The following is a 114188-nucleotide window of genomic DNA, read 5'->3' on the forward strand; positions in this document are numbered from 1 at the left end:
AGTACATCGCCTCGCTGGACGTGGCGCAGGTCGGCCAGCCGGTGATCGAGCAACTGCGCGACGTGAGCCAGTGCAGCAGCCATCTGGCGATCCGCGACGGGCGCGACATTATCTACATCGCCCGCGTCAGCGCCGCCGGGTCGCGCATCAACCAGGTCAGCATTGGTACCCGTCTGCCGGTGCACTGCACCTCGCTGGGCCGCATGCTGTTGACCGATATTTCCCGCGCTGATTTCGAACAGCTGTTCCCGCATGAGCGTCTGCCGGGCAACACGCCGGGGCAGCTTCACGACCGCGAAGCCCTGTGGCAGATGGTGCAGCAGGACAAAGCCCGCGGGTATGTCATCGGCGAATCCTTCTTCCGCCACGGCATCTCTTCCATCGTCTACCCGGTGTATGACCGAAGCGGCCGCGTGGCGGCGGTGGTCAGCATTCTGGTGCCGTCGGAGGAGATCCCGCAGAGCGACCGCGAGCGCCTGCAAAACGAGGTTCGCCTCGCGGCGGATAAAATTTCTGGCTTCTTAGGGTATTTGTCGCAGGCCAGTTAAATCAGTGAGTTAACGTCAGGCGCTTGACTGCGTCGGGCATGTTTTACGCCCAATCTGGGCCAGATGAGGCAACGAACGATGAGTGTAACCGGAATTGAAAAGCTGGAATTTGGTGTGGAAGACCTGACGCACTGCGCCAAATTTATGCGTGATTTTGGCCTGACGGGCGATGCCAGCGGCCAGCGTTTCACCACCCTGAGCGGCGCGCGCGTGGAGCTTAACCCGATCGACAGCCCCGACCTGCCGCCCGCGTTTGAAGCGGGCAACACCCTGCGCCGCATGACCTGGGCGGTTGCCAGCCAGTCAGATCTGGACGCGCTGCGCCCGAAGCTGGCGCAACAGCCAGGTTTTCGTGAAGTGGGCGATGCGCTGGAGTGCCTGGACCCGAACGGCATGACGCTGCGCGTGCAGGTCAGCCAGCAGACCGACGTGGAGCTGAACGTCGAGCCGATTAACCAGTGGGGCGATGCCCGCCGTATCGACACCCCCAGCCCGGTTTACGATCGCGCCCAGCCGATCAACGTGGGGCATGTGGTGTTCTTCGTGGAAGAGCTGGCGGCAGTGGAGAAATTCTACCGCGAGGTGCTCGGCTTCCAGGTCTCGGACCGCTATATCAACCGCGCCGTGTTCCTGCGCTGCGGCGTGCGCGGCGGCCATCACAACCTGTTCCTGCTGCAACTGCCGAACCGCAAGCGCGGCCTTAACCACGTGGCCTTCACCGTGCGCGACATCCACGAGGTGATCGGCGGCGGTATCGCGATGAATAAACATGACTGGAGCACCTTTATCGGGCCGGGCCGTCATCCTGTGTCGTCGGCGTACTTCTGGTACGTCAACAGCCCGACCGGCGGCGCGTTTGAATATTACACCAACGATGATTACCTGACGGAAAACTGGCAGCCGCGCGAGCTGGAGCATTCGCTGGTCTCCTTTACCGAGTGGGCGGTGGAAGGCGGGATTGACCACGACACGCGCCGCCAGCAGAAAAAGCCGGAGGCGGTATGACGTCGCGCATTGTCATTATCGGCGGCGGTCAGGCGGGCGGCTGGGCGGCGAAAACCCTGCGCGATGAGGGCTTCGACGGCGAAATTTGCGTGGTGGCGGAAGAAGAGTGGGATTTCTATGAGCGCCCGCCGCTGTCAAAAGCGTCTTTGCTGGAGCCGGACGCGGGGCTCCCAAGGCTGTTTAGCGACAAGGCGCAGCAGGCCCTGAACCTGACCTGGTACCGGCCGCTGCGCGCTGAAGCGGTCGATCGCGATGAGAAAAAAGTCGTTCTCAGCAACGGCGAGCAGCTTAGTTACAACATCCTTTTAATCGCTACCGGCGGTCGGGCGCGCCTGCCTTCGCAGGCGTGGGCCAGCCATCCGCAGGTCTATACCCTGCGCCACTGGCAGGACGCGCAGCGTCTGAAGGCGCGTCTGGCGGAAAGTAAAAAACTGGCGATCGTCGGCGGCGGCTGGATCGGCCTGGAGATTGCTGCCTCGGCGCGGAAAAGCGGCGTGGCGGTCACCCTGTTCGAGCAGCAGCCTGCCCTGTGCATGCGCTCGGTGAGCGGCGAGGTGTCGCAGCGCCTGGAAGCCATCCACCGCGAGCAGGAGGTGGAGATCCGTACCGGCTGCGGCGCGCTGGAGCTGGAGGACGATGGCGGCCTGCCAGTTATCCACTGCGACGGCCAGCGTGAAACCTTTGATGCGGTCGTGGTCGGGATCGGCGTCGATCTCAATCTGGAGCTGGCGCGCGATGCGGGGCTGAAAACCGGGCGCGGGATCGTGGTGGATGCCCAGGGGCGCACCTCGGATCCGTTCATCTTTGCCGCAGGCGATGTCGCCCAGCACCATCACTACGGCCTGTGCATCCAGTCCTGGGCCTTCGCCCAGAATCAGGCGGTGGCGACGGCGAAAGCGATGCTCAACCCCGATGCGCCAGGCTACGACGACGCGCCGTGGCTGTGGTCGGATCAATACCAGCACAACATTCAGATCCTCGGCATTCCGCAGCCAGGCAGCAGAACGGTCGTGCGTGAAGAGGCGCTGTACTTCTCGCTGGATGAAAACGGACGGCTGACGCAGCTGGTGGCGTTCAACGATGCGCGCACCGTCAAGCTGGCGAAGCGCTGGATGGCGGCGGTGCGGGATCTGTCCGACGTACCGCTTGCCGACCCGACTTTTTCACTGATGTCACTGCGATAGCTAACCCGCACCCGTAGGGGGAGAGATGACCACACTAGAGACTAACACCGCGCCGGTTGAGGCGAGCGGTGAGGGGACCCGCACGCCCGAAAAAGCGGTGCGCTGGGCCATCCCGCTGTCGCTGCTGGCCTGCGTGCTGCTGGCGTTTTTCGACAAAATCAGCATCGCGGCGCTCTTTTCGGATACCCATTTCCAGCAGGCGATGGGCATTGATTTCGACACCACGCGCCTCGGCATTTTGATGAGCGCCTTCCTGCTGAGTTATGGCTTCTCATCAGTGTTTTTAAGCGGTTTAGGCGACAAAATCGCGCCGCTGCGCCTGCTCACCGGGATGATGGCGGTGTGGTGCGTGTTGATGGTGGCGATGGGCTTTACCCATAACTACACGCTGATGATCGTCCTGCGTATTCTGCTGGGCGTGGCGGAAGGACCGCTGTTCCCGCTAGCCTTCGCCATTGTGCGTCACAACTTCCCGCAGCATTTGCAGGCGCGCGCCACGATGCTGTGGCTGCTGGGCACCCCGGTTGGCGCGGCGATTGGTTTCCCGCTTTCCCTCTGGCTGCTGAACACCTTCGGCTGGCAGAGCACTTTCTTTGTGATGGCCATGCTTACCGTGCCGGTGCTTATCTTTGTGCGCATTGGTCTGCGCGGGATCCGCCTGGAGGCAAAACCCGGCACCTCGCAGGCGTCCCGGGACGAGCGACGCGCGGCACGGCGCGAGCTGTTTGTCAGCCCGCACTTCTGGATCATCTGCATCTTTAACATCGCTTTCCTGACCTACCTGTGGGGCATCAACGGCTGGCTGCCGGGCTACCTGATCAAAGGCAAAGGCATTCATCTGGAGCATGCAGGCTGGCTGTCGTCGATGCCGTTCATCGCCATGCTGGCGGGGGAAGTGATTGGCGCGTGGCTCTCGGACAGGGTTGATAAGCGCGCGGCGGCCTGCTTTATCTCGATGGCGGGGGCGGCAGTGGGGCTGGCGGCGGTGATGCACCTCGATACCCCGCTCGCCATCATTGCGGCGATGAGCTTCAGCACCTTTATGTGGGGCACCGGCGCGCCCAACATTTTCGCCCTGCTGGCGAAGGCCACCCATCCCCGGGTGAGCGCCACGGCGGGCGGTATCTTCAACGGGCTGGGAAACTTTGCGGGCGCGCTGTCGCCGGCGGTGATGGGCGCGCTTATCGCCTTCACCCACAGCATGGATTCCGGGCTGATTTTTCTGGCGGTAATGGCGGCGGTGGGCTGCGTCCTGTTACTGCCGCTGCTGAGACGTTACTGAGGAGAGTGTCATGACTGATTCAACCGTAACCAACAAAACGGGCATCAAACCTGACCATCTGACGATGGAAGAGTGGGTGGAGTCGCGTATCGCGCGCTTCGAAGGCCGTAAATACGACTGGAACGCGCTGAAGTTCCAGGCCGATTTTGACCCGAAATATCGCCGGGCGCAGATGCGCTACATCGGCACCGGCGCAACCGGCGTGGCGAACGACACCAACACCGTGCAGGCGGACCATTTTACCTTCTCCACCATGGTGCTGCCGTCGAAGTGCGAAGGGCCGCTGCACCTGCACGACGACGTGGAAGAGGTGTTCTTCATGCTCAAGGGGCAGATCACGCTGATGATCCAGGACGGCGACAACTACACCGAAACCGTGCTGCGTGAACGTGACCTGATCTCCGTTCCGCCGGGCATCTATCGCGGCCTGTTTAACCACGGTGAAGAAGAAGCGCTGATGTGCGTCATGCTGGGGACCAACAAGCCGGAAATCCCAACCTATCCGTCCGACCATCCGCTTTCAAAAGTGAAGCGGAACTAAGGGGGCGCCATGACGGGTTTTCGTGAACAGGGAAGCGGCATTCCGCTGATGCTGCTGCACGGGATCAGCTCCGGCGCCGCCTCCTGGCACAAGCAGATGGCGCTGAACGGTTTTCGCGTACTGGCGTGGGACATGCCCGGTTACGGCGAAAGCCCGATGCTGGCCGTAGCGCGGGCAAACGCGGGGGATTACGCCGACGCGCTGGCGGCCATGCTGGATCGCGCCGGTGTCTGGCAGACAGTGCTGGTCGGCCATTCCCTGGGGGCGCTGGTGGCCAGCGCCTTTGCCGCGAAGTTCCCTGAGCGCGTCATCCATCTGGTGCTGGCCGACGCCGCGCAGGGGTACGGCAATGCCGCGCCGGAGCAGCGGGAGCAGGTCTGGCGTAACCGCGAGCAGCAGATGGCGCTGGGGGGCGACATCCTCGCCCAGACCCGCGCCGCGAAGCTGCTGCGCCCCGGCGCGCGCGCGGAAGATATCGCCACCGTCGCGGCGGGCATGCGGGCGCTGCGCCCGGAAGGCTATCTCGCTGCCGCGTGGATGCTGGCGCATGACGATATCCACGGCTGGCTAAAGCGTTATTCCGGCAGTTTTGAAGTCTGGTGCGGCGAGCAGGATGCCATCACCCAGCCGGAACTGGTTCAGGGGCTGGCGCTGCGCTACGGCATGCCGTTTATCGCCATTCCGCAGGCCGGGCACGCCAGCTATCTCGATAACGACGCGTTTTTCAACCAACAGCTTTTACGCATTAACGAAGAGGTGCGCGATGAATGCACAAATTGACGGGCGCGTAGCGGTAGTCACCGGCGGTTCTTCCGGCATTGGCTTTGAAACGCTGCGCCTGCTGCTGGGCGAAGGGGCGAAAGTCGCCTTCTGCGGCCGTGACGCGGACCGGCTCGCCAGCGCCCATGCGACGCTGCAAAACGAATTTCCCCACGGGGAGATTTTCGCTTACCGCTGCGACGTGCTGAATGCAGACGAAGTACAGGCCTTCGCGGATGCGGTGCAGGCGCGCTTTGGCGCGGCGGATATGCTGATCAACAACGCCGGTCAGGGCTACGTGGCGCACTTCCATGACACCCCGCGCGAGGCGTGGCTGCACGAAACCGAACTTAAACTGTTCGGGGTGATTAACCCGGTGCAGGCGTTTCAGCCTCTGCTGGAGCAGTCCGACATCGCCTCTGTTACCTGCGTCAACTCCCTGCTGGCGCTACAGCCGGAGGAGCACATGATCGCCACCTCCGCCGCTCGTGCCGCGCTGCTGAACATGACGCTGACGCTCTCGAAAGAGCTGGTGGGCAAAGGTATTCGCGTCAATTCCATTCTGCTCGGCATGGTGGAATCCGGCCAGTGGCAGCGCCGCTATGAAAACCGGGCGGACAAAAGCCAGAGCTGGCCGGAGTGGACGGCGGATATCGCGCGCAAGCGCGGCATTCCAATGGCGCGCCTCGGCAAGCCGCAGGAGCCCGCGCAGGCGCTGCTGTTCCTCGCTTCGCCGCTGGCCTCGTTTACCACCGGCGCGGCACTGGACGTTTCCGGCGGCTTCTGCCGTCATCTGTAAGGACACATCATGAAAAAGGTAATGTTGATTGGTTTTGGCGCCATGGCGCAGGCGGTGATTGAGCGCCTGCCCGCCGGCGTGGCTATCGGCTGGATCGTGGCGCGCGCGTCTCACCATGCCGCCATTCACGACCAGTTTGGCGATGCGGTCGAGGCGCTGACGTCGCCGATGGCGTGCGCACAAACGCCGGATCTGGTGCTGGAATGCGCCAGCCAGCAGGCGGTGGCCCAGTACGGGGAAGAGATCCTGCGTCGCGGCTGGCATCTGGCCGTCATTTCCACCGGCGCGCTGGCGGACAGTGCGCTGGAGCAGCGTCTGCACGCCGCGGGCGGAAAACTGACCCTGCTTTCCGGTGCGGTGGCCGGTATCGACGGGCTGGCGGCGGCGAAAGAGGGCGGGCTTGAGCGCGTCACCTATCAGTCGCGCAAAAGCCCGGCCAGCTGGCGCGGCAGCTATGCCGAGCAGCTTATCGATCTGAATGCGGTGTCAGAGGCAAAGGTCTTTTTTGAGGGCAGCGCCCGCGAGGCGGCGCGCCTGTTCCCGGCGAACGCCAACGTGGCGGCGACCGTGGCGCTCGGCGGCGTCGGGATGGACGACACCCGCGTGCAGCTGATGGTTGACCCGGCAACGAAACGTAACACCCACACGCTCCACGTCGAAGGATTGTTCGGCGAGTTCCATCTGGAGCTGAGCGGACTGCCGCTGGCTTCTAATCCTAAAACCTCCACCCTGGCGGCACTGAGCGCGGTGCGCGCCTGCCGCGAGCTGGCCCTGAGCTGAGGAGAGACGATGGACGATCTGAAGATTTTTATCGGCGGCCAGTGGCGACACGGCGGCGGCAACCCGATGCAGAGCCACTTTCCGGCAGACGGGTCGATCAACGCGACGTTGAATGCCGCCAGTCTGGATGACCTGGAGGAGGCGGTAGACGCCGGAGAGCGCGCCTGGCGCGATCCCGCATGGCGTAACAGCCTGCCGCACATGCGCGCGAAGATCCTGCATAAGGTTGCCGATCTCATTGAATCCCGCGTCGACGCGCTGGCGCAGATGCAGAGCCGCGATAACGGCAAGCCGCTGGCGGAAGCGCGCGGGCTGGTGATGAGCGCGGCGGGAACGGCGCGCTATTTTGCCGCTGCCTGCGAGCTGCTGGAAGGGGAACTGCCCACGCCGCGCCAGCCGGATCTGCTGACGCTGAGCCGCTACGAGCCGCTCGGCGTGGTGGCGGCCATCACGCCGTGGAACTCGCCGATTGCCAGCGAAATGCAGAAGGTCGCACCGGCGATTGCCGCCGGGAACGCGGTGATCCTCAAGCCCGCCGAAGCCACGCGGCTGATGGCGCTGGAGCTGGCGCGGATTTTTGAACAGGCCGGGCTGCCCGCCGGGCTGCTGAGCGTGCTGCCGGGCAAAGGCTCGGTGATTGGCGATGCGCTGGCGCGTCATCCTCGCGTGCGCAAAATTTCCTTTACCGGCGGTACCACCACGGGCCGTCATCTGGCGCACGTGGCGGCGGAAAAACTGATCCCGGCCTCGCTGGAGCTGGGCGGCAAATCGCCGACCATCGTGCTGGAGGATGCCGATATCGAACAGGCCGCGCGCGGGATCTGCTACGGCATTTTCAGCTCGGCGGGGCAGGCGTGTATCGCCGGGTCGCGGCTGTTTATCCACGAGAGTATTTACGCCCCGCTGATGGCGCGGCTGCTGGAATTAACTCGCGGGCTGCGCGTCGGACATCCATTTACCGACGGCGTGCATGTCGGACCGCTGATCGGCGAGAAACATCGCCAGAGCGTGATCCAGTACGTCGAACTGGCGAAGCGTGAAGGGGGGCGGGTGCTGTGCGGCGGTGAGATACCCGCCGATCCCGCTCTGGCAAACGGCAGCTTCTTCCTGCCAACCATTATCGAAGGGCTGAGCAACAGCGCCCGCGCCTGTCAGGAAGAGATCTTCGGCCCGGTGCTGGTGGCGATGCCGTTTGCCGATGAAGCCACGCTTATCCGCGAGGCGAACGACTCGGTTTACGGCCTGGCGGCGGGGATCTGGACGCGCGATACCGGACGCGCCCTGCGTCTCAGCGAGCAGCTGGAGGCAGGCACGGTGTGGATCAACACCTACAAGGTTTTTGCGATTTCGACCCCGTTCGGGGGCTTTAAAGAGAGCGGTCTGGGCCGCGAGAAGGGTATTCAGGGGCTGAAAGCCTGGATGCAACAAAAGAGCATTTATCTGGCGACGGGTAACAGCGTCAACCACTGGTGCGACTGAGAAAGGGTGAGCAATGAGCGAAATGATAACCGTCGGCGACGCCATCGCCAGAACGCTGGAGCAGTATCAGGTTGAGGCCATCTACGGCGTCATCTCCATTCACAACCTGCCGATCGCGGATGCGGTTGGGCAGCGGGGCAATATCCGCTTTGTGCCCGCGCGCGGTGAAGCCGGTTCCGTCACTATGGCCGATGCCCACGGGCGCTTTTCCGGTCTCGGCGTGGCGCTGACCAGCACCGGCGCGGGGGCGGGTAATGCGGTAGGCGCGCTGGTGGAAGCCATGAATGCCTGCACGCCGCTGCTGCATTTAACCGGGCAGGTTGAGAAAGCCTGGCTGGACGCCGACACCGGGTTTATCCATGAAACCCGTGACCAGCTGACCTTCCTGAAGGCCAGCTCAAAACGGGCGTACCGCATCAGCAATGCGAATCAGGCGATAGCCATTCTGCATAAAGCCATCCAGGACGCGCAGACCCCGCCGTGTGGACCGGTCTCGGTGGAAATCCCGATTGATATTCAGGGCGCCAAAATTCCGCTGTCGCTGGTGACTAAACCGGTTAAACCGGCATCGGTTCCAGCCGTGGATACCGGAATGGTTGACGCGCTGTGGGCGCAGCTCAAGCAGGCGAAACAGCCGCTGCTGTGGCTGGGGGGCGGGGCGCTGGGCAGCGCTGAGGCGGTGAAAACGCTGGCGGATGCGGGCATCACCGTGATTTCCAGCACCCATGCGCGCGGCGTGCTGCCGGACAGTCACCGCGCCAGCCTTCGCGCGTTCCACAACTCGCCGTCGGTTGAGGCGCTGATTGCGCAGTGTGATTTTACGCTGGTGGCCGGTTCTCGCCTGCGCAGCAACGAAACCCGATCCTGGACGCTTGAGCTGCCTTCCCCGCGGGTGCAGATCGATATCGACCCGGCGGCGGCAAGCCGTAACTACCTGATGGATAGCACGTTGATAGCCGATTGTTCCGCGGTGCTTGGCGCGCTGGCTGAAAAAGTGCAGGGCCGCGAGTGGGGCAGTCCCCAGTGGGATATGCAGGTGCAGCAGGCGGTTGAGCAAGCTGAGCAGGGGCTGCGTGAGCAGTGCGGCGCCTATGCGAAGCTTAACGACGCCATAGCAAAAGCCCTGCCGAAAGACGGCCTGCTGGTGCGCGATATCACCGTGTCCGGCAGCCTGTGGGGTAGCCGCCTGTTCAGGGCTAACGGTCCGCTGATGAACATTCACTCCCTCGCCGGGGCGATTGGTATGGGGCTGCCGATGGCTATCGGCACCGCGATTGCCAACCCGCAGCGCAAGGTGGTGGGGCTGGTGGGCGACGGCGGCCTGAGTCTCAATTTAGGCGAGCTGGCGACGCTGGCGCAGGAGAAAGCCAACGTGACGCTGCTGGTCATGAACGACGGGGGCTACGGGGTGATGCGCGGTATTCAGGATAAATATTTTGGCGGGCGTCAGTATTATAACGCGCTGCATACGCCGGACTTTACCCTGCTGGCGCAGGCGATTGGCCTACAGGCCTGGAGCATTGAGCGGGCCGAGGATTTTGAAGCGGTGATGACGGAAGCGCTGGCGATGCCGGGACCGTCGGTGGTGGAAGTGCGGATGGGGCAGATTGGCGCCCTGAAGTTTGCCGGGCCGCCACAGAAAACGCTGTACTGATTGAGCCTTGTTGCCCGGTAGCGCGGCGCGCACCGGGCCAGAGTTTTATTTAATTCCGTCTGCCGCCATACGGTCACGGATATGCTGGGCGCGTTCAACGGAGGCCGGGTGATCGTCAAACATGGAGCTTTGACGGCCTTCCTCCAGTTTCGCCAGTTTTTCGAAGCTGGTGGCTAAACCAGACGGATTGATGCCGCGTTTGCGCAACAGATCGTAAGAGTAGTCATCCGCTTCCGATTCCTGACGCTGGGAGAACTGGGAGTTCACCAGTTTTTCGCCCACATCGCCCAGCTGCGACTGGGACAGGCTGCCGACGATGCCGCCCGCAGAGGCCGCCGCTGCGCGCACGGCATTGGTGCCCAGCGCAACCTGCATCCCTTTCTTGACGTGACCGAGAGCAACGTGACCCATTTCATGGCCGATCACCGCCTCCACTTCGTTGTCGGTCATCATATCCATCAGGCCGCTGTACACTCGGATACAGCCGTTCGCCATCGCAAAGGCGTTGACGTCTTTCGCCATATACACCTTGTAGTTCACCGGCTGACCGTTAATGTTGTCGCCCAGCGCGGAAGCAATCTTGTTCAGACGCTGCGTGTAGGTGCTGTTTGCCGGGGCAAGTGTAGCTTTTCCATCCATATCCTTACAGGCCTCGTCGCTCAGCGCTTTCACCTGGGCATCGCTCAGTGAGTAGGCCTGAAAAGCTTCTGCGCCTGAGGTCATCAGGCCGTTAGAATCCATATTCTGACAGCCGCTTAGCAGGAGCGTTGTTCCCACAGCCAGCCCGATTGCACGCATTTTCATGATGTTGCTTCCGTACTCGTTAATCTGAATTAATTCCGAAAAATGCACCGTCAACGAAGCCGGTGTCGGGCTAAGTATAAGGAATATCTACAGGGGCGGGCGAGCAGATTGCGCAACATGCGAGCATGATCCAGAGATTTCTTAAGCTGCAAAAGAATGGTCCATGTACATGCCCTGCGGCTTGGGTTACATTGTTGGCACTTTTTTCCGGCGTAGCCCAAAACGCGCTGTCGTCAAGGGCATGGCCTTTAACAGTCCGATCTGGAGTTAAAATGTCCTCACGTAAAGAGCTTGCTAATGCTATTCGTGCGCTGAGCATGGACGCAGTACAGAAAGCCAAATCCGGCCACCCGGGCGCCCCTATGGGCATGGCTGACATCGCCGAAGTCCTGTGGCGTGATTTCCTTAACCACAACCCGCAGAACCCGGCATGGGCAGACCGCGACCGTTTCGTGCTGTCTAACGGCCACGGCTCTATGCTGATCTACAGCCTGCTGCACCTCACTGGCTACGATCTGCCAATCGAAGAGCTGAAAAACTTCCGTCAGCTGCACTCCAAAACTCCAGGTCACCCGGAAGTGGGCTACACCGCTGGCGTTGAAACCACTACCGGTCCGCTGGGTCAGGGCATCGCTAACGCCGTAGGGATGGCGATTGCAGAGAAAACCCTGGCGGCGCAGTTCAACCGTCCTGGCCACGACATCGTTGACCACTTCACCTATGCCTTCCTAGGCGACGGCTGCATGATGGAAGGCATTTCTCACGAAGTGTGCTCCCTGGCAGGCACCCTGAAGCTGGGCAAACTGGTTGCGTTCTACGACGACAACGGCATCTCCATCGACGGTCATGTTGAAGGCTGGTTCACTGACGACACCGCCGCACGTTTCGAAGCCTACGGCTGGCACGTTGTGCGCGGCGTTGATGGCCACGATGCTGACTCGATTAAACATGCCGTAGAAGAAGCGCGCGCCGTGACCGACAAACCGTCCCTGCTGATGTGCAAAACCATCATCGGCTTCGGTTCTCCGAACAAAGCGGGCACTCACGACTCCCACGGCGCACCGCTGGGCGACGCGGAAATCGCACTGACCCGTGAAGCACTTGGCTGGAAACACCCTGCCTTCGAAATCCCGTCTGAAATCTACGCTCAGTGGGATGCGAAAGAAGTGGGTCAGGCGAAAGAAGCGGCCTGGAACGAGAAGTTCGCGGCTTACGCGAAAGCCTTCCCACAGGAAGCGGCTGAATTCACCCGTCGTATGAAAGGTGACATGCCGTCTGACTTCGACGCGAAAGCGAACGAGTTCATCGCGAAGTTGCAGGCGAACCCAGCTAAGATCGCCAGCCGTAAAGCATCTCAGAATGCGATCGAAGCGTTTGGTCCTCTGCTTCCAGAATTCCTCGGTGGCTCCGCTGACCTGGCGCCATCTAACCTGACCCTGTGGTCCGGATCTAAGCCAATCAACGAAGATACTGCCGGTAACTACATCCATTACGGTGTACGTGAATTCGGTATGACCGCGATTGCCAACGGTATCGCTCTGCACGGTGGTTTCCTGCCGTACACCTCTACCTTCCTGATGTTTGTGGAATATGCACGTAACGCCGTGCGTATGGCTGCGCTGATGAAACAGCGTCAGGTGATGGTCTACACCCACGACTCCATCGGTCTGGGCGAAGATGGTCCTACCCACCAGCCGGTAGAGCAGGTGGCTTCCCTGCGCGTGACCCCGAACATGAGCACATGGCGTCCATGTGACCAGGTTGAATCTGCGGTGGCGTGGAAATACGGCGTTGAGCGTCAGGATGGCCCGACCGCGCTGATCCTCTCCCGTCAGAACCTGGCGCAGCAGGAGCGTACCCCAGAGCAGCTGGCGAACATCGCGCGCGGTGGTTACGTGCTGAAAGATTGCGCAGGCCAGCCTGAGCTGATCTTCATCGCGACCGGTTCTGAAGTTGAACTGGCCGTTGCCGCATGGGAAAAACTGACTGCCGAAGGCGTGAAAGCGCGTGTGGTCTCCATGCCGTCTACCGATGCGTTCGACAAGCAGGATGCCGCGTACCGCGAATCCGTGCTGCCTAAAGCGGTCTCCGCTCGCGTGGCAGTGGAAGCGGGTATCGCTGACTACTGGTTCAAATACGTAGGTCTGAACGGCGCTATCGTCGGTATGACCACGTTTGGTGAGTCTGCGCCAGCTGAACAGCTGTTTGAAGAGTTCGGCTTCACCGTTGAGAACGTTGTCGCTAAGGCGAAAGAACTGCTGTAACTTCACCAGTGAGGCAAAACGGGTCGCTCAGGCGGCCCGTTTTTATTTCGATGGTATTTTTTCTGTGTAAACAACCTATATTTGGTGATTCACATCACAAATACGTAAAGTCATGATAAGTGTAATCTGCAATGGATATCACATATATAGACTTGCTTTTTTCTTTCTTGTTTTTAACGATCTGTTTTTATTCATTTTATTAAAATGCGCTCTGACACGCTCGCTATTTTCTCCCCGTTTGATTTCATTTTACCGCAGGCGTATTTTGTTTTTAGCGATACGGTGTACCCTAAAAATAAAATAAGGATGGTATATGCGGTTAATTGATTATTTCCCTGAATCCTCAATATCAATAAAATCCGCAGCAAAGGACTGGCAGGAAGCCATTGATTTTTCCATGTCGTCTTTGCTGCAAAATCATTATATTAACGCTGATTATATTGAAGCAATTAAAACCTCGACGCTCACTAATGGTCCTTATTACATTCTCGCTCCGGGTGTAGCGATGCCTCATGCCCGTCCGGAGTGCGGTGCCTTAAAAACAGGTATGTCATTAACGCTTCTTAAACAGGAAGTGCAGTTTGCCGACGACGATGAGCCCGTAAAATTACTCATTGGTTTATCGGCGGCGGATGCGGATTCACATATCGGCGCTATCCAGGCATTAAGCGAATTATTATGTGAAGAAGATAAACTGTCGGCGTTGTTAACCGCTAAGTCAGAAAAGCAGTTGGCGGATATTATCGCTCACGCATAATTATTCTCTCCTTTACAGGATATTATTATGGAACACAAGTCTGCTCGTGCAAAGGTCCAGGCTTTTGGGGGGGTTTTGACTGCAATGGTCATCCCGAATATTGGCGCTTTTATCGCCTGGGGGTTTATTACCGCTTTATTTATTCCAACCGGCTGGATGCCAAATGAGCATTTCGCCAAAATTGTCGGTCCGATGATCACCTATTTATTGCCGGTGATGATTGGCTCTACCGGTGGACACCTGGTTGGCGGCAAACGTGGGGCGGTGATGGGGGGGATCGGCACTATCGGCGTGATTATCGGCGCGGATATTCCTATGTTCCTCGGCTCAATGATCATGGGGCCTCTCGGCGGTCTGGTGATTAAGCACATCGATCGGCTGCTGGATAAACGCATTCCCGCTGGTTTTGAGATGGTCATCAACAACTTCTCGCTGGGTATTGCGGGCATGCTCCTCTGCCTGCTGGGATTTGAAGTGATCGGCCCTGCGGTGTCGATTGCCAATAACTTTATTAAAGAATGTATTGAAGCACTGGTACATGCGGGCTACCTGCCGCTGCTGTCGTTGATTAACGAACCGGCAAAAATCCTGTTTTTAAATAACGCTATCGATCAGGGTGTTTATTATCCGCTGGGGATGCAGCAGGCTTCCGAGACGGGTAAATCCATCTTCTTTATGGTGGCCTCCAACCCCGGGCCGGGTTTAGGTCTGCTGCTGGCTTTTGCTTTTTTTGGCAAAGGAATGGCGAAGAAGTCAGCCCCCGGCGCGATGATTATTCACTTCCTGGGCGGCATTCATGAGCTCTATTTCCCTTACGTACTGATGAAACCGCTGACGCTGATTGCGATGATTGCTGGCGGCATGAGCGGGACGTGGGTGTTTAACTTGTTAGGCGGTGGTCTGGTGGCTGGCCCAAGTCCGGGGTCGATTTTCGCCTACCTCGCGTTAACGCCTAAAGGCGCATTCCTCGCCACGATTGCTGGCGTAACGGCAGGCACGCTGGTCACCTTTGCGGTCGCCTCTTTTATCCTGAAGATGGATAAAAATAGCGAAGCTGAAACGGAAGATACTTTCAATGATTCTGCCAACGCCGTAAAAGCCATGAAGCAGGAAGGCAAGTTTTCTTACCAGGATATTAAGCATATCGCTTTTGTCTGCGATGCCGGAATGGGCTCCAGCGCTATGGGGGCGACGACATTCCGCAAGCGTCTGGAAAAGGCCGGGCGAGATATCGATGTAAAACATTATGCCATCGAAAATGTGCCTGACAACGCGGACATTATTGTTACCCATGCCAGCCTGGAGGGTCGCGCTAAACGGGTCAGTGACAAACCGTTAGTATTGATAAAAAACTATCTCGGCGATCCGCAGCTTGACGAACTCTTTAAGCATTTAACGGCGAATTAATCTATCTGGTTCCTGGAGTCATTATGAAAACGAAAGTGGCTGCCATTTATGGCAAGCAGGATGTTCGTATCCGCGAATTTGAACTGCCCGAAATAAGCGACAATGAGCTGCTGGTGAGCGTAATTTCCGACAGCGTTTGTTTATCCACCTGGAAGGCAGCGAAATTAGGCAGTGAACATAAACGTGTGCCGGACGATCTGGAAAATCATCCGGTCATCACCGGACATGAATGCGCCGGGGTGATTGTTGAGGTCGGAAAAAACCTTATCGGGAAATATAAAAAAGGTCAGCGCTTTGTTTTACAACCGGCAATGGGATTACCGAGCGGTTATTCTGCTGGCTACAGCTATGAATATTTTGGCGGCAATGCGACGTATATGATTATTCCAGAAGTCGCAATTAATCTGGGCTGCGTTTTACCTTATCACGGCTCCTATTTTGCGGCGGCTTCGCTGGCGGAACCCATGTGCTGCATTATCGGCGCGTATAACGCCAATTATCATACGACGCAATATGTCTATGAGCACCGGATGGGCGTGAAACCGGGAGGTAATATTGCGCTTCTGGCCTGCGCCGGGCCGATGGGAATTGGCGCTATTGATTATGCGATTAACGGCGGGATCCAGCCGTCGCGCGTTGTGGTGGTGGATATCGATGAGGCCCGCCTTGCGCAGGCGGAAAAACTCCTGCCGGTTGCGCTGGCGGCACAAAAGGGTATTGAGCTTATCTATGTCAATACCTCCGAACTGGAGAACCCTGCCGCTACGTTACGCGCATTAACTGACAATGCAGGCTTTGACGACGTGTTTGTCTATGCCGCGGTTCCGGCGGTCATTGAACTGGCAGACGATCTTCTCGCCGAGGACGGGTGCCTGAATTTCTTCGCCGGACCAACGGACAGCAATTTCAAGGTGCCGTTTAATTTTTACAACGTCCATTACAACAGTACCCACGTAGTGGGCACCTCCGGCGGCTCGACGGAGGACATGAAAGAGGCGATTGCGCTGAGTGCGACGGGCCAGCTCCAGCCGTCGTTTATGGTGACCCACATCGGCGGTCTTGATGCGGTGCCGCATACGGTACTCAATCTGCCGGACATCCCTGGGGGCAAGAAGCTTATCTATAACGGTGTCACCATGCCGTTAACGGCCATTGCCGATTTTGCCGAAAAGGGCAAAACCGACCCGCTCTTCCGGGAGCTGGCAAGGCTTGTGGAAGAGACGCACGGCATCTGGAATGAAAAAGCAGAGCGCTATCTGCTGGCGCAGTTTGGTGTGGATATTGGGGAGGCGGCGGCATGATGTCTCTGGCATGGCCGCTCTTTCGCGTTACGGAACAGGCGGCGCTGGCCGCCTGGCCGCAAACCGGGTGCGGCGATAAAAACCGAATCGACGGGCTGGCGGTAACCGCCATGCGCGAGGCGCTAAACGCGATAGCGATGCGCGGGCGTATCGTCATCGGCGAAGGTGAGATCGACCATGCGCCAATGCTGTGGATTGGCGAGGAGGTCGGAAGCGGTGTCGGCCCGGCGGTGGATATTGCTGTCGATCCCATCGAGGGCACCCGCATGGTGGCGATGGGGCAAAGCAATGCGCTGGCAGTAATGGCGTTTGCGCCTGAGGGCAGCCTGTTTCATGCCCCTGATATGTACATGAAAAAACTGGTGGTTAACGCAGCGGCAGCCGGGGCAATCAGCCTCGATCTCCCGCTGACAGAAAACCTTCGCAACGTTGCCCGGGCGCTGGGCAAGCCGCTGGAGCATCTGCGGATGGTGACGCTGGACAAACCGCGCCTGCAAAATGCAATTGCCGAGGCGACGCAGCTGGGCGTGAAAGTGTTCGCGCTGCCCGATGGCGACGTCGCCGCCAGCGTTCTGACCTGCTTACAGGATAATCCCTATGATCTGATGTACACCACAGGCGGCGCGCCGGAAGGGGTGATCTCCGCCTGCGCGGTGAAAGCGCTGGGTGGCGATATGCAGGCGGAGCTGATCGATTTTTGTGAAGCGAAAGGGGAGAGTCCAGAGAACCGTCGGGTCGCCGTGCAGGAGCACCGTCGCTGTGCGGAGATGAAGGTGGAAGTCAATCGTATCTATACCCTTAGCGAACTGGTAAAGGGCAATGACATCCTGTTCAGCGCGACGGGCGTGACGGGTGGCGAACTGGTTAAAGGTATTCAACAGGTTGCGAAGGGTGTGCGCACGCAAACTTTACTGATCGGCGGCGCAGATCGAACGTGTAATATAATAGACTCTCTGCATTCACGGTGATTTATCGAGATACAAATGACGACACTGACAGAAGACGATGTGCTTGAGCAACTGGATGCTCAGAATAACCTCCTCGCATTTATGACGACGGCACAGTCTTTTTTACTCCAGGGCATTAAATGTTTTCTGCCGTCGCTGTTTGTCGATAACGATGAAGAGATCGTGGAATATGCAGTGAAGCCGTTACTCGCCCGGAGTGGGCCGCTTGATGACATCGACGTAGCGTTACGTCTGATCTATGCGCTGGGGAAAATGGAAAAATGGCTCTACGCCGACATTACGCATTTTTCGCAGTTTTATCAGTATCTGAAAGAGCAGGATACCCTCCCTGGCTTCGCCGATGACATCACCTGGGATTTTATCAGCAACGTTAATTGCATCACCCGTAACGCGACATTATTCAGCGCGCTGGAGTCGATGAAATTTGCTGACTTTGCCACATGGTCTGAGGTGCGCTTTACCGCAATGATCAAGACGGCGCTCACCCTGGCGGTAACGACAATTTTAAAGGAACTTACGCCGTGAAAATTGGGCTAACGGTTAACGGGCTACATGTAGAAGCACATTATCCTGACGACGAAATTGAAAATGTTCATAAGCCTTTGCTGCGGCAACTGGCGAAACGGCATTTCGCCAGCGCCAGCAGGCGTACGATTGTTTTTCTCAGCGCGCCGCCCGGGACGGGTAAATCCACGCTAACCGCCTTCTGGGAATTCCTCTCTCGTCAGATGGAGGGGATGCCGCCGATCCAGACGTTGCCGATGGATGGATTTCATCACTACAACGAGTGGCTTGAGGCCCATAACCTGCGTGCGTATAAAGGCGCGCCGGAGACCTTTGATGTCGACAGACTTGCGCAACATCTGTGGCAGATCAAAGAGGGCGACAGTACCTGGCCGCAGTATGACCGACAAACGCACGATCCTGTCGAAGAGGCTATTGTGGTAACGGCCCCGGTCGTGATTGTTGAGGGTAACTGGCTGCTGCTTGATGACGAACGATGGCGAACGCTGATGGAATACTGCGATTTTTCATTGTTTATTCGCGCCCCCGCCGAAGCGTTACGTACGCGCCTGGTGGGACGTAAGCTGGCCGGCGGACTCTCTCAGGCCGACGCCGACGCGTTTTATGCGCGCACTGATGGGCCAAACGTGGAGCGTGTTTTGCGTCACAGCCGTCCTGCCAATGTGGAACTGATGATGTCGGCAAATGGCGAATACCGACTCGTCTGATCCTGCGCGGCTTTCAGTGGGGCGCCGGACGACCCGCCGCGTTTTTACGTGGCGGGAAGAAAAGGGATTATTCCGGAAAAATGTGATGGAGATCAGATAAAATCGCTCTTAATCTGGACAGAGATTCCTTTTATTCCCCGATTCGCTTATTCTTGCTGAAGCGTTTCAGTCGATTAAATGTTCGACAATTGACCAATCAATCGCAGTTTGTGACAGCAAGGATTCCCCTTCGGGCGTCGCTGGATTACTCTTTCAGCCACCTCAAACTCAGGGATAGCTTTGCAGGAGATCTATGACCGTACGCGTAGCGATTAATGGCTTCGGTCGCATCGGGCGCAACGTGGTTCGTGCTTTATATGAATCCGGGCGTCGTGCGGAAATCACCGTGGTGGCAATCAATGAACTGGCGGATGCTGCGGGCATGGCGCATTTGTTGAAATATGACACCAGTCACGGTCGCTTTGCCTGGGACGTTCGCCAGGAAAGGGAACAGCTGTTTGTCGGTGACGACGCCATCCGCGTGCTGCATGAGAACAGTATTGAAGGGCTGCCCTGGCGCGAACTGGGTGTGGATGTGGTGCTCGACTGTACCGGCGTGTACGGTAACCGTGAACATGGCGAAGCGCATCTGAATGCTGGCGCGAAAAAAGTGCTGTTCTCCCATCCCGGCAGTAACGACCTCGACGCCACCGTCGTGTTTGGCGTCAACCAGCACGAGCTGCAAGCTGAACACCGCATTGTCTCCAACGCCTCCTGCACCACCAACTGCATTATTCCGGTCATTAAACTGTTAGACGATGCGTATGGCATTGAATCCGGCACCGTGACCACGATTCACTCCGCCATGCACGATCAGCAGGTAATCGACGCCTACCATCCGGATTTACGACGCACTCGCGCGGCGAGCCAGTCCATCATTCCGGTGGATACGAAACTGGCTGCCGGGATCACCCGTATTTTCCCGCAGTTTAACGACCGTTTCGAAGCGATTGCCGTGCGCGTGCCGACGATAAACGTCACCGCAATCGATCTTAGCGTGACGGTGAAAAAACCGGTAAAAGCCTGTGAAGTCAACCTGTTGCTGCAAAAAGCGGCACAGGGAGCATTTCATGGTATAGTTGACTATACGGAATTACCGTTGGTCTCAGTAGATTTTAACCACGACCCGCACAGCGCCATCGTGGATGGCACGCAGACGCGAGTCAGTGGTGCGCACCTCATCAAGACGCTGGTCTGGTGTGATAACGAATGGGGCTTTGCTAACCGAATGCTCGACACCACGTTAGCCATGGCCGCAAAAGGTTTCAGGTAGAGCGCACCTTGCGCTTGCAAAACTTTAAGAATCAACGAGAGGATTCACCATGTCTGTAATTAAGATGACCGATCTGGATCTGGCAGGTAAACGCGTTTTCATCCGTGCCGATCTGAACGTACCGGTTAAAGATGGCAAAGTGACCAGCGACGCGCGTATCCGTGCATCTCTGCCAACCATTGAACTGGCTCTGAAGCAGGGCGCTAAAGTGATGGTCACCTCCCACCTGGGCCGTCCAACTGAAGGCGAGTACAACGAAGAGTTCTCTCTGCTGCCGGTTGTTAATTACCTGAAAGACAAACTGTCCAGCCCGGTTCGCCTGGTGAAAGATTACCTGGACGGCGTAGACGTTGCCGAAGGTGAGCTGGTTGTTCTGGAAAACGTTCGCTTCAACAAAGGCGAAAAGAAAGACGACGAAACTCTGTCCAAAAAATACGCTGCGCTGTGTGACGTATTCGTGATGGATGCATTCGGTACGGCTCACCGTGCGCAGGCATCTACCCACGGTATCGGTAAATTCGCAGACGTCGCCTGTGCAGGTCCGCTGCTGGCTGACGAACTGGAAGCGCTGGGTAAAGCACTGAAAGAACCTGCTCGTCCAATGGTCGCTATCGTTGGTGGTTCTAAAGTGTCTACCAAACTGACCGTACTGGATTCCCTGTCCAAAATCGCTGACCAGCTGATCGTTGGCGGTGGTATCGCGAACACCTTCGTTGCTGCGCAAGGCCACAACGTAGGTAAATCCCTGTACGAAGCGGATCTGGTTGACGAAGCCAAACGTCTGCTGGGTACCTGTGATATCCCGGTTCCAACTGATGTTCGCGTGGCAACTGAGTTCTCCGAAACTGCTACCGCAACCCTGAAATCTGTTAACGACATCAAAGATGAAGAGCAGATTCTGGATCTGGGCGACGTTTCTGCACAGAAACTGGCTGAAATCCTGAAAAACGCAAAAACTATCCTGTGGAACGGTCCTGTCGGCGTGTTCGAATTCCCGAACTTCCGCAAAGGGACTGAGATCGTGGCTAACGCTATCGCAGACAGCGAAGCGTTCTCTATCGCAGGCGGTGGTGACACCCTGGCAGCTATCGATCTGTTCGGTATCGCTGACAAGATCTCCTACATCTCCACTGGTGGCGGCGCATTCCTCGAATTCGTGGAAGGTAAAGTCCTGCCAGCAGTAGCAATGCTCGAAGAGCGCGCTAAGAAGTAAGCCATTCAGGGGCAGGGAAACCTGCCCAATTTTCAGCGCGCTTATCAGAGCTCGCACCTTTTCTAACGGCCGAAGATACAGGACTAAGCAACATGTCTAAAATTTTTGATTTCGTAAAACCTGGCGTTATCACTGGTGATGACGTACAGAAAGTGTTCCAGGTAGCTAAAGAAAACAACTTCGCTCTGCCAGCAGTTAACTGCGTAGGTACCGACTCCATCAACGCCGTACTGGAAACCGCTGCAAAAGTTAAAGCACCGGTTATCGTTCAGTTCTCTAACGGCGGCGCTGCGTTCATCGCAGGTAAAGGCGTGAAAACCGACATCCCTCAGGGCGCTGCTATCCTGGGTGCTATCTCTGGCGCACATCACGTTCACCAGATGGCTGAGCACTACGGTGTTCCGGTTATCCTGCACACTGACCACTGCGCGAAAAAACTGCTGCCATGGATCGACGGTCTGCTGGACGCAGGTGAAAAACACTTCGCAGCAACCGGTAAGCCACTGTTCTCTTCTCACATGATCGACCTGTCCGAAGAGTCTCTGGAAGAAAACATCGAGATCTGCTCTAAGTACCTGGCGCGTATGTCCAAAATGGGCATGACCCTGGAAATCGAACTGGGTTGCACCGGCGGTGAAGAAGACGGTGTGGACAACAGCCACATGGACGCTTCTGCTCTGTACACTCAGCCAGAAGACGTTGATTACGCTTACACCGAGCTGAGCAAAATCAGCCCACGCTTCACCATCGCAGCGTCCTTCGGTAACGTACACGGCGTGTACAAACCAGGTAACGTGGTTCTGACCCCAACCATCCTGCGTGATTCTCAGGAATACGTGTCTAAGAAACACAACCTGCCGCACAACAGCCTGAACTTCGTCTTCCACGGCGGTTCCGGTTCTTCTGCTCAGGAAATCAAAGACTCCGTAAGCTACGGCGTAGTGAAAATGAACATCGATACCGACACCCAGTGGGCAACCTGGGACGGTATCCTGCAATACTACAAAACCAACGAAGCTTACCTGCAAGGTCAGCTGGGCAACCCGAAAGGCGAAGACCAGCCGAACAAGAAATACTACGATCCACGCGTATGGCTGCGCGCTGCCCAGACTTCTATGATTACTCGTCTGGAGCAGGCATTCAAAGAACTGAACGCGGTTGACGTTCTGTAATTTGAGCTGTTCATAGCGTCAAGAGGTCCGCATATGCGGGCCTTTTTTTATGCTTTTTCAATATCCTGCAATACCTGATTTTGTGATCTGTTTGGCATTACCCGCTCTTTTTGTTTACCCTTTACTGACCTGCCTGTCCCCTAAGGGACAGATTTTGTGTTTTGGTTTAGCAAAAGGAAGAATAAATGGAACAACTTGATGTTGTAGACAGCATCAATAACGCGGGTAACTGGCTGGTGCGCAACCAGGCGCTACTGCTGAGCTACGCCGTGAATATTGTTGCCGCTATTGCCATCATCATTGTCGGGATGATCGTGGCGCGTATCGTATCGAACGCTGTCAACCGGGTGATGGTCGCACGACACATTGATGCCACAGTCGCCGATTTCCTCTCCGCGCTGGTCCGTTACGGCATCATCGCCTTTACGCTGATTGCGGCGCTGGGGCGTGTCGGCGTGCAGACGGCATCCGTCATCGCTGTGCTCGGTGCAGCCGGTCTGGCCATTGGTCTGGCATTGCAGGGTTCGCTGTCGAACCTGGCGGCGGGCGTACTGCTGGTGACCTTCCGTCCGTTCCGTTCCGGTGAGTATGTGGATCTGGGCGGTATTGCCGGTACCGTGTTGCAGGTACAGATTTTCTCTACGACCCTGCGTACCGTGGATGGTCGCATTGTGGTAGTCCCGAACGGGAAAATCATTGCGGGCAATATCATTAACTTCTCCCGCGAGCCGGTGCGTCGTAACGAGCTGATCATCAGCGTGGCGTACGACTCCGATATCGATCAGGTGAAGTCGCTGATCGCCAACATCATTGCCTCTGACGATCGTATTCTGAAGGACCGCGAGCAGACCGTTCGTCTGAACGAGCTGGGTGCGTCATCCATTAATTTTGTGGTGCGCATCTGGAGCAAAAGCGGCGATCTGCAAAACGTTTACTGGGACGTGCTGGAGCGCATCAAGCGTGATTTCGATGCTAACGGCATCAGCTTCCCGTACCCGCAGATGGACGTAAACGTCAAAAAAGTCAAAGAAGCAGAGTAACGTCTCCCGTAGGCCCGGTAAGCGTCAGCGACACCGGGCTTTTCTTTTATTAGCCCGGCTAATACCCAATTAATATTATCCATTTCCTCTAATGTCGTTCCCGCAGTATAGTCTGCCTCCAGGACAACTCTGCGAGAATTACGTCATGTTATCTTATTATTTTCAGGGGCTTGCGTTAGGCGCGGCCATGATCCTTCCGCTAGGACCACAAAATGCGTTTGTGATGAACCAGGGCATTCGCCGTCAGTATCATCTGATGATTGCCCTGCTGTGCGCGGTGAGCGATCTGCTGCTGATTTGCGCCGGGATTTTTGGCGGCAGCGCCCTGTTGATGCAGTCGCCGTGGCTGCTGGCGCTGGTTACCTGGGGCGGCGTAGCGTTTCTGCTGTGGTACGGGTTTGGCGCCCTGAAAACGGCCATGAGCAGCAATCTTGAGCTGGCGAGCGCCGAAGTGATGAAGCAAGGGCGCTGGAAGATTATCGTCACCATGCTCGCCGTGACGTGGCTTAACCCGCACGTTTATCTTGATACGTTCGTGGTGCTCGGCAGCCTGGGCGGACAGCTGGACGTTGAGCCCAAGCGCTGGTTTGCGCTCGGTACGGTCAGCGCCTCCTTCCTCTGGTTCTTTGGTCTTGCGATCCTGGCGGCATGGCTGGCGCCACGACTGCGCACCGCCAAAGCACAGCGCATTATCAATACCCTGGTGGGGTTGGTGATGTGGTTTATTGCCTTCCAGCTGGCGAAAGAGGGCATTCATCACGTACAGGGATTGTTCAACTAAGCGTTGTCTTATGGACATCTGAACAAGACCCGCTAAGCTTGCTGGCATGAGCCCTGTTAACAGGGCACTCTTCGCAACATGGAGGAATGACAGTGAAGTTTAAGGTGATGGCCCTGGCGGCATTAGTAAGTTTAGGTGCGGTGTCGGTGCAGGCGAATGAACTGCCAAACGGCCCGCACATTGTCACTTCAGGCACGGCAAGCGTGGATGCGGTACCGGATGTTGCAACCCTGGCAATTGAAGTGAACGTGGCGGCGAATGATGCTGCTTCCGCCAAGAAACAGGCAGACGATCGTGTTGCGCAATACCTCTCTTTCCTGGAACAGAACGGTGTCGCGAAAAAAGACATCAGCTCTGCGAACCTGCGTACCCAACCGGATTACGACTACCAGAACGGCAAAAGCATCCTGAAAGGCTATCGCGCCGTGCGTACTGTGGAAGTGACTGTACGCCAGCTTGATAAGCTCAACGGATTGCTGGATGGTGCGCTGAAGGCAGGGCTGAACGAAATTCGTTCCGTCTCGCTGGGCGTTGCGCAACCGGAGAAATATAAAGACGAAGCGCGTAAAGCGGCGATTGATGATGCCATTCATCAGGCGCAGCAGCTGGCTTCCGGCTTCAAGAGCAAGCTCGGTCCGGTTTACAGCGTGCGCTACCACGTTTCAAACTACCAGCCAAGCCCGATGGTGCGGATGATGAAGGCGGACGCCGCGCCGGTTTCTGCTCAGGAAACCTACGAGCAGCCAACCATTCAGTTCGACGATCAGGTTGATGTGGTGTTCCAGCTGGAGCCGACTGAAAAGCCCGCTCAGTAACCCGTAGGCCGGGTAAGGCGAAGCCGCCACCCGGCTAGTTTTTCAATCCTGTCTTAACACCTTGTGCCCAAACGCCAGCAGCGCATCGGTGACGTTGCGCATCATGCGGCTTTCCGGGGCAAAACGGTGCCAGTACAGCATCCGGCGCTGATACAGCCCCGGGGTTAAATCAATCAGCTCACCGCTTTTCAACTCTTTCTCAATCTGCAAATGCGGGATCATGCAGCAGGTGGTTCCCTGACGCGCGAGCTGTACGAAGGCTTCGGACGAGTTAACGATATGACACGGCACGCTGCCCGGCGGCAGATCGAAGTTTTGTTGCAGGAAAGCCTGATGCATATCGTCCAGATGGTCGAACGCGACGGCAGGCGCTTTCAGCAGCGCGGCGCGGGTCACGCCGTTCGGGAAGTAGCGCTCGGCAAAGGCTTTTGAACCGACAAACAGGTAGTCCAGCGCGCCCAGTTGATCGACCAGACAGCTCGGCAGCGCCTGAGGCTGAATACTGACCGCCCCAACCACTTCGCCACGGCGCAGGCGCTCCTGGGTGCGGGTTTCGTCTTCAACCTGGAGGTTCAGGCGGATCGGGGAGTCGGCCAGCACCGGCGCAAGGGCCGGCAGCAGCCAGGTTGCCAGACTGTCGGCGTTCACCGCCAGCGACAGTAGCAGCGGCGTGGAGCCGGTCTGTTCATCGCCCAGCCACTCATCTTCCAGCAGTTCAACCTGACGCAGCAGGGCGAGGAGCTTTTGTCCTTGCTCCGTCGGACGGGGCGGCACGGTACGCACCAGCAGCGGCTGCCCGAACATGTTTTCAAGCTGTTTGATACGCTGTGATACGGCGGACTGGGTGATGCACAGCTTTTGCGCCGCGCGCTCAAAACCGCGTTCACGAATAACTGCATCAAGTGCCTGTAGTGTTCTGTAGTCCGGACGTTTCATTGCTCTGGCTGACTCCTTAATTTTGCTTAATCTGCACTATGACACAATTTTCCCTTCGTGGCAGACGAAATCCATTCGACGTGTTCTATAATGCGCCCTGAGTTTTCACACCACAGGCAAAACGATCATGACGCAGGATGAACTGAAAAAAGCAGTAGGATGGGCCGCTCTCCAGTACGTACAGCCGGGTACCATTGTCGGTGTTGGTACGGGGTCGACGGCGGCGCACTTTATCGATGCGCTGGGCACGATGAAGGGGCAGATCGAGGGCGCGGTTTCCAGCTCCGATGCTTCCACGGAAAAGCTGAAAAGTCTCGGCATCACCGTTTTCGACCTCAACGAAGTGGACCGTCTGGGCATTTACGTTGATGGCGCGGATGAAATCAACGGCCATATGCAGATGATCAAAGGCGGTGGCGCGGCGCTGACCCGCGAAAAAATCATCGCTTCCGTGGCGGATAAGTTCATCTGCATCGCGGACGCCTCCAAGCAGGTCGACATTCTGGGGAATTTCCCGCTGCCGGTCGAAGTGATCCCGATGGCGCGCAGCGCCGTGGCACGTCAACTGGTGAAGCTGGGTGGTCGTCCGGAATACCGTCAGGGTGTGGTGACCGACAACGGCAACGTGATCCTCGACGTTCACGGCCTTGAGATCCTCGATGCCATTGCGCTGGAAAATGCGATCAACGGCATTCCAGGCGTCGTTACCGTGGGGTTATTTGCCAACCGTGGCGCGGACGTGGCGCTGATCGGCACGGCTGACGGTGTAAAAACCATCGTAAAATGATCTGACGGGGGGAGCGCTCCCCCCGCTAAAAAAATTTGAAAAGCTAAATTCGGTGACTTGTGTCACGTTTTTCCGCCTCTTTTGCCGATCCTGCCACGTTCGTAATTATCCGCAGCATTTTCCTCTGCCATTTTGCTCTGTATGACTTTTCTTCAGAGTGCCGACGCAAACGTTCATATTGCTGCAATAGTTTTTTTTGATATGTTGGCTGCACGGGATTTATATCCAGCACAACATCAGTTCAGATAAAAACAGGGTCGGGTAAATGGCAAAGGTATCACTGGAGAAAGACAAGATTAAATTCCTGCTGGTTGAAGGCGTGCACCAGAAAGCGCTCGATAGCCTTCGCGCAGCAGGCTACACCAACATCGAATTTCACAAAGGCGCGCTGGACACTGAAGAGCTGAAAGCGTCCATCCGTGATGCCCATTTCATTGGCCTGCGATCCCGTACCCAACTGACTGAAGACGTTATTGCTGCGGCGGAAAAGCTGGTGGCGATTGGCTGTTTCTGCATCGGCACCAATCAGGTTGATCTGAATGCCGCCGCAAAACGCGGTATCCCGGTCTTTAACGCGCCGTTCTCTAACACCCGTTCCGTGGCGGAGCTGGTGATTGGCGAGCTGCTGCTGCTCCTTCGCGGCATTCCGGAAGCTAACGCCAAAGCGCACCGCGGCGTGTGGAATAAGCTGGCTGCGGGCTCCTACGAAGCGCGTGGTAAAAAGCTCGGGATTATCGGTTACGGCCACATCGGTACGCAGCTCGGTATTCTGGCGGAATCCCTCGGCATGCACGTGTTTTTCTACGATATCGAAAGCAAGCTGCCGCTGGGTAACGCGACGCAGGTGCAGCATCTTTCTGACCTGCTGAATATGAGCGACGTGGTCAGCCTGCATGTGCCGGAAAATGCGTCCACCAAAAACATGATGGGGGCGGAGGAGCTGGCGCTGATGAAGCCGGGCGCTCTGCTGATCAACGCCGCGCGCGGTACGGTGGTTGACATTCCTGCGCTGTGCGACGCGCTGAAGCGTAAGCATCTGGCGGGTGCGGCGATTGACGTGTTCCCGACGGAACCGGCCACCAACAGCGATCCGTTCACCTCTCCGCTGTGCGAGTTCGACAACGTGATCCTGACGCCGCACATCGGCGGTTCTACTCAGGAAGCGCAGGAGAATATCGGCCTGGAAGTGGCGGGTAAACTGAGCAAATATTCCGACAACGGTTCAACGCTCTCTGCGGTGAACTTCCCGGAGGTGTCTCTGCCGCTGCACGGTGGGCGTCGTCTGCTGCACATCCACGAAAACCGTCCTGGCGTGCTGACCGCCATCAACCAGATCTTTGCCGAGCAGGGCGTTAACATTGCCGCGCAGTATCTGCAAACTAACTCGCAGATGGGTTATGTGGTGATTGATATCGAAGCGGATGAAGACATCGCCGAGAAAGCATTGCAGAGCATGAAGGCCATTCCGGGGACGATTCGCGCGCGCCTGTTGTACTGATGGTGCGAGGTAAATGCAAAACGGTAACGATAGTTACCGTTTTTTATGTTTTCACCCTCTCCCTGTGGGAGAGGGCTGGGGTGAGGGCATCTGGCCGCACGCTTGGTTCACCACTCCCACAACTTCGATGGCGTCACCACCGCCGGCAACGGCACATCCCACTTCTCCACCGGCAAGGCTTCTACAGCCTGGCAATCATGCGCATAGCCCACCGGCTGCAATCCATACTGCTGCCAGTTTTGTAGCGTCCTGTCATAGAATCCCCCGCCCATGCCTAATCGCTGGCCCTGCTCGTCAAACGCCACCAGCGGCGTAATCAGCACATCCAGCCCGGAAAGCGGCAGTACGTCGCGCACGTCGAGTTTGGGTTCGGTGATTTTCAGACGATTCACCACCAGCTCGCTGTGCGGATGATAGTGCAGAAACAGCAGATTGCCCGGGCTAAAGGGATGCAGAACCGGCAGGTAAACTTTTTTCCCGGCGCGCCAGAGCTGGTCGATAAGCGGTTGGGTATCCAGCTCACCGTCAAACGAGAGAAACAGGGCGACGGTGTTGGCCATCACTACAGGCGGATAGGCCATCATGCGGGCGGCGGCCTGCTGGGCAAACTGTGCCTGTTGCTCGGCGCTTAAGGCGCGACGACGCTGGCGAATAAGCTGACGGATGTCCTGGCGTGAAGCAGAAACTTCAGGGAATTGAGTCATGGTAGTCGGTAGAAGAAAAGAGAGGGAATCTCCGAGATGCCGCCGCAGGCTGTAACCCTTGAACCCTTGGTTCAAGGTGAATGTGTCGTCATAGTTTTAAGGCTTCTCGGACGAACCGAGCATGCTCACCAACCATGGAGCGCCACATTCTTGTGGTATGAAATATCGGCTCAGGGGACTGGCCCGCTTGCGAACATCTCAGAGAAATTTTGTCTTCACAGTTACTCTACCATAGTCAACTGAGAAGTGTTATTCAAACTTTGGTCCCGGTCTTTCGGGACTGCGACCTTGATCAAGCAATGCCTGTTCTATGGTCTGCTGGAGCATTTTAATGCGCTGCTCCATGCTTGCCGCGTAATCGCGGGTCTTCGCTTTTTCCTGAGTCAGTTCATAGCTGATGTTCAACGCGGCGATGAAAACCAGCTGCTCAGTATTTGTGACTCTAGTGCGTTCTTTTAGATCTTGCAACCGCTGATTCAAATCGTCCGCAGCCTGATTCAAGGCATCCCTTTGTTCAGGCGGACAATTCACTCGCAGTGAACGGCCAAAAATCTGGAGATCGACGGGTTGTGCAGACATGCCACCTTCCTGCTGATTGACTGCGCTGCCTTCGCTTACTGCCCCGGGGGCTGCGAAGGGGCGACACTATAGCTACCCTGATGTGAAGATACAAGCCCTTTTCTGGTATCACCAGGGTCCAAAGTGGTAGCATATCATGAATATCCTCCCTTTGATGACGAATGCGTATGTCTATACAGAACGAAATGCCTGGTTACAAGGATTTAAACCAGTTACTGAACCAGCAGGGAGTCGGTCTGACCCCTGCCGAAATGCACGGTCTGATCAGCGGCATACTGTGCGGCGGAAACAGCGACAGCTCATGGCAGCCGCTGATCCACGACCTCACCAACGAAGGGCTGGCGTTTGGCCACGAACTGGCGGAAGCGCTGCGTAAAATGCACGCCGCAACCAGCGATTCCCTGGAAGACGATGGCTTTCTTTTTCAGCTTTATCTGCCTGAAGGCGACGATGTCAGCGTCTTCGATCGCGCTGATGCGCTTGCGGGTTGGGTAAATCACTATCTGCTTGGCCTGGGCGTAACCCAGCCTAAACTGGATAAAGTGACCGGCGAAGCGGGTGAAGCGATCGACGATCTGCGTAACATCGCCCAGCTCGGCTACGATGAAGACGAAGACCAGGAAGAGCTGGAGATGTCTCTCGAAGAGATTATCGAGTACGTGCGCGTGGCGTCTCTGCTGTGTCACGACAACTTTACGCGCTCGCAGCCGACCGCGCCGGAAGTTCGCAAGCCAACATTACACTAAGAAAAATAACGCACAGGAGGGTGTCATGGTTATCTCCAGTCAAGAGTATTCTCGCCGTCGTCAGGCGCTGCTGGCGAAAATGCAGCCGGGAAGCGCTGCCCTGATTTTCGCCGCGCCGGAAGTGACGCGCAGCGCCGACAGCGAATACCCCTATCGCCAGAGCAGTGATTTCTGGTACTTCACCGGGTTTAACGAGCCGGAAGCGGTACTGGTGCTGATTAAAAGCAATGACACCCACAACCACAGCGTGATTTTTAACCGCGTGCGCGATCTGACCGCGGAAATCTGGTTTGGTCGCCGCTTAGGGCAGGAGGCGGCGCCAGAAAAACTGGGTGTGGACCGCGCGCTGGCCTACAGCGAAATCAACCAGCAGCTCTACCAACTGCTGAACGGTCTGGACGTGCTCTATCACGCGCAGGGCGAATACGCGTATGCGGATGACATTGTTTTCACCGCGCTGGATAAGCTGCGTAAAGGCTCACGTCAGAATTTGTCTGCACCCGCCACCCTGACGGACTGGCGACCGATGGTGCATGAGATGCGCCTGTTTAAGTCTGACGAAGAGCTGAACGTGATGCGCCGCGCGGGCGAAATCAGCGCCCTGGCGCATACCCGCGCCATGGAAAAGTGCCGTCCCGGTATGTTCGAGTACCAGCTTGAAGGCGAAATTCACCATGAATTTAACCGTCACGGCGCGCGCTTCCCGTCCTATAACACCATCGTAGGCGGCGGGGAAAATGGCTGCATTCTGCACTACACCGAAAACGAAAGTGAACTGCGCGACGGCGATCTGGTGCTGATTGACGCCGGCTGTGAATATCAGGGTTACGCGGGCGACATCACCCGTACCTTCCCGGTGAACGGTAAATTCACCACCGCGCAGCGTGAAATCTATGACATCGTGCTTGAGTCTCTGGAGACCGCGCTGACGCTGTTCCGCCCTGGCACCTCCATCCAGGAGGTTACGGGCGAGGTGGTGCGCATCATGATTACCGGGCTGGTGAAGCTCGGCATTCTGAAAGGCGATGTGGACACCCTTATAACCGAAAACGCCCATCGTCCGTACTTTATGCACGGCCTGAGCCACTGGCTGGGGCTGGATGTGCATGACGTCGGCGCATACGGTCCGGAACGTTCGCGCGTGCTGGAGCCTGGCATGGTGCTGACCGTTGAGCCGGGGCTGTACATCGCGCCGGATGCCGACGTGCCGGAACAGTACCGCGGGATCGGCATTCGTATTGAAGATGACATCGTCATCACCGAAACCGGTAACGAAAACCTGACCGCGACCGTGGTGAAAAAAGCCGACGACATCGAGGCGCTGATGGCGGCGGCACGCGGATGAGCGTAATCATTGTTGGCGGAGGCATGACCGGCGCTACTCTGGCGCTGGCTATTTCGCAGTTAACCCAGGGCCAGCTTCCGGTGCATCTCGTCGAGGCGGTCGCGCCGCAGGCGGCCGATCATCCCGGTTTCGACGCCCGCGCTATCGCGCTGGCGCAGGGAACCTGTCAGCAGCTTGCGCGTATTGGGATCTGGCAGGCGATAGCGGATTGCGCAACGGCGATCGGCACCGTTCACGTCAGCGATCGCGGGCATGCGGGGTTTGTGACGCTGGATGCCCACGATTACCGGATCGAGGCGCTGGGGCAGGTTGTCGAGCTGCATGACGTAGGGCTGCGGCTGTTCCGTCTGTTACAGGACGCGCCTGGCGTCACGCTGCACTGTCCGGCGCGCGTCGCCAACTTTAGCCGTCGTGACGAGGCCGTCAGCGTGACGCTGGACAACGGCACCACGCTGGAGGGGCAACTGCTGGTGGCGGCGGATGGTTCACGCTCCGCGATCGCCACGCAGTGCGGCGTCGAATGGCGCTCTGAACCTTATGGGCAGGTGGCGGTCATCGCTAATGTCTCTACGGCTGGCGCGCATAACGGCAGGGCATTTGAGCGCTTCACGGCGCACGGCCCGCTGGCCATGCTGCCGATGTCGAACGGGCGCTGCTCGCTGGTATGGTGCCATGCGCAGGATCGGGCCGATGAGGTTCTCTCCTGGTCCGACGAACGTTTTTGTTCCGAGCTGCAAAAGGCCTTCGGCTGGCGGCTTGGGCGCATCACCCACGCCGGAAAACGCGTGGCCTATCCGCTCGCGCTGACGACCGCATCGCAGACTGTCTCCCATCGTGTCGCTCTGGTCGGCAACGCCGCGCAGACGCTGCACCCTATCGCCGGGCAAGGCTTCAACCTTGGCCTCCGTGACGTAATGAGCCTGGCCGAGCTACTGGCCCGGACGTGGAGCGAACAACAGGATTGTGACGCATACTCAGTGCTGAGCCATTACCAGAAACGACGCCAGGCGGACAAAGCGGCGACCATTGGCGTCACCGACGGTTTAGTCCACCTGTTTGCCAATCGCTGGGCACCGCTGGTTGCGGGTCGCAACCTTGGGCTGATGGCGATGGAACTGTTCATTCCGGCACGTGACGTGCTGGCGCAGCGGACCCTGGGTTGGGTCGCGCGTTAAGGAGTATTGACCGTGCAAAATGTTGATGTCGCCATTGTGGGCGGCGGAATGGTAGGACTGGCGCTGGCCTGTGGTTTACAGGGCAGCGGCCTGCGCGTGGCCGTGCTTGAGCAAAAAGCGCCGCAGCCTGTGGCGCAGGATGCACCGCCGGAGCTGCGTGTTTCGGCGATCAATGCCGCCAGCGAAAAGCTACTGACGCACCTTGGCGTCTGGTCTGAAATCGTGGCGCTGCGTGCCAGCTGTTACCATGGCATGGAAGTGTGGGATAAAGACAGCTTCGGCCGTATCGCGTTTGACGATGAAAGCATGGGCTACAGCCACCTTGGACACATCGTTGAAAACGCGGTGATCCACCACGCGCTGTGGCAGAAAGCGCAGCAGTGCAGCGATGTCACGCTGATCGCACCGGCGAAACTTCAGCAGGTGGCGTGGGGCGAAAACGACGCGTTTATCACTCTTGAAAGTGGCGACATGCTGACCGCGCGTCTGGTGGTGGGTGCCGACGGCGCCAATTCCTGGCTGCGTAACAAAGCGGATATTCCGCTGACCTTCTGGGATTACCGCCATCACGCGTTGGTGGCAACAATCCGCACCGAAGAGCCGCACGGCGGCGTGGCGCGCCAGATTTTCCATAATGACGGCATTCTGGCCTTCCTGCCGCTTGCCGATCCGCATCTCTGCTCCATCGTCTGGTCCTTAGAGCCGGAGAAAGCGCAGCAGATGCAGGAGGCGACGCCGGATGCCTTCAGTCAGGCGCTATGCGTGGCGTTTGATAACCGTCTGGGCCTGTGCACGCTTGAAAGCGAACGCCAGACGTTTCCGTTAACCGGTCGCTACGCGCGTCAGTTTGCCGCGCACCGTCTGGCGCTGGTGGGGGATGCGGCGCATACCATTCATCCGCTGGCCGGGCAGGGGGTGAACCTCGGCTTTATGGACGCGGCTGAGCTGGTTGAAGAGCTGCGTCGCCTGCATCGGGAAGGCAAGGATATTGGTCAGCATCTGTATCTGCGTCGCTACGAGCGCAGCCGTAAACACAGCGCGGCGATGATGCTGGCGGGGATGCAGGGTTTCCGCGAGCTGTTTGCCGGAGCGAATCCGGCGAAAAAACTGCTGCGCGATATCGGTCTCAAACTGGCCGACACCCTTCCCGGCGTAAAACCGCAGCTTCTTCGTCAGGCAATGGGCCTCAACGATCTTCCCGACTGGTTACGTTAATCTCGATCCCCGTCACACTTTATTTTCCCGGCCTCCGCGCCGGGGAAATTTCCTCGTTTGAAATAATCTAATTTCACGTCATTTTTCGCATTAGAAAATCTAATCTTACTATTTTTATGTTACGGAAATTCGGCCCGTTTTTCCGCATGAAATATCACCATCTGCTAAATCCTGTTAGATCATTGTTAATTTTATGCGGGGTTAATCGCATTTTCCCAGTGAATAACTCTGTAGGCTTTTCAGCGATTTTTGGTCATAAGCTAATGTGATGACCCGTTTTACCTTATGGTTAACCGCCGGTTTCGGTGGTAAGTTCAGGTAAAAGAGAACGTTTGCGTCGGCCCCCGATCGCGAGGCCGACACCGGGTTTCACGGTGAATTTTTCAACGAGGAAAAGATGGCTCAACAGACTCCTTTGTACGAACAGCACGTGTTGTGCGGCGCCCGCATGGTGGACTTCCACGGCTGGATGATGCCGCTGCACTACGGCTCGCAGATTGATGAGCACCACGCGGTGCGCATCGATGCCGGTATGTTCGACGTGTCTCATATGACGATTGTCGACCTGCGCGGTAGCCGCACCCGGGAGTTTTTGCGTTATCTGCTGGCAAACGACGTCGCCAAACTGAAAACGCCGGGCAAAGCGCTCTATACCGGCATGCTCAATGCCTCTGGCGGCGTGATTGACGACCTCATCGTCTACTACTTCACCGAAGATTTCTTCCGCCTCGTTGTAAACTCCGCCACACGCGAAAAAGACCTCTCCTGGATTTCCCAACACGCTGAACCTTACGCCATTGACATCACCGTCCGTGACGATCTGTCGCTGATTGCCGTGCAGGGGCCAAACGCCCAGGCGAAAGCCGCCTCTCTGTTCAGCGACGAGCAGCGCAAAGCCACCGAGGGCATGAAGCCGTTCTTCGGCGTGCAGGCGGGGGAGCTGTTTATCGCCACCACCGGCTACACCGGTGAAGCGGGCTACGAAATTGCCATGCCAAACGAGAAGGCCGCTGATTTCTGGCGTGCGCTGGTGGAGGCGGGCGTGAAGCCTGCGGGCCTGGGCGCGCGCGATACGCTGCGTCTGGAAGCGGGGATGAACCTCTACGGTCAGGAGATGGACGAAGGCGTCTCTCCGCTGGCCGCCAACATGGGCTGGACCATCGCATGGGAACCGGCTGACCGTGAATTTATTGGTCGTGAAGCGCTGGAGATGCAGCGCGAGAAAGGCACTGAACAGCTGGTTGGCCTGGTGATGAAAGAAAAAGGCGTGCTGCGCGGCGAGCTGCCGGTGCGCTTCACCGATGCCGATGGCAATCATCGCGAAGGCGTGATCACCAGCGGAACGTTCTCCCCGACGCTCGGCTACAGTATTGCCCTGGCACGCGTGCCGGCGGGGATTGGCGATACGGCGGTGGTGCAGATCCGCAACCGCGAAATGCCGGTCAACGTGACCAAACCGATTTTTGTTCGCGCCGGTAAGCCGGTCGCCTAACTATTTTTATCAGGAGAACTTCAATGAGCAATGTGCCAGCAGAACTGAAATACAGCAAAGAACACGAGTGGCTGCGCAAAGAGGCGGACGGCACTTACACCGTTGGGATCACCGAGCACGCGCAGGAGCTGCTGGGCGACATGGTGTTTGTTGACCTGCCGGAAGTGGGCGCAACCGTGAGCGCAGGCGACGACTGTGCGGTGGCGGAATCCGTTAAAGCGGCCTCTGACATCTACGCCCCGGTAAGCGGTGAAATTGTTGCCGTGAACGACGCGCTGAGCGACTCCCCGGAGCTGGTCAACAGCGAACCGTATGAAGGCGGCTGGATCTTCAAGATCAAAGCCAGCGACGAAGCGCAGGTTGCCGCGCTGCTGGATGCGACCGCGTACGAAGCACTACTGGAAGACGAATAACGTTGTGCCGGATGGCGCTGCGCTTATCCGGCCTACAGGTCAACGTAGGCACGGTAAGCGTTAGCGCCACCGGGCAACAGCGTTACAGATAACTACGATTCACTGCACGTTTCAGGAACCATCGCTCATGACACAGACTTTAAGCCAGCTTGAAAACCGTGGCGCTTTCATTGAACGTCACATTGGGCCGGATGCTCAGCAACAGCAGGAGATGCTGAAGACAGTTGGCGCGGATTCATTAAACGCACTGATCGGCCAGATCGTGCCAAAAGACATCCAGCTTGCTACGCCGCCGCAGGTAGGCGAGTCCACGACGGAGTTCGCCGCGCTGGCGGAGCTGAAGGCCATCGCCGGCCTTAACAAGCGCTATAAGTCTTACATTGGCATGGGCTACACCAACGTGCAGCTACCGCCGGTGATCCTGCGTAACATGCTGGAAAACCCGGGCTGGTACACCGCTTACACCCCGTATCAGCCAGAAGTCTCCCAGGGCCGTCTGGAAGCGCTGCTGAACTTCCAGCAGGTGACGCTGGATCTGACCGGTATGGATATCGCCTCTGCCTCGCTGCTGGATGAAGCGACCGCCGCCGCCGAAGCGATGGCGATGGCGAAGCGCGTGAGCAAGCTGAAAAACGCCAACCGCTTCTTCGTCGCGGCGGACGTGCATCCCCAGACGCTGGACGTGGTGCGCACCCGTGCGGAAACCTTCGGCTTTGAAGTGATTGTCGACGACGCTGAAAAAGTGCTGGATCACCAGGACGTCTTCGGCGTGCTGTTGCAGCAGGTGGGCACTACCGGGGAAGTGCACGACTACGGCGCACTGATCGCCGAGCTGAAATCCCGTAAGGTTATTGTTAGCGTCGCCGCTGATTTTATGGCGCTGGTGCTGCTGACGGCGCCAGGTAAACAGGGCGCGGATATTGTCTTCGGCTCAGCCCAGCGTTTCGGCGTGCCGATGGGCTACGGCGGCCCGCACGCGGCGTTCTTTGGCGCGAAAGATGAATTTAAACGTTCCATGCCAGGCCGTATTATCGGCGTATCGAAAGATGCCGCCGGTAACACCGCGCTGCGCATGGCGATGCAGACCCGCGAGCAGCATATCCGCCGCGAGAAAGCGAACTCCAACATCTGTACCTCGCAGGTGCTGCTGGCTAACATTGCCAGCCTGTACGCGGTGTTCCACGGTCCGGCTGGCCTGAAACGTATTGCCAGCCGCATCCACCGTCTGGCCGATATCCTGGCCTGCGGTCTGCAACAGAAAGGTCTCAGACTGCGTCATGAACACTATTTCGATACCCTGTGCGTCGAGGTGGCAGACAAAGCGGCCGTGCTGGCGCGCGCCGAGGCAGCGCAAATCAACCTGCGCAGCGACATTCACAATGCGGTCGGCATTACGCTGGACGAAAGCACCACCCGTGACGATATCCTGACCCTGTTCAACGTATTGCTGGGTGACGCACACGGTCTGGACGTTGATACGCTCGACAAAGAGGTTGCGCTCGACAGCCGCTCCATTCAGGAAAGCATGCTGCGCGACGACGCGATCCTGACTCACCCGGTGTTCAACCGCTATCACAGCGAAACCGAGATGATGCGTTACATGCACTCTCTGGAACGTAAAGATCTGGCGCTGAACCAGGCGATGATCCCGCTGGGCTCCTGCACCATGAAGCTGAACGCCGCGGCTGAGATGATCCCAATTACCTGGCCTGAATTCTCTGAGCTGCACCCGTTCTGCCCGGCTGAGCAGGCGGAAGGTTATCACATGATGATCAACCAGCTCTCCGACTGGCTGGTGAAGCTGACCGGGTACGACGCGCTCTGCATGCAGCCGAACTCCGGTGCGCAGGGTGAATACGCGGGCCTGCTGGCGATCCGTCACTATCACGAAAGCCGCAATGAAGGCCACCGTGATATCTGCCTGATCCCAAGCTCTGCCCACGGTACCAACCCGGCTTCTGCCCAGATGGCAGGAATGGAAGTGGTGGTTGTGGCGTGCGACAAAAACGGCAACATCGATCTGGCCGACCTGCGCGCCAAAGCCGAGCAGGCGGGCGACAAACTCTCCTGCATTATGGTGACCTACCCGTCCACCCACGGCGTGTACGAAGAAACTATCCGTGAAGTGTGTGAAGTGGTGCATCAGTTCGGCGGCCAGGTTTACCTCGACGGCGCAAACATGAACGCCCAGGTGGGCATCACCTCTCCGGGCTTTATTGGCGCGGACGTGTCGCACCTGAACCTGCATAAAACGTTCTGCATTCCGCACGGCGGTGGCGGCCCGGGGATGGGTCCTATCGGCGTGAAGGCGCACCTGGCGCCGTTTGTCCCAGGCCACAGCGTGGTGCAGATCGAAGGCATGCTGACCCGTCAGGGCGCGGTCTCTGCGGCACCGTTCGGCAGCGCCTCTATCCTGCCAATCAGCTGGATGTACATCCGCATGATGGGCGCGGAAGGGCTGAAGCAGGCCAGCCAGGTGGCGATCCTCAACGCCAACTACATCGCAACGCGTCTGAAGGACGCCTATCCGGTGCTCTACACCGGCCGCGACGGTCGCGTGGCGCACGAATGCATCCTCGATATTCGTCCTCTGAAAGAAGAGACGGGCATCAGCGAGCTGGATATTGCCAAGCGCCTGATCGACTACGGCTTCCACGCGCCAACCATGTCCTTCCCGGTTGCGGGAACGCTGATGGTTGAGCCGACTGAATCTGAAAGCAAGGTGGAGCTGGATCGCTTTATCGACGCGATGCTGGCGATCCGCAGCGAAATCGACCGCGTGAAAGGCGGGGAGTGGACGCTGGAAGATAACCCGCTGGTGAACGCGCCGCATACCCAGAACGAACTGGTGGCAGAGTGGAACCATGGTTATACCCGCGAACTGGCTGTCTTCCCGGCAGGTGTGGCAAACAAATACTGGCCAACCGTGAAACGTCTTGATGATGTTTACGGCGACCGTAACCTGTTCTGCTCCTGCGTACCGATGAGCGAATACCAGTAATGTTGTTCCTGTAGTAACGCAGGCCGGGTAAGGCGAAGCCGCTACCCGGCTTTTTTATTGGGAGAAAAGAATGGGAATTGCACTGGTCACCGGCGCCAGCCGGGGTATTGGTAAAGCCACCGCGCTACAGCTGGCAAGCGAAGGCTACACCGTTGCGGTGAATTTTCATCACAACATCAAAGCCGCGACGGACGTCATTAATCAGATCGTGGACGCGGGTGGTAAAGCCTTTGCCGTGCGCGCGGACATCAGCGATGAAGCGCAGGTGATGGCGATGTTCGACAGCATCGATCGCGAAGGTGAGCCGCTCGCCGCGCTGGTGAACAACGCCGGGATTTTGTTTGAACAATCCACCATCGAAAATCTCTCCGCTGAACGTATTAACCGCGTGCTGGCTACCAACGTCACCGGCTATTTTCTCTGCTGCCGTGAAGCGGTTAAGCGCATGTCGCATAAACACGGCGGCAAGGGCGGCGCGATTGTGAATGTCTCCTCGGCGGCATCACGGCTGGGCGCGCCGGGGGAATATGTGGATTATGCCGCCTCAAAAGGGGCGGTGGATTCCCTGACCACCGGCCTCGCGCTGGAGGTGGCGGCGCAGGGCATTCGCGTTAACTGCGTGCGGCCAGGCCTGATTTATACCGATATTCACGCCTCCGGCGGCGAGCCGGGGCGTGTGGATCGGGTGAAGTCGATGTTACCGATGCAGCGTGGCGGTCAGCCGGAGGAGGTCGCCCAGGCCATTGTCTGGCTGCTGAGCGACAAAGCCTCCTATGTCACCGGTAGCTTCCTGGAACTGGCTGGCGGGAAGTAACGCTACGACGCCAGCCACAGACGCAGGCGCATTCCCCAGCCGCTGGTCCAGCCGGTGGTGATCGACTTCACCTCGCCGTGAGAGATCACCACCAGCGTTGGCGTCACCTTAACGTCCCACTTACGCGCCAGTTCTCCGCTGGCGTCGTTGACCGTGGGCATCGTCGCTTTCTTCTTCCTCATCCATGTTTCGAGCGTCGCGTTATCGCCCGAGCGCAGCGCAACCGACATCACGTTACCCCCGACCGCGGCAAGCGCCGCCACCGACGGCGTGGTATAGCGGCAGACGCCGCACCATGTCGCCCAGACGTAGACCAGCAGCGGCCGCTCCTTACTCATGGCGATAAGATCGACGGGCTGACCGTCGAGGGTGTGCAGTGCCGTCGCGGAGAAATTCTGCGGCAGCGCGGGCTGGCGGAAATAGTCCACCGCCAGGCTCACGGCTACGCCAATCAGCAGCCATACGCCTAGCTCGCGCAGCAGGCGCGGAAGCTTACTTGCCACGGGCGTTTGCCAGCTGTTCTTTGACCAGCCCCTCCAGGTCGTCATACGGGATGGCGCCCGCCACCATCTGGTCGCCGATAATGGTCGCCGGGGTACCCTGAATATTCAGCACCTGCGCCAGGATGAGGTTCATCTTTAGGCTGTCCATGGTTTTATCATCCGTTTTAATGCTGTCCGTTCCGGTCTTTACCTTCGCGGCGGCGATGCTGGCGTCATCGTGATAGCCCTTTTTCATCATCAGCCGCTGGTGCAGCGCCCAGAATTTATCCGGCGCCTGCTGCCACGTTGAGAGCGCCGCTTTCGCGGCATTTACCGAGCTTTGTCCCTTGAACGGCAGCAGTTTGACGATGAGCTGCACGTCGGGATTTTCCTGCACGATTTTCTCCAGCATTGGGTCGAACTGCTTGCAATACGGGCAGTTGTAGTCCGTGAAGGAGACGATGGTCAGCTTCGGCGCTGCCGCGCCGGTTCGCGGGCTGTTGGGGTCGTTAAACAGCAGTTTTGCCAGCTGGTCGCTGGAAGCGTCATCAGAAGGTGCGGCGAAACCGAACGTTGATAACGACAGCAGAAGTAAGGCAACGAAGGCTCTCATGTTATTTTCCTTTTGCATCGGACAGGGTGCTCAGCACCGCTTCGCGGCTTAACAACGCAGGCAGCAAGTGGCCCTGCGGTAATCCCGGTCCGTAGATCTGGTTAAACGGCACGGCGGCGCTGCCGCGCGTGGTTAAGAACTGGCTGATGGTATCTGAGGGGCGGCTCCAGTCGCCGCGCAGGGCGACAACGTCCGGGGCGGAGAGCGCATCCTGCACGTCGTCGCGCAGCAGCACGTTGTATTTATTGGCTTTACAGGTCACGCACCAGTCGGCGGTCACGTCGACGAACACCCGTTTGTTCTCCGCCAGCGCGCGGGCAATGGCCTGCTCGCTGAGCGGCTGCCAGTGAATACGATCGCGGCGGGAACCCTCGCCGCCGGAGCCGGATACAAACGCGACCGCCCCGGCCACCACGACAGCTAATACCCCGGCGCGCAGTGCCGTTTGCCAGCGGTAGCGCCAGGCGGTGACCAGCAGCAGCGTAAGGATCAGGAGCACGCCCAGCGTGATGACGGGCAGGCTGCCAATGTGCACCGTCAGCAGGCTCAGCAGCCACAGCGATGAGCCGAGCATCATCATCCCCAGCACTACGCGTACGACGTTCATCCAGCGTCCCGGACGCGGCAAGCGCTGGGCCAGCCCCGGCCAGGCCGCCACCAGCAGCCACGGCAGGCTCATGCCGATACCCATCGCCAGGAAGATCCCCCACAGCAGGGGAAGCGGCGCCGCCAGCGCGACCGAGACCGCCGTCCCCAGGAACGGCGCGGTGCAGGGCGTCGCCAGCAGAGTGGCAAACGCGCCTTGCCAGAAATGACCCGCAAGCCCGTTGCCGCCGCGCGTGGCGAGGAAGGTGCTGGCGCCGGAAGGGAGACGGATTTCAAACAACCCCAGCAGGCTGGCGCTGAAAAGCACCATCACCAGCGTCATCGCGCCAATAAACCACGGGTTCTGGAACTGGATCCCCCAGCCGAGCGCCTGATTGCCTAAACGTAATACCGTCATCATCAGCGCCAGCGCGAGGAACGAGATCACGATCCCGGCTACTGATGCAAGAAACTGTCGGCGTACCTGACCCCGCGCCTGCCGTTCGGTTTGCATCAGCGTGCCCAGCTTCATGGCCAGCACGGGCAGTACGCAGGGCATGACGTTAAGGATCAGACCGCCCGCCAGCGCCATCAGCAGCACCCAGCCTAACGAGAGCGTCGGCGCGGCGTTCCCCGGCTGAATGCTCAGGCTGGACTCCTGCGCCTGCCCGCTATCGGCCAGAACCAGCGACAGGGTTTTGCCGCTGAGGTTAGGCGCGGCCTCGCCCCAGCTGTCCGTCACGGGCACGGTGGCGACCAGCGAGTCACCGCGCACGGTGAGGGCCGGTTTGCCGAAATCAACATCATCCATACCGTCGATAAACAGGGACGGCGCCTGCCAGCCTGCGTCACGCTGCGCCGTTACGATCAGCTTGCCGGGGGCATAGGTGGCGTTAAGCGTTGAGGTCAACCCGCCGCTGAGCGGAAGGGTGCCCATGGCCCGACTGAAATCGTAATCAAAACCGGCGCCTGCGGATGCGGTCATGTTCAGCGAAAACGGGTAGTCGGTAAGAATACAGACGTTGCTACAGGTGGAGAGCGTCAGTACGCCGCTCAGGATCTTCGGGACGTCGCCCCGCAGAGTGATGGGAAAGCTGACATCGCCGTGATAGCCCTGCGTGGTGATGCCCGCAACGTCGAAACGCTGCGGCACAGGCCAGCGCCAGTTCACCTCGACGGGCTGATGCCATTTAATCGTGGGTGCGACGCCGCCTTCGCCCGGCGAGCGCCAGTAGGTTTTCCAGCCTTTTTGCAGGGCGACGTCCAGCAGCAGGCGGGTTTCGCCAGTGCTTTCGGGTTGCGCACGCAGCCTGACGCTGGCGTGCTGATTATCGGCGGCGCGCAGCCAGCCGCTGTCGGCAGCCTGGCTGAGGGGCAGCCATAGCCAAAGCAGGCAGACCAGCAGTCGCCTGAATACAGTAAACATAAATTTTCTCCGTAAATGATGAATTAACCTGAAGTCACAGGCGAAGGCTCATTCACGGAAGACGCATAATCGCAGATGCACCCTTAACCGGGGCGGGGAGATAACGCGGGGAGGCCACTGCCGTTCGCAGCGCGGCGGGCTGGCTGCCAGCAACGCCAGCAGCAGGGTGACGGCAATCAGGGCGCCTTCAAACAAAACAGGCGGGACCGACATCAGCGACTTGGCGCTAAGCTCACACGGGGTTACCGGTGCGTCGGCACTCTCCTGCCCCTGCTGGACAGACTGGCTCGTGGCGGTGACGTTCATGACAAGCGCGTGCATCCCGGCCATCCGCTGGGCGGTGCATATCAGCACCACCAGGCAGGCCAGGGCTACAAGCAGGATAGCGTTGCGTTGTCGCTTGATCATGTTCGCCTCAAATATTCAGGACGCCTATATTATCGGGCGAACATATTTTGGCAACGCAAAAGCTGTAAAGAAGTGTCTGGAAGATAAGCGGTTTGCCCTCTCCGCTTGCAGAGAGGGCGAGCCATTACAGCGTTTCGCCGTTGCTGGCAATGACGGTTTTATACCACTCAAAGCTCTTCTTACGGGAGCGGGACATGTCGCCGGTACCGTCGTCGTGCTTGTTGACGTAGATAAAGCCGTAGCGCTTACTGTACTGGCCGGTGGTGAAGGAGACGCAGTCGATGCAGCCCCACGGCGTGTAGCCCATCAGATCCACCCCATCCCAGGTCACCGCCTTCATCATCTCTTCCACGTGGGCGCGCAGGTAGTCGATGCGATAGTCATCGTTGATGCTGCCGTCCTCTTCCACAGTGTCGTAGGCGCCGAAACCATTTTCCACGATAAACAGCGGCTTCTGATAACGCTCGTACAGTTCACACAGCGAATAGCGCAGGCCTACCGGATCAATCTGCCAGCCCCAGTCGGACGCCTTGACGTGTGGGTTCGGCACGCTGCCCTCGAAGCCGGAAATGGCGTCACCGGTACCGCCTTCCGCTTTGACCGCGTTGGTCATGTAGTAGCTGAAACCTAAGTAGTCGCAGGTGCCCTCGCGCAGGATCTGCTCGTCGCCCGCTTCCATTTTGATGGAGAAGCCACGGCGCTCCCACTCGTTCAGCACGTAAGACGGGTAGTAGCCGCGCAGCTGCACGTCGGTAAAGACGTAGCGCTCGCGCATGGATTCCTGAGCGAACATCACATCTTCTGGCTTGCAGGAGTATGGATAGAGCGCCACCATCGCCAGCATGCAGCCGACTTTCATTTCCGGGTTAATGCGGCGTGCGGCTTTCACCGCCAGCGCGCTGGCCACGAACTGGTGGTGCAGCACCTGGTACATGGTCTCTTCCGGGTTGTCGTGCTCGGTATAGACCACGCCAGAGCAGCAGTAGCCGAACAGCGGCGCACGCCAGTTGCGCTGGTTGTTGATTTCGTTGAAGGTCATCCAGTATTTGACCTTATTTTTGTAGCGCTCAAATACCACTTCCGAGAAGCGCACAAAGAAATCGACCACTTTACGGTTGGTCCATCCGCCATATTCCTGAACGAGGTGCAGCGGCATTTCAAAGTGGGAGAGGGTGATCACCGGCTCGATGTTGTACTTCAGCAGTTCATCGAACATATCGTCGTAAAACTTCAGCCCCTCTTCGTTTGGCTGAGTTTCGTCGCCTTTCGGGAAGATGCGCGTCCAGGCGATGGAGGTACGGAAACATTTGAAGCCCATCTCGGCAAACAGCTTAATGTCTTCTTTGTAATGGCCGTAGAAGTCGACGGCTTCGTGGTTCGGGTAATATTTGCCTTCAATCACTTCCTGCGTGATTTCACGCGGAACGCCGTGTGCGCCGCCGGTGAGCACGTCGCAGATGCTTGGCCCTTTGCCGCCTTTGTTCCAGCCGCCTTCAACCTGGTGCGCCGCTACCGCGCCGCCCCATAAAAAATCTTTCGGTAAGGTGAGTTTTTTCATCTTTGCTATTCTCAATTCAGGACTTATTGATTTCGAGTCTAGCAAAGCGGAATTAAATGTCACGATATAACAATTTGCGGAAATTGTAATTTGTCACATCAAAAAAACAGGATGTTTTATTCTGTTAATTTCTTCGCCAGTTTCCGGCCTAATGATTCCAGAATATAGATGACGGGAATTTGCGTGGTGATATCGTAAACGCCGCCAATGCGCGTTTGCGGGACATGCCAGGAGAGGTTAAAGTCCGCCAGTTTCGCGAGACGAGAATGTTCGTGGCTGGTGACGGAGAGCACCTTGCAGTGGTGCAGGCTGAACTGGCTGGCGAAGCGCAGGATCTCCTCGGTTTCGCCGGAGACGGAGAGTACAATAGCCAGCGCATTTTTAGCCATGTCGTTAGTGACCGGGAAATAAGGATCGTCGATATGGTTGCTGAATTTCCCGATATTTGAAAAGAAACGTGCGCCATATTTTGCCAGCGATCCGGAGGTGCCCGCACCGACAAAAATAATTCGTTCAGATGATAAAATAATATCGACGGCGTTATCTAATAGCGCATCAAACTCTTCGTTATTTACGCTTTTAAAGAAGCTGATAATTTCACTGGCACCAAAATTCGCCTGCTGCGGCTCGTTCTGCTCCAGATAGAGTTTAAAGCGCACCCGAAATTCCGAGTAGCCTTCGCAGTTGAGCTTTCGGCAGAAGCGCAGGATAGTGGTAGTGGAAACGCCCGCCGCATCCGCCAGCTCGCGGATGGTCATGTACATCACTTTATCGCGGTTCTTAATGACATAGTTGTAGACCATCATTTCCAGATTGTTGAGGCTGGCAATGGCGGAATGGCTGAACATACTCACAATGGCTAAACTCGCTGTCGGACACTATTCCTGAAGCATACCATGATGACGAAGGGCGGGAGACGGATTTATCTCCTTGATTACTCAGATGTTAATGAAATCATTTACACCTGTGAGGTGGATTATTTTTACATTATGCTGATTTATAAGGATAAATCTTGAATGTGGATTTATTTTAGCTAACAGGTGTTCACTGGAATCATTCTCAGTTAGCATAGAGTGGCGATGAATAATCATCTTTTGTTTTCCCGGAGTTAAGTATGGTGAGCAGACCATTAATCGCACAGGGATATTCGCTGGCTGAGGAAGTAGCCAACAGTATAAGCCACGGCATTGGCCTGGTTTTTGGGATTGTCGGCTTAGTGTTATTGCTGGTACAGGCAGTGGATACCAACGCCAGCGCGATGGCCATTACCAGTTACAGCCTGTATGGCGGGAGTATGATCCTGCTTTTCCTGGCCTCAACGCTGTATCACGCGATTCCGCATCAACGGGCGAAGATATGGCTTAAGAAATTTGACCACTGCGCTATCTATCTTCTTATTGCAGGCACCTACACGCCGTTTTTGCTGGTGGGGCTCAACTCACCGCTGTCGCGTGGTCTGATGATTGTGATCTGGAGCCTGGCGCTGCTGGGGATCCTGTTTAAGCTGACCATTGCGCACCGCTTTAAAGTGTTGTCGCTGGTTACCTATCTGACAATGGGCTGGCTGTCGCTGATTGTGGTGTATCAGTTAGCCGTTAAGCTGGCGGTGGGGGGCGTGACGCTTCTGGCTGTGGGCGGGGTGGTCTACTCGCTGGGCGTGATTTTCTACGTCTGCAAGCGTATCCCTTATAACCATGCCATCTGGCACGGGTTTGTGCTGGGCGGCAGCGTGTGTCACTTCCTGGCAATTTATCTGTATGTTGGGCAGGTGTAGTTTTTTTGTAAGGTGCGGTCTGATGCCCTCACCCCGACCCTCTCCCACAGGGAGAGGGAGAATATCAACGCTGTAGGCCCGGTAAGCGCAGCGCCACCGGGCGATACAGCATCAATCTTCCAGTGAATACGGCAGCGGCTCAATGCTGAGGGTGTTTGCATCATCCCGCACGCGGAACACGCTGTCGGGCTCCATATCATTATTCATGACAACCTGCACCAGCAGGCGGCCATCATCGAGCTGGACGGCGGCTAACACGGTGCCGGTACGGCGCCAGTTTTCGCCCATCTTCATCTCAAGATCTTCACCCGCTTCCGGCACACGGCTGGCGTGACCAGCCAGCGTCCACAGGGCGCGTTTGTTCGCGCCGCGGAATTTCGCACGCGCCACCATTTCCTGACCGGTGTAGCAGCCCTTCTTAAAGCTGATACCACCCAGCGCCTGGATGTTTGTCGCCTGGGGGATAAACTGCGCGCTGTTTGCCGCGTCAATGACCGGCAGTCCCGCTTCGATGTTCAGCGCCAGCCACTGCTGGCTGTTGTTGAGCTGTGCTTCACCGCGCAGGGCGTCAGTGACGCGTTCCGCCGTTGCTTCGTCGGTTACCAGCAGGAAGCGCTCCGCCGGGTGTTCGAACCACAGAATGGAGGTCGCTCCCTCGCTGACCAGCTGTTTTTCCGCATCCGGCAGCTCGGCAAACAGGTTTTTCAGCGCTGCGCGCGCCTGGAAACCCGCGACCCCCAGCAGAACGTGTTCATCGTCCGGGGCGATGGTGACTTTAGAAAAGACCGCGTATTTTTTCAGCTCTTTAAGCTGGGCGTCACGCAGGCTGCGGCGCTCAATAAAGGCGAATCCGTCCTGACGGCGGAACAGACGCAGGTTGCTCCACATTTTGCCTTTTGGATCGCAATGCGCGGCCAGCAGATGCTGGTGCTCAGTCAACTGCGCCACGTCCGCCGTGACCTGGCCTTGCAGGTATTTTTCGCTGTCCGCACCGGTCAGTGTCGCCAGTGCCCAGTCATCAAGAGTAATCAGCGTCAGCGGCAGACGCGCAGAGGCGGCGGGCTGGCGAGGAGAAAATGGTGTAAATGCCATAGTGATGTCCTGAATTGCTTAACGCTTTGATAATACCTAATGGTAAAAGAGACTGTATTCAATGCAAGCGCTTTCAGCAGGCCATTCGTGCCATTACGCGGTTATGCGTGGCGCTACGCAAAATAGTGTAATCCGCTGTCTTTATAAGGATTATTCAGGGAGCCTGCTCGAGGTTCGCAATATTCCAGTAAAGAAACGGTCAAAAACACGTTACACTAGCAGGTGTTCCCGGAGAGCAATAATGAATACCAAACGGGATACCGACTGTGCCAAACGTAATGCAGGAAACAGAACATGGATATTAACAACAAGGCCCGTATTCACTGGGCGTGCCGTCGCGGCATGCGTGAACTTGATATCTCCATCATGCCTTTCTTCGAGTATGAGTACGACAGCTTAAGCGATGACGATAAGCGCCTGTTTGTCCGTCTGCTTGAGTCTGACGATCCGGATTTATTCAACTGGCTGATGAATCACGGCAAGCCCGCCGACACCGAGTTGCAACGGATGGTGCAATTAATTCAAACACGGAATCAGGAACGTGGTCCTGTGGCAATCTGATCTTCGCGTCTCGTGGCGCTCACAGTGGATGTCCTTACTGCTCCACGGTCTGGTCGCGGCACTGGTGTTATTGGTGCCGTGGCCGCTTAGCTATACCCCTCTGTGGTTGCTATTGCTGTCGTTTGTGGTGTTTGACAGCGTGCGCAGCCAGCGTCGAATCAACGCCCGTCAGGGTGAAATTAAGCTGCTGATGGATTCTCGCCTGCGCTGGCAGGGAAAAGAGTGGGAGATGATGGGGACGCCGTGGATGCTTAACACCGGGATGATGCTACGGCTGCGTCGGGTCGAGGATAACCGTCGCCAGCACCTGTGGCTGGCCGCAGACAGTATGGATCCCGCGGAGTGGCGAGATCTGCGCCGGTTGATCGTGCAACAGCCGACGCAGGAGTAAATCAGCTGAACTGCTCGGCCATCTCACCCAGAATCTGCTCGCACCAGCTCTGGAGGCGCTCGTCGCTAAGATCGTACTGGTTGGTTTCATCCAGCGCGAGCCCGACAAACAGCTGACCGTCGGCAATAATCGGTTTTTGACTGGTGAACTCATAGCCTTCCGTAGGCCAGTAGCCGATAAAGGTCGCGCCCTTTGGCGCCAGTTTGTCGTGCAGCATGCCGAGTGCGTCAAGGAACCACTCCCCGTAGCCCAACTGGTCGCCCATGCCGTACATCGCAATGATTTTTCCTTCAAAATTGACTGAATCGAGCTGATCCCAGATGGCTTCCCAGTCTTCCTGAATCTCACCAAAGTCCCAGGTAGGGATACCCAGAATCAGCACATCGTACTGCTCCATCAAGGCGACCGCGTCATCTTTCAGGTTATGCAACGTCACCAGTTCCGGGCCAATGATGTCACGAATTTTCTCCGCCGCCATTTCGGTGTAGCAGGTGCTGGAACCATAGAACAGACCAATATTCATCGCGTAACTATCTCAATTCTTGCTATGACTTTGCGCGTAGTGTACCAGAAACCGATGGCAATCAGGCATAATGGCCAGATTGCAGAACCAAAGGGGCTGATGTGGAAAAGGATCTCGCACTCATCGAACAGTTTCTCGACGCGCTGTGGCTGGAGAAAAACCTCGCTGAAAATACGCTCAGCGCCTATCGTCGGGATCTCACGCTGCTGGTCGAGTGGCTGGCGCATCGGGGGCTGACGCTTGAAAGCGCGCAAAGCGATGACCTGCAAGGGTTACTGGCTGAGCGTATGGAAGGGGGGTACAAAGCCACCAGCTCCGCACGTCTGCTGAGCGCCATGCGCCGCCTGTTCCAGCACCTGTACCGCGAGAAGATCCGCGCGGATGACCCCAGCGCACTGCTGGCATCGCCTAAACTGCCTCAGCGGCTGCCAAAAGATCTCAGCGAAGCACAAGTTGAGAGATTATTACAGTCGCCCGCAGTTGACCTTCCGCTGGAGTTACGCGATAAAGCCATGCTTGAACTATTGTATGCCACGGGCTTACGCGTTTCCGAGCTGGTGGGCCTGACGATGAGCGATATCAGCCTGCGTCAGGGCGTGGTGCGCGTTATCGGTAAAGGGAACAAAGAACGGCTGGTGCCGCTGGGTGAAGAGGCGATCTACTGGCTGGAGACGTATCTGGAACACGGGCGTCCGTGGCTGCTGAACGGCGTCTCCATAGATGTATTGTTCCCGAGCCAGCGCGCGCAGCAGATGACGCGACAAACGTTCTGGCATCGCATTAAACATTACGCCACACTGGCGGGTATTGACAGTGAGAAGCTGTCGCCGCACGTTTTGCGTCACGCCTTCGCGACGCATCTGTTAAACCACGGCGCTGATTTACGCGTGGTGCAGATGTTGCTTGGACACAGCGATCTTTCAACGACGCAAATATACACCCATGTCGCGACGGAACGCCTGCGGCAGCTACACCAACAGCACCACCCTCGCGCGTGAGTGCCGACGAATTGTTACAGGAACAAATATGAAAAAGTCTTTAGCGCTGTTCACCCTGCTGGCAGCTTCGGTTTCCGGTTTTGCCCATGCGGACGATGCCGCTATTAAACAGTCTCTGACGAAACTCGGCGTCGCCAGCAGCGAGATCCAGCCAGCGCCGGTGGCTGGCATGAAAACGGTGCTGACCAACAGCGGCGTGCTGTACGTGACCGAAGACGGCAAGCACATCATTCAGGGGCCTATGTACGACGTGAGCGGCGCGCAGCCGGTGAACGTCACCAACCAGCTGCTGATGAAAAACCTGAACGCGCTCGAAAAAGAGATGATTGTCTACAAGGCGGCGCAGGAAAAGCACGTTATTACCGTCTTCACCGACATCACCTGCGGCTACTGCCACAAGCTGCATGAAGAGATGAAAGACTACAACGCACTGGGCATTACCGTGCGTTACCTGGCTTTCCCACGCGCCGGCGTGCAGAGCCAGCCTGAGCAGGATATGAAAGCGATCTGGTGTGCGAAAGACCGCAACAAGGCCTTTGATGACGCGATGAACGGCAAAGGCGTGAAGCCCGCGTCCTGCGATATCGACATCGCTAACCACTACGCGCTGGGCGTGCAGTTTGGCGTGAGCGGTACGCCAGCCATTGTGCTGAGTAACGGCTACGTGGTGCCGGGCTACCAGGGTCCAAAAGAGATGAAGGCGTTCCTCGACGAGCACCAGAAACAGATGGGTGGTAAATAATTCGCGTGAAAGCCCCGATAAGACTGCGCCGCCGCGATGCGGGTGAAACCGCGGATTTACCAGACACGCTTCCGCTGCTGCTAAAGCGGCTGTATGCCAGCCGTGGCGTGCGTACGGCAAGCGATCTTGAGCGCAGCGTCAAAGGCATGCTGCCCTGGCAGGCGCTGAGTGGCATCGAAAAAGCGACTGAAATGCTCTACGACGCGTTCCGGGAAGGCACGCGGATTGTCGTGGTGGGCGATTTCGATGCCGACGGCGCAACCAGTACCGCGCTGAGCGTGCTCAGCCTGCGTGCGCTGGGCTGCGATAACGTGACTTATCTGGTGCCGAACCGGTTTGAAGACGGCTACGGCCTCAGCCCGGAAGTGGTCGATCAGGCCCACGCCCGTGGCGCACAGATGATCATGACCGTGGATAACGGGATCTCCTCTCATGCGGGGGTCGATCATGCCCATGCGCTGGGGATCCCGGTACTGGTTACCGATCACCACCTGCCAGGCGAAACCCTGCCTGCCGCCGAAGCCATCATTAACCCAAACCTGCGCGACTGCGATTTCCCGTCGAAATCGCTGGCCGGAGTAGGGGTGGCGTTTTATCTGATGCTGGCGTTACGCACGTTGCTGCGAGATAAGGGCTGGTTCGAATCGCGTGGGATTGCCGTGCCGAACCTCGCGGAGTATCTCGATCTGGTGGCGTTGGGAACCGTGGCGGACGTGGTGCCGCTCGATACCAATAACCGTATTCTCACCTGGCAGGGCTTAAGCCGCATTCGGGCGGGTAAATGCCGTCCGGGGATTAAGGCGCTGCTGGAAATTGCCAACCGCGATCCGCTGAAGCTTGCGGCAAGCGATTTAGGCTTTGCCCTCGGCCCGCGCCTGAACGCGGCGGGGCGGCTGGACGATATGTCGGTTGGCGTCGCGCTGCTGCTGTGCGACAACATCGGCGAAGCGCGTGTGCTGGCCAGTGAGCTGGACGCACTCAACCAGACCCGTAAAGAGATTGAGCAGGGGATGCAGGCTGAAGCGCTGACCCTGTGCGAAAAGCTGGAGCGCAGCGGTGATACCCTGCCGGGCGGGCTGGCGATGTATCACCCTGAATGGCACCAGGGCGTGGTGGGCATTCTGGCGTCGCGTATTAAAGAGCGTTTCCACCGCCCGGTGATCGCGTTCGCCCCCGCCGGGGACGGCACGCTGAAAGGCTCCGGTCGTTCCATTCAGGGGCTGCATATGCGCGACGCGCTGGAGCGTCTGGATACGCTGCATCCGGGGTTGATGATAAAGTTCGGCGGTCATGCGATGGCGGCAGGCCTGTCGCTGGAAGAGGCGAAGTTCGACGAGTTTCAGCGTCTGTTTGGCGAACTGGTCACCGAGTGGATCGATCCGGCTCTGTTGCAGGGTGAAGTGGTTTCTGACGGTGAGCTTTCACCGGCTGAAATGACCATGGAGGTGGCGCAGATGCTGCGCGATGCCGGCCCGTGGGGGCAGATGTTCCCGGAGCCGCTTTTCGACGGACGTTTTCGTTTGCTGCAACAGCGCATCGTGGGCGAACGCCATCTCAAAGTGATGGTGGAACCGGTCGGCGGCGGACCGCTGCTCGACGGCATCGCCTTTAACGTTGATACCTCCATCTGGCCGGACAACGGCGTGCGCGAGGTTGAGCTGGCCTATAAGCTGGATATTAACGAGTTCCGCGGTAACCGCTCCCTTCAGATCATCATCGACAATATCTGGCCAATTTAGCGTCAGTAATCTCTATAAAAAAGGGCGTGGATTCGGTACAATCCCGCTCTTATCACCGCATTTTGACAAGCTCATAAAAGAAAACAGACCATGTTTGAAATTAATCCGGTAAAAAACCGCATTCAGGACCTCACGGAGCGCTCTGACGTTCTTAGGGGGTATCTTTGACTACGATGCCAAGAAAGAGCGTCTCGAAGAAGTAAACGCCGAGCTGGAACAGCCGGACGTCTGGAACGAACCTGAGCGCGCTCAGGCGCTGGGTAAAGAGCGTTCCTCCCTCGAAGCCATCGTAGATACGCTGGATCAAATGGCGCAGGGTCTGGAAGATGTTTCTGGGCTGCTGGAGCTGGCTGTCGAAGCCGACGACGAAGAAACCTTTAACGAAGCCGTGGCAGAGCTCGACGTGCTGGAAGACAAGCTGGCGCAGCTGGAATTCCGTCGCATGTTCTCCGGCGAATACGATAGCGCTGACTGCTATCTCGATATTCAGGCAGGTTCTGGCGGTACTGAAGCGCAGGACTGGGCGAGCATGCTGATGCGCATGTACCTGCGCTGGGCGGAAGCGCGCGGTTTCAAAACCGAGATTATCGAAGAGTCCGAAGGTGAAGTGGCGGGTATCAAATCCGTCACCATCAAGATTATTGGCGATTACGCCTACGGCTGGCTGCGTACCGAGACCGGCGTTCACCGCCTGGTGCGTAAGAGCCCGTTCGATTCCGGCGGCCGCCGTCACACCTCCTTCAGCTCCGCGTTTGTCTACCCGGAAGTCGATGAAGATATTGATATCGACATCAACCCGGCGGACCTGCGTATCGACGTTTACCGCGCATCCGGCGCGGGTGGTCAGCACGTTAACCGTACGGAATCTGCGGTGCGTATTACCCACATTCCAACCGGGCTGGTAACACAGTGCCAGAACGACCGTTCCCAGCATAAGAACAAAGACCAGGCCATGAAGCAGATGAAAGCGAAGCTTTATGAGCTGGAGATGCAGAAGAAAAATGCTGAGAAGCAGGCGATGGAAGACAACAAGTCCGATATCGGCTGGGGCAGCCAGATCCGTTCTTACGTCCTTGATGACTCCCGCATCAAAGACCTGCGTACCGGGGTTGAAACCCGCAACACGCAGGCGGTGCTGGACGGCAGCCTGGACCAATTTATCGAAGCAAGTTTGAAAGCAGGGTTATGAGGAACCAACATGTCTGAACAACAAGCACAGGGCGCTGACGCGGTAGTCGATCTTAACAACGAACTGAAAACCCGCCGCGAGAAGCTGGCAGCGCTGCGCGAGCAGGGCGTGCCGTTCCCGAACGATTTTCGTCGTGACCACACCTCAGACCAACTGCACGCAGACTTCGACGGTAAAGAGAACGAAGAGCTGGAAGCGCTGAACGTTGAAGTGTCCGTGGCGGGCCGCATGATGACCCGTCGTATCATGGGTAAAGCGTCCTTCGTGACCTTACAGGACGTTGGCGGCCGCATTCAGCTGTACGTCTCTCGTGACGACCTGCCGGAAGGCATCTACAACGAGCAGTTCAAGAAGTGGGATCTGGGCGATATCCTGGGCGCTAAAGGTAAACTGTTCAAAACCAAGACCGGTGAACTGTCTATCCACTGCACCGAACTGCGTCTGCTGACCAAAGCCCTGCGCCCGCTGCCGGACAAGTTCCACGGTTTGCAGGATCAGGAAGCGCGCTATCGTCAGCGTTACCTGGATCTCATCTCTAACGATGAATCCCGTAAGACCTTCAAAATTCGCTCCCAGATCATGGCCGGTATTCGCCAGTTCATGGTTAACCGCGACTTTATGGAAGTAGAAACCCCGATGATGCAGGTGATCCCAGGCGGTGCCTCAGCCCGTCCGTTCATCACCCATCACAACGCCCTGGACCTGGACATGTACCTGCGTATCGCGCCGGAACTGTATCTGAAGCGTCTGGTGGTTGGCGGTTTCGACCGCGTGTTTGAGATCAACCGTAACTTCCGTAACGAAGGTATCTCCGTACGTCATAACCCAGAGTTCACCATGATGGAACTCTATATGGCCTATGCGGATTACAAAGATCTGATTGAGCTGACCGAATCCCTGTTCCGCACCCTGGCGCAGGACATTCTGGGCACCACCCAGGTGCCTTACGGTGAAGAGGTGTTCGACTTCGGCAAGCCGTTCGAAAAACTGACCATGCGCGAAGCGATCAAGAAATACCGTCCGGAAACCAACATGGCGGATCTGGATAACTTCGACTCTGCGAAAGCGATCGCTGAAAGCATCGGTATCAAGGTTGAGAAGAGCTGGGGTCTGGGTCGTATCGTGACCGAGATCTTCGAAGAAGTGGCCGAAGCGCACCTGATTCAGCCGACCTTCATCACCGAATACCCGGCGGAAGTGTCTCCGCTGGCGCGTCGTAATGATGAGAACCCGGAAATCACTGACCGCTTCGAATTCTTCATCGGTGGCCGCGAAATCGGTAACGGCTTTAGCGAGCTGAACGATGCAGAAGATCAGGCGCAGCGCTTCCAGGATCAGGTTAACGCGAAAGCGGCAGGCGACGACGAAGCGATGTTCTTCGATGAAGACTACGTGACCGCGCTGGAGCACGGCCTGCCGCCGACGGCTGGCCTGGGTATTGGTATCGACCGTATGGTGATGCTGTTCACCAACAGCCACACCATCCGCGACGTGATCCTGTTCCCGGCGATGCGTCCGGTGAAATAAGCCGTTAAGACGTAAAAAAAGCCCCGTGCGTTTATCGCCGGGGCTTTTTTATTGCGCCGCGAAGGCGCTGAGTTTTTCACGCGCGGTGTTCGCTTCCTGCACCATCCACGGGCTAAATGCCCACGGTGTGGCGTCCAGCGCGCGGAATAGCGCGTCCAGTTCCACCCACTGATACTCCATCACTTCATCGTCATTGATTGCGAGGGTATTCGTGACGCGGGCGGCATAGACCGGGCAGATTTCGTTTTCAACGATCCCTGACGGGTCGGCTTCACGGTAGCGGAACTCCGGGGCAATGGGGGTGATGTCTGTGATTTCGGCGCCGACTTCAAATCGACAGCGGCGGATAATCGCCTGCTCTGTCGCTTCGTCGGCCTGTGGATGACCGCAAACAGAGTTGGTCCATACGCCGGGCCAGGCTTTTTTACTTAAGGCGCGCCGGGTGATCAGACATTCTCCTTTAGCGTTAAACAGCCATGAAGAGAAGGCCAGGTGTAGCGGGGTGTGTGACGTGTGCGCGGCGTACTTCTCCTGAGTGCCAATCACCTTTCCCTGGTCATTTACCAAAATAACGTGTTCTTGAATACTCATTGATGCTCCAGTGCCAAAATGCTTAATGGTTCAGCACCATCAGCGGAATTATTATACTGCATTCTTATGCGAACGGTTTGGCCCACAGAGCGGAAAAGGGCATGACCCGCATCAGTTTGGGCTGCTATCATAGTGCGCCATTCACGCTGACCGAGGAGCTGTTTTGTTTGCAGGAAGCCTGACGAGAAACCCGATCATTGCCGTTTTCTGCCTGACGCTGACGCTACTTGTAGCAGGATGCTCGGGGAGTAAATCTTCGGATATGGGTAGTTATTCCGGTGCAGTCTATACCGTTAAGCGCGGGGACACGCTCTACCGCATCTCACGCGCCACGGGAACCAGCGTGAAGGAGCTGGCGCGCCTGAATAATATTTCACCACCGTATACTATTGAGGTAGGGCAGAAGCTCAAGGTTAACGGCGGTTCCTCCTCAGGGAAAAAGTCCTCAACGCGTAAAACAGCCAAAGTCACGCCATCCTATCAGGTGCCTAAATCATCCTGGCCGCCGGTTGGTCAGCGCTGCTGGATCTGGCCTGCAAGCGGAAAAGTGGTTGCGCCGTACTCGCTCTCGGAAGGTGGCAATAAAGGTATTGATATCGCTGCCGCACGCGGCACACCGGTTTACGCTTCAGGGGCCGGAAAGGTGGTCTATGTCGGTAACCAGCTTCGTGGATACGGTAACCTGATCATGATTAAGCATGGTGAGGACTACATTACGGCGTATGCGCATAACGACACGATGCTGGTCAATAATGGTCAGAACGTGAAGGCGGGGCAGAAGATTGCGACCATGGGCAGTACCGGGACGGATACGGTGAAGCTGCACTTCCAGATCCGCTATAAGGCCACGGCCATCGATCCGCAGCGTTATCTTCCGGCGCAGGGCAGTAAGCCGAAGTGCTAAGTGATTATTTAATCGCCACTTAGTGGGGGAAAGGCTTGTATGAAGAGGCGTAAGGTCTATAATGCCTTACGCACCTCAAAGCGGGCGTAGTTCAATGGTAGAACGAGAGCTTCCCAAGCTCTATACGAGGGTTCGATTCCCTTCGCCCGCTCCAGATTTACCCTAACGTATTCATTCCTCAGCTTTTTCCTGATTCATACGTGACGGCGCTCGTGATCTTCCTACAAAGGGGTCATACAGCCGATGGCACAGCGTGATAATCTCTATCGACGTCCAAGCGGTATCTATGTTCTGCGGATCACCGTTCCGGTTCGTTATCGCGCCCTGATAGGGCAGCGTGAAATTCATGCATCTACTCGCACAACCCACCTTGCAAATGCCAGAGCTATTGCCGCGCGTTTGCTGGAGAAGTGGTATGCGTCTCTGGAAGAGTTCAGGCAAGTGGATAAAGAGAAGATCAGGGGCAATGCCCCATTGTTGACTGGCGCTGGCAAAATCAGCCTGGCATTGTTTTGCGATTCATTTGGGGTTGGGGTTGAGACTGTCGTCCAGCATCTTCTGGCAGACAATGTGCCGCTGTATGCCCTTGTATCGAACCAGCGTGGCTTTCTGATTGATGATTTCAGCACGCTTGAGCGTGATCCTGATACGCATGGGTTCGTTTTGAATAACATTGCGTATGACGGTGCTGAGGCTGCGGTGAACGGCTATATGCAGCTTTACCAGCCGCAGTTTGCCCTTGTTGAATTGCTGAACGGGCGACAGGTTGAGGTTACGGCATTCAGGGCTAACAACGGCAATCCTCTTTCCCTCTGGTTGTTGGATTTACCCGGGGTGACGCTGAATGCAAGTTCTTTGTTCATCAACAACGTGCAGGCTGAAAAACTGCGTAGCGCTTGGGATAAGGCGCTTACGAAATCAGAGCCAACATTAAGTGCTCTGCCATGCGCTCCGGTAGGTGTAACACCAGCGATTCCTGTAGCCTCTATCATTAATCCGTATTGCAACCCTACGTATGCGAGCATGACGGTTTCAGCATTGCTGGAAGCGTTTTTGGTCTATAAAAATACGGGCGATATTAAGCTAGCCAGCGAGGGGAAAATTCGTTCCAGAATTGAACACTTCGTGGAGATAATGGGCGATTTAACTCTAGGTGAACTGAATCGTGACGTTGTGAAGGATTACATCACCAAAATGCAGAATATGCCCGGTAATCTGTATTTAATGCGTCGAAAATACAAGATTTCAGATACGCAAAAGCTTATTGAAATAGCGCTAGCTGATGGCCAGCCAGTTATGAGTCGAGATGCCATTGGCAGGCATATTGAGTCACTGGGTTCTATGCTCAAATGGGCTAAGAGCGAACGTTACCTTTTTGATAACCCTGCTGAGAATGTGCTGGCTCAGCGCCGCGTGATGGTGCGTGAGCAGGATCGCCGCGACCTCTTCACCGACGAGGAACTAGAGCAAATTTTCTCGGCTGACTGGTTTAAGAAAGGCGCGGGAAAGCCCAATCAATACGGACGTTATACGAGCTTCCGCCCGTTTCACTACTGGTTGCCTCTGTTGGCATTATATGTGGGTGGGCGCATCAATGAGCTTTGCCAGCTTTATCTGACGGATATTCGCGAAGATAAAAACGGGATTGCCTATATTGATTTTAACCTTGGTGCGCCGGATAAGGTGATGGATGAAGAAGTGCAGGCTGGTGGCGATAAATCATTAAAGACGGTGAATGCGATCCGTCAGGTCCCAATTCATCCGCGACTTATCGAGCTAGGGCTGCTGGAGTATATAGATGCATTGAAAGCTGCTGGGTATGATCGTCTTTTCCCTGAGTTGAAGCACAACAAAATCAAAGGATATCGTGCCGCTGCCTCAAAATGGTTTAACGAAAACTACTTTGGCAAAGTCCTCGGTTTTACCCGTGACGGTAAGAAAACGTTCCATTCGCTGCGGCATACTTTCATCAACGCCGTAGACAAGTTTGAGACCAACGAACGCACGATTGCGCAGCTTGTTGGGCATGTTCGGGGCAGCACTACCGCGATGACAACCTATCGTAAGGATACTGATGTGGGAGAGCAATTGGGCGTGATTTCGCAGCTTCGCTACAGGTTGCCTGATATTGCACAGTTCGACTCGCAAGCGGGTATCAAGGCGGTCATCGACGCACGGCGCAGACATAAATCATAGGATGTGCCAAACGCGCCAGGAAGCTCTGTGGCGCGTTTTTTATCAAGGGTAGTGGAAATCATGGTGCGGAATTCGCGGCGCTTTCGTAGCTCGACTGGCGAAGCTAGATGAATCAGATGTAACCTTCAACAAGCAGCCTCTTTCGCAACATTTAAACAACTAGCGGAGTATGGATGTTAATGGCGACCTACAGACAAATTGCCGATGATGTTAAATCCCGGACGGGGAAAGCAGTCAAAACATGCTGGATCGCTCATGTTAAGTCATTGCATGGGCTAACCCGTAGCGTGTCACCGAACCGGATTAGCACCGAAAGCCGGGTTTATCCTTGCCCTGATAAATGGGTTGCGGAGATCGAGCAATCAATGAGAAATCTGGGCGAGCTTTAGCTTTACCGCGCCGCTTAACTTTTGAGGGGGGTTGCCTCTATAAGGAAAAGTCTGCCACTGCCGAAGTTTTTGAACGCAATGCCTGAAAGTGGGGCTGGCAAACCTAGGACATCCACCTTTTGGCGCGACAAATTTTTCCTGTAGCTTTTGAAGTGTAGGTTGGTGGGCTGGTGAGTGCTGAGCTGAAGCTTCAAGACAACAAGAACTTAATTCTGGTGTTGTCTTTTCTTTTTAACTTCTTGTTTTGTTTTATATGTTTTATTAAACCTCTTTTCTGGGGAGCAAAACTAGCCCTAAGGACCGATGCGATGATTTGCAGTGAGGCCCTTGGCTAATCAGGCTTCCAGAGTTGTAACCTCTTTTCTGGGTCCCTGCTTGGATCGGCGATGTGAACTACTCTGCTTTAAAAAAGGCTCACGACGTAAGCCCTTTGCAAAACATGATAAATCACTATTGGATATTGGTTATGCAAGTCCAAGACTCAGCACCTTGCATAACCTCACGCACTCTGGCATACGCCGCCTTTCGGAACTAGACCAGTGGGTAATAGTGCGATCCCTCTTTTCACCCCGGCTCCGCTACGCTAGCGGCAGAGCCTTGTTGATGCGCCATTTCGGGTAAGCGTCTGTATACCAAAACCCCGACAATGTATTCCAATAGTAACATTTTGAATCTATGGTTCAACATGATTTTGATTCGACTTGGCACCCAACAGCACGAATGTCAGGTCTTCACCGTTAGGCATTGCGCTCAACACCATGCCAACAAACGACCGTTTTCTGGCACCTCTTCGCAGGTATCTTCCGGGATGTTGAAAAATTAGCCTTGGCAATTGTTGGCAGGCGTCCTATTGTTGACACCGTTTTCTGACAGGTATTGAGAGGTGTTGAGAATGGCGATTTTTGGCTACGGGCGTGTTTCGACATCGCAGCAGGATACTGAGAACCAGCGTCTGGAACTTGAACAAGCTGGGTGGGCGTTCGACTTTTGGTTTACTGATGTTGTTAGCGGGAAAACCCCTGCTATGCAGCGCAAAGCATTTTCAGAGTTGCTGGGCAAGATCAGGGACGATGAAACACTGGTTGTTGCAAAACTCGACCGTTTGGGGCGTGATGCTATTGATGTGCTACAGACAGTCCGAATGCTATCTGATCGCGGCATCAAGGTGATAGTCCATCAACTTGGGAATACTGATCTGACCTCTGCTGCCGGGAAACTGCTATTGTCGATGTTGGCGGCTGTAGCTGAGATGGAGCGTGATCTACTGATTGAACGCACTCAGGCGGGGTTATCACGAGCAAAAGCCGAAGGCAAGAAATTGGGCAGACCTTCTAAAATCGCACCAGAAGCCCGTAGGGCGATTATAGAGAAAAAGAATAGCGGAACTAGTATCAGTGCGTTAGCGCGTGAATACGGTGTTTCTAGAGCTACTATTACCGCTACCTTTGATTAATCTTCAATGTTCACATACCTGATTGGCAGGTTTGATAAACCAATGCTTCAATTTCTTGCGGTTTTTTTGCAGCCATGTCTTTGTAAACCATGCCAGCAAGTGCATGGGCAAAAACAATATTACTCTCAGTGATGCCGGGTTTGCCTCTGAGATCTTCAATTTGTTGTTGGTAGACAGAAGCTGGGTTGTGTTCGTCTCGCCCGATGGCAATATTTTTTGCCATCGTTGACCATGCAGTGCAGACAGTATCGTTAGCATATCTCTTCAACGAGCTTTCCAACACCTTATCACCTGTAATGGCATGCTGCGCCCACGCTGAATTGTTGGCGATAAACTTTTTGGAGCCAGTGGCAATACCGTATTCGATGCGAATGCCATTATCGTGATAGCTACCGTCAGCGTCTTTACTCGCCAGTTTTAAAGAAACACGACAGCCTGGAATTGTTTTATGTTCTTTAACTGAAACAAAGACAGTATCCGTGTCGCACTCAGCAAAGCTGTATTCAGGGTTCACGTATGTATTTGTTTTAACCAATAACCCGGTTAGTCCGTCTTTGTAGCCTTTTGCTGGCAGTGTTTTAAAGGCGTTCCGATCGCCATTTTTTATCGCTTCCCGAAAGTGATCCATCCCAATACGGGTTGCCAGTTGATCAATGCTCTCTGCTGCATAAGATGCAGATGACGCAGCGATTAATATAATGGTCAGCACAGACTTGGCTGAAAAACCGGGCTTACTAAGCCGTGTTTTTGACATGTTTTATCCCTCAGAATCCACCCCAGCGGTGTCAGTTATCGCATCATAGACCATTGATTTAAAATGTCACTATTGGAGCGTGGCTCTTTAGTGGACATCTGCGCAAATTCAGGTCATGAAAATGACCCTGAGAAAACTGTTTGGACAACGAGTAAAAGAGCTGCGTATAGCGACCGGAATGAGTCAGGAAGCCTTTGCCGATCGGTGTGGATTTGCTCGTAGCTATATGAGCCGCATTGAACGCGGTGGCTCTAATGCGTCTTTGGATGCGATTGAGGTGCTGGCTTATGCTCTGAGTGTTGAGCCGTGGCAACTGTTGGTATCTGATTCATCTGAAGATAACGACCCTGAACTGTTGGTTCCATACGCGGCCGATGGTTCCTGTTTTCACCCCGGTTTGGCGAGCACCCGTGATGGCTCGTTTGGCGTAGGTGATAAAACGGCTCAGAAGCGTTTTGGCACATTTCCCGAGGCTCTTGAGTATCTCCGTAGCATGGAGACAGCAAAATGGCGTAGGCCTAATCCTAGCGGCAACTGGGGTATTGTTTCGGCAGTGCGGTGGGACAAATTGAGAAAGTGACGTAAGTGTAAGTTTATAAATTCTGGGTGCTGTGTTAATGAACAGTATTCTTTGGCAAAAGGTGAGCCTTCTTTGAATCAGTCTCACTCTTCTGTAAGAGTCGACTAAACATCGAGAACCAGGTGCGTTACGTAGGCGTTACAGTGGCGTTTCACTTCTGCAATGGAGAGCGTTTTTGAACAATAATCGTTTAATATCATATAGTTTACTAACCTGTCTGAGTGATCTTGAATTACTGTCGCTTCATTCCGAAATTTTAACGCAGTTGCGTTTGAGAGGTATCATTCGCACTAAGAACAATCCTGTAGGTGACTATGCCGAATGGCTAGTTTCTAAGGCGTTATGTATGACTCTTCTCAGCAATTCATCTGCTGGTGCTGACGCCATCGACACTGATGGCAAGAAGGTTCAGATCAAAGCGAGGAGAGTCACGCCGGATAATCCTTCCCGACAACTGAGTGCATTGCGTAACTATGAAGCTGCCGATTTTGATTATTTGATAGCCGTTATTTTCGATGAAACTTACAACGTTCTTGATGCCTACAAAATCCCACATGAAGTAATACGAGATTACGCTCGGCATAGTGATCACGTTAACGCACATATCGTTAACCTCAAGGGCGCGATTCTTACTGATCCCCGAGTCAGTTCCATCAAAGAAGACTTGATTGTCAGGAGTTCAGCTTCAGCCAATGAAGCGCCTATGCAAACCCTTCCACCCGAACCTATGGAAGAGGTTTTGAATCAACAAGAGAAGATAACGAGTAGTGCTACCCTGGCCAGACTCCTTAAGACTATCGGGATGGAGTGCTTCGTAAACTACTACCATCATTTTGCCGATTCAAATTTATCAAGCGCTGATATCATTGAGCAAATGCACTCACGTGAGGGGTATACAGAGAAAAGTTGCCGGGGCCGTCTCGGTAAAGCGCGAAAAGTGATCAGGGATGGTTTAAGTATTAAAGCTTTGACGTTGATCGCTGACTCTGGGCGAATACAAGATTCTGTCAGAGGTGACGCGCTAAAACTTATCAGCGTTTTGGAGTGAAGCGGTTTGCAAAACATTGTAGTTCCTCCAACAAAACCCTCCTACAATGCATCAAGTTTTTGATAATAAATCCATGGGATTACGAGAACTTTGGAGCGGGGGCGATTTCCCTTCGCCCGCTCCAGATCTCTCCCCTTGTTGCAAAACACCGCCAGCTACTGGCTTAATGTGTTTCGCTATCAACAACTTACTTAACATAAGTTGTCTATTATCGTTCTACCATTGAACGACGATCTACCAACAAGAGGTACACTGTTAGTTGTCACGGATAGTTACTATGGAAGTAAGAGTATAACTATTCGACGGCGGCAGTTCCAACCTCACACCGCGATAGCACAACGTGAAGGAAAAGCCTGGTCCGGGCATTGTCTCTTACACCAGATTGATCATACGCATTTAAGCCCGATGTGCGGCCTTGTGGCTGCGTAAACAGGTGAATAGTGGTATTGCTCCGGTAGCTACAGATCCGGCTCTGCCAGCGCTTCGCTCACGCTCCTAACGGTACACGAGTGACCTGCCCCCACGATTAGATACAACACTCAGTTAGTAACGTCGGAATCTTCATTCTCAGAATGACCCTTTCTCCAGCCCGCTGCAAATTCAGACGGTGTCTGATAATTCAGCGTGGAGTGCGGGCGGCATTCGTTATAATCCTGCCGCCAGTCATTAATAATTTTCCTGGCATGAACGATATCGCTGAACCAGTGCTCATTCAAACATTCATCGCGAAATCGTCCGTTAAAGCTCTCAATAAATCCGTTCTGCGTTGGCTTGCCCGGCTGGATTAAGCGCAACTCAACACCATGCTCAAAGGCCCATTGATCCAGTGCACGGCAAGTGAACTCCGGCCCCTGGTCAGTTCTTATCGTCGCCGGATAGCCTCGAAACAGTGCAATGCTGTCCAGAATACGCGTGACCTGAACGCCTGAAATCCCAAAGGCAACAGTGACCGTCAGGCATTCCTTTGTGAAATCATCGACGCAGGTAAGACACTTGATCCTGCGACCGGTGGAAAGTGCGTCCATGACGAAATCCATCGACCAGGTCAGATTGGGCGCCGCCGGACGGAGCAGCGGCAGACGTTCTGTTGCCAGCCCTTTACGACGTCTTCTGCGTTTTACGCCCAGGCCACTGAGGTGATAAAGCCGGTACACGCGCTTATGATTAACATGAAGCCCTTCACGGCGCAGCAACTGCCAAATACGACGGTAGCCAAAACGCCTGCGCTCCAGTGCCAGCTCAGTGATGCGCCCTGATAAATGCGCATCAGCAGCCGGACGGTGAGCCTCATAGCGGCAGGTCGACAGGGATAAACCTGTAAGCCTGCAGGCACGACGTTGCGACAGACCGGTCGCATCACACATCAACATCACGGCTTCCCGCTTCTGGTCTGTCGTCAGTACTTTCGCCCAAGAGCCACCTGAAGCGCCTCTTTATCCAGCATGGCTTCGGCAAGCAGCTTCTTGAGTCTGGTGTTCTCTTCCTCAAGCGACTTCAGGCGCTTAACTTCAGGCACCTCCATACCGCCATACTTCTTACGCCAGGTGTAAAACGTGGCATCGGAAATGGCATGCTTGCGGCAGAGTTCACGGGCGGGTACCCCAGCTTCGGCTTCGCGGAGAATACTGATGATCTGTTCGTCGGAAAAACGCTTCTTCATGGGGATGTCCTCATGTGGCTTATGAAGACATTACTAACATCGGGGTGTACTAATCAACGGGGAGCAGGTCACTGCTATTGTCTGAAATCTGATTCAATGGACAAACATCATGTGGAATGCTGTAAAGTTCATCAGTATGATTGCTTGCACAATCAGCGATTGGGAAAACACTTCTGGGAGATAAGGGACGAGACGATATGAAAGTGACTGATGAGGCTTTGTTACGTTCAGGGTTTACGCAGCCCGAATTGCAGAAAATAAAAAGTAACATTGAAAAATATGGAGGAACGCTTGGAGAGGCCATAAATGACCTCGCCAGGCGATTTGTTACCTTGGCGGGAGTGGTGGCTGTGTGTGCCTTAATCCTACTGCTACTTATCGTCTTCAGCTCACCTGATAGAGCAGTTGCATGGGGGCTGGCGATGATCTTTGGGGTTGCCATTATGTCCTTCGCGCAGCCGCCGATAATTTCCTATAAATCCTGGCGTTACCGAAAAACTATCAAGGATTAACTGGTTCCATTTTCGGTTGTCAATAGATCGAAAATCACTTTTGCTTTAACACCATAACCGACAATCTTCATTGTTAGCTTAGGAGTGCTCATTGTGCTGACTTTGCGATAGTAATCGTGTGGAAGCCAGCGAAATAATCTCCAGGCTCCAGTTTTTCGAGCGAGTCCTACAATGCTGTACACACTGGCACCAAGAGTAACACCATTATAGAGAGCCAAGCCCGTGTTAGGATTAAATCCCATGAACTGGGCCGTATGCATCGCGGAGTCAGCAATGATACCTTGCGAGGGTTTATTTCCTTCTGGCTGATCAAAGTTGAGCACTTCTTTCGTTAATCCGTTCATTCCATCGGCAATCAGGACTGCCCCAGCCAGCATACCAATCGGCCCCATAGTGGATAACATCATAAAGCCACCAAAGAGAACCACGCCTGATAGCACCACATTTACAGCGGATATAACATAACCGACGATTTTATTATTTTCCTTAACAAATTCGACCTTCGCGTAAAGCTGTGCGGCTCTGGTTCTTAACAGGCGTTCTTGTTCGTGTAGATTATCTGTTTCGGCACGCAGATTTTTGATGCATGCAATGCATTCTTCATCGGTTTTGGCCCGTCGTGCAGTTTCAAATTCTTTATCTACAACCTGTTTTATTTCTTCGACAAACTTGATTCGTGTAAGACCATCTTGCAAATAGAATGCTGACAGCCGATTTGCTGTTTCGACGAGTTTCCGGGCTTCAAGATTCACCATGGTATCTGACCATGTTCTGTTCCAGCCCCTGTTGAGCAACGCAATATCCATTAAAGACTCCTTCCCAAAATGTGTCTGGTCATTTTACGTGCAATAAGGTCGAAGGCAACAGGAAGTATTTTCACAACCCGCCCCCGTGGGTGTCCCGTCTCTTTATCCTCCCGGTTTACATCCTCCTGCTTAAAATATCCCCGGCTCTGTTGGAGCACGGTCAGGCAACTAATTATGACGCTAACTATTTTTCTGGGGTTTGTATGAAATATCCTGGTGTTGCCACTGCGTCACACCGCTTTGCTTACGTTGCAATTTGCCTCGCTTTATTGCAACAGGCACAACGCTCTCTTTTCGTAGTAAAAAGCCTTCTTCTCCTAAACTACGAATCACCCATGGCATAACACGCTAAGTTGCACATTTCCTGTACCCTGGATACCCTGAGATTAATCCTAATAAATCAAGGGTGAGTATGGCTACCGGGAAGAGAAAAAACCAAAAGGAATCACCTGAAGAAGAGTTAGATCGCTTGCTGGATGAGCTTGAACTCACAGAGGAGCAACGGGAGTTTATTGAATCCATGCGGGAGGATAAGGGGGATCCCTGTGAGGAGTAACGCTTGCCTTCAGCTGAACGAATACGAATGGCCGCATAACGGCATTGTAAAGATCTCCTCTCCTCACGAGGACTTTCCGTCAGCGTCGATGGCTCAGCGTACTGTGCCAGAAATTGTCCTGAAATGATGCGGTATTCAGACCGGATCGGACTACTATTCATTATGATTTATCAATGCATTATAGCCTGACGATGTGCATGTAAAATCGCGGAGCCGGGAGAGTTGACGGCAATGTAAAAGAAATCATGAGGAAAGAAATATGGCTGCTACAAACGGTATGATTGATACTGATGACGCTGTAATTTTACTCATCGACCATCAGAGTGGCTTATTCAACACGGTACGTGATGTGCCTGTACCAGACCTTCGTAATTACGTGACAGCGATAGCCAAAGTTGCCACGCTTTTAAATATCCCGGTGATCACCACGGCCTCTGTTCCTGACGGTCCCAATGGCCCGCTCATCCCGGAAATTCACAAATATGCACCCCATGCCGTGTATGTTCCACGCACCGGGCAGATTAATACCTGGGATAATCCGGCGTTTGTGAAGGAAGTGGAAAAGACGGGCAGAAAGACCCTGATTATTGCCGGCACGCTCACCAGCGTCTGCATGGCGTTCCCTGCGGTTAGCGCTGTCCAGGAAGGGTATAAGGTTTACTGTGTTGTGGATGCCTCGGGGAACTGGTCCAAAATCGCGACCGATACCACCATCGCGCGCGTGGCTCAGGCGGGGGCGATCCCTACCGATACGTTTGCCATTGTCGCTGAATTAATGAGAACCTGGAACCGCGCGGAAGGCTCACGCTTTGCTGAGATCCTGGCAGAGCATGTCTGTCCGGAATATAAGTGCCTGATTGAAAGTTTCGGCAAAGCTCAGGAAATTGCCAGAACGGGCCCGGAAACCAATCTGGAGCATTATAAGTAAGGCCGGATAAACCTGAACAAAGTTCCTGGATTTTACCGTCCTGTACCTGAGTGTATTACAGGTGCAGGACGTAGCGGCGTCGTATTCCGGACGTCGCAGAATTGTCAGAGATATCAAGAGGGGCTGAACCGCGCATAATTTAAAATTAAACCCTCTTTCTTTTTACGTCATCAGGCGCCCCTGTTATATCTGTCGGCAAATTTTTTATTTCCCGGATCGCAGATGAAAACACGACTCCTCCTGTGCGCGGGCTTATTTGCCGCCTCCAGTGCCCATGCCAGCGCCCTCTATTTTTATGAAGCCGGCACCGAAGATACCGCGCTTGCCGGAGCAGGGCAGGCGGCTCGTGCGCAGGACGCCTCGACAATCATGACTAACCCTGCTGGCATGACGCACCTGCCGGATCATATGGTCACCGGTGGGTTACAGGTTATGGATGGCTCCATCGACTACCAGCTGGATAACGATGCCCATCAAAGCCCCGGCGACGTGGTGAAAACCATCCCGAATGCCAGCGCCTTTTATAGCCAGAAGATAAACGATGATCTTTATGCCGGGATCGGGCTTTACGGTAATTACGGGCTGGGGATCGATTACGGTAGCTGGGCGGGCGACAGGCTGATTAAAAAGAGCACCCTGGTCGCAATGACGCTCAGTCCGTCACTGGCATACAAGCTCAACGTCCGCCTCTCAATAGGGGCGTCCGCCAACGTTAATTACGGTTATTTCTCGCTGACCCGCAACGTTAATGATAATGACTATCGGCAGCATGATGAGGACTGGGCCATGAGCTATCGGCTTGGGTTACTCATGCAACTGACCGACCAGACGCGAGCCGGTATTACATGGAACAGCGAGACGAACTATCGCTACTCTGTTAACGGCAAAGCTCGCATGCAGAATGGCGCCTACGACCTGCCGGTGTCGGCACAAATCAGCGCCCCGCAGCAAATCATGCTCAGTCTTGTGCATGATATTAACCCGCGGTGGTCGGTTATGGGCGATCTCGGCTGGCAGGACTGGAGCCAGTTCGGTGCGCCGCAAATCGTCGTTGGGGATCGGCAACTGAACAACGTCAGCCGCCTGAAGGATACGTGGCACGGCGCGGTGGGCGTGCAGTATCGTCCAACACCTCAGTGGCGACTGAATGCCGGTGTGGCGTTCGATAGCTCGCCGTATGAGAGCCAGAGTGATGTGGCCTTAACCTTACCCACCGGCGATGAGTGGCGATTTGGCACGGGAGCCCAGTATCAGATCACCCCGGCCAGCAATATTGGTATTGCCGTGTCGTATCTTCATATGCAGTCGTCGCATGTGAAATCCCCGACGGCGTTTGCCGGAAGTTACGATCATCCTTATCTTTGGTTTGCCAGCGTCAACTACAGCTATCAGTTTTGATCGGCTAACCGCTTAAAATATATGGTCTATAATGGCAGATATTGAATGTCAGAAGGTTGTACCATGCATATTTTACCGCCTGTTCGACCCGAAAAATCCATCGAACGACTGACCGCCATCCTTGAGCCGATAGCGGAGAAAGTGCACGTTGTTCCGCGTAAGCGACTCACCTGGTTACGGAAGGGGAAACAGCAGATGTACCTCTTTCTGGAAGGGGAGTTGTCCCTGCTGCGGGCTTCGGATGGACTGGTGGTAGTGACCGTTTACGAGCCGCATTTGTTTGGTATTGCAGAGATGATCCAGCCTACGCAGGGGCATCTTCTCCGTGCCGAAAGGGAGTCGACTATTTTACGTCTCGATGCGGACAAGGCGGCTGAGTTGTTTCGCGCCGAGGGCGTCTGGGAGGATGTCGCCGCGCTGCTCTCATACCATACGGCCTATTTAATATTCCGTGATGCCCAGGTACTCCAGCAGCGTACCTATTCCGTTATTCGTAACCACCTTCAGGAAATGATTTTGCTCCCGGAAGAGACGCGTCTGCGTACCACGATTCTGGAATATATTCAGGATCGTACGCTGCTCTCTCGCAGCAGTATACTCAATGTATTATCCGCCCTTAAGCAGGGCGAATATATCGCCTTTAAGCGCGGTGGATATCTGCTTGAGGTCAGACATTTACCCGAGTCATTCTAGCGAAAGTTTAAAATTAAACAGAAATGGAATTAACGCTGCCGTTAATTTTCTATATCGTTTGCTTTCTCAGATTTAACTTTATCAAGTAAACGGTATTTTTATGAAAAAGACAGTTATCGCATTGATTATGGCTAATGCATTTACCGCCACTTCCGCGTTCGCCGCTGCTGATGCGGGCACCTGGTATAGCGGGGCGAAATTCGGCTGGTCTCACTATTTTGATACCAATATGGGTTCAAAAGCGTTTGAGAACACGCATTCCGACCACTTCGATTTTGACCATGATAATGTCGGTGGGGGTGTTTATACGGGTTATCAGATTACCCCATGGCTTGCGGTAGAAGGCGGTTATGATTATTTAGGCAACATGCAGATTAAAGGTCAGCATGGCGCCGGGGCGCAAATGAAGACGCAGGGCCTGCAAATGTCTCTGAAGGCCAGTTATGCCCTGACCAATGACTGGGATATTTACGGCCGTGCCGGCGCAATGGGCTATCGCGCTGAATCCGATGTAAGTGGTCACAATCGTTTTGAAACCGGTGTGCGCCCGCTTGCAGCCGTGGGTACTGAATACGCTTTCAATAAAAACTGGGCGGGTCGCCTGGAGTATCAGTGGGTAAGCAACGTGGGCAATGTTAACCAGATTGGCGTAAGCAGCGACCTGAGTTCCGTCACCGCAGGGCTTAGCTATCGCTTTGGTCAGTACGACTGATGCCCGTGATATGCCCATTAATAAAAACCCGGCTGCTTATATTGCCGGGTTTTTTGTTTTCAGCTGGTGGATAACGGTTCAAGAATGATATGAATATTTTGCAGGCCCGTGACATTATTATCTTTCAGGTATAGCTGATTGACCATATCTAACTGTTCCAGTTTGGTCAGCGAGGCATAGACGCGTTGAACGTCACTGTCCGCAACAAAAATTTCTTTTGCGGTGGTGTCCTGTAGATACTGTGATTTTACGCTACGCGTTAAGGTCTCGATCTGCTGTTTATTTTCCTGATAAAGAGACACGATATGCGATATCTGTGCCTGCGGCGGTTTTTCCCCCGGCAACACCAGTGGAATTTGCAGATGATTAATTTTTTCAACATTGTCTGGTTGGGGAGAACTACAGGCTGTTAATGTGCTGAGGGTTAATACAGTGAAAAAGAACGGCAGGCTCTTCATCGAATTACTCCGGGGAAATAACTGGACTCAGCATTATCCCTTAAGGACGCAGCGACGAAAGAATAAACTTATTTATTTATAAACGTTATTTTCATAGGTTAAAGATAAGCCTGGTGATAGCCTCCTTTCCCCCCATGTACCGCCAGCGTGAATATAACGCCTCGAGGAAGTATGAAATTTAAAACGCTCGTTAGTGCGATGGCCGTTGCTGGTCTGCTATTAGTCTCGTTGACCTCATTGCCTGTCCTGGCACAAAAGGAAGGGAAGGGAGCCACTGCCCATACGAAAGAGATGAATGATGCACTTTATGGTCAACTGCCCTTCTTTGATAAGACCGATTTCCGAAATGCGCACAAAGGCTTTATTGCCCCGCTGCCACCCGCGGTGATTAAAGGCGAAAAAGGCGCCGTTATCTGGAACCCCCGGAAATACGCTTTTATCAAAGAAGGGCAAAAAGCGCCGGATACCGTCAACCCGAGCCTGTGGCGTCAGGCGCAGCTGAATAATATTGGCGGTCTGTTTGAGGTCACGGAAGGCGTCTACCAGATCCGCAACCTCGATCTGTCGAATATGACGATTATAGAGGGCAAAGAGGGGATCACGGTTATCGATCCGCTGGTGTCTGCGGAAACGGCCAAAGCGGGCATGGATCTTTACGTTAAACATCGTGGCAAACGCCCGGTTGTTGCCGTTATTTATACCCATAGTCATGTCGATCATTATGGCGGCGTGCGTGGCGTAGTCGATGAAGCGGGAGTGATGACCGGCAAAGTGAAAGTCTATGCTCCAGCAGGTTTTATGGAAGAGGCGGTATCGGAAAATATCATGGCCGGAAATGCCATGAGCCGCCGTGCCAGTTATATCTACGGAAACCTGTTAAAGGCCAATGTAAAAGGTCAGGTAGGGGCGGGTCTGGGGACGACCACCTCAGCCGGGACGGTCACGCTTATCGCGCCCATTCACGCCATTACCAAAGACGGGCAGAAAGAGATCATCGACGGTCTCACCTATGATTTTATGCTGGCGCCGGGGTCGGAAGCGCCGTCTGAAATGCTCTGGTATGTGGAAGAGAAAAAGCTGATTGAAGCAGCAGAGAACGTCACTCACACCCTGCACAATAATTACTCGCTGCGCGGGGCGAAAATACACGATCCGCTGGCATGGTCAAAATACATCAATAACGCCCTCGATCGTTGGGGGGATAAAGCGGAAATTATTATCGCGCAGCACCACTGGCCCACATGGGGTAATAAGAAAGTGGTGAAGCTGATGAAAAGCCAGCGTGATATCTACCGCTATATCAACGACCAGACGCTGAGGCTGGCGAATAAAGGGCTGACGAGGGATGAGATAGCCGCTAATTTCGCCCTGCCTTACGGGCTGGCGAAATCCTGGGCAGGCCGTGGCTATTACGGCTCGGTAAGCAACATTGTCAAAGCCACCTATGTCTACTATCTTGGCTGGTTCGACGGCAATCCGGCGACGCTCAATGAACTGCCTCCGGTCGAGGCGGCGAAAAAATATGTCGATTACATGGGCGGAGCCCGCGCGATCCTTGAAAAAGCCCGGGTTGATTATGCCCGGGGAAATTACCGCTGGGTGGCGCAGGTGATGAATAAAGTCGTTTTTGCCGATCCCAATAATAAGGCGGCGCGCGAACTGGAAGCGGACGCGTTTGAGCAGCTGGGATACCTGGCTGAGTCAGGACCCTGGCGTAACGCCTACCTCACCGGTGCGCAGGAGTTGCGTAACGGCGTGAAGAGGATGCCGACGCCCAATACCGCCAGCCCGGATGCGGTCCGTGCCATGACGACTGAGATGATTTTTGACTACTTCGGCGTTCACCTTAACGGCGTCAGAGCCGCGAATGCCCGAGGGATTTTTAACGTTGATCTGGGCCGCGAGGGCGGCAGGTACAAGCTGGAGCTGGAGAATGGCGTGCTGAACCATAGCGCCAACGCTCAGGCAGAAGATCCGGATGCAACCATTACGCTCAGCCGCGAAACGCTGAATAAAATCATCCTCAAAGAGACCACGTTGAAAAAGGCGCAACAGGCAGGAGAGGTGACGATCGTCGGCAATGCCGCGAAGGTAAACGAAATGCTGCGCTGCATGGAGAGCTTCAGCTTCTGGTTTCCTGTCGTCACCCCTTAAACGTAATAAAGGCTGCTTTCGCAGCCCTTTAGCATTCGCCTGCAACAGTTTGCCAGGTGTGGCGGCTTCGCCTTACCCGGCCTACACTCTGCGCGCCTTGAGCGCTAGATGACGCCATCCCCGCCGTCTGAACACCACACCTGCCCGGAGGTGTATGAACACTCATCCGAGGCCAGGGTGACATACAGCGGTGCGATCTCCACGGGCTGTCCCGGGCGTCCCAGAGGGGTACTCTCGCCAAAGTGTTTCACTTTTTCCTGTGGCTGCCCACCGCTGGGCTGAAGCACGGTCCAGTAAGGTCCCGGCGCTACCGCATTCACGCGTATCCCTTTCGGCCCCAGCTGTTTCGCCAGCGCTTTGGTAAACACCGCGAGACAGGCTTTGGTTTGCGCATAGTCAAGCAGTACGGCGCTCGGTTTCACCGCCTGTACAGATGAGGTGTTAATGATGGAAGCGGGGGCTTTCATGTGGCGCAACGCCGCCTTTGTGATCCAGAAAGGCGCATAGACGTTGGTCTTAAAGGTCGCGTCAAAATCTTCCGTGGTCAGTTCTTCCAGCGACTCACGATACTGCTGGCGGCCTGCGTTATTCACCAGGATATCCAGCCCGCCCAGTTTTGAGACGGCCTGCTCCACCAGGTTCTGACAAAAAGTTTCGTCCCGCACATCGCCCGGAAGCGCGACGGCGTTCCGTCCTTCCGCTTTAATCAGGGCGATGACTTCCGCTGCGTCTTCTTCCTCTTCCGGCAAATAGTTAATGGCGACGTCTGCCCCTTCGCGGGCATAGGCAATGGCTACCGCGCGTCCGATGCCGGAATCGCCCCCGGTAATTAGCGCCTTCTTACCGGCAAGACGACCATGCCCTTTGTAGCTCTTCTCGCCGTGGTCGGGTACGGGTTCCATCTCAGAGGCCAGGCCCGGTGGCGTCTGGGGCTGCTCCGGTAAAGGTGGCGTTGGGTAAGCGTTCGTACGTTGTTCATTATCACTCATAGCTAACTCCTTGTTAGGGGTGAGATTTGATGGATAGTTACAGCGTTAACGCTTCGCTGAATTATTTTTGCAAGTGGCTGACCCGCACTACGGGTGGGGATGATTTTTTATCGAGCGAGCCGCTAATACTGATCATGTTGTCAGGTTCCACGGTTCTGTCGTCAAATACGGCTTTCGGGATAATAACGTCGATTTTCCCTGTTTTATCCTGGAATACGTATTTATCGCCATTGCCGTCAATAAGATTGCCGCGCAGTGAAATTGAGGCGCCATCATGCATCTCTTTCGCCTGAGTAATGGTCATAATGCGCGCATCATCGGTACCACGATAACCGCTGTCCAGCGCATGCGGCGGTGGCGGCGCGTCACCCTTTTGTAACCCGCCGTTATTATCTGCCCATGCAGAAGGGATAATTAATATTAACAAGGCTGAAATCACTGATAATTTCATCTGATATCCTTCATTTTGGATGTCTTGACTTATTAAGTATTGTTGCTATTCCTTTATGTGGCAAATGTGATAAGTCTTAAAAGCATTTGCACAGCAAAATCAAAAATTTCGGCAATTAAGCGAAACGGTGACAACAGCCATGGAACCAAAAAATGAAAAAGTGCCTGGGATAAAAGAGAGTAACCGTTTACTGACGTTTGAGTACGCATTTCGTCAGGTGGGTTTTATTGTGCTGTTAGCTATTATCGTGGCGGCAATTGCCGGGCTGTTTTCAAGCGGCGTGGTCAGCGACGTGGAGAAAACAAACGATGCAAAATCCCTGACCCTGAACTATGAGCGCTTCGGTCGCCGCCAGACCGAGTCGCGGATGGCGGTGACGTTTCCGGTGACGTCTGAGGGGAAATATACCCTCAGCCTGACCAGCGAAAGCAGCGACGCGTATGAGCCAGGCAGCGTCTGGCCACAGTCGGACAGCATGTACAGCCGGGGAAATACCCTGTTTCTCGTCTACGATCGTTTACAACAGACCGATAAATTTACCGTTGTATTATTCATCACGCCGTCAAAAGCAGGGAAGTGGACAAACAGCATCCGCGTAAACAACGAGCCAGATATCCGTTTCTGGCAGTTTATTTACCCCTAGGAGTCAAATATGGACATGGTTTTTCGTGCCCTGGCAATTTACCTGTTTCTGGTCATGGTGTTTAAAGTTGCCGGGCGACGCGCCCTGCTACAAATGACCAGTTTTGACCTTATTTTACTCTTAATTATCAGTGAAGCGACACAACAGGCGCTGCTTGGCGAAGATTTTTCCGTCACCGGCGCGATGATTACAATAACAACGCTGGTGGTGGTTGATATTATTTTTGGCCTGCTGAAGAAATATTTTTCCACCGTTGAGAATATTCTTGATGGCACGCCGGTGATATTGGTGGAGAACGGTGTTCCCCTCGCCGATAAACTGAAAAAGGTGGATGTATCCTGTGATGATATATTGGTATCAGCCCGCCAGAATCACGGTATTACAGAATTGAAGGAGATTAAATACGCTATTCTTGAGCGTAATGGTCATATTTCTATTATTCCTGACGAAAATTGAGGGGCAATGCGATGAGCAATCTTATTCACGACAGCAACAGCACCATCAGCGAGCTGACGAAAAAGCTCGCCACTCAGCTTACGGACAGAGGTTTGCGGTTAACCACCGCAGAATCCTGTACCGGGGGCAACCTCGCGGTTGCGCTTTGTGCCGAAGAGAACACGGCGGAATTTTATGACGTTGGCATGGTGGTGTTCAGCGATGCGGCGAAGGAGCGGATCCTCGGCGTGCGGCACGAAACCATTGAGCGCTTCACCGCCGTCAGTGAACAAACGGTGACCGAGATGGCCGCTAAAATTCGCGAAATTGCCGAGGCGGATATTGGCCTTGCCATCAGCGGCTATGCGGGACCGGAAGGCGGAGACGATGGCACCGCAGCCGGTACGGTCTGCTTCGGCTGGAATATTCGCGGGCAGACGGAAACCCGCACCGTGCTGTTTTCCGGTGAATGTCAGGATGTGGTGGATAAAGCGGTGCGTTATTCCCTGTCTGAACTGATCGAAATACTCTCCGGCTGGGATAACGTCTGAAACAAGGGGAAAGGCTATGGCTGTGATCGTTATTACCGGGGGTACGGCGGGCGTGGGGAAAGCCACGGCGCTGCACTTTGCCAAAGCGGGCTACGATGTGGGCATCATTGCCCGCGACGAGCAGAGCCTGCGCTCCACAGAAGAGGAGTTGCGCCGTTTCGGGATCAACGCCTGCGCCGTTCAGGCCGACGTGGCGGACAGCAAGGCGGTGACCGATGCTGCTAACGAGATTGAATACCGGCTTGGGGCCATCGATGTGTGGGTGAATAACGCCATGGGCGGGATGCTGGCGCCGTTTCGCACCATGTCGCCTGAGGAGTTTCGCCGCGTCACCGAGGTGACCTATCTGGGCTATGTTAACGGTACCCGCGCCGCGCTGGAGTTAATGACCCCACGCGATCGCGGAACGATTATTCAGGTTGGCTCCGCGCTGGCCTACCGCTCCATTCCCTTGCAGTCAGCCTACTGCGGGGCGAAAGCCGCAATCCGCGGATTTACCGATGCCGTGCGCACCGAACTGATGCATGAAAACAGCCGGGTGCAGATCGCAATGGTACAGATGCCGGGCCTCAATACGCCGCAGTTCGAGTGGGCGAGGAATAAATTTGCCTGGGCGATGCGCCCGGTTCCCCCGTTTTTCAGCCGGAAGTGGCAGCCAGCGCTATTTTTAAGGTGGCGCAGAAACCGGTGCGGGAACTGTGGGTGGGCAGCAGCACCGTCCAGTCGATTGTCGGGCAATTTCTTTTCCCCGGCTTTCTGGACCGGCTGATGGTTAAAAAGGCCTGGGAAGGGCAGATGACCGATACGTTAAATGCGGATGACCGTCAGGACTATCTGGATCAGCCGGTCAACGACCTGCATAAAATCCACGGACACTTCACCGACGAAGCAAAAGAGCGCGCCACCAGCGTCACCTCCGGCATGCCGGGGAAAGTGCTGCTAGGCTCCCTTGCCGTCACGGGCGCGATTGTGGCCCGTCTGCTGCTCTCGCGGAGACGATAATCAGCGCAGTGCGGTACGATCGGTCCAGAACCAGCGGTAGCCATAGCCGCTGAGGTTAAGCGCGACGGTTTTGCCGCACACCAGCGCGTCGTTGTAGCGTTTGTCCGCCAGGCAGGCGGTCCAGGTCGCATGCCGGATCCCTCTGGCGGTAAAATTAACGGGCTTATCGCTGAAGTTAACGAAGGTCAGAATGCTGCGCGTGTCGGTTTCGTAATAGATCCCCAGCACCGCATCGCTGTCGATATTAATAAGACGAAACGGCGCGACGCCGATCTCAGGGAACTCCGAGCGCGTATTGGCGATATCGATAATGCAGTGCAGGAGTGAGTTGCGGTGCAAGAGCGAATCCGCCACGTTGATTTTTTGATAGCGGTACGGGCCATGGTCAATCATCGGGGCGATAAAGGTTTCCGGGTCGGCGTCTGAGAAACCGCCGCCTTGCGATCCGGCCCACTGCATCGGGGTGCGTACGGCGTAACGCTCCTCCAGATCCAAATCATCCCCCATGCCAATCTCATCCCCGTAGCGCATGACCGGTACGCCCGGCAGCGAAAACAAGACCGCATGGCAAAAGGCCAGCCGCTTTCGATCGCCATTAAGCATCGGCGCCAGACGGCGGCGGATACCTCGCTGATACACACTCATCTCTTCGTCAGGGGCAAAGGCATCAATGACGGTCTGCTTCGCTTTTTTACCTATCCCTTCCAGATCCAGCTCATCGTGATTGCGCAGCCAGTTGGCGAAGCAGCAGGAGTCCGGCGGCACAATCATCTTCTTCACCGCGTTGCGCAGCGGTCGTGCGCTCTTCTCTGCCAGGCTGACGTAAAAGTACTTATTGAGCCAGAAATTCAGCACCAGGTTGAGCCGGTCGTTCTGACCAAAATAATCTTTGTAGGCCTCGACCTCCACGTCGACTTCGCCGAGCAGGATCGCGTCCGGGTTACGCTGCTCGATAAGACGGCGCAGATGCTCCAGGATCCACAGGCCGCGTTTTTCATCCCCACGTCCGGCCTGTTTTGTCAGGTGCGATGCCGCATCCAGGCGAAAGCCCGACACCCCGAGCTTTAGCCAGAAGATGATGATGTTTTCAACCTCCTTCAGCACCGCAGGGGAGGCCAGATTGAGATCCGGCTCGTGGTGATAAAACATATGCCGGTAGTATTGCCCCGCCTCGTCGTCCCATGTCCAGATGCTCTTCTCCACGCCGGGGAACATCGGCGGCGTATCGTCGTCGTCCGTGTCGGACCACAGATAATAGTCACGGTAGGGTGACTGGGGGTTGCGGCGGGCCTGTTGAAACCAGGGATGCGCATCCGAGGTATGCTGGATAAGCAGCTCAATAATGACCTGCATCCCCAGCTCCCGCGCCTGTTCAATAAAGGCGATGATATCGTTGAGCTTGCCGAAGCGGGGATTGACCTGCAAATGGTCGCTCACATCATAGCCTTCATCGAGAAAAGGCGTGAGGTAAAACGGGGTGATCCAGATGACCGTCGCGCCCATCCGGCGGATGTAACGCAGCTTCGCGGCGATTCCGGCGATGTCGCCACAGCCATCGCCGTTAAGATCGTAAAACAGGGCGGTATCAATCTGGTAAATAATGGCGCGTGTATGCCAGCCTGCCATAGCAATCCTTAATGATAACCTTCGGTATCAGACACTTTGCCCCGGAAGACGTAGTAGCTCCAGGCGGTATAAACCAGGATCACCGGGATGATTAACAGCGTGCCGATCAGCATAAACAGCTGGCTGGCAGGCGGCGCGGCGGCTTCCCACAGGGTGATGTGCGGCGGAATAATGTGTGGCCACAGGCTGATGCCCAGGCCGCTAAAGCCGAGGAAGATCAGGCCCAGCGTTAACAGGAACGGACGGGCATGGCTGTCGGGATTGCGCGTCAGCCGCCAGATCCACAGGCTGAATACCGCCACCAGAACCGGAACCGGCAGGAACCAGAAGAAGTTGGGCAGAGTAAACCAGCGCTCGGCGACAAACTGCCAGCCGAGCGGGGCCCAGATACTTACCACCGCAATAACGGCAATCAGCGCCAGCAGAACGTGGCGGGTCAGCTCGCGCATCCGGTTTTGCAGCGCGCCTTCGCTTTTCATGATCAGCCACGTGGTAGCCAGCAGGGTATAGGCGACAATTAAGCCCAGCCCGCAGAACAGATTAAACGGGGTGAACCAGTCCAGCGAGGAGCCCACAAAGCGACGCCCTTCCACGTCAAAGCCGTTAATCATCGCGCCGACCACGATCCCCTGGCTGAAGGTTGCCAGCAGGGAACCGCCGGCAAAGGAGTAGTCCCAGAATTTGCGGTGGGAAGGGGTCGCCTTAAAGCGAAACTCAAACGCCACGCCGCGGAAAATAAGCCCGATCAGCATGGCCGTCAGCGGGATGGTCAGGGCATCGATGATTACCGCGTAGGCCAGCGGAAACGCGCCGAACAACCCTGCGCCGCCGAGGACCAGCCAGGTTTCATTTCCGTCCCAGACCGGGGCGACGCTGTTCACCATCACGTCGCGCTCTTTGGCATCGCCCACAAAGCTGAACAGCATGCCGATACCGAGATCGAAACCGTCCATGATGATGTACATCAGCGTGGCGAAGACAATAATGGCAAACCAGATGACCGGGATATCGACGCCCATCAGATCTTCTCCTCTTCCGGAACAGACTCGGCGGCGGACAGCGGACGGGCAGGGGTGCCCGATGTATTAGACGTTAGCGTGCCCACAGGCTGCGGACCTTTCTTAATCAACCGGGCGAGATACACATAACCCACGCCAAATACCGAACAGTAGACCACGATAAAGGCCAGCAGGCTGATGCTCATCTGCAACGTGCTGTGCAGAGACACCGCATCTATCGTGCGCAGATAGCCGTAAACGACCCACGGCTGGCGGCCCACTTCGGTGGTGACCCATCCGGCGAGCAGCGCGAGCAGTCCGGCTGGCCCCATACAGAGGGCAAACCAGTGGAATGGCCGCGAGTGATAGAGACGACGGCGATAGCGCAGCCAGACGCTCAGTACGCCAAGGGTAATCATCAGCAGCCCCATGCCGACCATAATGCGGAAAGACCAGAAGACGATGAGCGAGTTCGGGCGGTCCTCTTTCGGGAAATCCTTCAGCGCCGGGACCTGTTTATCCAGGCTGTGCGTCAGGATCAGGCTGCCGAGCGCGGGAATTTCAAGCCCGTATTTGGTGCGTTCCTCGTCCATATCCGGTACGCCAAACAACAGCAGCGGGGTGGCCTCGCCGGGCGGGTTTTCCCAGTGGCCTTCAATCGCGGCGATTTTGGCAGGCTGGTGCTCGAGCGTATTCAGGCCGTGCATATCCCCGACCACGGCCTGAATGGGCGCGACCAGCAGCGCCATCCACATAGCCATGGAGAACATTGTGCGAATAGCGGGCGTATCGTTACCGCGCAGCAGATGCCATGCCCCGGACGCGCCCACAAACAAGGCGCTGCACAGGAAGGCGGCGATGGACATATGGATCAGGCGGTAAGGGAATGAGGGGTTAAAGATAATGGCCAGCCAGTCTTCGGGAATGACCTGACCATTCTGAATACTGAAGCCCTGCGGGGTGTGCATCCAGCTGTTGGAGGCGAGGATCCAGAAGGTGGACATCAGCGTGCCCAGCGCCACCATGCAGGTGGCAAAGAAGTGCAGGCCGGGGCCGACCTTGTTCCAGCCGAACAGCATCACGCCTAAGAAACCAGCTTCCAGGAAGAAGGCGGTTAACACTTCATAGGTGAGCAGAGGGCCGGTTATGCTGCCTGCGAACTGAGAAAAGCCGCTCCAGTTAGTCCCAAACTGGTAAGCCATCACCAGCCCGGAAACCACGCCCATACCAAAGTTAACGGCGAAAATTTTCAGCCAGAAATGGTATAGCGAGCGCCAGACATCATTTTTGGTGCGAAGCCACATGCCTTCGAGAACCACCAGATAGCTCGCAAGCCCAATGGTGATTGCCGGGAAGAGAATATGAAAAGAGACGGTAAAGGCGAACTGTATCCTGGCCAGATGAAACGCATCAAGCTCGAACATGCTCCGTACCTCTGGAACTGATAGCGCACAAGGCATTGCCAGGCAGCTTCAGGCTGCCTGGCAAAACCGGTTACGGTTTTTTCTTACCTGCGCCAAGCTCGGCACCGGTAAGCGGATCGGCATTGGGGTCGGATTTCGTGCGTGCGCACATCGCTTTGAGCAGCGTTTCCTGCTCTGTAGTGAGCGTTACGCTTGCGCCGCCGTCACCGCCATCGACCGCTGGCTGAGGAGATTCCACGTAGTCGAAGTGCTTATCGCTGTTCCAGCTGCCGCGAACTTCTCCCCCCTCAGACATATTGTAGTACTTGTTGGTGTACTCTTCGATTGGCGGCAATTTACCCGGTGGGAAATTGTTACGGATCGACTGGAGTGCCTTCTCAAACGAGAGCTGGTGTGCTGCCTCACGCGTCATTAAAAACGCCAGCGCATCTTTAACACCCGGATCATCCGTTACGTTAATAAGCCGTTCGTAGATAATTTTGGCGCGCGCCTCGGCCGCTATGTTAGAGCGCAGATCCGCGGTAGGTTCGCCAATGGTATCCACATATGCCGCCGTCCACGGTACGCCCCCGGAGTTGGTCAGTGGCGTACCGCCGCCGTAGAGCAGGGAGGTGATATGACTGTCGTTGCCGTTCTCGGTCATGGAGCGGTACAGTTCCGCTTCATTTTCAACGCCTTCCGCCAGTTCACCTTTCGCACCCTTATTCAGCATACCCACCAGGGTGCCGATAATTTCCAGGTGACTTAACTCCTCGGTCGCGATATCCATCAGCATATCTTTACGACCGGGATCGTCGTCGCTCAATCCTTGCGTAAAGTAACGACATGCCGCGGCAAGTTCGCCCTGTGGCCCGCCAAACTGCTCAAGCAGAAGATTGGCCAGGCCCGGATTCGGTTCGGCTACGCGTACCGTGTATTGCAGCTGTTTTACGTGTCGAAACATACTTTCTCCCTCTTTCGTTATTTTTTAGCTTCAACGCCGTCCGCGTCGGAGCGCAGCAGGAACTGTTCCGTCGTCTGTGGAATATGCTGGAGCAGCCAGTCTGCCATCTGGCGCTCTTCTTCCAGAATGGACTCAATGGCAGGAATGGACGCGGTATCGCCCGCTTGTTTGGCCGCAGCCAGCAGAGAGGTGTAGCAGGCAATTTCAAACTGCTCAAAAACGTAGCCGCTAATGGAGCCTTTAACAATTTCGTCGGAAGGGAACATGCCGCCAATGGACTGGCCGAGCGCCGCCATTTTGCTCATGGAATCTTTTATGACCGAACGGGAAATATCATTGCGGTCGAGAATTTCTTCCAGCACGGTAATTTGGTGTTTAGTTTCATTAACGTGTTGTTCAATTCGTGCACGTAAGTCGGGATAATTATCAATACGGCTGGCCATTGATTCCAGCATGGATTCGGCTTGCTTTTCCATCGCATGGGCATCGCGTAGCCAATCATGGTAGTGTTCTACATGATTCATAATTAACTCCTGTGATTTATTTTCTGGTTAATTTTTGGTGCTGATGCTCATCAAATTATTATTTATCCTTTCTGGGCTTTTTGATTAATATTGCCGACAGCCAGATCGGTTAATTTGAGATCGGTTTCTTTTTCTTCTTCCAGCGTTTCGGCAAGAAGTTTAACGGCTTTTTTATAGCCTAATTGTTCAGCCAGGGTGGCCAGGGTGCCGTAGCTGGCAATTTCGTAATGTTCAACTTTCTGAGCTGCGGCAATTAATGCAGCGTCACGCACTTCATTTTTCTCAGTGCTCTCAATAACTTCGTTGGCTTCTTCAATTAAGCCTTCCATCGCAACGCATTTCATACGCTTCAGTTTGAGACCGGATTCCTGCTCAATAATCTGATCGATACGTTCGATCTGTCCCTGCGTCTCTTCGAGGTGAGCCGTGAACGCGGCACTCAGCTTCTCGCTGGATGCGGCGCGGGCGAGTTTGCCTAGCGCACGGGTCAGCTGCTTCTCAGCGCTGTAGGTGTCGGATAACAGGTGAATAAATACATCTTCAACAGTTTTCATATTCATATTTTCGCTCCAGTGAAATAAAGGGAAGGTACTGCGAGCCGACGGGCCCGCAGCATGCTCTCGGTATATTTATAAGAGCTTTAAATAAGATCAGGAGTTATCAGATTTACGGCCCCCGCCGTGACTGTTCTGTCCCCCTTTCTTACCCGCTTCAGATGCGCGTTGCGGATCGTTTTTGAAATTACCGCCGCTGTGCTGGCCGCCTTTACGTCCAGCTTCTGATGCTTTTTCACGGTCTTCAGCGAAATTACCGGAACCACCACGATGTTGCTCTGCCATATATCAACCCTCATGTTGCGTTTATGTCAGGAGATACGATAAGTAATTCGTATCATTTGTCGTTCAGGAATTAACATTAGTCGTTATGTGAGAAGAGTCAAATTTCTTGTCTGGGTTGTTTTGCGGTAATTTTGCAGGGAGTGAAGAAATACCGCTTCGTTACGAAGTTTAAAAACGGACGGGAAATCCATCAGTTACATGAAAATAAATCCGGAGGTTAGGATTGCGCTTAGCTAATAATCCTAATGTGAACGTGGCGGGAATTATTACAAGAATTGACACAGCGCAAAAATATATCTTCGCAACGGGAGTTCTTGTGTTCGGAATAATCCTATGTGCGTGACGAAATAATGCGCTGAAAAGAGTGTGGCCAAACCTCGTTTTTGACGTGGTCAGGCGGATCGGGTGAGGGTATGCTTCTTTTGTCACCACAATAATTACAGAGGCAATGTCATGGATCAGGAGCTACTGGATGCGGGGTACCGGGCCTATACCGGTGAGAAAATCGATGTTTACTTCAACACCGGGATCTGCAAACACTCGGGCAACTGCGTGCGCGGCAGCGCGAAGCTGTTCGACCTGAAGCGTAAACCGTGGATCGCGCCGGATGAAGTAGATGCAGAAACGGTTGTGCGCGTAATTGATACCTGCCCGAGCGGTGCGCTGAAGTACCGCCAAAAATAAGCGAGGAACCATGGATATTCTTGAAGGCCATAACAAGTTTTACGTCAACGACGCCGAAGGCAATCAGGTAGCGGAGATTGTCTTTGTCCCGACCGGCGAGCATCTGAGCATCATCGAGCACACCGATGTGGATCCAAGCCTGAAAGGGCAGGGTGTGGGTAAACAGCTGGTGGCGAAGGTGGTAGAGAAGATGCGCGGTGAGAACCGTAAAATTATCCCGCTGTGTCCGTTTGCGAAGCATGAGTTTGATAATACGCGGGAGTATGACGATATTCGGGCGTAAAACAGATGCCCGGCATTGCGCCGGGCAGCATACTCAACCGACAAACATCACCGACACACACAGCACACCCACAATCAGCGTCAGCAGGTTACCGATGGAGCGGTACGGTTTTAATGACGGGATCAGGTACGTCGACAGCGTCGGCATGATGAACAGGATCATGGCGATAAGCGGACCGCTGATGGCGTAAATCATCGAGATGGCATTCGGGTTGATGCAGCAGACCGCAAAGGTAATCAGCGACACGCCGAGAATCGAAACCGCGCGGTTAAAAGCGCGACTTTTCTTCACACCCACCTGATTCAGCGACGATTTCACAATTTCCGTTGCCCCTTCAATCACGCCAAAATAGGTGCCGAGGAACGATTTCGACATCGCAATAATCGCCACGATAATGCCGGAAATGCCCAGCCATGCCGGGGACGAAGGCATCATCGACAGCGCGGACAGGATCGTCACCCCTTCCTCTTTTGCCGCCACGATATACGACGGTGGAATCGAAAGCAGGCAGCTGAACACAAAGAACAGCACGCTGAGGCAGATGATCAGGTACGCCACTTTCATGATTTTTTTGCATTTACCCATCGCCTCTTCACCGTATTTTTCGCGACGGTCTACGGCGAAGGTCGAGATGATCGGGGTATGGCTAAAAGCGAAAACCATCACCGGGATCGAAATCCACACCTGGTGCAGCGTATGCTGGTCGAAGGCCATCTGGCTGGTCAGCAGCGACGGCTGCCAGCTGCCCGTCAGATACAGCGAGACAAACAGGAAATAGGCGATCAGCGGAAAGACAAGGAAACCCATCACCTTAATGGTGATGTGCCGCCCCATCAGGAAGATCAGATTCAAAATCAGCACCACGCCAAAGCTCACCAGCATCCGCATGCCGGTATCTACCGTCATCCGTTTCGCCAGCTGTTCAGTGAGTGAGTTGGTTATCGCCACCGCGTAAATCAGAACTACCACAAAGAAGGCCACAAAATAGAGCGTGGTGATCAGGTTGCCGATCTTTTTGCCGTAGTAATGGGAAACGGCACCGGTGATCCCTTCGTTGCCTTTCGTCTTCGACGACAGAATAAATTGCGCCAGCGCTTTATGCGGCCAGTAGGTTAAGGGATACGCCACAAGGGCGGTGATCAGCAGGACAATCGCGCCAGCAGAGCCGAGCTGAATGGGCAAGAACAGGGTTCCTGCGCCCACGGCAGTGCCGTAGAGGGCGAAACTCCAGAGAGTCTCTTCTTTTGACCAAATTTTCGACATTAGAGCAACGTATCAACTATAAAACGAACAAAAAGGAGTGCAATTTACCATAATTATGCGTTGAGGTCGCCGTTGCTTCGCAGGGGGTGGGCCGGAGCAGGTCTCCGGCCGGAAGGTTATTCGCTTGCCAGGGCGCGTTGTTGCTGGCGGCGCTTGATGATTTTCTCCCGCAGGGTGTCGTACGCCCAGTTGTAGAGCATGGTGTACGGCAGGAAGAACAGGAAGAAACCAATTTCCAGGGTAAAAGCCTGGAGCAGCGTCACGCCCAGCACGGCGGCAACGATGGTTACGCCAATCACAATAAAGCCGCATTCAAAACCCAGGGCATGCAGGGCGCGCACTTTCGCCGTGCGCTTCACCCGCTGGACGGGCCAGAAACGGTCGAAGCCAAAGTTATAGATAATGTTCCAGAGCATTGCCGTGGTCGCCAGAATAATGGTGAGACCCCCCATTTCAACCACCGAGCGCTGCATTAGCCACGCGGCCGTCGGGGCGAGGATCGCCGTGGCAATGCCTTCAAAACAGACGGCATGGAAGATCCGCTCCGGCAATTTACGTTGGAGTGCATCCTGATGTTGCATATTTACCTCATATTGACGCCAGTATGGGCGTTGATGCGGCCTATTCTTATCGCTTAAGGTGATATATAAAAGATAGTATCCATCGATAAAGTAGATACATCATGCGTTATTCTCCCGAAGCACTGACCGCGTTTGTTGAAACTGTCGCCGCGGGTTCGTTTTCTGCTGCGGCAAGACGGCTGCGTAAAAGCCAGTCCACCATCAGCACCTCCATCGCCAACCTTGAAGCTGACCTTGGCTTTGATCTGTTCGATCGCTCGGCGCGTCACCCGGTGTTAACCGCCCAGGGTGAACAGGTGCTGGGCTATGTTCAGTCGATACTCGCCGCCAGCGCGCGCCTGGATGAGCTGGCCGTATCGTTAACCGCGCAAACGGAGGCGCGTTTTACCTTTGTTCTCTCCGATACGCTTAACCCGGCCGTGCTGGAACAGATGATGAGCCAGTTCGACCAGCGTTTTCCGCACACGGAATTTGAGTGCCTGATTGGGGAAGAGGAAGACGTGATCGATCTGCTGCAAAAGGAGCGGGCGCAAATTGGTCTGACGGAAGCGCGCGACAGCTACCCGACCGATATTGGCGCGACCCGTCTGCCTATGCAGACGCGGATGGCCATTTACGTTTCTGCCGGACATCCTCTGGCAGGGCAACATGAGACGCAGGCGGATGAGCTGCATGGCTGGCGCGAGCTGCGGCTGAGTACCTATCTTGAACGGGAAGCGCCCCTTGCGCGCGGGCCGGTCTGGTCTGCGCCGAATTACCTGTTACTGCTGAGTATGGCGGTACAGGGCTTTGGCTGGTGCGCGTTACCCTGCGCGCTGGTCGACGAATTTGCCGCGTCGAAATCGCTGGTGCAGCTGAACGTGCCGGGCTGGCCGAGGTCGATTGCCATCGATCTGGTATGGAACAAACGAACCCCGCCCGGCGTCGCCGGAAGCTGGCTGCGCCAGTACTTGCAGGACGCACGATAATCCTGTGACTAAACTCACTAATTTTAAACATTTGCGTCAATTGTTGATAACAATCCTCTACTATCGTCATGTCATTTTGCACAGAGGTCGTGATGAAAGATGTCGTTATAGTGGGTGCGTTACGTACGGCTATCGGCTGTTTTCAGGGAGCGCTTGCGCGTCACTCTGCGGTTGATCTCGGCAGCGTGGTGGTAAGAGCGCTGGTGGAACGCAGCGGTGTTGCCGCACATGAAATTGATGAGGTGATCCTGGGCCAGGTACTGACCGCTGGCGCGGGACAAAACCCTGCACGCCAGGCAGCGCTGAAGGGCGGACTGCCTAATACCGTTTCGGCAATTACCATCAACGACGTCTGTGGTTCAGGTTTGAAAGCGCTCCATCTTGCGACGCAGGCCATTCAGTGCGGTGAAGCGGACGTGGTCATTGCCGGCGGGCAGGAGAATATGAGCCGCGCCCCGCATGTCCTGACCGACAGCCGGACCGGCGCGCAGCTCGGGAACAGCCAGCTGCTTGACAGCCTGGTTCACGACGGGCTGTGGGACGCCTTCAACGACTACCATATGGGCGTAACGGCGGAAAACCTGGCGCGGGAATACGGTATCAGCCGCGAGCTTCAGGATGCATATGCCCTCAGCTCACAGCAAAAAGCGCGTGCAGCGATCGACTCCGGGCGTTTTCGCGATGAAATTGTCCCGGTCAGTACCCAGCGCCAGAACGGTGAAGCGCTCATCGTAGATACCGACGAGCAGCCGCGCACCGATGCCAGCGCAGAAGGGCTGGCAAAACTCGATCCGGCCTTTGAAACGCTCGGTTCCGTAACGGCAGGCAACGCCTCATCCATTAACGACGGTGCGGCGGCGGTGATGATGATGAGTGAAAGCAAAGCCCAGGAGCTGGCGCTGCCGGTGCTGGCGCGGATCAAAGCGTTTGCCAGCGTGGGCGTTGATCCCGCGTTAATGGGGATCGCCCCGGTCTATGCCACGCGCCGCTGCCTGGAACGGGCGGGCTGGGAGCTGAACGATGTGGATCTGATTGAGGTCAACGAAGCCTTTGCTGCACAGGCGATCTCGGTCGGGAAAATGCTGGAATGGGATCCGCTGCGGGTCAACGTCAACGGCGGTGCGATCGCGTTGGGCCATCCCATTGGCGCCTCCGGCTGCCGCATTCTGGTGTCGCTGGTACACGAAATGAAAAAGCGTAACGCCCGAAAAGGGATCGCAACGCTCTGCATTGGCGGAGGGCAGGGGGTGGCCCTGGCGATCGAACGGTAGTTTCCTCTCTCTGTGCACAGAAACCTCCCACGGGAGGTTTTTTTGTGTCCGCAGAATCCTTTTTTAACACTTCTGCGTTCTTTCTGAAGCCCGCAATAATTATTGCGCGGTTAATTATTGGCTTTGTGAAGTGCTTAATGTGATCTCACGCCTGAAATTTACGGTTAATACTCTTTTTTTGTTGATGGGGTTCACGTCGATCTTTGCCAAAAAAAATGAAACAAATAATTTCGATCCCTGTCACTAAAATAACGGTGCATAAAAAATAAACTCAAGTTTCATAAAAACGAAACGTTATTTTAATTGAGGGTTTTTTCATGTTTAAGAAATCTCTGCTCCTTGCTTCCCTTATTAGTGCCTCTTTTGCGGCTAGCGCCGTTACCGTCGATCTGCGTCACGAATATATTGACAGCGGCTCGAATGCCGACCGTGTTGCCGTCTCGCACCGCTTTGATAATGGCTTTGGTTTTTCAGTCGAGGCGAAGTGGAAATCAGGCGGGGACAAGGCAAATCAGCCATTCGCGGATGTAGTGGGGAACGGTCACGAAGATCAGATTAGCTGGCGCTGGAAAGCGACAGACAATATCGCCCTGACCCCTGCGTTTACAATTGAAAGCACAGACAGCCGCACTATTTATAAACCGAATCTGCATGTGCAATATAGTTTCGATAATGGCTTCTACGTAGCCGCGCGTTACCGTTACGAATATACCCGCTACCCGTCAAGCGAAAATAAGGACGATGATAAAGTTAACCGTGGCGATGCGTGGGTCGGTTGGGTATTAGGTGACTGGCGTACCGAGCTGAACTATGTTTACGCGAAAAGCTCTGAAGGCGTGGCCCGAAATAACAATAAAGATTATTCCAACGAATATAACGCCAAGCTGGCCTACAAATGGGATAAAAACTGGGCGCTGTATGTGGAGGTGGGTAACGTCGGGGTTAAAGACACGGACGAACGGCAGACCCGTTTCCGTTTAGGCGTGGCGTACTCCTTCTGATGATTCAGTTCCTTCGCTAAAAACCGCCGGGTGGCGCTGACGCTTACCCGGCCTACACCTTTCCTCCACTCCGTTGTTTCTTACGCCGGGTGGCGCTAACGCTTACCCGGCCTACACCTTCCTTCCAATCCGTTGTTTTGTAGGCCGGGTAAGCGAAGCGCCACCCGGCAAAAAGCCCGTGCAATTACCCAAAAAAAAGCCCCCCGAATCGGAGGGCAAGGCCAGTTACAGAAACACTAACTCAAGTCAGGCATGCAACATTTCAGGTTGCTCGGGGAGTTTCGCGATATAGAGGGCCGGTTTGCCGTCTTTATCGGAACTGTACAGCACCGCTTTTTCGTCCGGCGTGAAGGACGGATGCGGGTGGGTTACCTGGCGGCTGTTCGCCACCGTAGCCCATGAAGTGTCATGACGGGCGATGCGGTAATAGACTTTCTTCGCCACGTCAAAGGCATACAGATAAGGATCGTTATCAATGGTGTAGCCGCCAGTGTCTTTCACATCGACAGGCGTACCGGAGCCGTCGCCAACCAGCATGCTGCCGTCAACGTTGCTCATCAGATGCGAACAGGCGGGCATGTTCATTACCGCTTCATTCACGCCGGTGTCCGGGTTGAAGCGGGAGATGGTACGCCCTTGCTGACCTTTCAGGTAAGAGACGTAGATCAGCGCGGACCCGTCCGGCACCCAAAATTCATGTGTACAGCTTTCACCTTCCGCGTGCGTTTTCACTTTCCGCACGTTGCTGCCATCTTCGTTCACCAGCCACATGCGGGCGTCGACCAGGTCGTGCGGCCCTTCATGACAGAAGGCCACGGTATTGTCATCGAACGGGCGATATATCGGATGTCCCAGCCAGATCTTCTCGTCATGAATGGTGGTGCTTTCACCCGTTTTCAGATCAACGCGCAGCAGGCGGCAGTGCGGCCCTTTGTGGAAGAAGTCGTGGAAAATTTTCCAGTCGTTGAGTGGCGTCCAGTCACGTCTGGCAATCTCAATACCCACCAGTTTGGTGCAGTCGCTGTTTGCGACCCAGGTGCCGTAGCCGACCCACTCTTCCGGGACGCGGTACACTTCGCGCTCTGCCAGCGTCTGTAAATCCACCTCCAGCAGGGTGCGATCGTTCTTCACATAGTAGAGGGATTTATCGTCCGGAGAGAGAAACCCGCCAAAGGTGTTATCGCCCGCGCCTTCGGTCAACTGTACCGCTTCGGCGTTTTTCAGATCCAACAGATAATAGTTCCAGTGACCGTCGAACTCCCCGGCGAACAGCAGGTGGCTGCCATCGTTAAAGAAGCACTTCTGGTAAAAGTAGTTGCGATGACAGGTTACTTCCGGTGGGGTCAGGCGGGTGACTTCCACGCCTGTATCCGGATCGCGGCTGACCTCGTAGTTCAGCTTGACCCGCATACCTTTAGCCATAATGCACTCCTTTGAACGCGTAATGTAGGTTGAAAACTGGGTGTTAAATTATCAAAACGTTGTTTCATTATGTGTGACTGACAGCGCAATTTCTCAGTTTCATTAACCAGATTGAGGGTCTTAAAGATTTATCGTGATCGAAACACCATTTCTGGCATAAACAAGCAGAAAAAATGAAACGTTGTTTTAAATGCAATTGAAAACCCCGTGGTCAGGGGATAATATGTGTTCATCACGAAAACGGAACGTTGTTTCGTTATTTATCTTTGCCTTCGGGCACGATCAATTCTGGAGGTTTACGTGGACGTCAGACAAAGCATCCACAGTGCGCACGCTAAAACGCTGGATACTCAGGGGCTGCGCAGTGAGTTTTTAGTTGAGCAAGTGTTCGAAGCCGACAAGTACACCATGGTCTACAGCCATATTGACCGCATTATTGTGGGCGGGATTATGCCGGTAGCGAAAACCGTCTCCGTGGGCGGTGAAGTGGGCAAACAGCTGGGCGTGAGCTACTTCCTCGAACGCCGTGAACTGGGCGTGATTAACATCGGCGGGCCGGGCACCATTACCGTCGATGGCCAGTGCTACGAAATTGGTCACCGCGACGCGCTGTACGTCGGCAAAGGCGCGAAAGAAGTGGTGTTCGCCAGCATCGATGGCAGCAAACCGGCGAAGTTTTACTACAACTGCGCCCCGGCTCATACGACTTACCCCACCAAAAAAGTCACGCCAGTGGACGTTGCCCCGGTGACCCTTGGCGATAACCTTACCAGCAACCGTCGCACCATCAACAAATACTTTGTTCCGGATGTGCTGGAAACCTGCCAGCTCAGCATGGGGCTGACCGAGCTTGCGCCGGGCAACCTGTGGAACACCATGCCGTGCCATACCCACGAGCGCCGCATGGAGGTCTATTTCTATTTCAACATGGATGAAGACGCCTGCGTGTTCCACATGATGGGGCAGCCGCAGGAGACGCGCCATATCGTTATGCACAACGAGCAGGCGGTCATTTCGCCGAGCTGGTCCATCCACTCTGGCGTGGGAACAAAAGCCTATACCTTTATCTGGGGTATGGTCGGTGAAAACCAGGTCTTCGATGACATGGACCACGTCGCTGTTAAGGATCTGCGCTAGTCGCAGGCAGTTAAGCATACATCTGCCTGTTGCTGACAGGCGCTGAACGATTAAGGAACAAACATGATTCTGGATGCATTTTCTCTGCAAGGTAAAGTGGCTGTGGTTTCCGGTTGTGACACCGGGCTGGGGCAGGGTATGGCGTTAGGTCTGGCGGAAGCGGGCTGCGATATCGTCGGGATTAACATCGTTGAGCCAACGGAAACCATCGAGCGCGTTACCGCACTGGGCCGCCGTTTCCTGAGCCTGACCGCGGACCTGCGCAAAATCGATGCGATCCCTGAGCTGCTGGATCGCGCGGTGGCGGAGTTTGGGCATATCGATATTCTGGTCAACAACGCCGGCCTCATCCGTCGTGAAGACGCGATTAACTTCAGCGAAACGGACTGGGACGACGTGATGAACCTGAACATCAAGAGCGTGTTCTTTATGTCCCAGGCGGCTGCGAAGCACTTCATCGCCCAGGGGAAAGGCGGCAAGATCATCAATATTGCCTCCATGCTCTCTTTCCAGGGCGGCATCCGCGTGCCGTCTTACACCGCATCGAAGAGCGCCGTGATGGGCGTGACCCGTCTGCTGGCGAACGAGTGGGCGCAGCACAACATCAACGTCAACGCGATTGCGCCGGGCTACATGGCCACCAACAATACCCAGCAGCTGCGTGCGGATGAAGAGCGCAGTGCAGCTATCCTGGAGCGTATTCCAGCGGGTCGCTGGGGTCTGCCGAGCGATCTGATGGGCCCGGTTGTATTCCTGGCGTCCCCGGCTTCGGATTACATTAACGGCTACACCGTTGCCGTTGACGGCGGCTGGCTGGCTCGTTAATGCAGCCCGAATAAAGAACCTCTGCCCTCGGGTGGAGGTTTTTTTTGCGCCAAAATTGGCTTTATCCATATCCTTAAAGATGAAAAATCCATACTGAAAAGGAATGAATGACAGGTATCACACATTTATTGCTTAAATATTAACCAATTAATAATAAATAAGGTTAAACCACCCTGATTTGAAATTGTAATGTCCATCACAGATCGGTATGTCGTAGCGAAATAATCCATATCTTCACCAGTTCCGGCCTGACACTTTCTTCCGGTATCTCGTAATTTCACTTAACGAATTTCGCTGTTGAGGCAGGAAACTATGACATCTGTAAATGACTCTACCCTTATGCCCGCTGCGCTGCGCGATACCCGACGCATGAACCAGTTTGTTTCGGTTGCGGCCGCCGTAGCCGGTTTACTGTTTGGTCTGGATATCGGCGTTATCGCTGGCGCACTGCCCTTTATTACCGACCACTTTACGTTAAGCAACCGCCTGCAAGAGTGGGTGGTGAGCAGCATGATGCTCGGCGCGGCCATCGGCGCGCTCTTTAACGGCTGGCTGTCGTTCCGTCTCGGGCGCAAATACAGCCTGATGGTCGGGGCGATCCTGTTTGTTGCCGGTTCCATTGGCTCGGCGTTTGCCACCAACGTTGAAGTGCTGCTGCTCTCCCGCGTGCTGCTGGGCGTGGCGGTGGGTATCGCGTCCTACACCGCGCCGCTTTACCTCTCCGAAATGGCGAGCGAAAACGTGCGCGGGAAGATGATCAGCATGTACCAGCTGATGGTGACGCTCGGTATCGTGCTGGCGTTCCTGTCGGATACGTACTTCAGCTACAGCGGCAACTGGCGGGCAATGCTTGGCGTGCTGGCGCTGCCTGCGGTGCTGCTGATTGTGTTAGTCATTTTCCTGCCGAACAGCCCGCGCTGGCTGGCGCAAAAAGGGCGTCACGTGGAGGCGGAAGAGGTGCTGCGCATGCTGCGCGACACGTCTGAAAAAGCGCGTGAAGAGCTGAACGAAATCCGCGAAAGCCTGAAGCTGAAGCAGGGCGGCTGGTCGCTGTTTAAGGCAAACCGCAACGTGCGCCGCGCGGTGTTCCTCGGCATGCTGTTGCAGGCGATGCAGCAGTTCACGGGGATGAACATCATCATGTATTACGCCCCACGCATCTTTAAAATGGCCGGATTTACCACCACCGAACAGCAGATGATCGCCACGCTGGTGGTGGGGCTGACCTTTATGTTCGCCACCTTTATCGCGGTGTTCACCGTCGATAAGGCCGGCCGTAAACCGGCCCTGAAAATTGGCTTTAGCGTGATGGCGCTCGGCACCTTAATACTCGGCTACTGCCTGATGCAGTTCGATAACGGCACGGCGTCCAGCGGCCTCTCCTGGCTCTCCGTTGGCATGACCATGATGTGTATCGCCGGTTACGCGATGAGCGCCGCGCCGGTGGTGTGGATCCTGTGCTCTGAAATTCAGCCGCTGAAATGCCGCGACTTTGGTATCACCTGTTCCACCACCACCAACTGGGTGTCGAACATGATTATTGGCGCGACCTTCCTGACGCTGCTGGATGCGATTGGCGCGGCAGGCACCTTCTGGCTCTATACGGTGCTGAACGTGGCGTTTATCGGCGTGACCTTCTGGCTGATCCCGGAAACCAAAGGCGTGACCCTGGAGCATATTGAACGCAAGCTGATGAGAGGGGAGAAGCTACGTAATATCGGCGTGTAATGTCATTGCCCGGTGGCGCTTCGCTTACCGGGCCTACGATACCGTGTAGGCCGGGTAAGGCGTAGCCGCCACCCGGCTTTGTGTTTACCGCATCGCACGTCTCAAAATACGCTCCGCCTGACGCTGGAAGTCAGCGGCCGTCTCTTCCACGGTTTTCTGCCCGTAGTCGATATACTGCAAAGAGGTACCGAACTGCGCCACAATCTGTGGGTCGTCAAAGTATGGCGAGACGGTGAGTTTCGCCGGCAGCGACTGCGCCAGGCGCAGGCCCGCCACGGATGGATCGTCCTCTTTAATGGTGCCGTCTTCGGTCAGATACTGCACCGCCACTTTGCTCAGCGGCACGCCGCGCTCAAGACCCAGCGTATCGACCCCTTCTTTGCTGTTGAGCAGGAAGTTAATCAGCTTCGCTGCCGCTTCCGGGTTTTTGGTCGTCTTACCAATCGACAGCATCTGCGCCGGTTTGAAGAACAGACCCGCGTCGGTGGCGCCCGGCAGCATTGGGTAGCTGCCCAGCTCCAGTTTCGCCGGTGGCTTCAGGTTGTCGGAATATTTGTTGATGGTGGAGTTCCACATGTAGGTGCCGCCCCATTCCCCCTGGATCCACGGCTTCATCTCATACATGTTGCTCTTACCGAACGAGGCATAGTATTTGGTGTCCGGCATGACGTGGCTGTCGATCAGCTTTTTGTAGGTCTGGAAAAACTCCACCCACTGTTCCTTTGTGTAGCTGAACTTTTTGGTTTTCTCATCCACCGCAGGAATGTTGTACTTCTGGATCATGTACGAATTCAGCAGCGCCAGCGTATCCTGGTGCTCCAGGATCACCGGATAGTATTGCTTGCCGAGCTTGCTCTCGAAGGTTTTACCGGCCGCCATCAGCTCGTCCCAGGTTTTCGGGTACGCAATACCCGCTTTTTTCCAGGTTTCGTCATTGAAGTAGAACACGCGCGCCGTCACCGAGATCGGAATGCCGTTCAGCTTGCCGTCCACGGTGGTGGTTTGCAGCTCTTTGGGATCGAACTGCGACAGGTCGATCACGTCCTTCATCTTGTTCAGATCGTAGAAGCCGTCACCGGTTTTGGAGAAGATCGGCAGCCAGTTCCAGTTCGTCTGCATGACGTCCGGCTCGGTGCCGCCCGCAATCTGGGTGGTCAGACGGGAGAGGTGACCGTCCCAGCCGGTGTATTCCGCTTTCACGTTGATGTCCGGGTTCTGCTTATGGAACTCTTCCAGCGCTTTCAGAGTGACCTGGTGACGGCCGTTGCCGCCCCACCAGGACATCCGTAGATCCACATTCTGCGCCATCGATGGCAAAGCGGTAAGGCTGAGGGTCGCGGAGATTGCTGCGCTTAAAAGCACTTTTTTCATTTTTATCACTCCATCAGAGAGAGAGGTTCTGTTCAGTTTTTGCGTCAAAAATATGACACTTGTTCATCTCAAACGTGAAATACACCTTACGATGAAGGCCCTTATCAATCATTGGTTTAGCTTCATCGGACGGGATTCGGGCGGTCAGTTCATAGTCCGCGACCTTCAGGTACACAAAGAATTCGTGGCCCATGTTTTCAACGCGCACCATCTCCCCGCTACAGCCGCCGTCCGGGAAGGGCTCATCAGAGAGCGATACAAATTCCGGGCGCACGCCGTAGAAGATCTCCTGACCCGCGTAAGCCGCGACTTTCTCCTGCTTCTCCGCGTTCAGCGGCATGGTTTCATCGCCAATGGCGATGTGCAGCTGGCCCGCTTTTTCGACCAGCACGCTTTTGCGTATATTCATCTCCGGCGCGCCGATAAAGCCCGCCACGAACATGTTCTTCGGCTTGTGGTAGAGGTTGTCCGGCGTGTCCACCTGCATGATATGGCCGAGCTTCATCACGCAGATGCGGTCGCCCATGGTCATCGCTTCGGTCTGGTCGTGGGTCACGTAAACGGTGGTCGCCGGTTTCCCTGATTTCTTCAGCTGCTTGTGCAGGTCAGAAATACGGATACGCATCGAAGCGCGCAGTTTGGCGTCGAGGTTTGAAAGCGGCTCATCGAACAGGAACACATCTGGCTTTTTCACAATCGCACGGCCTACCGCCACGCGCTGCGCCTGGCCGCCGGAAAGCTGGCGCGGCAGGCGGTCGAGCAGCTCTTCCAGCTCAAGAATTTTGGCGGCTTCATTCACCTGAGACTCAATCTGATCTTTCGGCAGCTTGCTCAGCTTGAGACCAAAGGCCAGATTCTCGCGCACCGTCATATGCGGATAGAGGGCGTAGTTCTGGAACACCATTGCTATTCCGCGCTCTTTCGGCGCGAGGTTGTTCACGATCTTGTCGCCAATGCGCACCTCGCCGCCGCTGATGGTTTCCAGCCCCGCCAGCATGCGAAGGGTCGTGGATTTGGCGCAGCCGGATGGGCCGACGATCACCATGAATTCCCCTTCAGCAATTTTAAGATCGATAGCGTGTACCGCTTTAAAGCCGTTGGAGTAGACCTTTTCCAGCTTGTTGAAAATAACTTCAGCCATGGTATTTCCCTCTTAACCTTTAATTCCGCTGCTGGTGACGCCCTGTACGAAGTAGCGCTGTGCCAGGAAGAAGACAATGATGGATGGCAGAATGGAGATGCTCGCCATTGCCAGAATTTCGTTCCACGGCGCGCCTTCGGTGACGTCGATGGACATTTTCAGCGCCAGTGCGATGGGGTATTTATCCACGCTGTAGACGTAAATCAGCGGCCCGATAAAGTCGTTCATGGACCACATGAACTGGAACAGGGCGACGGAGATAATGGCCGGTTTCAGGATCGGCACCACCACGTACCACAGCACCTGAATGGAGTTACAGCCGTCGATCTGCGCCGCCTCCTCCATGTCACGCGGGACGCCGCGCAGGAACTGGATCAGCATGAAGACGAAGAACCCCTGAGTGGCGAAGGCCAGCGGCAGGTACAGCGGCATATAGCTGTTGAGCATGCCCATTTCACGGAACATCAGGTACTGCGGGATCAGGAGCACGGTGCTGGGCAGCAGCATGGTGGTGATGAGCGTGGCGAACCAGAACTTCTTCCACGGGATCTCGAAGCGGGCAAAGCCGTACGCCACGATGGTGGAGGAGATAATGGTCAGGATCACTTTCGGGATCACATACTTAAAGGTGTTCAGCATGTAATGGCCGAAGTTGTACTCGGTGCCGGTTTTCCAGCCGTTTACGAAACCATCCCAGGTGGCGTGGGCAGGCCACAGGCTCAGGGTGGTGAAGATCTCGTGGTTCGGTTTGAACGACGCGGAGAACATCCACACCAGTGGGTAAAGCATCAGCAGGCCGACAACCAGCAGGATCACATAGCGAACGGTGGCGTTGATTTTCTCTCTGCGCAGCGTGCGGGCCACTTCGCGTTCGGCGACGCTTCTTGCCGTGGAGAGTTGTTGAATATCAGCCATTTTTGCCTCCTTTATCGGCGGAGTAGAACACCCAGTATTTCGACGACTTAAAGGCGATACCGGCGAAGACGGCCACCACCAGGAACAAGATCCACGCCAGCGCCGCGCCATAGCCCATATCGAAATACTTAAACGCGGTGTCGTAGATGTAGAGCGAGAACAGATAGGTCGAATAGGTTGGCCCGCCGCCGGTAATCACGTACGGCCCGGTAAATTCCTGGAACGCCTGCGTGGTCTGCATGATGAAGTTGAAGAAGATCACCGGCGTAATCAGCGGCACGGTCACCTTCATGAACATCTGCCATTTCGATGCGCCATCGATCATCGCCGCTTCATACTGGGACTGCGGGACGTTTTGCAGCGCGGCCAGGAAGATGACCATCGCGGAACCGAACTGCCAGACGCGCAGCAGGGTAACGGACATCAGCGCCAGCGACGGTTCGCCCAGCCAGTTCACCGGATCAAAGCCAAATACGCCGATAAAGCTGTTCAGCAGGCCATCGATGGCAAATAAGGCGCGCCACAATACGGCAATGGCGACGGAGCTGCCGAGGATCGACGGAATATAGTAGGCCGTTCGGAAAAAGCCGATGCCGCGTAATTTAAAGTTCAGGACAAAGGCAATGCCTAATGCAAAGGCGAGCTTTAACGGGATGGTTAAAAATACATAGGCAAAGGTCACGCCCATGGATTTCCAGAAGAGCGTGTCTTCGGTAAACATGTAGCGATAGTTTTCGATGCCGTTAAACACCGGCGGACTCATCAAATCGTAATCCGTAAAGCTGAGGAAAAACGAAGAGACGAAGGGGAATGCCGTAAAGAGTATCAGCCCGATGATATAGGGTGATATCCATGCGAGCCCCAGCAGCTTGTTTTCATTCATACATACCTACCTGGCAATCAATGGTTTAATACGAAATCTGCTTTGTTACATTTTCCCAAGCCTGCGATGCGCGGCATGGGAGCTGAAATTCAGGGTGCAACGTCTGGCAACGGCAAAACCTACGTTTGTTTTTTAACGCTTTTTGTCTTTCTTCGTGCTGTAAGCGCTTCTGGTTTCAAAAGAGCTGAACCGGCGTTCTTGGATACTAAAACATCGTTTTATTTTATATTATTGCGATTTATTTCTGCGTCATTCGCTTAATGGTGGAAATGTGATCGGCGTCGAAACGCTGTTTCAATATAGTGAGGGAGGTGGCATTTTTGACTTTTCACGGACCTTCGCCGCGGGCCATGAGGAAGAGATAACGAAGCAAAAGGGGAGCGGGAATAAGAATAGTCACGCAGCGTGGCTAACTACCAGATCTGATAGCAGGTCTACAGATGTACCAATTCGTCATTCAGATAATTCTTACATTCTTGTATGATTTGTTACACCGGAACCAGTCAGGCAGAATTTCACTGCATCCTTAAAAGAAGAACAGTTATGTCAGCGATGGATTTCAAAAAACATACGGATCTCAACTTTCCTCACTATGCTCCCCCGGCGGTCAGCGCTAAAGAAATAGATCTTCTGGGTCTGCTGGACGTCCTGCTGGCAGCAAAAAAACGCATCATCACCATTGTCTTTGCATTTGCACTGGTCGGCCTGGCAATCGCCTTTCTGATACCGCAAAAATGGACCAGTAAAGCGGTCATTACGCCCGCGGAACAGACGCAGTGGAGTTCGCTACGCCAGATGATGGTGGCGCTCCAGGTGCTTGATGTCGACGTGAAAATTACCCGTGCGGATGTGTTTAATCTGTTTATCAAAAAGTTTCAGTCCCAGTCTCTGCTTGAAGAGTACATGAAGAACTCACCCTACGTGATGGCTCAGCTCGATGGCGCTGAGGTTGACCCGCTGGAGCTGCACCGCGCGGTGGTCAATATTGCCGAAAAGATGAAGGCTGTTGATAACACGCAGGAAAAAAACGCTGATAAAGCACCGTACCTCTCCTGGACGTTAAGCTTCACTGCCCCAACGGCAGAGGACGCGCAGAAAGTGTTGAATGGTTACATTCAGTACATCTCCCGCATCGTCGAGCAGGAGACCATGCAAAACATTCGCGATCAGCTGATCCTGAGAACCAAAACGGTTCAGCAGCAGCTGGAGCTGGATCGGGTCCGCCTGACCAATATCCACAATACCAACCTGCAACGCCTGAACTACTCGCTGGAAGTGGCGAACGCGGCAGGGATCAAAAAGCCGGTCTACAGCAATGGACAGGCGGTGAAAGACGATCCGGATTATTCCGTTGCCCTCGGTGCGGACGGGATTGCGCAGAAATTGCAGATTGAAAAAAATCTCAAGGACGTTTCTGAGCTGAACGCCGATTTCCAGAACCGCGAATACTATCTGGCACAGCTGCAAAAACTTTCCTTCGAAGATGTGAGCCTGGAGCCGTTCAAATACCAGCTCTCTCCTTCTATGCCGGTGAAAAAAGATGGCCCGGGCAAAGCCCTGATTGTGCTGCTGGCGTGTATTCTGGGTGGACTGTTCGCCTGTGGCAGCGTGCTGCTGCGCGAGGCTATGAGCACCCGCAACCCGCTGCCGGAACAACTTCCTGAGCCGGTTACGGAATAACATTAAAAAAGGCGCTCAACTGAGCGCCTTTTTTTATTTCAGGAAATCTTCGCGTACCGGCGTAAAGGTATCCAGCAGAGTGCCGGGTTTCAGGCAAACGCAGCCGTGCATCACGTGCGGCGCTTTATAGAGGGTGTCGCCCGCGGTCACCACATGCTTCTCCTCGCCAATGGTGAACTCAAATTCCCCCGAGAGAACGTAGGTGAGCTGCTCATGCGGGTGGTTATGCATCGGGCCAATCGCGCCTTGTTCGAAATTCACTTCCACCGCCATCATCCTGCCGTCGTGCGCCAGAATACGACGCGTCACGCCGTTGCCCAGATCCTCAAGCGTGGTCTCTTTATGGAAAATAAACATATTTTCGCCCTGTTATGTAATGAAACATCGTTTCAATTAACTTATCGCACCCGCAGCGAAAAGGAAACGTTTAGCCAAATAACTGGAAAGGCGCTCACAAGTTTGCTTCACTGGGTGAAACGCACAGGAGGATAGATGAAAACGATCGGTCTGTTAGGGGGTATGAGCTGGGAATCAACGATCCCGTACTACCGCCTGATTAATGAAGGCGTCAAACAGCGTCTGGGCGGTCTGCATTCGGCCAGCCTGCTGCTGCACAGCGTGGATTTCCATGAGATAGAAGCCTGCCAGTCGAGCGGGGAGTGGGACAAAGCGGGGCAGATGCTGGCGGACGCCGCGCTCGGGCTGGAGCGTGCGGGCGCGCAGGGTATTCTGATGTGTACCAACACCATGCATAAGGTGGCGTCGCACATTGAAGACCGCTGTTCGCTGCCGTTCTTACATATCGCGGATGCCACCGGGCGTGCCATACGTGCCGCCGGCATGACGCGCGTGGCGCTGCTGGGGACGCGCTACACCATGGAGCAGGATTTTTACCGCGGGCGGCTGAGCGGCCAGTTCGGGATTGAAAGCCTGATCCCGGAAGAGGCTGACCGGGGGCGCATTAACCAGATTATTTTTGATGAGCTGTGTCTGGGCACCTTCAGCGAAACGTCGCGCGCATGGTACGTCAGCGTGATTGAGAAACTGGCGCAGCAGGGGGCGGAAGGGGTTATCTTCGGCTGTACCGAAATTGGCCTGCTGGTGCCAACAGACCAAAGCCCGATACCGGTCTTCGATACTGCCGCCATTCATGCCGCCGATGCGGTGGAGTTTATGCTCTCATAGTGGTTTTTGCAGGTCAGGTAAGCGAAGCGCCACCTGACGCGCGTGCGCAATCAGGTGTTCACTAAACGCATCAACCAGCGCTGAGGCGGGCCGGTGCAGCGGGCGGATCAGGCTCACGGTAAAGGGAACGGAAACGCTAAAACGGCGCAGAACTACGCCGCTGCTGGCGTAGTCCATGGCCGTGAGCGGGTTCACCACCGAAATACCCACGCCCGCGCGCACCATCGCGCAAATAGACGCCGCACTGTGCGTTTCCATCACCATCCGCCGCTTCACCTGATGTTCGGCAAACAGGCCATCCAGAAGCTGCCGGTAGCTGTCGGTCTGCGACAGGCTGATATAGTTCTCACCGTGAAAATCCGCCGGGGTCAGCTCCGCTTTGTGGGCAAGCGGGTGGCTGGCAGGCAGCACGCAGACCTCATCCAGGGACAGCAGCTCCGTGCGTTCCGTTCCCGCTGGCGTGACGAGGGTTTCGGTCAGACCCAGATCGTGGCGCTGGGCCGAAAGCCACTCCTCCAGCAGCGGCGACTCCTGCGGCACGATGGTCAGGCTGACCTCCGGATAGCGGGCCAGAAACGGCTGTAACAGTACCGGCAGGAATGACTGGGAAAAGACCGGCAGGCAGACGATGGACAGCTCACCCTGGCGGAACTCCCTCAGGCTCTCTGCCGCGCTCACGATCCTGTCCAGCCCGTACCAGGAGCGCTGAACCTCCTCAAACAGACGTAAACCCTGCACCGTTGGATGCAGCCTGCCGCGGGTGCGTTCAAACAGCTTCAGCCCCAGCACTTTCTCAAAACGCGCCAGCTCGCGGCTGACCGTCGGCTGCGAGGTGTGCAGCATGTGCGCGGCTTCAGTGAGATTGCCGGTGGTCATTACCGCATGAAAAATCTCGATATGGCGTAGGTTAACGGCGGGCATAGGGCACCTGATGGCTGAGCGTGGTCCATATCATTTTTGCATAGACTCACGATAAAACGATATTTTTTATTCTCTTCAGGCTATGGCGTAATGATAAAAAACAGATTTCCGGAGACGACCATGCCACGCCCACTCAACCAGACCGAGACCGATTTAAACGCCGATAACCTGCTGCGCCTGCCTGCCGAATTCGGCTGCCCGGTGTGGGTCTACGATGCGCAGATTGTCCGCGAGAAGATCGCCGCGCTGCATCAGTTTGACGTGGTGCGTTTTGCGCAGAAGGCCTGCTCCAATATTCATATTCTGCGCCTGATGCGCGAGCAGGGCGTGAAGGTTGACTCCGTATCGCTGGGTGAAATCGAACGTGCGCTGGCGGCCGGGTTTGATCCGAAAGCCGACAGCGACGCGATCGTCTTTACCGCTGACCTGATAGACGACGCCACGCTGGCGCGCGTGCATGAGCTGCAAATCCCGGTCAATGCCGGTTCGGTGGATATGCTGGAACAGCTTGGGCAGGTCTCTCCAGGCCATCGCGTCTGGCTGCGCATCAACCCGGGCTTTGGTCACGGCCATAGTCAGAAAACCAACACCGGGGGCGAAAACAGCAAGCACGGGATCTGGTATGCCGATATGCCTGCGGCGCTGGAGGTTTTACAACGCTACAACCTCAAGCTGGTGGGCATTCACATGCATATCGGGTCCGGCGTGGATTACGGCCATCTTGAGCAGGTCTGTGGCGCCATGGTGCGTCAGGTTATCGATTTTGGTCAGGATCTGGAGGCGATCTCCGCCGGGGGAGGGCTTTCGATTCCTTACCGCGAAGGGGAAGAGGCGATCGACACGGATCACTATTACGGCCTGTGGAGCGCCGCGCGTGACAGCATCGCCGCCCATCTGGGTCATGCGGTGAAGCTGGAGATTGAGCCGGGTCGTTTCCTGGTCGCCGAAGCTGGCGTGCTGGTGGCGCAGGTGCGGAGCGTGAAGGAGATGGGAAGCCGTCACTTTGTGCTGATTGATGCTGGCTTCAACGATCTGATGCGCCCGTCCATGTACGGCAGCTATCATCACATCACCGCGCTTGCCGCCGATGGCCGCGATCTGGTCAACGCCCCGCGCATCGAGACCGTTGTTGCTGGCCCGCTGTGTGAATCCGGTGACGTCTTTACTCAGCAGGAAGGCGGGAAAGTCGAAACCCGTTCGCTGCCAGAGGTAAAACCGGGAGATTATCTGGTGCTGCATGATACCGGTGCGTACGGGGCGTCTATGTCTTCTAACTACAATAGCCGCCCGCTGCTGCCGGAAGTGCTGTTTGATAACGGCGTGGCGCGGCTGATTCGCCGTCGCCAGACCATTCAGGAGCTGCTGGCGTTAGAGCTGGTCTGATTAAACCAGGGCCCTGTTGTCACCGAATCGCGTAACACCAGGGTGCCGGTGAACGGCGGGATCGCTTCAACCGGCTGGTTTTTTGCCAGCCGGATCGCCTGGTCGATCGCCGTGACGATCATGTTGTCGATCGGCAGATACACCGACGACAGGGCAGGCTCCAGCCACTTTGCGCTGGGGGCATCGTCAAAACCAAACAGCGAAATATCCTGCGGGATCTTCAGCCCGGCCTGGTGTAATGCTTTGGAGGCGCCCAGGGCCATATCATCGTTACAGGCAAACAGGGCGCTGAACGATGTCTTTTCCGCTATCAGCTCCTTGCACAGCTCGTAACCCCGCGTCATGCCTGCATCGCCGTATTTAATCCGCCGCTCGTCGAGACGAATACCGTGCTTCTCCAGCGCCTTACGGTAGCCCATCAGTCGCGCTTTACCCGTTGGCGTGTGGATCGGGACGGTGATACAGGCGATCTCCCGGTGGCCCTGGCTTATCAGGTAATCCACCGCTTTGAAGGCCGCGTCCTGCTGTTCAAAGAAGACGCAGCGATCCGCCGCCTGGCTCACTTCACGGTTAATGATCACCAGCGGCGTCTGCACGCTGTTGATCAGCTTCAGGATCGTCTTTTCGCTCATGTAACGCGTGTACAGCACGATGGCGTCGCACTTGCGGTCGGCGAGCATCTGCACCGCCTGTTCTTCCTGTTCAGGGGCGTCGTGACCGTCGGTAACAATCAGCTGTTTTCCGTGCTTTTCGGTCTGCCGTGACGCCTGCTGTAGCAAACGACCAAAGTAAAAACCGTCGAACGTCGAGACGACCAGACCAATGCTGTTGCTGGTCTGGTTAGCCAGCGAACGCGCGAGAAAGTTCGGACGATAGCCCAGCTCCTCCATCGCGCGAAATACCTGCTGACGCGTGCTCTCTTTAACCTGACCTGTGCCGTTCAGCACGCGCGAAACGGTGGCCTTCGACACGCCCGCACGCAGTGAGACATCCAGCATTGTTGCCATTCGAAATTCCTGTTTCCACGTAATGGTTTGCAGTTTAACACAGACCATCCGGCGCATAAGCGACGTGGGAAGGGCAAAACCCCATAACGATCACGCTTTTCGGTAACGATCCTCGCCCGCGGGATAAATGCCTGTCATTGGCATGCCAAAATGGTGATAAATCGCAATCTGGAATACCTCTTACCCCATTGAGAGCTTAATCACAGAACGAAGCGCCTGTGGACGCTATTTTTGGCATACCAATAGTATCCGGCTGTCCATCTTATTCAATAAAAGCCCTTTTACTGAGGTATTACCCTATGGCATTTCAGGAAAAACTGATCGACGCTCTGGGCAGTTTTGCCACCACCTTCAACAGCTATCGCTATATCCAGGCGATCAAGTCTGCGTTTATTACCTTAATGCCGGTCATCATTGTGGGGGCGTTCTCGGTACTGATCTCCAATATGGTGCTGGATCCGAAAAACGGCCTGGCGAGCTTTCAGTCGCTGTCGTTTCTGGCGGCGTTAAAGCCGATCACCAGCGCGCTCAACTATGCCACGCTCAACTTTCTCAACATCGGCGCGGTGTTTTTAATCGGCATTGAGCTGGGGCGTATTAACGGCATTAAGTCCCTGTTCCCCGGCCTGCTGGCGGTGATCTGCTTTATCTGCGTGACGCCGACGACGGTGGAAATGCTGGTGGACGGCGAGATGCACGTGGTGAAAGACGTGCTGCTGCGCCAGTTCTCGGATACCCGCAGCCTGTTCCTCGGCATGTTTATCGCCATCCTGTCGGTGGAGATTTACTGCTGGCTGGAAAACCGCAAAGGGCTGAAAATCAGGATGCCGGACACGGTGCCGCCGAACGTCGCCGCGTCGTTCTCTGCGTTGCTCCCGGCCATTATCACCACCACCGCCATCGCCACCTTTGGCTTCGTGTTTCATCAGGTTACCGGAATGTATCTCTACGACGCGGTTTACCAGGTGGTGCAACAGCCGCTGGAGCGCGTGGTGCAAAGCCTGCCGGGGATCCTGCTGCTGATGTTCGTCGCCCAGCTGTTCTGGGTGATTGGTATTCACGGCAACCAGATGATCAAGCCGATCCGCGAGCCGCTGCTGCTGGGGGCAATCACCGTTAACATGAGCGCGTTCGAGCAGGGCAAAGAGGTGCCAAACATCATCACCATGCCGTTCTGGGACGTCTATATGAGCATCGGCGGCTCCGGCCTGACCATCGGCCTGCTGATAGCCGTCATGATTGCCACCAAACGTAAAGAGATGAAGGAGATCGCCAAGCTCTCCATCGGCCCGGGTATTTTTAACATCAACGAGCCGGTGATCTTCGGTATGCCAGTCATGCTCAACCCGATCCTGGCTATCCCGTTCATTATCACGCCGCTGGTGACGGGCTCCATCGGTTATTTTGCGACGGTGACCGGTTTTGCCGGGAAAGCCGTGGTGATGGTGCCCTGGACCACGCCGCCGCTGATCAACGCCTGGCTGTCCACCGCGGGCTCCATGGGGGCGGTGATCACCCAGTTTATCTGCATCGTGACCGCGGTGATTATCTATCTGCCGTTTGTGAAAATTGCCTCACGCCGCGCAGATCAGGCCGCACTGCAACAAGCCACCGATAACGCATGAGGACAGGATGAGCATAAAACAGATAACCATACCGCCAGATTTTATGCTGGGCGCGGCGGCATCGGCCTGGCAGACCGAGGGCTGGAGCGGCAAAAAGCCGGGTCAGGATTCGTGGATCGATCTCTGGTACAAGAACGATCGTCACGTCTGGCACAACGGCTACGGCCCGGCAGTGGCAACCGACTTTATCAATCGCTTCCGTGAGGACGTGGCCCTGATGAAGCAGGCGGGCCTGACGCACTATCGCACCTCGATCAACTGGTCACGATTTTTAACCGACTATGAAAATGCGACGGTAGACGAGGAGTACGCCGCGTACTACGACGCGCTGTTCGATGAAATGCACCGTCAGGGCATTGAGCCGATGATCTGCCTGGAACACTACGAATTGCCGGGCGTGCTGCTGGAGACCTACGGCGGCTGGGCGTCGAAGCACGTCGTCGAGCTGTTCGTTCGCTATGCGGAAAAGGTGTTTGAGCGCTTTCACGGCAAAGTCACCCGCTGGTTTACCTTCAACGAGCCGATTGTGGTCCAGACGCGCGTCTACCTCGACGCGCTGCGCTGGCCCTATGAGCAGAACACCAGCACCTGGATGCAGTGGAACCACCATAAGGTGCTGGCGACGGCGAAAGTGGTGAAGCTGTTTCGCGAGAAAGGGTATGACGGCTCGGTGGGCTGTATTCTCAACCCGGAGGTGACCTATCCGCGCTCGCGCGCGCCGCATGACGTGCGGGCGGCAGAGATGTACGATCTGTTCTATAACCGCGTCTTTCTTGACCCGCTGGTGCACGGGCGCTATCCGCAGGCGCTCTTTACCCTGCTGGCGCAGCATCAGGTGCAGTGGGACTACACGTCCGATGAGCTGGCGCTGATTGCCGACAACACCGTTGACGAGCTGGGCATTAACCTCTATTACCCGCACCGCGTCAAAGCGCCATCCCGCGCCTGGCACCCGGAGACGCCGTTCCATCCGGCGTACTACTACGAGCCGTTCGAGCTGCCGGGGCGGAGGATGAACACCTCCCGCGGCTGGGAGATCTTCCCGCGCATTATTAACGACATGGCGATGCGGATTAAAAACGACTATCGCAACATTGACTGGTTTGTAGCGGAAAGCGGGATGGGCGTGGAGAATGAAGCGCAGTTTCGCAATCGCGACGGGATTATCGATGACGCGTACCGCATCGCGTTTATCAGCGAACATCTTTATTACACGCTGCTGGCGCGGGAGGCGGGGGCTAACTGCCACGGCTATATGCTGTGGGCGTTCACCGACAACGTCTCCCCGATGAACGCGTTTAAAAACCGCTACGGGCTTATTGAGATCGATCTTGAAAACCATCGCGCACGGCGGGCAAAGAAATCGGCGTCCTGGTTCCGCCAGCTGCGCGATGAGCGTGTGCTGACGCTCAGGGTTGACGATGAATGGAAGTAAGCCTTCTGGTAAAATAGCGCAAAAACTGGCCGGGAGGACGTCCGGCCTGCGCATTAACTGAAAAACACAGGTGAAAACGTGGATAAGGCTGTCATCCTGCCGGAAAAAAAACAGTACCAGGAGATTGGCGAGGATTTACGGGCGCAGATTATCCAGGGGCATTATCCCGTGGGATCGCGTCTGCCGCCGGAGCGCAACATTGCCGAGACGTATGGCGTGAGCCGCACTATCGTGCGCGAGGCGCTGCTGATGCTTGAGCTACAGGGGACGGTAGATATTCGCCAGGGGTCTGGCGTGTACGTGATGCGCATTCCGGAGGAGCATGAAAACGAGGAAGAGCGTTTTCTGAACAGTGACGTGGGTCCGTTTGAAATTCTCCAGGCGCGTCAGCTGCTTGAAAGCAACATTGCGGCCTTTGCCGCAAAAATGGCGACGCGGGCGGATATCGACAACCTGCGCCGCATCATCGAGCAGGAGCAACGGGCGATTGCCGCCGACGATCGCAGCCAGGACAACAACAAAATGTTCCACCTGGTACTGGCGGGGGCCACACAAAACCAGATGCTGCTGGCGACCGTTGAAAGCGTCTGGCATCACATGGACAGCAGCCCGCTGTGGCAGCAGTTCAACGGCCACATCGCCAGCCGCGCATGGCGGCTGAAATGGCTCGGCGACAGGCAAACCATTCTCGCTGCGCTCCGCCGCCGCGACGTAATGGGGGCGTGGCAGGCGATGTTCCAGCATCTTGAAAACGTCAAAAAGAGCCTGCTTGAGCTGTCAGACGAAGACGCGCCCGATTTTGACGGCTATCTCTTTGAATCGGTCCCCCTTTTCCAGGGGAAGCTGGTGTGAATATACTGCCGCTTCACGCTGCGCCGCAGTTTACACAGCGGGTGATCGACTGGATCTGGAACGCGTTTGGTGAAGGTATGCCGCGTGCCTTTTTCCAGAGCATTGTCGAGCACAGCCTGACGCCGGGCGAGTTACCGCTCACCTTTATTGCCGTTGAGGATGACCAGCTGCTGGGCACCGTTGGGTTATGGCGTTGCGATTTAATTTCCCGGCAGGATCTCCACCCCTGGCTGGCTGCGCTGTATGTCGATGAAGCCGCCCGGGGAAACGGGCTGGCGGGAAAACTTCAGCAGCATGTTATCGGCTACGCGCGACGCGCCGGGTATCACGAACTGCATCTCTGGTCTGCCTGCCGCGACTTCTACGAACGTTACGGCTGGCACTACATCGGCGATGCGCTGGAATACCCGGATAAAATCGTCCATCTCTATCGCTGTTCGCTCACGGCTTCCGCGGGCGATACCACCGAGTGACGGCGCACTAAGGTTGGGCTGAACAGGTGGGTAATTTCCGGTGGCGGGCGATGCTCGGCCAGCGCTAACGCCAGTTCTGCCGCCTGCGTTGCCATGGTCACAATCGGGTAGCGCACGGTGGTCAGGCGAGGGCGCACGTAGCGCGATACCAGCACATCATCAAAGCCAATCAGCGAAATTTCTGCCGGGACGTCGATCCCGTTATCATTCAGCACGCCCATTGCGCCGGCGGCCATGGAGTCGTTATAGCTGGCCACGGCGGTGAAATTCCGCCCGCGGCCCAGCAGCTCCGTCATCGCCTGCTCGCCGCCACTCTCATCCGGTTCTCCGTACGCCACAAGACGATCGTTGCACGGCAGACCGGCTTCGCGCAGCGCGTCGTAATAGCCCTGAAGGCGATCTTCCGCATCGGAAATTGGGTGGTTGGAGCACAGATAACCAATGCGGGTATGGCCCTGCTGGATCAGATGACGGGTTGCGAGCCATGCGCCGTAACGGTCGTCGAGCGCCACGCAGCGGGTTTCAAAACCGGGAATAATACGGTTGATAATCACCATCCCCGGCATCTGTTTCATCAGATGGATCAGCTCGGCGTCGGGGATCATTTTTGCATGGACCACCAGCGCCGCACAGCGATGACGGATCAGTTGCTCAATGGCCTGGCGCTCTTTCTGTTCATTGTGGTAGCCATTACCAATCAGCAGGAAATTACCGGTGTGATAAGAGACTTGTTCTACGGCTTTGACCATCGCACCGAAAAACGGATCGGATACATCCCCGACCACCAGCCCGATGGTTTCTGTCGACTGCTGGGCAAGGGCGCGCGCGTTGGCGTTAGGGTGATAATTCAGGTTTTCCATGGCGTCCTGCACGGCCTGGCGCGATGCATCACTCGCTTTAGGGGAGTTGTTGATCACGCGGGAGACGGTCGCGACGGAAACACCGGCCAGACGAGCCACATCCTTAATTGTCGCCATTCAATACCTTCTTATAGGGGTAAGCGTTTACACACTAACTAGTGTTGCGGAAAAGCGGCGCGCATTCAAGGGGAGCGGGTAAGCGTCCTCTGCAAACGTGAAGCAGAACATCCCTCGCGGCGTAATCGTTACACGGGCAGTCATGTCTGAATAATGTCAATCTGAACCTTTAGTTACACTTTGCCTCAGGCTGTTGCGATTGTCCGTTAGCAACGATGCGTTGTGAATTGCTAGAGTCGAGATCCCAGAGGTATTGATAGGTGGAGTCAACTTCGGTTGATTAACACGATTTACACCAACCTGCGTTTTACGCAGGTTTTTTTTTGCCTGTAAGTTCAACCTGTAACAGCAAAAGAGAATATTCACACCTGGTTGCACTTCGGCTCATTCCCTTGCGTTTTCCCGCTGGCGAAGCCTGTCGCCGGAGGCCACAATCAAGATCCCAGAGGTATTGATTGGTGAGAATTCCTGGTACGTTTTCGTACTCTTCTCTTGCACCAACCTGCGCGGATGCGCAGGTTTTTTTTCGCCTCTGTTTTTGCTATCGCTCCCTCACTACTTCTCGTGTAATCTGCCACCATTTATACCTTTCACACTGGCTGGCAAAGGGAGTTGAAATGCTTTTTGGGTTCTTCCGCACACTGTTTCGTGTCCTGTTTCGCATCCGCGTGACTGGCGATACGCAGGCACTCTATGGCGAGCGTGTTCTTATCACACCGAATCATGTCTCTTTTCTTGATGGCGTATTGCTGGCGCTGTTTTTGCCCGTGCGGCCCGTTTTCGCGGTGTACAGCTCCATCAGTGAAAAATGGTACATGCGCTGGCTCAAGCCGCTGATTGATTTTGTGCCGCTCGATCCAACCAAACCGATGATGATTAAACATCTGGTGCGTCTGATTGGGCAAGGGCGTCCGGTGGTTATCTTCCCGGAAGGGCGGATTTCAGTGACGGGCTCCCTGATGAAAATTTACGACGGGGCCGGTTTTGTCGCGGCGAAGTCTCAGGCCACCGTCGTGCCGCTACGCATCGACGGGGCTGAGCTGACCTTTTTCAGCCGTCTGAAAGGGCTGGTGAAGCAGCGTCTGTTCCCGAAAATTACGCTGCATATATTACCGCCGACGTCACTGCCGATGCCCGAGGCGCCGCGCGCGCGCGACCGCCGTAAAATCGCCGGGGAAATGCTGCACCAGATTATGATGGAAGCGCGCATGGCCGTTCGCCCGCGCGAAACGCTGTATGAATCGTTGCTGTCGGCCCAGTATCGCTACGGTGCGAAGAAAAACTGCATCGAAGACATCAACTTTACGCCAGATACCTACCGTAAGCTGTTGACCAAAACGCTGTTTGTCGGGCGTATCCTGGAGAAGTACAGCAAACAGGGCGAAAAGATCGGCCTGATGCTGCCAAATGCGGGTATCAGCGCGGCGGTGATCTTTGGTGCCGTCTCCCGGGGCCGCATTCCGGCGATGATGAACTACACGGCGGGCGTGAAAGGGCTCTCCAGCGCGATTACCGCGGCGCAAATCAACACCGTCTTTACCTCCCGCCAGTTCCTGGATAAAGGCAAGCTGTGGCACCTGCCGGAACAGCTGACGCAGGTGCGCTGGGTGTTCCTGGAAGATCTGAAAGCAGACGTCACGACCGCTGGCAAGCTGTGGATTTTCGCGCACCTGCTGATGCCGCGTCTGGCGCAGGTTAAGCAGCAGCCGGAAGATGATGCCATTATCCTCTTTACCTCTGGCTCTGAAGGTAACCCGAAAGGTGTGGTTCACAGCCACAAAAGCATTCTGGCGAACGTCGAACAGATTAAAACTATTGCTGACTTTACCGCCAACGATCGCTTTATGTCGGCGCTGCCGCTGTTCCACTCCTTTGGTCTGACCGTGGGTCTCTTTACGCCGCTGCTGACCGGTGCCGAGGTGTTCCTCTACCCAAGCCCGCTGCACTACCGCATTGTGCCGGAACTGGTTTATGACCGTAACTGCACGGTGCTGTTCGGGACGTCCACCTTCCTCGGTAACTACGCGCGCTTCGCCAACCCGTATGATTTCTTCCGCGTACGCTACGTGGTGGCGGGCGCGGAAAAACTCCAGGACAGCACGCGCCAGATCTGGCAGGACAAGTTTGGCCTGCGCATTCTGGAAGGCTATGGCGTGACGGAGTGCGCGCCGGTGGTCTCCATCAACGTTCCGATGGCGGCAAAACCGGGAACGGTTGGCCGCATTCTGCCGGGGCTGGACGCACGTCTGCTGGCGGTGCCGGGTATTGAAGACGGCGGACGTCTTCAACTGAAAGGGCCGAACGTCATGAACGGCTATCTGCGTGTGGAAAACCCGGGCGTGCTTGAGGCGCCGACGGCCGAGAACGTCAATGGCGAGGTCGAAACGGGCTGGTACGACACGGGCGATATCGTGCGCTTCGACGATCAGGGCTTCGTGCAGATCCAGGGGCGTGCAAAACGCTTCGCCAAAATCGCCGGGGAAATGGTCTCTCTTGAAATGGTCGAGACGCTGGCGACCGCAGTCTCGGCGGAGAAAATGCATGCGACCGTGGTGAAAAGTGATGCCAGTAAAGGCGAGGCGCTGGTGCTCTTCACGACAGACGGTGAACTGAAGCGTGATGCGCTGCTCAGGTATGCACGCGAACACGGTATCCCCGAGCTGGCGGTTCCCCGCGATATTCGTTACCTCAAACAGTTACCGGTGCTGGGCAGCGGTAAACCCGATTTCGTGACCCTGAAGGGCATGGTTGAAGAGGCGGAACAGCAAAATGCGTGAGTCAGTGCACACTAACACTTCAATCTGGTCGAAAGGCATGATGGCGGTTATCGCCGCCCAGTTTCTTTCCGCGTTCGGCGATAACGCGTTGCTGTTTGCCACGCTGGCGTTGCTGAAAGCTGAGTTTTATCCCGACTGGAGCCAGCCGATCCTACAGATGGTGTTTGTGGGTGCTTACATTGTATTTGCGCCGTTTGTCGGCCAGGTGGCGGACAGCTTCCCGAAAGGTCGGGTCATGATGTTTGCCAACAGCCTTAAGCTTCTGGGCGCGGCAAGTATCTGCTTTGGTATCAATCCGTTCGTCGGCTACACGCTGGTGGGCATTGGCGCGGCAGCCTACTCCCCGGCGAAGTACGGCATTCTGGGTGAACTCACCACCGGTGATAAGCTGGTGAAGGCCAACGGCCTGATGGAGTCCTCTACCATTGCGGCGATTCTGCTGGGCTCGGTGGCGGGTGGCGTACTGGCAGACTGGCATGTGCTCGCCGCGCTTGGCATCTGCGCCCTGATGTACGGTGGCGCGGTGATCGCCAACCTGTTTATCCCCAAACTGGCCGTGGCGCGTCCGGGGCAATCCTGGCGCTTCGGGTCCATGACCGGCAGCTTCTTCAACGCCTGCCGCGTACTGTGGCGTAACGGTGAAACACGCTTCTCGCTGATGGGCACCAGCATGTTCTGGGGGGCTGGCGTTACGCTGCGTTTCCTGCTGGTGCTGTGGGTGCCGGTGGCGCTGGGCATTACTGACAACGCCACGCCGACTTACCTGAATGCCA

109 protein-coding genes, 1 tRNA gene, 1 other RNA gene and 2 pseudogenes (2 of these 113 cut by a window edge) are annotated in these 114188 nt (G+C 55.5%); 75 read left to right on the forward strand and 38 right to left on the reverse strand.

Annotation, left to right across the window (positions count from 1 at the left end; all coding sequences use genetic code 11):
- From RHN82_RS13695 to RHN82_RS13740, 10 genes are all read left to right on the forward strand, one after another.
- Positions 1–548, forward strand: the 3' portion of a protein-coding gene (locus RHN82_RS13695; RefSeq protein WP_003860053.1) for an IclR family transcriptional regulator. It extends 241 nt beyond the left edge of the window; the window shows 548 of its 789 coding nt (coding positions 242–789); the start codon falls outside the window, past its left edge; it ends in the stop codon at positions 546–548.
- A 78-nt stretch (positions 549–626) separates the two neighbouring features.
- A complete protein-coding gene (locus RHN82_RS13700; RefSeq protein ID WP_047050763.1) occupies positions 627–1553 on the forward strand; it encodes a VOC family protein in 927 nt (308 codons plus the stop codon).
- Positions 1550–2737 (forward strand): NAD(P)/FAD-dependent oxidoreductase, encoded by a 1188-nt coding sequence (locus RHN82_RS13705; RefSeq protein ID WP_047050764.1) that lies wholly within the window; start codon positions 1550–1552, stop codon positions 2735–2737. Before RHN82_RS13700 ends, RHN82_RS13705 begins: the two co-directional genes overlap by 4 nt.
- A 25-nt stretch (positions 2738–2762) precedes the next feature.
- The gene (locus RHN82_RS13710) at positions 2763–4019 is read left to right on the forward strand and encodes an MFS transporter (protein WP_023314815.1); all 1257 of its coding nucleotides are present in this window, start codon (positions 2763–2765) and stop codon (positions 4017–4019) included.
- 10 nt (positions 4020–4029) lie between these two features.
- Entirely contained in the window at positions 4030–4560 is a 531-nt protein-coding gene (locus RHN82_RS13715) for a cupin domain-containing protein (RefSeq protein ID WP_017382915.1), read from the forward strand.
- Positions 4561–4569: 9 nt separating this feature from the next.
- Entirely contained in the window at positions 4570–5340 is a 771-nt protein-coding gene (locus RHN82_RS13720) for an alpha/beta fold hydrolase (protein WP_047050765.1), read from the forward strand.
- On the forward strand, positions 5324–6118 hold the full coding sequence (locus RHN82_RS13725) for an SDR family oxidoreductase (RefSeq protein ID WP_047050766.1): 795 nt from the start codon (positions 5324–5326) through the stop codon (positions 6116–6118). The genes RHN82_RS13720 and RHN82_RS13725 overlap by 17 nt, the downstream gene beginning before the upstream one ends.
- Positions 6119–6127: 9 nt before the next feature.
- Positions 6128–6898, forward strand: coding sequence for an aspartate dehydrogenase (locus tag RHN82_RS13730; RefSeq protein ID WP_047050767.1), 771 nt, complete (start codon positions 6128–6130; stop codon positions 6896–6898).
- Between the two features lie 9 nt (positions 6899–6907).
- Entirely contained in the window at positions 6908–8377 is a 1470-nt protein-coding gene (locus tag RHN82_RS13735) for an aldehyde dehydrogenase (protein ID WP_310398333.1), read from the forward strand.
- A gap of 13 nt (positions 8378–8390) precedes the next feature.
- A complete protein-coding gene (locus tag RHN82_RS13740) occupies positions 8391–10031 on the forward strand; it encodes a thiamine pyrophosphate-binding protein (RefSeq protein ID WP_047050770.1) in 1641 nt (546 codons plus the stop codon).
- Between the two features lie 45 nt (positions 10032–10076).
- Here RHN82_RS13740 and RHN82_RS13745 read toward each other — a convergent pair whose 3' ends face one another.
- Entirely contained in the window at positions 10077–10835 is a 759-nt protein-coding gene (locus RHN82_RS13745) for a M48 family metallopeptidase (RefSeq protein WP_003860073.1), read from the reverse strand.
- A gap of 272 nt (positions 10836–11107) precedes the next feature.
- On the opposite strand from RHN82_RS13745, the gene tkt reads away from it, so the two are divergent.
- The 13 genes from tkt (at position 11108) to RHN82_RS13810 (ending at position 25097) form a co-directional block, all read left to right on the forward strand.
- Positions 11108–13099, forward strand: coding sequence for a transketolase (tkt, locus tag RHN82_RS13750; protein WP_059347455.1), 1992 nt, complete (start codon positions 11108–11110; stop codon positions 13097–13099).
- 313 nt (positions 13100–13412) lie between these two features.
- Positions 13413–13856, forward strand: coding sequence for a PTS mannitol transporter subunit IIA (gene cmtB, locus RHN82_RS13755; protein ID WP_047050772.1), 444 nt, complete (start codon positions 13413–13415; stop codon positions 13854–13856).
- 27 nt (positions 13857–13883) lie between these two features.
- Positions 13884–15263 (forward strand): PTS mannitol transporter subunit IICB, encoded by a 1380-nt coding sequence (locus RHN82_RS13760; protein WP_047050773.1) that lies wholly within the window; start codon positions 13884–13886, stop codon positions 15261–15263.
- Positions 15264–15286: 23 nt separating this feature from the next.
- On the forward strand, positions 15287–16564 hold the full coding sequence (locus RHN82_RS13765; RefSeq protein WP_047050774.1) for a zinc-binding dehydrogenase: 1278 nt from the start codon (positions 15287–15289) through the stop codon (positions 16562–16564).
- Entirely contained in the window at positions 16561–17532 is a 972-nt protein-coding gene (gene glpX / locus RHN82_RS13770; protein WP_047050776.1) for a class II fructose-bisphosphatase, read from the forward strand. Before RHN82_RS13765 ends, glpX begins: the two co-directional genes overlap by 4 nt.
- 15 nt (positions 17533–17547) lie before the next feature.
- Positions 17548–18057, forward strand: coding sequence for an MltR family transcriptional regulator (locus tag RHN82_RS13775; RefSeq protein WP_045907071.1), 510 nt, complete (start codon positions 17548–17550; stop codon positions 18055–18057).
- Positions 18054–18764 (forward strand): nucleoside/nucleotide kinase family protein, encoded by a 711-nt coding sequence (locus tag RHN82_RS13780; RefSeq protein ID WP_047050778.1) that lies wholly within the window; start codon positions 18054–18056, stop codon positions 18762–18764. The genes RHN82_RS13775 and RHN82_RS13780 overlap by 4 nt, the downstream gene beginning before the upstream one ends.
- A 292-nt stretch (positions 18765–19056) precedes the next feature.
- Positions 19057–20076, forward strand: a complete 1020-nt coding sequence (epd, locus tag RHN82_RS13785) for an erythrose-4-phosphate dehydrogenase (RefSeq protein WP_015571810.1) — start codon at positions 19057–19059, stop codon at positions 20074–20076.
- A 49-nt stretch (positions 20077–20125) separates the two neighbouring features.
- On the forward strand, positions 20126–21289 hold the full coding sequence (gene pgk / locus RHN82_RS13790) for a phosphoglycerate kinase (protein ID WP_047050781.1): 1164 nt from the start codon (positions 20126–20128) through the stop codon (positions 21287–21289).
- Between the two features lie 92 nt (positions 21290–21381).
- The gene (gene fbaA, locus RHN82_RS13795; protein WP_003860079.1) at positions 21382–22461 is read left to right on the forward strand and encodes a class II fructose-bisphosphate aldolase; all 1080 of its coding nucleotides are present in this window, start codon (positions 21382–21384) and stop codon (positions 22459–22461) included.
- Between the two features lie 185 nt (positions 22462–22646).
- Positions 22647–23501, forward strand: a complete 855-nt coding sequence (gene mscS, locus RHN82_RS13800) for a small-conductance mechanosensitive channel MscS (RefSeq protein ID WP_047050783.1) — start codon at positions 22647–22649, stop codon at positions 23499–23501.
- Between the two features lie 145 nt (positions 23502–23646).
- Positions 23647–24282, forward strand: coding sequence for an arginine exporter ArgO (argO, locus tag RHN82_RS13805; protein ID WP_003860085.1), 636 nt, complete (start codon positions 23647–23649; stop codon positions 24280–24282).
- 92 nt (positions 24283–24374) lie between these two features.
- Entirely contained in the window at positions 24375–25097 is a 723-nt protein-coding gene (locus tag RHN82_RS13810) for an oxidative stress defense protein (protein WP_047050785.1), read from the forward strand.
- 42 nt (positions 25098–25139) lie between these two features.
- Here RHN82_RS13810 and argP read toward each other — a convergent pair whose 3' ends face one another.
- Positions 25140–26033: a DNA-binding transcriptional regulator ArgP gene (gene argP / locus RHN82_RS13815; RefSeq protein WP_003860089.1), complete on the reverse strand. Its 894-nt coding sequence runs from the start codon at positions 26031–26033 to the stop codon at positions 25140–25142.
- A gap of 127 nt (positions 26034–26160) precedes the next feature.
- Here argP and rpiA point away from each other — a divergent pair, with 127 nt between their 5' ends.
- A complete protein-coding gene (gene rpiA / locus RHN82_RS13820; RefSeq protein WP_003860091.1) occupies positions 26161–26820 on the forward strand; it encodes a ribose-5-phosphate isomerase RpiA in 660 nt (219 codons plus the stop codon).
- A gap of 265 nt (positions 26821–27085) precedes the next feature.
- Positions 27086–28318, forward strand: a complete 1233-nt coding sequence (gene serA / locus RHN82_RS13825; protein ID WP_015571805.1) for a phosphoglycerate dehydrogenase — start codon at positions 27086–27088, stop codon at positions 28316–28318.
- Positions 28319–28425: 107 nt separating this feature from the next.
- On the opposite strand, the gene RHN82_RS13830 is transcribed toward serA, so the two are convergent.
- The 3 genes from RHN82_RS13830 to zapA all read right to left on the reverse strand — a co-directional run bounded on the left by RHN82_RS13830 (position 28426) and on the right by zapA (position 29601).
- Positions 28426–29022: a 5-formyltetrahydrofolate cyclo-ligase gene (locus tag RHN82_RS13830; protein ID WP_047050786.1), complete on the reverse strand. Its 597-nt coding sequence runs from the start codon at positions 29020–29022 to the stop codon at positions 28426–28428.
- A 24-nt stretch (positions 29023–29046) separates the two neighbouring features.
- Positions 29047–29230, reverse strand: a non-coding RNA gene (gene ssrS / locus RHN82_RS13835) — 6S RNA.
- A 41-nt stretch (positions 29231–29271) separates the two neighbouring features.
- Positions 29272–29601, reverse strand: a complete 330-nt coding sequence (gene zapA, locus RHN82_RS13840) for a cell division protein ZapA (RefSeq protein ID WP_003860096.1) — start codon at positions 29599–29601, stop codon at positions 29272–29274.
- A gap of 167 nt (positions 29602–29768) precedes the next feature.
- Here zapA and RHN82_RS13845 point away from each other — a divergent pair, with 167 nt between their 5' ends.
- The 8 genes from RHN82_RS13845 (at position 29769) to RHN82_RS13880 (ending at position 39802) form a co-directional block, all read left to right on the forward strand.
- A complete protein-coding gene (locus RHN82_RS13845; RefSeq protein WP_003860099.1) occupies positions 29769–30347 on the forward strand; it encodes a YecA family protein in 579 nt (192 codons plus the stop codon).
- A 31-nt stretch (positions 30348–30378) separates the two neighbouring features.
- Positions 30379–31692: a Xaa-Pro aminopeptidase gene (pepP, locus tag RHN82_RS13850; protein ID WP_100245288.1), complete on the forward strand. Its 1314-nt coding sequence runs from the start codon at positions 30379–30381 to the stop codon at positions 31690–31692.
- Positions 31689–32867, forward strand: a complete 1179-nt coding sequence (ubiH, locus tag RHN82_RS13855; RefSeq protein WP_047050790.1) for a 2-octaprenyl-6-methoxyphenyl hydroxylase — start codon at positions 31689–31691, stop codon at positions 32865–32867. The genes pepP and ubiH overlap by 4 nt, the downstream gene beginning before the upstream one ends.
- A 12-nt stretch (positions 32868–32879) precedes the next feature.
- On the forward strand, positions 32880–34082 hold the full coding sequence (gene ubiI / locus RHN82_RS13860; RefSeq protein WP_047050791.1) for an FAD-dependent 2-octaprenylphenol hydroxylase: 1203 nt from the start codon (positions 32880–32882) through the stop codon (positions 34080–34082).
- A gap of 397 nt (positions 34083–34479) precedes the next feature.
- Positions 34480–35574 (forward strand): glycine cleavage system aminomethyltransferase GcvT, encoded by a 1095-nt coding sequence (gcvT, locus tag RHN82_RS13865; protein WP_047050793.1) that lies wholly within the window; start codon positions 34480–34482, stop codon positions 35572–35574.
- Positions 35575–35597: 23 nt separating this feature from the next.
- Complete coding sequence (gene gcvH, locus RHN82_RS13870) at positions 35598–35987, forward strand: glycine cleavage system protein GcvH (protein WP_006811885.1); 390 nt, start codon at positions 35598–35600, stop codon at positions 35985–35987.
- A 127-nt stretch (positions 35988–36114) separates the two neighbouring features.
- Positions 36115–38988 carry an aminomethyl-transferring glycine dehydrogenase gene (gene gcvP / locus RHN82_RS13875; protein ID WP_017692709.1) on the forward strand — a complete coding sequence of 958 codons (2874 nt, stop codon included), beginning with the start codon at positions 36115–36117 and terminating at the stop codon, positions 38986–38988.
- A gap of 70 nt (positions 38989–39058) precedes the next feature.
- Positions 39059–39802: an SDR family oxidoreductase gene (locus RHN82_RS13880; RefSeq protein WP_310398340.1), complete on the forward strand. Its 744-nt coding sequence runs from the start codon at positions 39059–39061 to the stop codon at positions 39800–39802.
- Between the two features lie 2 nt (positions 39803–39804).
- Here RHN82_RS13880 and RHN82_RS13885 read toward each other — a convergent pair whose 3' ends face one another.
- The 6 genes from RHN82_RS13885 to RHN82_RS13910 form a co-directional block, all read right to left on the reverse strand.
- Complete coding sequence (locus RHN82_RS13885) at positions 39805–40305, reverse strand: protein disulfide oxidoreductase (protein ID WP_047050796.1); 501 nt, start codon at positions 40303–40305, stop codon at positions 39805–39807.
- Positions 40295–40897, reverse strand: a complete 603-nt coding sequence (locus RHN82_RS13890) for a DsbA family protein (RefSeq protein WP_047050797.1) — start codon at positions 40895–40897, stop codon at positions 40295–40297. The genes RHN82_RS13885 and RHN82_RS13890 overlap by 11 nt, the downstream gene beginning before the upstream one ends.
- A gap of 1 nt (position 40898) precedes the next feature.
- On the reverse strand, positions 40899–42908 hold the full coding sequence (locus tag RHN82_RS13895; RefSeq protein ID WP_047050799.1) for a protein-disulfide reductase DsbD: 2010 nt from the start codon (positions 42906–42908) through the stop codon (positions 40899–40901).
- Positions 42909–42956: 48 nt separating this feature from the next.
- Positions 42957–43316: a hypothetical protein gene (locus RHN82_RS13900; RefSeq protein ID WP_047050800.1), complete on the reverse strand. Its 360-nt coding sequence runs from the start codon at positions 43314–43316 to the stop codon at positions 42957–42959.
- Between the two features lie 124 nt (positions 43317–43440).
- The gene (gene bglA / locus RHN82_RS13905; protein WP_023295383.1) at positions 43441–44874 is read right to left on the reverse strand and encodes a 6-phospho-beta-glucosidase BglA; all 1434 of its coding nucleotides are present in this window, start codon (positions 44872–44874) and stop codon (positions 43441–43443) included.
- Positions 44875–44990: 116 nt separating this feature from the next.
- Positions 44991–45722: a MurR/RpiR family transcriptional regulator gene (locus tag RHN82_RS13910; protein WP_047050802.1), complete on the reverse strand. Its 732-nt coding sequence runs from the start codon at positions 45720–45722 to the stop codon at positions 44991–44993.
- Between the two features lie 266 nt (positions 45723–45988).
- Here RHN82_RS13910 and trhA point away from each other — a divergent pair, with 266 nt between their 5' ends.
- Positions 45989–46648, forward strand: a complete 660-nt coding sequence (gene trhA, locus RHN82_RS13915) for a PAQR family membrane homeostasis protein TrhA (protein WP_047050804.1) — start codon at positions 45989–45991, stop codon at positions 46646–46648.
- Positions 46649–46759: 111 nt separating this feature from the next.
- On the opposite strand, the gene ygfZ is transcribed toward trhA, so the two are convergent.
- Positions 46760–47740: a tRNA-modifying protein YgfZ gene (gene ygfZ, locus RHN82_RS13920; protein ID WP_022649306.1), complete on the reverse strand. Its 981-nt coding sequence runs from the start codon at positions 47738–47740 to the stop codon at positions 46760–46762.
- Between the two features lie 294 nt (positions 47741–48034).
- On the opposite strand from ygfZ, the gene sdhE reads away from it, so the two are divergent.
- Together sdhE and RHN82_RS13930 are read left to right on the forward strand one after the other, a co-directional pair.
- On the forward strand, positions 48035–48301 hold the full coding sequence (gene sdhE, locus RHN82_RS13925; RefSeq protein ID WP_003863437.1) for an FAD assembly factor SdhE: 267 nt from the start codon (positions 48035–48037) through the stop codon (positions 48299–48301).
- The gene (locus RHN82_RS13930; protein WP_017382887.1) at positions 48282–48692 is read left to right on the forward strand and encodes a protein YgfX; all 411 of its coding nucleotides are present in this window, start codon (positions 48282–48284) and stop codon (positions 48690–48692) included. Before sdhE ends, RHN82_RS13930 begins: the two co-directional genes overlap by 20 nt.
- Position 48693: 1 nt before the next feature.
- On the opposite strand, the gene fldB is transcribed toward RHN82_RS13930, so the two are convergent.
- Positions 48694–49215 (reverse strand): flavodoxin FldB, encoded by a 522-nt coding sequence (fldB, locus tag RHN82_RS13935; RefSeq protein ID WP_015571793.1) that lies wholly within the window; start codon positions 49213–49215, stop codon positions 48694–48696.
- Between the two features lie 101 nt (positions 49216–49316).
- On the opposite strand from fldB, the gene xerD reads away from it, so the two are divergent.
- The 5 genes from xerD to lysS all read left to right on the forward strand — a co-directional run bounded on the left by xerD (position 49317) and on the right by lysS (position 55410).
- Complete coding sequence (gene xerD, locus RHN82_RS13940; protein ID WP_047050805.1) at positions 49317–50213, forward strand: site-specific tyrosine recombinase XerD; 897 nt, start codon at positions 49317–49319, stop codon at positions 50211–50213.
- 28 nt (positions 50214–50241) lie between these two features.
- Positions 50242–50955, forward strand: coding sequence for a bifunctional protein-disulfide isomerase/oxidoreductase DsbC (gene dsbC / locus RHN82_RS13945; RefSeq protein WP_003863443.1), 714 nt, complete (start codon positions 50242–50244; stop codon positions 50953–50955).
- 5 nt (positions 50956–50960) lie between these two features.
- Positions 50961–52694, forward strand: a complete 1734-nt coding sequence (gene recJ / locus RHN82_RS13950) for a single-stranded-DNA-specific exonuclease RecJ (RefSeq protein WP_047050807.1) — start codon at positions 50961–50963, stop codon at positions 52692–52694.
- 90 nt (positions 52695–52784) lie between these two features.
- Positions 52785–53883, forward strand: a protein-coding gene (prfB, locus tag RHN82_RS13955) for a peptide chain release factor 2 (RefSeq protein WP_100245287.1) whose coding sequence is annotated in 2 segments (ribosomal slippage) — positions 52785–52859 and positions 52861–53883 — 1098 coding nt in all. Because the reading frame shifts where the segments join, the coding sequence is not laid out codon by codon here.
- 9 nt (positions 53884–53892) lie between these two features.
- Entirely contained in the window at positions 53893–55410 is a 1518-nt protein-coding gene (gene lysS, locus RHN82_RS13960; protein WP_003863452.1) for a lysine--tRNA ligase, read from the forward strand.
- Positions 55411–55458: 48 nt separating this feature from the next.
- On the opposite strand, the gene idi is transcribed toward lysS, so the two are convergent.
- The gene (gene idi / locus RHN82_RS13965) at positions 55459–56001 is read right to left on the reverse strand and encodes an isopentenyl-diphosphate Delta-isomerase (RefSeq protein ID WP_047050810.1); all 543 of its coding nucleotides are present in this window, start codon (positions 55999–56001) and stop codon (positions 55459–55461) included.
- A gap of 163 nt (positions 56002–56164) precedes the next feature.
- Here idi and actS point away from each other — a divergent pair, with 163 nt between their 5' ends.
- The 4 genes from actS to RHN82_RS13985 all read left to right on the forward strand — a co-directional run bounded on the left by actS (position 56165) and on the right by RHN82_RS13985 (position 60943).
- Positions 56165–56905 (forward strand): amidase activator ActS, encoded by a 741-nt coding sequence (actS, locus tag RHN82_RS13970; RefSeq protein WP_022651807.1) that lies wholly within the window; start codon positions 56165–56167, stop codon positions 56903–56905.
- A gap of 80 nt (positions 56906–56985) precedes the next feature.
- A tRNA-Gly gene (locus tag RHN82_RS13975) sits at positions 56986–57059 on the forward strand.
- An 89-nt stretch (positions 57060–57148) separates the two neighbouring features.
- Complete coding sequence (locus tag RHN82_RS13980; protein WP_059347619.1) at positions 57149–59101, forward strand: site-specific integrase; 1953 nt, start codon at positions 57149–57151, stop codon at positions 59099–59101.
- A 1281-nt stretch (positions 59102–60382) separates the two neighbouring features.
- Complete coding sequence (locus RHN82_RS13985; protein ID WP_059347617.1) at positions 60383–60943, forward strand: recombinase family protein; 561 nt, start codon at positions 60383–60385, stop codon at positions 60941–60943.
- Between the two features lie 265 nt (positions 60944–61208).
- Here RHN82_RS13985 and RHN82_RS13990 read toward each other — a convergent pair.
- Positions 61209–61697, reverse strand: a pseudogene (locus RHN82_RS13990) (hypothetical protein); the annotation flags it as partial.
- Between the two features lie 121 nt (positions 61698–61818).
- Between RHN82_RS13990 and RHN82_RS13995 the strand changes: the two are divergent.
- Together RHN82_RS13995 and RHN82_RS14000 are read left to right on the forward strand one after the other, a co-directional pair.
- The gene (locus tag RHN82_RS13995; protein ID WP_128753954.1) at positions 61819–62277 is read left to right on the forward strand and encodes a helix-turn-helix domain-containing protein; all 459 of its coding nucleotides are present in this window, start codon (positions 61819–61821) and stop codon (positions 62275–62277) included.
- A gap of 175 nt (positions 62278–62452) precedes the next feature.
- The gene (locus tag RHN82_RS14000; RefSeq protein WP_059347613.1) at positions 62453–63325 is read left to right on the forward strand and encodes a DUF6998 domain-containing protein; all 873 of its coding nucleotides are present in this window, start codon (positions 62453–62455) and stop codon (positions 63323–63325) included.
- A 539-nt stretch (positions 63326–63864) separates the two neighbouring features.
- Here RHN82_RS14000 and RHN82_RS14005 read toward each other — a convergent pair.
- Positions 63865–64985, reverse strand: a protein-coding gene (locus tag RHN82_RS14005; protein WP_085950818.1) for an IS3-like element ISSen4 family transposase whose coding sequence is annotated in 2 segments (ribosomal slippage) — positions 63865–64727 and positions 64727–64985 — 1122 coding nt in all. Because the reading frame shifts where the segments join, the coding sequence is not laid out codon by codon here.
- 197 nt (positions 64986–65182) lie between these two features.
- Here RHN82_RS14005 and RHN82_RS14010 point away from each other — a divergent pair.
- A complete protein-coding gene (locus tag RHN82_RS14010) occupies positions 65183–65497 on the forward strand; it encodes a hypothetical protein (protein ID WP_047051840.1) in 315 nt (104 codons plus the stop codon).
- Here RHN82_RS14010 and RHN82_RS14015 read toward each other — a convergent pair.
- The gene (locus RHN82_RS14015; protein WP_047051839.1) at positions 65494–66303 is read right to left on the reverse strand and encodes a DUF4225 domain-containing protein; all 810 of its coding nucleotides are present in this window, start codon (positions 66301–66303) and stop codon (positions 65494–65496) included. The genes RHN82_RS14010 and RHN82_RS14015 overlap by 4 nt on opposite strands.
- A gap of 412 nt (positions 66304–66715) precedes the next feature.
- Here RHN82_RS14015 and RHN82_RS14020 point away from each other — a divergent pair, with 412 nt between their 5' ends.
- From RHN82_RS14020 to RHN82_RS14040, 5 genes are all read left to right on the forward strand, one after another.
- On the forward strand, positions 66716–66859 hold the full coding sequence (locus tag RHN82_RS14020; RefSeq protein ID WP_047051838.1) for a hypothetical protein: 144 nt from the start codon (positions 66716–66718) through the stop codon (positions 66857–66859).
- A gap of 259 nt (positions 66860–67118) precedes the next feature.
- Complete coding sequence (locus tag RHN82_RS14025; RefSeq protein ID WP_023295377.1) at positions 67119–67787, forward strand: isochorismatase family protein; 669 nt, start codon at positions 67119–67121, stop codon at positions 67785–67787.
- Between the two features lie 222 nt (positions 67788–68009).
- Positions 68010–69185 (forward strand): OmpP1/FadL family transporter, encoded by a 1176-nt coding sequence (locus tag RHN82_RS14030; RefSeq protein ID WP_047051837.1) that lies wholly within the window; start codon positions 68010–68012, stop codon positions 69183–69185.
- 63 nt (positions 69186–69248) lie between these two features.
- Positions 69249–69878 carry a winged helix-turn-helix transcriptional regulator gene (locus RHN82_RS14035; RefSeq protein ID WP_015571785.1) on the forward strand — a complete coding sequence of 210 codons (630 nt, stop codon included), beginning with the start codon at positions 69249–69251 and terminating at the stop codon, positions 69876–69878.
- A 100-nt stretch (positions 69879–69978) separates the two neighbouring features.
- Positions 69979–70590, forward strand: coding sequence for an outer membrane beta-barrel protein (locus RHN82_RS14040; protein ID WP_045349700.1), 612 nt, complete (start codon positions 69979–69981; stop codon positions 70588–70590).
- A 59-nt stretch (positions 70591–70649) separates the two neighbouring features.
- Here the strand turns inward: RHN82_RS14040 and RHN82_RS14045 are convergent, their stop codons facing one another.
- Entirely contained in the window at positions 70650–71048 is a 399-nt protein-coding gene (locus RHN82_RS14045; protein ID WP_047051836.1) for a hypothetical protein, read from the reverse strand.
- A 171-nt stretch (positions 71049–71219) separates the two neighbouring features.
- On the opposite strand from RHN82_RS14045, the gene RHN82_RS14050 reads away from it, so the two are divergent.
- The gene (locus RHN82_RS14050; RefSeq protein WP_047051835.1) at positions 71220–73202 is read left to right on the forward strand and encodes an alkyl/aryl-sulfatase; all 1983 of its coding nucleotides are present in this window, start codon (positions 71220–71222) and stop codon (positions 73200–73202) included.
- Between the two features lie 104 nt (positions 73203–73306).
- Here the strand turns inward: RHN82_RS14050 and RHN82_RS14055 are convergent, their stop codons facing one another.
- Together RHN82_RS14055 and RHN82_RS14060 are read right to left on the reverse strand one after the other, a co-directional pair.
- Positions 73307–74191 carry an SDR family oxidoreductase gene (locus RHN82_RS14055; protein ID WP_310398342.1) on the reverse strand — a complete coding sequence of 295 codons (885 nt, stop codon included), beginning with the start codon at positions 74189–74191 and terminating at the stop codon, positions 73307–73309.
- Between the two features lie 61 nt (positions 74192–74252).
- Positions 74253–74642 carry a YdeI family stress tolerance OB fold protein gene (locus tag RHN82_RS14060; RefSeq protein WP_047051834.1) on the reverse strand — a complete coding sequence of 130 codons (390 nt, stop codon included), beginning with the start codon at positions 74640–74642 and terminating at the stop codon, positions 74253–74255.
- A gap of 139 nt (positions 74643–74781) precedes the next feature.
- Between RHN82_RS14060 and RHN82_RS14065 the strand changes: the two genes are divergently transcribed.
- The 4 genes and pseudogenes from RHN82_RS14065 (at position 74782) to RHN82_RS14080 (ending at position 77273) form a co-directional block, all read left to right on the forward strand.
- Complete coding sequence (locus RHN82_RS14065; protein ID WP_047051833.1) at positions 74782–75285, forward strand: hypothetical protein; 504 nt, start codon at positions 74782–74784, stop codon at positions 75283–75285.
- Positions 75286–75294: 9 nt separating this feature from the next.
- On the forward strand, positions 75295–75741 hold the full coding sequence (locus RHN82_RS14070; protein ID WP_047051832.1) for a DUF421 domain-containing protein: 447 nt from the start codon (positions 75295–75297) through the stop codon (positions 75739–75741).
- 11 nt (positions 75742–75752) lie between these two features.
- Positions 75753–76271, forward strand: coding sequence for a 2-oxo-tetronate isomerase (locus tag RHN82_RS14075; RefSeq protein WP_003862863.1), 519 nt, complete (start codon positions 75753–75755; stop codon positions 76269–76271).
- Positions 76272–76287: 16 nt separating this feature from the next.
- Positions 76288–77273 (forward strand): annotated as a pseudogene (locus tag RHN82_RS14080) (SDR family oxidoreductase).
- Here the strand turns inward: RHN82_RS14080 and RHN82_RS14085 are convergent.
- The 7 genes from RHN82_RS14085 to RHN82_RS14115 all read right to left on the reverse strand — a co-directional run bounded on the left by RHN82_RS14085 (position 77274) and on the right by RHN82_RS14115 (position 83627).
- Positions 77274–78899: an alpha-amylase family protein gene (locus tag RHN82_RS14085; RefSeq protein ID WP_047051831.1), complete on the reverse strand. Its 1626-nt coding sequence runs from the start codon at positions 78897–78899 to the stop codon at positions 77274–77276.
- Between the two features lie 8 nt (positions 78900–78907).
- Positions 78908–79918, reverse strand: a complete 1011-nt coding sequence (cydB, locus tag RHN82_RS14090) for a cytochrome d ubiquinol oxidase subunit II (RefSeq protein WP_047051830.1) — start codon at positions 79916–79918, stop codon at positions 78908–78910.
- Positions 79918–81321 carry a cytochrome ubiquinol oxidase subunit I gene (locus tag RHN82_RS14095; protein WP_039269861.1) on the reverse strand — a complete coding sequence of 468 codons (1404 nt, stop codon included), beginning with the start codon at positions 81319–81321 and terminating at the stop codon, positions 79918–79920. Before RHN82_RS14095 ends, cydB begins: the two co-directional genes overlap by 1 nt.
- 70 nt (positions 81322–81391) lie before the next feature.
- Positions 81392–82264, reverse strand: a complete 873-nt coding sequence (locus RHN82_RS14100; protein WP_047051829.1) for a manganese catalase family protein — start codon at positions 82262–82264, stop codon at positions 81392–81394.
- Between the two features lie 17 nt (positions 82265–82281).
- Complete coding sequence (locus RHN82_RS14105; protein WP_003862853.1) at positions 82282–82788, reverse strand: ferritin-like domain-containing protein; 507 nt, start codon at positions 82786–82788, stop codon at positions 82282–82284.
- 62 nt (positions 82789–82850) lie between these two features.
- The gene (locus RHN82_RS14110) at positions 82851–83348 is read right to left on the reverse strand and encodes a ferritin-like domain-containing protein (RefSeq protein ID WP_045141955.1); all 498 of its coding nucleotides are present in this window, start codon (positions 83346–83348) and stop codon (positions 82851–82853) included.
- Between the two features lie 90 nt (positions 83349–83438).
- Positions 83439–83627, reverse strand: coding sequence for a general stress protein (locus RHN82_RS14115; protein WP_022651794.1), 189 nt, complete (start codon positions 83625–83627; stop codon positions 83439–83441).
- A 453-nt stretch (positions 83628–84080) separates the two neighbouring features.
- On the opposite strand from RHN82_RS14115, the gene yjdI reads away from it, so the two are divergent.
- Both yjdI and RHN82_RS14125 read left to right on the forward strand, forming a co-directional pair.
- Positions 84081–84311, forward strand: a complete 231-nt coding sequence (gene yjdI, locus RHN82_RS14120) for a 4Fe-4S mono-cluster protein YjdI (protein WP_047051828.1) — start codon at positions 84081–84083, stop codon at positions 84309–84311.
- Positions 84312–84321: 10 nt separating this feature from the next.
- On the forward strand, positions 84322–84594 hold the full coding sequence (locus RHN82_RS14125) for a GNAT family N-acetyltransferase (RefSeq protein ID WP_006811846.1): 273 nt from the start codon (positions 84322–84324) through the stop codon (positions 84592–84594).
- Positions 84595–84627: 33 nt separating this feature from the next.
- Here RHN82_RS14125 and RHN82_RS14130 read toward each other — a convergent pair whose 3' ends face one another.
- Both RHN82_RS14130 and RHN82_RS14135 read right to left on the reverse strand, forming a co-directional pair.
- The gene (locus tag RHN82_RS14130; protein ID WP_003862847.1) at positions 84628–85857 is read right to left on the reverse strand and encodes an amino acid permease; all 1230 of its coding nucleotides are present in this window, start codon (positions 85855–85857) and stop codon (positions 84628–84630) included.
- 116 nt (positions 85858–85973) lie between these two features.
- Positions 85974–86438 (reverse strand): multidrug/biocide efflux PACE transporter, encoded by a 465-nt coding sequence (locus RHN82_RS14135; protein ID WP_047051827.1) that lies wholly within the window; start codon positions 86436–86438, stop codon positions 85974–85976.
- A gap of 101 nt (positions 86439–86539) precedes the next feature.
- On the opposite strand from RHN82_RS14135, the gene RHN82_RS14140 reads away from it, so the two are divergent.
- From RHN82_RS14140 to RHN82_RS14150, 3 genes are all read left to right on the forward strand, one after another.
- A complete protein-coding gene (locus RHN82_RS14140) occupies positions 86540–87406 on the forward strand; it encodes a LysR family transcriptional regulator (RefSeq protein WP_047051826.1) in 867 nt (288 codons plus the stop codon).
- Positions 87407–87498: 92 nt separating this feature from the next.
- Positions 87499–88677 carry an acetyl-CoA C-acetyltransferase gene (locus RHN82_RS14145; protein WP_017692722.1) on the forward strand — a complete coding sequence of 393 codons (1179 nt, stop codon included), beginning with the start codon at positions 87499–87501 and terminating at the stop codon, positions 88675–88677.
- Between the two features lie 317 nt (positions 88678–88994).
- Positions 88995–89678 (forward strand): porin, encoded by a 684-nt coding sequence (locus RHN82_RS14150; protein ID WP_047051825.1) that lies wholly within the window; start codon positions 88995–88997, stop codon positions 89676–89678.
- A gap of 246 nt (positions 89679–89924) precedes the next feature.
- Here RHN82_RS14150 and RHN82_RS14155 read toward each other — a convergent pair whose 3' ends face one another.
- A complete protein-coding gene (locus tag RHN82_RS14155; RefSeq protein ID WP_047051824.1) occupies positions 89925–91100 on the reverse strand; it encodes an oligogalacturonate lyase family protein in 1176 nt (391 codons plus the stop codon).
- A gap of 300 nt (positions 91101–91400) precedes the next feature.
- Here RHN82_RS14155 and kduI point away from each other — a divergent pair, with 300 nt between their 5' ends.
- From kduI to RHN82_RS14170, 3 genes are all read left to right on the forward strand, one after another.
- Complete coding sequence (gene kduI / locus RHN82_RS14160; protein WP_047051823.1) at positions 91401–92237, forward strand: 5-dehydro-4-deoxy-D-glucuronate isomerase; 837 nt, start codon at positions 91401–91403, stop codon at positions 92235–92237.
- A 63-nt stretch (positions 92238–92300) separates the two neighbouring features.
- A complete protein-coding gene (gene kduD, locus RHN82_RS14165; RefSeq protein WP_003862835.1) occupies positions 92301–93062 on the forward strand; it encodes a 2-dehydro-3-deoxy-D-gluconate 5-dehydrogenase KduD in 762 nt (253 codons plus the stop codon).
- Positions 93063–93374: 312 nt separating this feature from the next.
- Positions 93375–94790 (forward strand): sugar porter family MFS transporter, encoded by a 1416-nt coding sequence (locus RHN82_RS14170; RefSeq protein ID WP_045348047.1) that lies wholly within the window; start codon positions 93375–93377, stop codon positions 94788–94790.
- Positions 94791–94874: 84 nt separating this feature from the next.
- On the opposite strand, the gene RHN82_RS14175 is transcribed toward RHN82_RS14170, so the two are convergent.
- Genes RHN82_RS14175 through RHN82_RS14190 form a run of 4 tightly spaced genes read right to left on the reverse strand, consistent with a single transcriptional unit; the run spans position 94875 to position 99100 of the window.
- Positions 94875–96161, reverse strand: a complete 1287-nt coding sequence (locus RHN82_RS14175; protein WP_047051822.1) for an ABC transporter substrate-binding protein — start codon at positions 96159–96161, stop codon at positions 94875–94877.
- 13 nt (positions 96162–96174) lie between these two features.
- A complete protein-coding gene (locus tag RHN82_RS14180) occupies positions 96175–97302 on the reverse strand; it encodes an ABC transporter ATP-binding protein (protein ID WP_017382861.1) in 1128 nt (375 codons plus the stop codon).
- A gap of 12 nt (positions 97303–97314) precedes the next feature.
- Complete coding sequence (locus tag RHN82_RS14185) at positions 97315–98217, reverse strand: carbohydrate ABC transporter permease (protein ID WP_047051821.1); 903 nt, start codon at positions 98215–98217, stop codon at positions 97315–97317.
- Entirely contained in the window at positions 98210–99100 is an 891-nt protein-coding gene (locus RHN82_RS14190; protein WP_003862825.1) for a carbohydrate ABC transporter permease, read from the reverse strand. Before RHN82_RS14190 ends, RHN82_RS14185 begins: the two co-directional genes overlap by 8 nt.
- 543 nt (positions 99101–99643) lie before the next feature.
- Between RHN82_RS14190 and wzz(fepE) the strand changes: the two genes are divergently transcribed.
- The gene (gene wzz(fepE), locus RHN82_RS14195) at positions 99644–100780 is read left to right on the forward strand and encodes an LPS O-antigen length regulator Wzz(fepE) (RefSeq protein ID WP_047051820.1); all 1137 of its coding nucleotides are present in this window, start codon (positions 99644–99646) and stop codon (positions 100778–100780) included.
- Positions 100781–100813: 33 nt separating this feature from the next.
- On the opposite strand, the gene RHN82_RS14200 is transcribed toward wzz(fepE), so the two are convergent.
- Positions 100814–101137, reverse strand: a complete 324-nt coding sequence (locus tag RHN82_RS14200; RefSeq protein ID WP_039269867.1) for a cupin domain-containing protein — start codon at positions 101135–101137, stop codon at positions 100814–100816.
- A gap of 135 nt (positions 101138–101272) precedes the next feature.
- Here RHN82_RS14200 and RHN82_RS14205 point away from each other — a divergent pair, with 135 nt between their 5' ends.
- A complete protein-coding gene (locus tag RHN82_RS14205; protein ID WP_047051819.1) occupies positions 101273–101965 on the forward strand; it encodes an aspartate/glutamate racemase in 693 nt (230 codons plus the stop codon).
- Here RHN82_RS14205 and RHN82_RS14210 read toward each other — a convergent pair.
- Positions 101960–102886: a LysR family transcriptional regulator gene (locus RHN82_RS14210; RefSeq protein ID WP_017692726.1), complete on the reverse strand. Its 927-nt coding sequence runs from the start codon at positions 102884–102886 to the stop codon at positions 101960–101962. The two genes, RHN82_RS14205 and RHN82_RS14210, sit on opposite strands and share 6 nt — an antisense overlap.
- Before the next feature lie 120 nt (positions 102887–103006).
- Here RHN82_RS14210 and lysA point away from each other — a divergent pair, with 120 nt between their 5' ends.
- Complete coding sequence (lysA, locus tag RHN82_RS14215; RefSeq protein WP_017692727.1) at positions 103007–104269, forward strand: diaminopimelate decarboxylase; 1263 nt, start codon at positions 103007–103009, stop codon at positions 104267–104269.
- Here lysA and RHN82_RS14220 read toward each other — a convergent pair.
- Entirely contained in the window at positions 104239–105276 is a 1038-nt protein-coding gene (locus RHN82_RS14220; RefSeq protein WP_003862814.1) for a LacI family DNA-binding transcriptional regulator, read from the reverse strand. The genes lysA and RHN82_RS14220 overlap by 31 nt on opposite strands.
- Before the next feature lie 299 nt (positions 105277–105575).
- Between RHN82_RS14220 and RHN82_RS14225 the strand changes: the two genes are divergently transcribed.
- The 4 genes from RHN82_RS14225 to RHN82_RS14240 all read left to right on the forward strand — a co-directional run bounded on the left by RHN82_RS14225 (position 105576) and on the right by RHN82_RS14240 (position 109661).
- A complete protein-coding gene (locus RHN82_RS14225; protein WP_047051818.1) occupies positions 105576–106901 on the forward strand; it encodes a PTS sugar transporter subunit IIC in 1326 nt (441 codons plus the stop codon).
- A 7-nt stretch (positions 106902–106908) separates the two neighbouring features.
- Positions 106909–108336 carry a glycoside hydrolase family 1 protein gene (locus RHN82_RS14230; RefSeq protein ID WP_047051817.1) on the forward strand — a complete coding sequence of 476 codons (1428 nt, stop codon included), beginning with the start codon at positions 106909–106911 and terminating at the stop codon, positions 108334–108336.
- Positions 108337–108414: 78 nt separating this feature from the next.
- Entirely contained in the window at positions 108415–109188 is a 774-nt protein-coding gene (locus RHN82_RS14235) for a GntR family transcriptional regulator (RefSeq protein ID WP_003862809.1), read from the forward strand.
- A complete protein-coding gene (locus RHN82_RS14240; RefSeq protein WP_047051816.1) occupies positions 109185–109661 on the forward strand; it encodes a GNAT family N-acetyltransferase in 477 nt (158 codons plus the stop codon). Before RHN82_RS14235 ends, RHN82_RS14240 begins: the two co-directional genes overlap by 4 nt.
- On the opposite strand, the gene galR is transcribed toward RHN82_RS14240, so the two are convergent.
- Positions 109616–110638: an HTH-type transcriptional regulator GalR gene (gene galR / locus RHN82_RS14245; protein WP_003862806.1), complete on the reverse strand. Its 1023-nt coding sequence runs from the start codon at positions 110636–110638 to the stop codon at positions 109616–109618. The two genes, RHN82_RS14240 and galR, sit on opposite strands and share 46 nt — an antisense overlap.
- A 617-nt stretch (positions 110639–111255) precedes the next feature.
- On the opposite strand from galR, the gene aas reads away from it, so the two are divergent.
- Both aas and lplT read left to right on the forward strand, forming a co-directional pair.
- Positions 111256–113415, forward strand: coding sequence for a bifunctional acyl-ACP--phospholipid O-acyltransferase/long-chain-fatty-acid--ACP ligase (aas, locus tag RHN82_RS14250; protein ID WP_047051815.1), 2160 nt, complete (start codon positions 111256–111258; stop codon positions 113413–113415).
- On the forward strand, positions 113408–114188 hold the 5' portion of the coding sequence (lplT, locus tag RHN82_RS14255; RefSeq protein ID WP_047051814.1) for a lysophospholipid transporter LplT. The gene runs 413 nt beyond the window's last position; only the first 781 of its 1194 coding nucleotides appear in the window; the start codon lies at positions 113408–113410; the stop codon falls past the right edge of the window. The genes aas and lplT overlap by 8 nt, the downstream gene beginning before the upstream one ends.

The organism is Enterobacter cloacae complex sp. EB5 (genome assembly GCF_031432835.1).
Taxonomy (GTDB): Bacteria; Pseudomonadota; Gammaproteobacteria; order Enterobacterales; family Enterobacteriaceae; genus Enterobacter; species Enterobacter hormaechei_C.

Excerpts from the sequence above, each read along its gene's own strand:
- RHN82_RS14020 (WP_047051838.1), top strand. The coding sequence starts at position 66,716 with ATGGCTACCGGGAAGAGAAAAAACCAAAAGGAATCACCTGAAGAAGAG.
- RHN82_RS14125 (WP_006811846.1), top strand. The coding sequence starts at position 84,322 with ATGGATATTCTTGAAGGCCATAACAAGTTTTACGTCAACGACGCCGAA.
- RHN82_RS14065 (WP_047051833.1), top strand. The coding sequence starts at position 74,782 with ATGGAACCAAAAAATGAAAAAGTGCCTGGGATAAAAGAGAGTAACCGT.
- RHN82_RS13830 (WP_047050786.1), bottom strand. The coding sequence starts at position 29,022 with ATGACTCAATTCCCTGAAGTTTCTGCTTCACGCCAGGACATCCGTCAG.
- RHN82_RS14205 (WP_047051819.1), top strand. The coding sequence starts at position 101,273 with ATGAAAACGATCGGTCTGTTAGGGGGTATGAGCTGGGAATCAACGATC.
- dsbC (WP_003863443.1), top strand. The coding sequence starts at position 50,242 with ATGAAAAAGTCTTTAGCGCTGTTCACCCTGCTGGCAGCTTCGGTTTCC.
- RHN82_RS13715 (WP_017382915.1), top strand. The coding sequence starts at position 4,030 with ATGACTGATTCAACCGTAACCAACAAAACGGGCATCAAACCTGACCAT.
- idi (WP_047050810.1), bottom strand. The coding sequence starts at position 56,001 with ATGAGTATTCAAGAACACGTTATTTTGGTAAATGACCAGGGAAAGGTG.
- RHN82_RS13995 (WP_128753954.1), top strand. The coding sequence starts at position 61,819 with ATGACCCTGAGAAAACTGTTTGGACAACGAGTAAAAGAGCTGCGTATA.
- lysA (WP_017692727.1), top strand. The coding sequence starts at position 103,007 with ATGCCACGCCCACTCAACCAGACCGAGACCGATTTAAACGCCGATAAC.
- RHN82_RS14035 (WP_015571785.1), top strand. The coding sequence starts at position 69,249 with ATGCATATTTTACCGCCTGTTCGACCCGAAAAATCCATCGAACGACTG.
- lysS (WP_003863452.1), top strand. The coding sequence starts at position 53,893 with ATGTCTGAACAACAAGCACAGGGCGCTGACGCGGTAGTCGATCTTAAC.
- gcvT (WP_047050793.1), top strand. The coding sequence starts at position 34,480 with ATGGCTCAACAGACTCCTTTGTACGAACAGCACGTGTTGTGCGGCGCC.
- RHN82_RS13730 (WP_047050767.1), top strand. The coding sequence starts at position 6,128 with ATGAAAAAGGTAATGTTGATTGGTTTTGGCGCCATGGCGCAGGCGGTG.
- RHN82_RS13765 (WP_047050774.1), top strand. The coding sequence starts at position 15,287 with ATGAAAACGAAAGTGGCTGCCATTTATGGCAAGCAGGATGTTCGTATC.
- RHN82_RS13900 (WP_047050800.1), bottom strand. The coding sequence starts at position 43,316 with ATGATCAAGCGACAACGCAACGCTATCCTGCTTGTAGCCCTGGCCTGC.
- RHN82_RS14050 (WP_047051835.1), top strand. The coding sequence starts at position 71,220 with ATGAAATTTAAAACGCTCGTTAGTGCGATGGCCGTTGCTGGTCTGCTA.
- RHN82_RS14045 (WP_047051836.1), bottom strand. The coding sequence starts at position 71,048 with ATGAAGAGCCTGCCGTTCTTTTTCACTGTATTAACCCTCAGCACATTA.
- RHN82_RS13775 (WP_045907071.1), top strand. The coding sequence starts at position 17,548 with ATGACGACACTGACAGAAGACGATGTGCTTGAGCAACTGGATGCTCAG.
- bglA (WP_023295383.1), bottom strand. The coding sequence starts at position 44,874 with ATGAAAAAACTCACCTTACCGAAAGATTTTTTATGGGGCGGCGCGGTA.
- RHN82_RS13720 (WP_047050765.1), top strand. The coding sequence starts at position 4,570 with ATGACGGGTTTTCGTGAACAGGGAAGCGGCATTCCGCTGATGCTGCTG.
- RHN82_RS13700 (WP_047050763.1), top strand. The coding sequence starts at position 627 with ATGAGTGTAACCGGAATTGAAAAGCTGGAATTTGGTGTGGAAGACCTG.
- tkt (WP_059347455.1), top strand. The coding sequence starts at position 11,108 with ATGTCCTCACGTAAAGAGCTTGCTAATGCTATTCGTGCGCTGAGCATG.
- RHN82_RS13735 (WP_310398333.1), top strand. The coding sequence starts at position 6,908 with ATGGACGATCTGAAGATTTTTATCGGCGGCCAGTGGCGACACGGCGGC.
- RHN82_RS13760 (WP_047050773.1), top strand. The coding sequence starts at position 13,884 with ATGGAACACAAGTCTGCTCGTGCAAAGGTCCAGGCTTTTGGGGGGGTT.
- RHN82_RS14220 (WP_003862814.1), bottom strand. The coding sequence starts at position 105,276 with ATGGCAACAATGCTGGATGTCTCACTGCGTGCGGGCGTGTCGAAGGCC.
- fbaA (WP_003860079.1), top strand. The coding sequence starts at position 21,382 with ATGTCTAAAATTTTTGATTTCGTAAAACCTGGCGTTATCACTGGTGAT.
- cmtB (WP_047050772.1), top strand. The coding sequence starts at position 13,413 with ATGCGGTTAATTGATTATTTCCCTGAATCCTCAATATCAATAAAATCC.
- RHN82_RS14025 (WP_023295377.1), top strand. The coding sequence starts at position 67,119 with ATGGCTGCTACAAACGGTATGATTGATACTGATGACGCTGTAATTTTA.
- RHN82_RS14170 (WP_045348047.1), top strand. The coding sequence starts at position 93,375 with ATGACATCTGTAAATGACTCTACCCTTATGCCCGCTGCGCTGCGCGAT.
- fldB (WP_015571793.1), bottom strand. The coding sequence starts at position 49,215 with ATGAATATTGGTCTGTTCTATGGTTCCAGCACCTGCTACACCGAAATG.
- RHN82_RS14145 (WP_017692722.1), top strand. The coding sequence starts at position 87,499 with ATGAAAGATGTCGTTATAGTGGGTGCGTTACGTACGGCTATCGGCTGT.
- RHN82_RS13980 (WP_059347619.1), top strand. The coding sequence starts at position 57,149 with ATGGCACAGCGTGATAATCTCTATCGACGTCCAAGCGGTATCTATGTT.
- kduD (WP_003862835.1), top strand. The coding sequence starts at position 92,301 with ATGATTCTGGATGCATTTTCTCTGCAAGGTAAAGTGGCTGTGGTTTCC.
- glpX (WP_047050776.1), top strand. The coding sequence starts at position 16,561 with ATGATGTCTCTGGCATGGCCGCTCTTTCGCGTTACGGAACAGGCGGCG.
- RHN82_RS13710 (WP_023314815.1), top strand. The coding sequence starts at position 2,763 with ATGACCACACTAGAGACTAACACCGCGCCGGTTGAGGCGAGCGGTGAG.
- RHN82_RS14210 (WP_017692726.1), bottom strand. The coding sequence starts at position 102,886 with ATGCCCGCCGTTAACCTACGCCATATCGAGATTTTTCATGCGGTAATG.
- RHN82_RS14055 (WP_310398342.1), bottom strand. The coding sequence starts at position 74,191 with ATGAGTGATAATGAACAACGTACGAACGCTTACCCAACGCCACCTTTA.
- yjdI (WP_047051828.1), top strand. The coding sequence starts at position 84,081 with ATGGATCAGGAGCTACTGGATGCGGGGTACCGGGCCTATACCGGTGAG.
- RHN82_RS13895 (WP_047050799.1), bottom strand. The coding sequence starts at position 42,908 with ATGTTTACTGTATTCAGGCGACTGCTGGTCTGCCTGCTTTGGCTATGG.
- RHN82_RS13890 (WP_047050797.1), bottom strand. The coding sequence starts at position 40,897 with ATGAGAGCCTTCGTTGCCTTACTTCTGCTGTCGTTATCAACGTTCGGT.
- RHN82_RS14075 (WP_003862863.1), top strand. The coding sequence starts at position 75,753 with ATGAGCAATCTTATTCACGACAGCAACAGCACCATCAGCGAGCTGACG.
- mscS (WP_047050783.1), top strand. The coding sequence starts at position 22,647 with ATGGAACAACTTGATGTTGTAGACAGCATCAATAACGCGGGTAACTGG.
- RHN82_RS14060 (WP_047051834.1), bottom strand. The coding sequence starts at position 74,642 with ATGAAATTATCAGTGATTTCAGCCTTGTTAATATTAATTATCCCTTCT.
- RHN82_RS14190 (WP_003862825.1), bottom strand. The coding sequence starts at position 99,100 with ATGAATGAAAACAAGCTGCTGGGGCTCGCATGGATATCACCCTATATC.
- RHN82_RS14180 (WP_017382861.1), bottom strand. The coding sequence starts at position 97,302 with ATGGCTGAAGTTATTTTCAACAAGCTGGAAAAGGTCTACTCCAACGGC.
- RHN82_RS14095 (WP_039269861.1), bottom strand. The coding sequence starts at position 81,321 with ATGTTCGAGCTTGATGCGTTTCATCTGGCCAGGATACAGTTCGCCTTT.
- aas (WP_047051815.1), top strand. The coding sequence starts at position 111,256 with ATGCTTTTTGGGTTCTTCCGCACACTGTTTCGTGTCCTGTTTCGCATC.
- RHN82_RS14200 (WP_039269867.1), bottom strand. The coding sequence starts at position 101,137 with ATGTTTATTTTCCATAAAGAGACCACGCTTGAGGATCTGGGCAACGGC.
- RHN82_RS14155 (WP_047051824.1), bottom strand. The coding sequence starts at position 91,100 with ATGGCTAAAGGTATGCGGGTCAAGCTGAACTACGAGGTCAGCCGCGAT.
- RHN82_RS14150 (WP_047051825.1), top strand. The coding sequence starts at position 88,995 with ATGTTTAAGAAATCTCTGCTCCTTGCTTCCCTTATTAGTGCCTCTTTT.
- RHN82_RS14225 (WP_047051818.1), top strand. The coding sequence starts at position 105,576 with ATGGCATTTCAGGAAAAACTGATCGACGCTCTGGGCAGTTTTGCCACC.
- RHN82_RS13880 (WP_310398340.1), top strand. The coding sequence starts at position 39,059 with ATGGGAATTGCACTGGTCACCGGCGCCAGCCGGGGTATTGGTAAAGCC.
- RHN82_RS14115 (WP_022651794.1), bottom strand. The coding sequence starts at position 83,627 with ATGGCAGAGCAACATCGTGGTGGTTCCGGTAATTTCGCTGAAGACCGT.
- RHN82_RS14185 (WP_047051821.1), bottom strand. The coding sequence starts at position 98,217 with ATGGCTGATATTCAACAACTCTCCACGGCAAGAAGCGTCGCCGAACGC.
- zapA (WP_003860096.1), bottom strand. The coding sequence starts at position 29,601 with ATGTCTGCACAACCCGTCGATCTCCAGATTTTTGGCCGTTCACTGCGA.
- RHN82_RS14110 (WP_045141955.1), bottom strand. The coding sequence starts at position 83,348 with ATGAATATGAAAACTGTTGAAGATGTATTTATTCACCTGTTATCCGAC.
- RHN82_RS14040 (WP_045349700.1), top strand. The coding sequence starts at position 69,979 with ATGAAAAAGACAGTTATCGCATTGATTATGGCTAATGCATTTACCGCC.
- gcvP (WP_017692709.1), top strand. The coding sequence starts at position 36,115 with ATGACACAGACTTTAAGCCAGCTTGAAAACCGTGGCGCTTTCATTGAA.
- epd (WP_015571810.1), top strand. The coding sequence starts at position 19,057 with ATGACCGTACGCGTAGCGATTAATGGCTTCGGTCGCATCGGGCGCAAC.
- sdhE (WP_003863437.1), top strand. The coding sequence starts at position 48,035 with ATGGATATTAACAACAAGGCCCGTATTCACTGGGCGTGCCGTCGCGGC.
- trhA (WP_047050804.1), top strand. The coding sequence starts at position 45,989 with ATGGTGAGCAGACCATTAATCGCACAGGGATATTCGCTGGCTGAGGAA.
- RHN82_RS14175 (WP_047051822.1), bottom strand. The coding sequence starts at position 96,161 with ATGAAAAAAGTGCTTTTAAGCGCAGCAATCTCCGCGACCCTCAGCCTT.
- RHN82_RS13740 (WP_047050770.1), top strand. The coding sequence starts at position 8,391 with ATGAGCGAAATGATAACCGTCGGCGACGCCATCGCCAGAACGCTGGAG.
- RHN82_RS13705 (WP_047050764.1), top strand. The coding sequence starts at position 1,550 with ATGACGTCGCGCATTGTCATTATCGGCGGCGGTCAGGCGGGCGGCTGG.
- RHN82_RS13910 (WP_047050802.1), bottom strand. The coding sequence starts at position 45,722 with ATGTTCAGCCATTCCGCCATTGCCAGCCTCAACAATCTGGAAATGATG.
- RHN82_RS14070 (WP_047051832.1), top strand. The coding sequence starts at position 75,295 with ATGGACATGGTTTTTCGTGCCCTGGCAATTTACCTGTTTCTGGTCATG.
- RHN82_RS13745 (WP_003860073.1), bottom strand. The coding sequence starts at position 10,835 with ATGAAAATGCGTGCAATCGGGCTGGCTGTGGGAACAACGCTCCTGCTA.
- RHN82_RS14105 (WP_003862853.1), bottom strand. The coding sequence starts at position 82,788 with ATGAATCATGTAGAACACTACCATGATTGGCTACGCGATGCCCATGCG.
- RHN82_RS14230 (WP_047051817.1), top strand. The coding sequence starts at position 106,909 with ATGAGCATAAAACAGATAACCATACCGCCAGATTTTATGCTGGGCGCG.
- RHN82_RS14100 (WP_047051829.1), bottom strand. The coding sequence starts at position 82,264 with ATGTTTCGACACGTAAAACAGCTGCAATACACGGTACGCGTAGCCGAA.
- ubiH (WP_047050790.1), top strand. The coding sequence starts at position 31,689 with ATGAGCGTAATCATTGTTGGCGGAGGCATGACCGGCGCTACTCTGGCG.
- cydB (WP_047051830.1), bottom strand. The coding sequence starts at position 79,918 with ATGGGCGTCGATATCCCGGTCATCTGGTTTGCCATTATTGTCTTCGCC.
- serA (WP_015571805.1), top strand. The coding sequence starts at position 27,086 with ATGGCAAAGGTATCACTGGAGAAAGACAAGATTAAATTCCTGCTGGTT.
- ygfZ (WP_022649306.1), bottom strand. The coding sequence starts at position 47,740 with ATGGCATTTACACCATTTTCTCCTCGCCAGCCCGCCGCCTCTGCGCGT.
- RHN82_RS14010 (WP_047051840.1), top strand. The coding sequence starts at position 65,183 with ATGAAAGTGACTGATGAGGCTTTGTTACGTTCAGGGTTTACGCAGCCC.
- galR (WP_003862806.1), bottom strand. The coding sequence starts at position 110,638 with ATGGCGACAATTAAGGATGTGGCTCGTCTGGCCGGTGTTTCCGTCGCG.
- RHN82_RS14130 (WP_003862847.1), bottom strand. The coding sequence starts at position 85,857 with ATGTCGAAAATTTGGTCAAAAGAAGAGACTCTCTGGAGTTTCGCCCTC.
- RHN82_RS13985 (WP_059347617.1), top strand. The coding sequence starts at position 60,383 with ATGGCGATTTTTGGCTACGGGCGTGTTTCGACATCGCAGCAGGATACT.
- RHN82_RS14085 (WP_047051831.1), bottom strand. The coding sequence starts at position 78,899 with ATGGCAGGCTGGCATACACGCGCCATTATTTACCAGATTGATACCGCC.
- rpiA (WP_003860091.1), top strand. The coding sequence starts at position 26,161 with ATGACGCAGGATGAACTGAAAAAAGCAGTAGGATGGGCCGCTCTCCAG.
- argO (WP_003860085.1), top strand. The coding sequence starts at position 23,647 with ATGTTATCTTATTATTTTCAGGGGCTTGCGTTAGGCGCGGCCATGATC.
- argP (WP_003860089.1), bottom strand. The coding sequence starts at position 26,033 with ATGAAACGTCCGGACTACAGAACACTACAGGCACTTGATGCAGTTATT.
- RHN82_RS14140 (WP_047051826.1), top strand. The coding sequence starts at position 86,540 with ATGCGTTATTCTCCCGAAGCACTGACCGCGTTTGTTGAAACTGTCGCC.
- RHN82_RS14030 (WP_047051837.1), top strand. The coding sequence starts at position 68,010 with ATGAAAACACGACTCCTCCTGTGCGCGGGCTTATTTGCCGCCTCCAGT.
- RHN82_RS14015 (WP_047051839.1), bottom strand. The coding sequence starts at position 66,303 with ATGGATATTGCGTTGCTCAACAGGGGCTGGAACAGAACATGGTCAGAT.
- RHN82_RS14135 (WP_047051827.1), bottom strand. The coding sequence starts at position 86,438 with ATGCAACATCAGGATGCACTCCAACGTAAATTGCCGGAGCGGATCTTC.
- RHN82_RS13845 (WP_003860099.1), top strand. The coding sequence starts at position 29,769 with ATGTCTATACAGAACGAAATGCCTGGTTACAAGGATTTAAACCAGTTA.
- RHN82_RS13725 (WP_047050766.1), top strand. The coding sequence starts at position 5,324 with ATGAATGCACAAATTGACGGGCGCGTAGCGGTAGTCACCGGCGGTTCT.
- pgk (WP_047050781.1), top strand. The coding sequence starts at position 20,126 with ATGTCTGTAATTAAGATGACCGATCTGGATCTGGCAGGTAAACGCGTT.
- gcvH (WP_006811885.1), top strand. The coding sequence starts at position 35,598 with ATGAGCAATGTGCCAGCAGAACTGAAATACAGCAAAGAACACGAGTGG.